Here is a 115343-nt window from a genome sequence, read left to right on the forward strand (position 1 = left end):
CCGTTGGCCGAGCTGGCGCCGGCGATGTCGACGCACTTGCCGCCGAATCCGGTGATCGGCCCGGTGGAGGCGGCCGAGGCGGCCGTCATGCCGACGACGGTCACGCCGATGACGGTGGCGAGCGTCGCGGCGACGGCGAACCCGACGCGGTGGCGCGGCCAGCGCCGGGCGGTGGTTGAGGGTGTCACGTGCGGCTCCCTTTCTGGGCGGCGCCCGCACTGGACCCGTGTGATTGGGGGAGGTCCCGTGTCGGGCGGGAGCAGGCCCCTGCCGACCGCGTGGGTGAGGCAGAGGCCAGATCTGTCAAGGTAGTTAACAGATTTACCGCAGGCTATGCCTGTATCTGAAGGCAAGTCAATATGGGACGTAAATTAAGGTGCTGAGCTGCGGTTTTATGCTCCGGCGAGGACTACTGCGTGGGCCGCGCGCTCGGGCAACCACGTGCGGGCGCTCACGCGAGTTCGGCACCGGGCGGCAGGTGGCACGTCGAGGAGGCCTATGTCAAAGTCGGCGAGTCTGGCGGTACGCATGTCGGGCGGTCGACCGCACAGCGGCGAGGTGGAGCTGACGATCAGGGGTTGGATTGTGCGGAAACGGTGAGCTTTTTGGTGAGGTCGGGATAGCCGACCACGGTGAGCAGGTACGTGTGGGTGGTCGTGCTCTTCGACTTGTCGCACGGGAATGCCAGCGTGAGGTCGCCGTTTGCATCGTATGTGCCGTAGAGGCCCGGGCCGTCGACCGACACGGTCACCTTACTCGCGCCGGTCACAGACCATTCGATGGTGACATCCTTGCCGGGGCTGCTGTACGGCGCGTCCGAGGTGGCGACCACCGGGCAAGACGGCTTGGTGCGGACCTGGAACTTGGCGATCCGCGGCCCGGTCGAGGACGACGTCGTCGTTGCGCTGGACTGGCCACCCTGTCCTTTGCTGCTGCCGCCGTTCCCGATGCTGGCGTTTCCGCTGCCGCCGTCAGATTTGCTGGTGTCGCCGCCGTTTCCGCCGATGCTGCCGTTTCCGCCGCTGCCGGCGTTGTTCGAGTCGGACGGGGCCGGTGCGGGCGCCGGAATGGACGTGCCGGCCTTCGCGGTGGTGGAGGTGTGCGCGCAACCCGCCAACGCGATCGTGGCAGCGCAGGCTGCGGTGATCCGGATGGCGCGCGGTACTGAATGGCTGATCATGCATCGACGGTAGGGCCTTGAGTGTTGCGGCGAATCCTGCTTTTGGTCAGGTGCGCGCTCATCGCCAGAAGCGCGCATCGGGAGCTATGTGTAGGCGGCCTCGGCGGCCCGGGCGCGTAGCCGGTCGTAGCAGGAGCTGAGCTCAGTGTCGATGCGCTGCGCCTCGGGCTCTGACATGGTGACCGCGGGTGGCTGATCCGGGTGAGCGTGCGCCATACGTGCCCGCCGCCCGGCTGGCGGGTGGGTCGCGAGTAGCGACGCCTGTGTCCGCAGCGATCGCTGCCGCAACTGTTCCAGGTCCGGTGTGTTGCGGAGCGCCTGCTCGCCGGCGGTACGCCAGTCGTCCGGCCGGGCGGCGCGGCCGTGCAGAGCCATGAGGGTGGGCACGAGATCGGCGGCGATGAGCGCGAAGTCGAGCAGGTCCGCGGTAGCTTTGGCGCCCGCGACTTCGGAGCCGATCTGGTCGGCGAGGTACTCGGCCCGCTGGCCGTCCCGTTGCCCGAGGACGAGCAGCAGCGTCAGCATCAGGTCCAGCGGCAGCATGAGAGGGATCGCCAGCGGCCCCAACACCCGGAACAGCGCGATGCCGAGCGCGTCGATCAGCGTGCTCAGTGTGTGCCGGGCCGAGGCGACCAGCCCGATGCTGCGCACGTCACCGTTGACGAAGTGGCCGAGTTCGTGGCCCAGCAGCGCGATCCGCTGCTGTGGGGGCAATGCGGCCCACAGCGGCAGGCCGACGCACAGCACCCGGCGTCGGCCCCGGCGGCTGGCCGACGCGTTGACGTCGGCGGCGAATCCGACCACGTCCGGCATAGGGGCGCGGGCGGCTGCTGCGGTCCGGTCGAGGACGGCGTACAGGGTTGGCGCGGATTCGCGGGTCACCACCCACATGTCGTCCGGTAGGCCGCGCGTCAGCCGCGGGCGGACCGCGACAGCGAGGAGCGTCAGCACGAGGCCGAGGATCGGCGTGGCGCCCGGGCCCTTGAGCATCAGATAGACCCCGCCGATCAGCGACGCGGGGCCCAGGGCGACCACGAGCGCAGAGAATCCCAGCAGCAGCGCTCGGCCGAACCGGCCGCCGCGGCGGCGCACCGGTTTGCCGGCCAGGCGGCGGAACCCGTAGTCGTCGAGCCAGAACGCGACCCGGTGCGCGGCGCGATCCAGGAGCCGGTTGCCCCATGCGGTGGGCACCGTGAGCCGGTCGAACGCAGCCAGGTTCCACTCGCAGGCGGAGCACCACGGTACCTCCGGCGCCCGCACCACCAACGGTGCCGAACAGCGGGGGCAGACGACGTGATTACGGGTCACGGATGCACATTGTCCACGCGGTTGGCGTCACCGGAAGTCCCGTTTCCTCAGGGGCTGTCTGGCGCGGATGCGCTGGGCAGTTGCGACCTGCGTCAGCTGGAATCGGCGGGCTTGCCGTGTGGCTGGCGCCGGGCAGGAAGGCGAGCAGGATCGACAACGGCCCCGGCCGGCACGGTGCGTGCTGGCCGGGGCCGTTGGGATCCGTGTCACGTCAGGTGCGGCCACGCGGCGGCGGTGCCGCCCAGGCGACCGTTGCCGGCCTGTGCCCGATCTTGGTGTCGGCGCGCAGCAGGGTCACGGCCGCCCCACCAACCGGCGTGCCGTGCTGACCGGTGACGGTTCCGGCCGGGTCGATTTGTACATTGAAATCGCGTCCGCCGCGGCGGCGATGTCCAGCCGATGCACCTGCGTGCCGTCGCGCGGGTCGACGACCAGCGGGCCGGTCGAGATCAGCGCGCGGACGAGCTGTTGCGCGTTGGCCGTGGCGTTCGCACTCACCAGGACCGCGACCGCGCCCGCGACGTGTGGAGCGGCCTGCGAGGTACCGCTGAGTGTCACCTCGCCGCCAGCGATGTCGACGCCCGGCGCGAGCAGCGACAGCAGCGGGCCGCCCTGGGAGAAGCACGCGATATGGTCGGCGCCGGGGTTCTCCGCGCAGCCCCAAAGGTGACCGCCATTCGAGTTGGCGTAGACCGCGCCGACGCGAACTGCGCCGGTCGCGCAGGCGGGCGACCCGACGCCGGGCCGGAACCGGCCGCTGTTCATGGCGGCGTTGCCGGCCGACACGACCGGCACGATGCCGAGCGCCCGCAGGTTGAGGAACGCTGTCGAGTAGATCGAGTCCGAGCAGTCGCTCGTGTAGAAGGCGGTGGAGCCGAAGCTCATGTTGACGGCACGGATGTTGCGCCTCGGCCCGTCGCGGGTGATCGCGTTGAGCGCACTCAGGATATCGCTGTCGTAGGCTAGGACCTGATTGCCGGAGACCAAGCGGAAGACGTTGTAGATACTCAGGTGCGCGCCGGGCGCGGTCGCGGCGACCGTCGAGGCGACGTTCGTACCGTGGTGATCCTCGGCGTCGACGTCGGCCCGCCCGCTGCCACCGAGGTCGACGTAGCTGTCGATCCGGCAGCCGCTGGTGCCGTACCCACCCGAACAGTCACCGAACGCCCCCTGGGCCAGGGCCGGATCGACACCGGTGTCGAGGACGGCGACGGTGACACCCGAGCCGGTGAATCCGCTCGCGGCCGCCTGGGGCTGGCGAATGAGCGCGAGATCGTCCGGTACCGCGGTAGGGCGGGACAGCTTCGGCGTAGCCAGCCCGACGACACCGGGCGTGGCCGCCAGTGCCGCCAGCGCTGCCGGGTCGGCGATGGTGACCAACTGGAACGGAAGCCGATCGTAGTCCTTGCGCACCTGCAGCCCGCGCCCCGCGTGACGGAGTGCGGCGCTCTTCGTCGCCGTGTAGGCAGCCGCGGCCTGGTCGGCACCCGCCTGACGCGACGACCGGTCCAGCCGCTGCGTCGTCGCGGCGCCGATCTTCGCCAGTCCAGCGCTGGAGTCATACGTGACGAGGATTTCGGCCCCGCCAGCCCGGACCGCGGCGACGACATCCTCCGGGATCGGCGCGGGTCCGGTGCCACCGGCCGGCTTACCCACCCCACCGGATGGCCCAGGCCCTGGTGGCGCGGCCGACGACGAGCCGCTGATCATCACCATCGCCGCTACGCCCAGGGCGCTTGCCACGGATGCAATGCCTCGCCAGGACCGCACGCGGCCTCCTCTGCTCATAGACCCGCATAATGCCAGAACCCATGCGGAGACGCACTGCAGGCGCTCTCCACAGATTCACTCGTTTGAGCCGGATTTCGAGCGGATCGTCGCGGGCGAAGAGCTGCTGCCGGTGAGCCCTTTCTGAGTTACCCGCTGGTCAGATCCAAGAGGTGTCGGCCTACCTGGATGATGACCTGCTCGCGCCGTGACGTTCCGTAGCGAGCCGATCGCGGCAGATCAGTGCGCCGCATCCTGGCGCTGATGCTTCCCCAGGATGCGCCGCATCTGCCCGGTCGGCAGGGCGGGGGTTGGCCGCCGCTTGTTCAGCCACTTCCAGGTCGTCAAGCAGCGCCGTGATGCGCTCCAGCGGCAGACGCGGGCAGTCGGCCCGCGGTTATTGGCCGCGGTCGTCGTCTTCGCTGATGTGGTCGGCCTGGTCGTGGTCGGCCGTCTGGGGCGCGCCGGCGAGTTCGCGTTGCAGCGCGGTGAGGTTGGTGGGTGGGCTGAAGTACTTCAGCTCCCGGGCGATTTTCGCCTGCTTGGCCTTGGCTCGTCCACGTCCCATTGCCTGCCCCCGTCATGACTGGGTCGCCGTCGCGACCGCGCGAGAGTGTCCGTTCGTTCCGCCACAGTACATCGGAACCGGCCGGCGACGAGACACCGACGTGATGCACGGATGTCGAGCTGCCAGGCATCTATTTCGACCACTGTGAATCTTGGCTGGGCGGGACACTCCTGGCTCGGTGCTGTGGGGTGGCGTGCCACTCGCCACGGGATCCCAGCGGGATGTGCTTTGCGTGCTCGCCGGCGGCCGTCATGCTCGGCTTCGTGGACGTTGTCGCGCAGTGGGTGCGTACTTCGTGGACCAAGCGGTCGCGGGGAGGGCTGGCGGCGGCGCGGCGTAACGCGGCCCCGGTTGGGTTCGTCCTGCCATCCAGCGTGTGCCCGGCCGTGCACGAGGTGCTCATGGACGAGGCGCAGGACTTCGAGCCCCGTATGTCGATGCGCGACGGGGAACCTGATCGGGCGGCTGTGGAGTTGAAGGAAGCCGACGACAGGTTGCGGGTGGAGATGAGGGTCACCCCGTCCGGGATGCCGCGGCGCTGGCGCCGGCCGCCGGCCGTGTGGTTGGCGGGTGGCGAGTGGGTGCGCTGGCAGGTCAATTACCGCTTCTCCTGGCCGTTGGCGGCGGGTGGGGCTTGGAGCTATCGGCTGGACACGCTCAACGTGGCCTACGCGCCTACGAGCGTTGACGTCTTCACTGGTGTCCCGGCTCGCCACGTCGACGAGCGGGCGCATCTGCGGTAGACGGACTCGAGGGGTGGTGCGCAGTGGCGCAGTACGTCATGACGGCTGAGGACGCGGTTGTGCTGTTGGCGCGGCTGAACTCGCACGGCGTCGATGTGTGCGTTGGCGGCGGCTGGGGTGTGGACGCGTTGTTGAAGGAGCAGACGCGGGAGCACTCGGACCTGGACCTGTGGGCGCCTGCTGCGCAGTTCGAACGGCTGGTCGTCGCGCTCACGGAGGCTGGTATCGGCCAGCTCTTCCCCTAGCCTGGCGATCGGCCCTGGAACTTTGTGGTGCACGACGGGGCCGGTTGCGGGTTGACCTGCACATGTACGAGCCGCTGCCGGACGGGTCGTTGCACTTCGGATCGGTCGTCGACGGTGTGGTTTTCCCGGCCGAGGCTCTGGCGGGGCACGGGCTGATCGCCGGGCGGGCGGTGCGGTGCGAGGCCGCCGAGTGGTCGGTGCGCTGGCATACGGGTTATCCGCCGCGGGATTCGGACCGTCACGATGTGCCGTTGCTGTGCGAGCGGTTCGGCATCGAGTTGCCGGAGGCGTTCGCGCAACGCGGACAGGGGCCGAGGGGTGGGTGAGGGGGGCGGAGCATCAGCCGCTGTCCCCTCTTGCCCTGGGCAGCGAGGTGCTGCTCGGAGCCGGCATCAGCGACGTGCGCAGCTTCCCGGCGCCAGGTCTCGGAGGCCGCCCGCACCAACGGATCGGGGGTCTCCTACAGCTCTCGCAGGACCGTCTCCGCCAGCCCGAAGCGGATGGCCAACGCCATGATCACGGAGCTCGTCGGTCGAGGACGATGCGTTCGGTCCGGCTGCCGGCCACGGCGGCAAGGTGCAGTGGGGCGGTCGGGCGGGTTCGCTCGCCGAGCCGAGCTGGATGAGGTGCTGGGCTGCGCCGAGCTTGGCGCGCAGGCTCGCCCGATGGCCGTATGTTGTTGAACCGCGAGTCTTAAGCGAGCCGTTTGGCGACGAGGATGATCTCGCGTGAGTCCGGGACGAGCGGTGTTCGTTGCCAGTCGCCGTAATGGCGCGACACCGAGAATCCCGCCGCTTCGAGCGAAAGGACGAGGGAAGAGGCGTCGCGGAAGGCAAGGACGTCACGGTTCGAGGCCTCTTCACCTGTGTGCAGATTGCGAGTGAAGGTGTCGTAGGCGACCAGCGGCAGCGACACCCAGGCGGTCTCATGCCAGAACTCAATGTGCCCTTCAGGAGTGTCCAGAGTGCGCAGCGTCGCCTGCCGCGTCCATTGTTCCCACGCGCGGGCCGCCGGGTTGCGGGACTCGAAGGTCAGTGTCCCGTCCGGTACGAGCGCTCGGTGCAGGTTCTGAAGAGCAAGGGACCATGTGTCATCTTCGCGAAATACCTGTGCGACGTGACCGGACATGACCGCGAAGTCCGCGGAGCTGGTGTCGGCGCAGTCGCTGAACCCGAGCCGCCAGTCGACGTCTGCACCGCCGGGCCGCTGTCTCGCGACGCGAAGCATCTCCGGATCCGGATCAATACCCACCGCTGCGCGACCCCGTGAGGCAAGCAGCCGTGTCAGCGTTCCGGTCCCGCACCCGAGGTCGATCACACGAGTAGCCCCGAGTTCGTCTGCCAGCGCAGCATAGAAGCGATAGTCATCGTCGTCAGGGTTCAGCTCGTCGTACGCTGCGGCGAAGTCCAAAGCCATTCGTGAAGTCAGCCTCAAGAAGATCGGTCTGCGCAACGGGTTAATGCCTGCCGGCGAGCTTTTGCCTGGTGACGCTTCATTCCAAGATGCTCAAGGATGCGGGTGTCGAGGTCATGCTCAGCGGGGCTCGGATGCCGCGCTGACCTGGCCATATGATCTGGAAGGTGTGCACCGATCGCACGCCTTCCAGATCAGCTGCATCGCCGTTTGACTATGCCTTCTTTGTGCAAGTGAGTACGATGAGCGTGTCCGTCGTGACCTGGCTTTCGGCTGGTTGCGACTGCTTCGTCACCGTCCAGTTCGCGGCCAGGATGACCATACTGTCGCCCGGGTCCTGCGAACCGAGCTGGACTTTGGTCAGCCCCAGACGCTTGAGCTCGTCCTGCGCCACGGCGGCGTTCTTGCCAACCAGGTTCGGCATCGTCACTGCGATCGCCGACGGTGACGCCGACGCCGACAGCGAGGCGGCCGGTGACGGGACTTTGCTGGTAGGTGCGGTGGCTGCGGTTGTTGTAGCGGCGGCGGCACTGACTCCCGGCGCGGCGTTCTTCTTGTTATCGCCGATGACGGCGTTTACGGCAGCAGCGCCGCAGCACAACAGCAGCAGCGCAGCAGCGACAGAGGCGGCGATGATGACGGCCTTGGGTGGCCAGCGGCGAGCGGATGGGTTCGGCTGGTTGGGTGTGAACTGGGGGCCCGGCGGCGGAAAAGGCAGGCCGCCGTCGCCGACGGCCAAGAGTGGAGTGACCAAACTCGGCCGCATCTGCCGGTCGACCGGTTCGACACCCCGGCGGGGCAAGCGTTCGCCAGCGCCGGGATCTGCGTGGTGGCGTTGGCCGGGCCGGCGCCACACCTCTACAGAGACTTCACCCAGTCGCGTTCAGCGGGCCGCTACGCCCGACATTTCCTTGCGCTGCTCCCTGTCGGTGGGCGACGCGGCTCGCCGAAGCGCAGCGATGACTACCGCGGCGGCCGCAGCGAGGGTGAACACCGCTATCCCAGCGAAGGCGATCAGTGTCTGCCGATCGGGATGGGTCACCGGCATGCCTCGTTTCGCCTGCCAGGTGAGCGATGCGAACACACCGGTGTAGCCGAGACCGGCGACGCCGACCAGACGGGCCCGGACCCGTTCGTCGCGGAGCCATCCGTGACTCGTCGCGAGTGCACCCAGAATCGCCGTGATGAGCAGCAGCACCTGGATGGCGTGCATGCCGACGAAGTGCGGTACGCGGAGGTCGCCGCCGGTCGTGCTCCAGTTGGTGAGGAACATTCCGTTGCCGTCGGGGTCGCCGATGCCGTGGCCGCCGGTCATGGACACCGGGTTGCCGTTGGCGTCGGTCACCGTGCGGGGTCCTGCGCCTGAGGAGTTGCTGAGCCAGAGGGCTACAAACATGCTGGCGACGGCAAGCCCGAGTCCGGCGCGCAGGGCGCGGGTCATGGCGCGGTCGCCGGTGCGTTGGATCAGGACAAGTACCGCGATGACCAAACTGATCAGCATGAGCGGCATGACGCCGATGGAGAACACCGTCCGCACGGTTTGAGCGACCGGCTCGTTGTTGTTGTTGAAATGACTGACGGTACCGTGTGCCGCAGCGTAGACGACGGCACCGACGTCCAGCAGGCCGGCGATCGCGAAGACGGTGCCGAGCCACCAGCCGATACGTCTGCCCTTGTTCAGCTTGCTGAGCAGCCACGCCAGCGTCAGGCCGTACACCCCCATGGCGAAGCCGAACTTCATCGGCTTCACCCAGACCGATTCGCCCATGAGCAGGCGATCGTCGACGAACAGACCGACGGCGCAGACCAACGTCAGGGTGAACATGAGCGTCGCGTTCGCCACCAGCGGGCGATGCCAGCCGCGTATTGCGCTGAGGCATGTTGTAAGGATGGTCATGGGGCACTCCATACGAGAACCAGCGGGTCGTAGCCATTGACCGAACGACCCACCGCGGATGCTGTTGATGACCATCAGCCTCAGCGAATCCATCCCGTGCAACCATCCGACATGCCCCCGAATGCGCCCGACCGTCAACCCCCGCACGTGCCCGGGGGTTAGCCCCCGGGCAGGCGCGCAGAACTGCGTCCGAATTCGAGGATCTTGACGGGGCGGGGCTCCGCGACCGTTGAAGCCTTTCGCCGCCCGTGCAGGGTTCCGAGCTGATCTTCGGGCTGGTCCTGCCGGAACATGCTGATGACCCGGAGGGCGTCGGTGAACCGTCGGTCGGGTCGGAACGGGTCAGCGTGGTACGAACCCACCTTGACCGGCTGGGCGCCCCCGATGTCCAAGACGATGGTCGCCAGCGCGTGCCACAGGTCGCCGGGCCCGATGGCGCGCCACGCGATCGGCGTGATCCCGGTCCGCCACAGCACACCGGTGCTGAAGCCCGAGGTGGCCGAGGCAACGGCCACCTTCGGTGCCGCCTTGCCCACCGGCTGGTGGAGGAGGCATTCCATGCCGGTCGCATCCGCCAGTCGCAGCAGCTGATCCGCAGCCGCGTCCGGGGTCGCTCCGATCAACTCCTGCACCGCAAGTACATCGGAATCGATGTCACGGATCACCTCGAACAAGTTCTCCTCGCGTGCCGCGACATCCGTGACCGCGCCGGGGTCATTCCTGCCGAAGTTGAACAGGTTGTAGGTGGCGAACGTGATCAATCGATGCCCTCCTGTCGTGAGATGACATCCGTCATGCGGTGGCCGTCATCGGCGGCCGACGGATCGGGCCGTGCTGGAGGTCGCCGCGCTCACCCTGCTGTGGCTGCCGGCCCGGCGCCGTGGTCCTGGGCCGCTGACCCGCTCCGGCGGCAAGGCCGACAGGGGTTGAGCCGCGCGGATGCGACTCAACCCCCTGTCGGGCTCAGTCCGGTGCGCCGTTGAGCTGGACTTCCAGCATCGCGATTTCGCCGTTGCGGGTGAAGATCGCGGCGCTGGGCTCGGGCGGCAGGATCAGGGCAGGGATAGTTTCCCGCTCGCCCGAGGTGCGGGTGATGACGATCTGCGGGGTGCCGTTGCGCTGGACGATCACCGGGACCTGGCAGAAGGTGAACGCCAGGGACTGCGGGGGGACCGCGACGGTGCGGCGCTCGCCGTGCAGGTTGACGTAGCCGAACTCGGCGCCGTCGCTCAGGAACTCGTTGCCGCGCAGGGTTGTGGTGCCGAACCGCAACCGGCCTTCGGCCACGGTCAGGCCGAGTTCGCCCAGGCGGCAGAGGATGTCCTCCTTGACCTGGCCGGTCATGCCGGGCTGCTGCGCGCCGGCGAAGCCGGGGGTGTGGGAGTACGTGTCGATTGGGACGGCGCCGTGGCGGTCCGGGGACTTGTGCATGCCCAGGCCGTCGCAGATTGCCTCGTAGTGGGCGCTCAGCCGGGCGTGGGCGGCCGGGTCGTCGGCCGACCTGGCCAGGACCTCCTGCACGGCCAGCCGCAGCTTGGAGACCATGTGCCAGTAGATGCAGCCCAGGCCCTCGTACTTGAAGAAGGTGCCGGACCGGCCCGTGTAGGAGTGGTGGTCGAAGACCTGCTCGTAGAGGCGTGTGAGGTGGTCGGCCTCGGTGTCCGCCAGCTCGCGCAGCCGCGGTTCGGACAGGGCGTCCAGCGCCGCGGTGAGGTCGCGGACGTTGCGGAAGGTGCCGTTGAAGTACACGGCGCCGTCGGCCGCCTCGCGCACCACCGTGCGGTCGTCGCGGTCGAGGAGGTGCCGCAAGAGCGGGGACGCCTCGACCACGCCGGCGGGCAGGCGGCCCCTGTCGAGGAAGCCGGGCAGGTCGCGGTCGGGGTGCAGCAGGTAGCTGTTCTGGTCCTCGCGGTACAGCGGGCTGGACCGCAGCGCGTCCAGGACGTCGGCGGCCTCGGCCGGGGTCAGCAGGCCCGCGCTGAGCGCGGCGACCTGGCCCTCGAGCATCAGGTCGAGGTGGCAGATGACGACGCCGCCGGCGGTGAAGCGCAGCACGTTGTAGGCGTGGAACAGGCCGTCGGGGCGGCGGTTGGCGCGGATGGCGTTGTCGACGTGACGCAGGGCGACCACGCAGAGGTCGCGCAACTCGCCGGCCGGGAACTGCTCCGGGGTACCACTCAGGCCGCTTTTGTAAAGCTCGGCCCGGTAGTCGCTGCCGGCCTCCGCCAGCTCGTCCAGGAGGCGGCGGCGGTCAGTGTCCGAAATGGACGGACCGATCAGGGCGGTGGCGGCCGTGAGCGTCGCGGTCACCCGGCGGGCCAGCTCGGCGACCTGGGCCGACACCGGGTATGTCGCCTCCGGCGGGGTCGCGCCGATGAGGTCGTGCAGGAAGGTCAGGTAGCGGCGCAGGTAGCACAGGGTCACCACCGACACGCCGTTGCCGACCAGGGCGTTGTTGCCGTCGTTCCACTCCGGGCGCTGCGTGTTCAGCCAGATTCCCGTGCCGGGCACGTAGTTGACCAGCCTCGCCAGCGCCACCAGGAGCAGCTTCTCGGCCAGGGTGACCCGCAGGGGCGCGTCGTCCGGGCCGGGCAGGAGCAGCGCGTCGGTGCCGAGCGCCGAGCGGTCCAGCAGCAGGCGCTGGTGCAGGTCGGCGTCGAAGTCGATGGACCGGTGCGGATCGGCCGTCAGGGCGGCGTACGGCTTGATCCGGTACGGCACGTTGGCGTACGCGAACACCGGCCGTCCGAGCAGCGACTCCAGCCGGCCCGGGCGGAACCGGCTCTCCGCCTCCAGCAGCTTGAGCAGGTAGATCACCTGGTGGTCGCCCCAGTAGCCGACGTTCAGCGAGGACTCGCCGGGTTGCAGCGACTGCCAGGCGAAGCCGTGCTGGGTGATGTGGTACGGGTTGTAGCCGTCGGCGGTCGAGCAGTCGAGGAACTTGGCGATCATGCCGTCCAGGTAGCCCGGGTAGGAGTACGCGAGCGCCTCCCAGTTCTGGAAGATGTCCCGCCAGTTGCCCTCGTAGCCGGTGGCCGGGTGCCCGGTCTCGGGCTCGCTCGCGGCGATGGAGAAGGTGTTCCACGGCCGGCTCGGGTCGCCGTGGCGGCGGCTGTACCGCAGCGGCAGGTACTCAAGCGTCAGCCGCTCCAGCGCGGGATCCCGCTGCTGCGCGGCGGCCACCAGGTCGTCGCGGGTCGTCACGGCGGGCAGCTGCGCCAGCCAGTCCCGGTGCCGAAGTGCGACGGCCGGCGACGCGCGCCGCAGGTATGCGGCGAACTCCGCGCTGTCGATCCGGTAGCCGTGCACCGGCACGCCGCCGCGCATGACGTTGTACAGCGTGTTGGAGTAGTGCCGGGCCGTGTTCAGCCCGTCCGCCGTGCACTGCAGGCCGTCACTGCCGGCGAGTACGGCGACGAGCCGTTCGGCGCCGCGGGCCACGTCGGCGCGCACCCGCGCGATGGCGTCCGGGGCGTCGAGGTCCTGGCGCAGCGCGATGACCTCGGCAGCGTCCAGGCCGACATCCGCGCCGACGACCCACTCCCGGGTGGCATCCGCGGCAAGGAGGACCTCCGCCACGACCAGGAAGGCGCCGCGGCGGCCGCGGATGCGCTCCTCGGTCCGCGGCGCCCCGCCGTGCCGGAACAGGTCCAGCTGCGTCGTCGACAGCAGGTACGCGGACGGCTCCAGGCCGCGCGACCACGCTGCCGTGGCCCGCAGCGACTCGCTCGGCTCGGCGGTGTCCCGCGGCAGCGCGCTGAGCCGGAACGTCGCCAGGCCGCAGCGCCCGTGCAGCTCGTTGTCCTTGTAACCGTCCGCGATCGTGCTGAACCGCTGCTGCCCGACCGCGTCGACGCCGGGCGGGATCAGGTTCTGGATGCCGTCGAGGATGTCCACCGCCACCGGTTCGCCGGTGCACTCGGTGAGCGTGCAGTCGCGGACGAACCCGAACCGCTCGCTGGTCGACCAGGCCTGGGTGAACGCCAGCCCGAGGTCCTCGTTGACCTCGGTCAGCCGGACCGTCGTGCCGTCCAGGCTCTTGTCCAGGGTCCGGCGGACGCGGTACAACTCGGCGGAATGCTCCGAGAAGGGCTCCCACCGCTGGGTCGCGCCCGCCCGCCGCACCCGCAGCACCGTCCGGCCGCCCGTGCGGTCCAGGCTCTCGTAGATGCGGTCGTCGGTGTAGTAGGGGAAGAGGGCGAGATCGGGGGTCCGGCGGCCGGCCGTGAGGGCCCCGTTGCTGGCCAGGAACAGCCAGTGGTCCGAGCTGCTCGCGACGCTCATCAGGAACGGTTCCATCGCGTCGTGGTTCTCGATGCGGTAGAACGGCCGGCCGTCCAGCTCGACCAGGCTCCCGGTCGCTGGTCGCAGCGGCGGCCGCACCGGCACTCCGGCGACGCCGAGCGTCGTTTGGGCAAGGACCTCCACGGATACCCCTCTATCAGTCATCAGCTCAGGATCAGCGGGTACAGCTCGGTGGCGGCCGCCGGGGCGGCGGCCACCAAGGCCGGCCAGCGCTCGGCCAGCCAGCAGTAGTCGTCGACGCCCCGGACCACGTCGGCGACCAGGTCGGTGGCGCGGTCCGAGGCCGCCTTGGCCACCGCGCCGAGCCGGGCGGCGAGGGGCCCGTCGGTGGACGCGGCGGCGTTGCGGTACACCGCTGCGAACCTCGCCGGCATGGCCTCGATCTCCGGCAGTGTCTCGGCCAGCGCCACCCGCAGCGCGTCGGCGTGCCGGCCGGCGTCGAGGGAGCCGTCCGGGTTCAGGTAGGCGGCGGGGGCGGCCCGGATCAGTTCGCGCTGCCGCCAGGACGCCACCCACAACAGCACCAGCCGCAGGTCGCGCAGGGCGTACTCGACGGCGCCGGGCACCGGGCGGCCGACGTGCCGCTCGTCGCCGTACACGTGCCGCATCTTGCGCGACTGGAAGAGCACCGGTGCGTCCAGCTGGGTGAGCAGGTTGCGCTGCCGATAGTCGGTGCCCAGCGTCCGGATCATCGGCATCTCCGGCAGCTGCCGGAACACCCCCTGGACGCAGGAGACACCCAGCTCGATCCGGTCCGCATCCGCGTCCAGCTCCAGATGGTCGTCGGGGTGGTAGCGCTGCCCCTCTGCCAGGAAGTAGTCGCGGACGTCGTCGGCGAGGCCCGGGGTCGCCGGGCCGGAAGGCCGGGTCAGCGCCTGCAGCGCGACGGCGTGCTCCAGGCCGGCGGCCAGCACGTCTCGCCGGTCCTGCGGCGCGTCGCCGAGGTAGCTGCTGCCCACGAAGTCGACCCGGCGGTCCCGCAGCGCGGCCGGCACGGCCTCGGCGCCGAGCAGGCCGGCGACGTCGCGCAACGGCCGGCCGATCGCCCCGGCCTCCAGGACGCCCGGATACCTGGGCACGCCGTCGACCACGTCCGGCACCAGGTCGGAGTCGCGGCGGTGCAGCACGTCGATGTCGAGGGCCGCGGCGACCAGGAAGGCCTTGTTCGGCCCGGCTCCGTAGGCCAGGTCGCGCGGGTCGAGCAGGGCCGCGGCCCGCCCGGCGTCGCCACCGGTGAGGCCGGCCGCGGCGACCAGCACGTGGGCCACCGCCGGCCAGGCCGCGTCGGTCAGGTGCAACGCCGGCACGTCGTGCTCGGCGACGCCCTGCTCCAGGAGCGTGCGGTGCGCCGCCGAGGTCTCGGCGCCGCCGTGTTCGACCAGCATGAAGAGATATTTCTGGCCGGTGATCTCGCGTAGCTGGGCGCACTCGGTGAGGCCGTGCCCGATCGCGTCCGGCGACCACCGGTTGGTCGGGACGTACAGGCCGCGCTCGGTCACCGCTGCTCCACGGCGCGGGCGCTTTTCGGGGTGATGTCGGTCCAGACCCGGGCGATCTCGTCCAGGCACTCGGCGCGGGAGCCGGCGAACCCGGTCGCCTCCCAGCCGTCCGGCAGCGCAAGGCCGGCCAGGTGCACGGAGTACTGCTCCTCGTCGTTGACGACGACGACGTACCGGTCGGGCGCGCTCATGACGTCGTCCCCACGGGCTGCCGGGTCGCCTCGTCGGGGGCCGCCCGGGTCGCGAGGCGGTGCCGGGCGAGCAGGCAGACCATCTCGTAGCCGAGGTTCGCCGCCAGCACCGCCGTGATCTCCGCCGGGTCGTAGCTCGGCACCAGCTCCACGACGTCGAAGCCGACGTAATCCTTCGGGCCGATCTGCCGCAGCAGGTCGATCACCTCGAACGAGGTGAGGCCGCCGGGCTCGGGCGTGCCGGTGCCGGGCGCGTAGGCAGGATCGACCACGTCGAGGTCGAGGCTGATGTAGACGGGCCGGTCGCCGACCCGCTCCCGGGCCCGGCGGGCCGCCTCGGCGACCCCGCCCCGGATCTCGTCGGTGGTCACGTAGTCCAGGCCCAGCTCCGAGCGGAGGCAGTCGTAGGTCTCCGGCCCGTCGACCGAGCCGCGCAGGCCGAGCTGGATGGACGCGCCGGGGTCGACCAGCCCCTCCTCGATGGCACGGCGCAGCCACGAACCGTGGCTGTACCGCTCACCGAAGTACTCGTCGGCGCAGTCGGTGTGGGCGTCGAGGTCGATGACCGCCACCGGCCCGCGCTCACGGAAGGCGCGAAGGTGCGCCAGGGTGCAGGAGTGGTCGCCGCCGAAGAGCAGCGGCACCGCGCCGGCCGCCAGGACCCTGCGGACCGTGCGCTCGATCGCCTTGTGGGTGCGCTCGGTGTTGCCGGGCACGACCGGGACGTCCCCGTAGTCGATGACCCGCAGCTCCCGGAACGGCGCGACGCGCTGGACCGGGTTGTACCCGCCGACGATCCCGGACGCGGTGCGCACGGCCCGTGGCCCGAGCCGGCCGCCGCTGCGGTACGTCACCGAGCCGTCGAAGGGCACGCCGACCACGGCCACGTCCACCCCGGTGAGGTCGCGGCTGTGCGCCATCCGCGCGTAGGTCGGCACGCCGGCGAACGCGGCGATCGGGACGTCTTCCTCGGTGTACGGATCCATGCGCTCTCCCCGTTCAGGCATTGACGTGGACGGCATTCGCGCCGCGGTAGGCCAGCGCGAGCGACGGCCGCGGCCGGTCGCTGACATTGCGGGTGCTCGCGTGCACCAGGGCGGTGTCGAGCAGGAACGCGTCGCCGGCGGCGGCGACGCCCGTGGCCACGTCGAACCCGAAGCCGGCCACCACCTCCCGGCTGATGAACTTGAACCCGCCGAAGTCGCGTTCGTCGTGCGGGAAGACGCCGTGACGGTTCGAGCCCAGCCACAGGCGCAGTGGCCCCATGTCCGCCGTGATGTCGTCCAGGGCGATCCAGGCGTGGAGGTACTGGTGCGGCTCCAAATGCTCGAACGCCGAGTCCTGGTGCGGGTTCGCGACCGAGCCCAGCGGTCGCTTGACGAAGTATTCGGCGTAGAACGGCACCGGCTTCCACCCCGTCACGTCGGCGACGAGCCGCAGCATCGCCGGGTCGCCGAGGACCTCCTCGAAGTAGCCCGAGTACCGCTGCAGCTCGTTCGCGACCCGCACCGACCCGTCGGCCTCGTAGTGGACGTCGCGGGTCAGCGTCGGCACGACCTGCGTCATGTGGACGTCCAGCTCTGCGCGGATCCGCGCGATCCGGTCCGCGGTGAACAGGCCGCCGATCCGGATCGCGCCCGTCCGGGCGTACTCGGCCGCAAGCTCCGCCACCGGCGCGTCCGGGCTGAAGGCTCGCAGCTGCGGCAGCACAAGGCCGGTGCCGTACTCGTCATCGACGATGTCGTGCTTCATATCCGACTCCAGGTTCGTCAACAAAGTGGTCAGACGGGCAGCCGCAGTCCTACGCCGCTGTCGCACGCCAGGGCGTACACCTCTCCCGCCACGGCGACGTCCAGGACACCCATGCCGAACGGGTTGCTGAGCACGATCTCGTCCTGCTTGCGGCGGCCGGGGTGCCGGCCCGCCAGGACGTCGCCGAGCGAGGCGTCGACCCGCCGCGGCGCGGATGGCTCGGCCGGCACCGGGTCGTCGGCGCCGACCAGGTCTCCGCTGCGGTACATGCGGCCGAGCAGCCGCCGATCGTCCGCCTTGATCAGGTCCCAGTCGTCCACGATCAGGAGATCCGCCCGGCGCACCACGTCTGGCAGCACGTCGTCCAGGGAGACGTGGGCGAGCAGGGCGCCCGGGCTGAGCCACTCGTGGGGGATGTAGCCGGTCGTGGTGGTCGTGGTGGTGACGACGATCTCGCTGTCCCGGACGGCCGCCTCGGCGCTGCCGACGGCCGACACGGCCAGCCCGCCAAGGGTGAGCCGGGCCGCCACCGCCTCGGCCCGCTCCGCCACGTGGTCGAAGAGGACGAAGGCGGCGCCGGGGTACTCACCGGCCAGCAGCTCGACGTGCTGCTCCCCAAGCGCGCCGGCCCCCACCACGCCGATGCGGCGCGGCTGCGCGACCGCCAGCGTCCGCGCGCTCAGCACCGTGTACGCCGCCGTCCGCAGGGCGCTGATGTGTGCCGCCTCCATGATGGCGACCGGGTGCGCGCGCTCGCGGTCGAAGAGCAGGGTGAGGCCCTGCGCGCGGGGCAGGCCACGGCCCGGATTGGCGAGGCTGCTGTTGATCACCTTCAGGCCGATCGCCGGGCGGTCACTCCACACGGCGCCGGGCAGGGCCAGGCTGCGGGCGAAGTGGCCGTCGGTGGTGTGCCAGGGCAGGTACGCCTCCTCGGGCAGCGTCGTGCGCCCCTCCGCGTGCAGCACGAGGGTCCGCGCGACTGCGGCCACCACGTCGAGGCCAGCGCACAGCTGTCGTACGTCCGCGCGGGTCAGGTAGAGCAGGCCGGCGGGGTCGTCAGTGGTCATCGGATACCTCCGGGGAGCTGATGGTCAGGCCTTCGGCGCCGGCACTCTCCTCGGCCGCCTGCACGGCGGCGAGGACCCCGCGCTCGGCGAGCCAGCCGTCGTCGTACACGGTGCCGCGGTAGTTCTCGCCGCCGTCCGCGCTGATCAGCACGGGCCGGCTCATCGGCTCGCCGGCGGCCTCGGCGGCCAGGTAGCCGCCCAGGACGGCGCCGCTGGACGAGCCGAGCGCGAGCCCGGTGCGCCGGGCGAAGAGCCGGCACAGCGCCAGTGCCTGGATGTCGGAGACGTGGAAGGCGCGCCGGTAGTCGCTGGAGTCCAGCAGCGTGGACCGGCGGGGCGCGCCGATGCCGTTCAGCAGGTGCGGCCGGGGCCGGCCGCCGACGGCGAGCGAGCCCTCCACGTCCACCGCGTAGATCGCCGCCGTGCTGCCGAGCCGGCGCAGGCCGGCGCTGATCCCGCTGAGCGTGCCGCCGGTGCTGACGGCGCAGAAGAGCGCGTCGAAGCGCCCCCCGGTCTGCTCCATCAGCTCGGCCGCGGTCACGTCCCGGTGGATGGCCGATCCCGCCGGACTGTGGTACTGGTCGGTCCAGCGCAGTTCGGGCCGCCGCTGCCGCAGGTCGCGCACGGCGGCCAGCCGGGTGAGCAGGTAGCTGCCGTGCTCGTCCGGGACGTCGACCAGCAACAGCTCGACCCCGAGGTCGCGCATGCGGGTCAGCAGCGGCCGGGGCACCTTCGGGTCGACGACCGCCTGGAAGTGCCAACCGGCCTGCGCGGCGAGGTGGCCGAGCGCGACGCCGAGGTTGCCGGAGGTGGACTCGACGATCGCCGACCCGCGCGCCAGCGGCTGTTCCGTGTGCAGCGCCGCGAGCAGGCCCAGCGCCGTGCGGTACTTCACCGACTCCGTCGGGTTGCCCATCTCCAGCTTCACCAGCACCCGCCGGGAGCGGCCCCGGAAGCCGATGTCGACCGGCAGCAGTGGCGTGCGCGTCGCCGCCGCCTGGACCAACCCGGCCGGCGTCAGCTCGTCGCCGATCAGCCTCCCCGTCAGCGCCATCCGGCCACTGCCCACTCGAGCACGGCCATCGCGGCGTGGAGTTTGTGCTCCGCCTGCTGGAAGGCGATGCTGCGCGGACCGTCCAGCACTGCAGCCTCGACCTCGTCGCCCCGGCGCGCGGGCAGGTCGTGCATGAACACCGCCTCCGGGACCTGGTCCAACAGGAGCGACGAGACCTGGAACGGGGTGAAGTGGCGCCGCCAGTCCGGGTCCGCCTTCGAGGTGCCGGTGGTCTGCCACCGCGTGGTGTAGACGACGTGCGCCTTCGCCGGCAGGTCGGCCAGGTCGTGCCGCTGGGTCACCTCGCCGCCCCGCTCGGCGGCCGTGCGGGCCGCGCGGCGCACCAGCTCGTCCGGCAGCCCGTAGCCCGCCGGGGTCCGCAGGTCCAGGCACGCGCCGGGCACCCGGGCCAGCGCGAAGGCCAGCGCCGAGGCGGTGTTGTTGCCCTCGCCGAGGTACAGCAGGCTGAGCCCGTCGAGCGAGCCGCGCACCGTCAGCACGGTCGCCAGGTCGGCCACCGCCTGCGTCGGGTGCTCGTCGCTCGTCATCGCGTTGACCACCGTCATCCGGTCCTGAGCGGCCAGTGCCCGCAGCTCCGCCGGGTCGCCGGCGGTCCGGGCGACGAACCCGTCGAGCATGCCGGAGAGCACCCGCGCGGTGTCCTCGACCGTCTCCCCGGTGTTCTCCTGCAGGTCGTTCGGCCCGTAGGCGATCGTGTGCGCGCCCAGCCGGTGCGCGGCCACCGTGAACGACGTGCGGGTGCGCGTGGACGTGCGGCGGAAGTAGATGCCGACCGTGGCGCCGTCCAGCGGCCGGCCCTGCGCCCGGCCGCCCGCGGCCGCGTACGCCGCCGCCCGGCGCACCAGCTGGTCCAGCTCACCGGCGCTCAGCGCGTCGAGGGTGAGCAGGTGCCGGCGCGGGCCCGTCATCGCCACGTCCCCGGCGTCTTGAACTTGACCGCCAGCGTCAGCCGGGACTCGTAGCACTCGCGCATCGGGATGCCGACGCGGTGCGCCAGAGCGCCTTCGAACACCAGCATTCGACCCGGCCGCGGGGTGATCGCGTGGACGGCGTCGCCGGCGGCGTTGAAGAACGTCAGCTCGCCGCCCCACTCGGTGCGCCACTCGGCGTTGACGAAGATCAGCACCGTCACGTCGTTCCGGTCCGAGGCGCAGTCCTGGTGCGGGAAGCCCATGTCGCCGTAGATGGTGAGGTTGCAGTGCACCCGGTAAAGGGTCAGCTCCCGGCCGGGGAAGAGGGCGGCGGCGGTCTCCGGGGCCTGCTTGGCCAGCTGCCAGGTGGCGAACTCGGCCAGGTCGACATCCGTGTTGAAGGTCCGCACGTGGGCCTTGTCGGGTCCGTCGCTCTCGTCGCGGACGAACGCGGCCCGCGCGAACCGGTCGTTGAGCTGTGTCACCTGGTCGGCCGAGAGCACGCTGTCGAGCACGTGCACAGACCGGTCGTCGATCGTGTAGCTGTACGTCGTTTCCATGATCGGCCCCCTCCAGAACTTCGGTGATTGGTCAGTAACGATCGAAGACGGCCGGCTCGCAGGCCGGCTGCAACACATCGCGGACCGCGCGCAGCGCCGCCCGCTCCTCAGTGGACAGCTGCGGATGCCAGATGTCCGCGAGGACGATCTCCCGCGCCGCCTCGCTGCGGTTCCACACCTCGTGCTCGTAGGCGTCGGAGAAAGCGAGGCAGCGCCCCTCCTGCCAGGACCGGGTCTGCGTTCCGACCCGCATGGCGCAGCCGGCCGGCACCCGCAGGCCGAGGTGCAGGGTCAGCTTGTAGTCGTTGTCGTCGACGTGCGGAGCCAGGACGGCGCCGGGGCCGACCCGCGAGACGATGACGTCGCCGGACAGGAGCGCGGCGTGGGCGTCGAGGATGCCGGCCGTCACCGGGCACGTGTCCCGCACATCGGCGGGGACCGCGCCGTCGGCGAAGAGGGTCGTGCTCAGCCAGGCGCGGTCGCCGGGCTCGTTGAACTTGGCCGTCATGTACTCGCCGACCAGGTAGCCGTCGAGGCCGCCTCGGCTCCGGCCCAGCTCGTCGACCTCGGCCCGGACCGTCTCCCAGTGCTCCTCGAGCGCGGCGGCGAAGCGGTGCAGTTCGGGGTGTTCCTGCGGCGCCACCCACGGCTCGGCCGGGAGCCCGGGCAGGTGGAACAGCGCGGGCCGCTGGCGTGGGTCGGTCAGCGTGCGGGGCGCGTCGCCGATTGCCATGTCGATCGCCGCGGTGACCCGGTGCATCGCCTCGTCGCCGTACTGCCGCACCACGTTGGCCCGGACCTGCCGCAGCGGCGCCGCCAGCTCCCGGCGCACGAACCGGCGCCGTCGTCGGTCGCCGGCGAGCTGGCCCAGCGCCACGGTGCCGGGGCCGATCCGGCCCGCGAACACGTTCCCGCGCACCCACGGCTCGCACTCGCCCGCCGCGGTGCCCTGTCCAGCCAGGACGCTGAACCCGGTCGGCCGCAGGCGCAGTTCCACCGCCTCGAGCGTGCGGCCGGTGTCCCAGTCGCCCATCCGGGAGCGCAGGGCCGGCTCCGGGAAGTACTGCTCCGGCTTGCGAAAGAACGGCAGCTCGGCCGCGCCCGACAGGTCCAGCAGGCCGGCCTGGCCGTCGCCGGTGACGCCGAGGGCCGACACCCAGGAGAGCCCGGCGTCGAGGCAGAGCTCGGCGGCGGTGGCGAAGCGCAGCGGGCGCACGATCGGGTTCAGGTATGTGTCCGCGTCGAGGACGTCGTGGTCGCGGGGCTCCAGCTCGGCGGCGCCGGGCTGGCCTCCGTAGCGGGTCGGCGAGACGGACAGGCCCAGGGCCCGCACGACCGCGAGGTCCGGGCCCTCGTCCCCGGCCCCGAACATCGAGACGAGCCGGTGCTCCAGCATCCGGTGGTACTCGCCCATCTCGTGGTACAGCCAGAGGTAGACGAGCCCGTCGGGGGACAGGCGGGCGGTGAGTCCCCGCAGCGCCGCCGCCGGGTCCGGCAGGTGGTGCAGCACCCCCGAGCAGACGATCAGGTCGAACTGCCCGCTCACCTCCGGCGAGCCCAGGTCTCCCTGCACGAACTCGACGTTGCTGACCTCGTGCTTGTCCGCCAGCTCGCGGGCGACCGCCAGGGACGCCGCCGAGGCGTCCAGCCCGACGAAGGTGGCCTCCGGATACTGGGCGGCCAGCGCGACGAGCCGGTGCCCGGTCCCGCAACCGGCGTCGAGCATCCGCCACCGGCGCAGCTCGCCGTCGTGCAGCGCGAGCGACAGCGCGTAGGCCGTGTCGCTGATCAGGTCGGACCGGGCCGACGGGGCCGGGTAGGGGAAGCGTTCGTAGAGGGAGTCGGAGACCGTCACCATCAACACCTTTCGATCAGGCCGGCGGCGGCGTCGGCGACCGCGGGGAACCGCACGATGCCGTGGTGGTCGGTCGGCACCACGCGGTGCGTCGCGCCGGCCCTCGTGTACGGGCCCCAGTCGGTCTGCGTGACGGCGCCGGAGCGCAGGCTCTCCGCGGCGTAGACCACGTGCAGCGTGCAGCCCACCGGGGTCGGTGACCAGGTGCGGAACAGGCTGGTCTGGGCGGCCATCGTGCGCAGCCGGCGCTCGACCTGCTCCTCGTCAGGCGCGGACCCGCCGCCCTCGCCGGCGGCGGCGTCCTGGGCGAGCGCGCGCAGCTGCGCGTCGGAGTACTCGTCGGCCGTACCCAGGCCGCAGTCCCACAGCTCGGTGAAGCCCACCCGCGGGCCGCCGCGCCGCTCCACCTCGGCGGCCACCGCCACCGCGATCAGGCCGCCGAGCGACCACCCGAACAGGTTGACGGCCGGGGCCCGGACGGTGCGCAGCAGCTCGTCGGTATACCGCTGGACCAGCTCGGCGACGTCCCGCGGTTCCGGCCCGGCGCCGGCCACGCTCGGGGACCGCACGCCCCACACCGGGACACCCCGCGGCAGCAGGCTCACCAGCGGCGCATAGCTCAGCACCGAGCCGCCGAGCGGGTGCATCACGACCAGCGGCGTGCCACTGCCGGGGGCGACGGCGACGACCAGCGTCCGGTCGTCGGTCTGGGCTGGTGCGGTACGCCGGAGAAGCCCGTCGATCGCATCGGCCATGGTCGCGAGCGTCCGGGCGCGGAACGCGACGTGCGCCGAGAGCTGGACGCCGAACGCCTGCCGGATCCGCCGCAACAGGGCCGTGAACTGCAGCGAGTTGCCGCCGGATCCGAAGAAGTCCACGTCGGGCCGATCGACGGCGACACCGAGCAGCTCGGCCCAGAGGCTCGCCAGCCGCGCCTGTGTGCCGTCGGCGAGTCCGGTTGCCTCAGTTGGCGCGACATCCGCGGCCGGTCCAGGTGCGACGGCCAGCCGGGCCAGCGCCCGCCGGTCGAGCTTGCCGTTGGCGGTGGTCGGTAGCCGGTCGCACCGGTGGAACGCGCTGGGTACGAGGTGCGCCGGCAGTTCGGCGGCCAGTCGCCGGGCCGCGGCGTCGGCCACATCGGGCTCGGCGCTCACCAGGAACGCGGCCAGGCGAGGTGACCGGCTCTCGGCCCCGGCCACCGTGACGGCGGCGTCGAGGACCCCCGGGACGGTTCGCAGCACCGACTCGATCTCGGTGAGCTCGATGCGGTAGCCGCGCACCTTCACCTGCGCGTCCGCCCGGCCCAGGAAGTCGATCTCCCCGTCGGCGTTCCACCGGCCCACGTCGCCCGTGGCATACCAGCGGCGGCCGCCCGGCCCGGGCACGAACCGGTCGGCGGTGCGGGCGGGCTGGCCCAGGTAACCGATCGCCAGCTGCGGGCCGGACAGGTGGATCTCGCCGGGGAAGCCCGGCGGGACCGGCCGCAGCGCCTCGTCCAGGATCTCCACCCGGCAGCCGGGCAGGGGACGGCCGATGGTCGGCCGCGGCCGGGAGGCGTCGATCCGGCACCCGGTCGCGTTGACCGTGAACTCGGTCGGCCCGTACACGTTTACCGCGGTCAGCCCGGCGGCCGCGGACAGCCGGCGCCACAGCTCGGGCCGGACCGCCTCGCCGCCGAGCACCAGGATCCGCAGGCCGGTCCGGCCGGCATCGAGCAGGCCCGCGTCGGCCAGTGCCTCCGCGTGGGTGGGGGTGCAGTCGACGGCGTGGACGCCGTGCGCGGCCAGCAGCTCGACGAAGAGCACCGCGTCGGTGCGGCTCTTGTCGTCGACGACGAGCACCGGGTGGCCGTCGCCGAGCAGCTGGACGGCCTGCATGGAGGCGTCGAAGTACAGCGGCGCGTTCATCGCCACCGTGCTGCCCTCGGTCAGCGACCCGAAGACCAGCTCGTCCATCGCCGCGCCGAACGCGGTGAGGCTGTCGTGCCGGACCGCCACCGGCTTCGGGTCGCCACTGGTGCCGGAGGTGAAGATGACGTACGCGGCGTCGGACGGCCGGGGCGAACGCCCGGTCGGGGCGTCGGCGCCGGATTCCGGGATGCCGACCGTCGGCAGCCCGGACCAGCCGAGCCGCTCGGTGTCCGGGTCGGCAACCACGGCCCGAACACCAGCCGTGCGCAGCATCCGTTCCCGGCGCCCGGCCGGCAGCGCGGGATCGAGCGGCACGCAGACCGCCCCAGCGGCCCAGATCCCGAACAGGGCCACGACCTGCCCGGTAGATCGGGGCAGCGCGATGGCCACCCGGTCGCCGGGGCCGATCCCGGCAGCCACGAGCCGGTGGCCCAGCGCGTCCGCCGTGACCACCAGGGTGCGGTAGTCCACGGCGGCGCCGCCGCTTTCGCTGCCCAGCACGGCCGGGCGGTCCGGGTGGGCGGCGGCGCGGTCCCGCACCCGCTCGGGCAGGGTCCCCCGGAAACGCTCCGGCAGCGGCGACCCGGCGCCGAGCCGCGCCACCAGGGACTGCTGCGCCTCGTCGGTCAGCAGGGGCAGCCGCCGCAACGGCCCGGCGTAGCCGTCGGCCAGCGCGGTGAGCGCCGCGCCGACCGCCCCGGCGAGCGCCGAGGCGGTCTGCTCGCTGTACAGCTCGACGGCGTACTCGAGGAAGCTCGGCGCGGACGGCGCGGCGGCCAGGTGGAGGGTGAGGTCGAACTTCGCGTCGACCCGATCGACGAGGTACGGCCGCACGACCAGCCCGGCCAGCACGAACGGTTCGTCGCCGTGGTGCAGCTCGAGCGCGGCCTGGAAGACCGGCGCCGTGCCGGTGCCGCTGCGCCCCACGGCCGCCACGATGTCGTCGAACTCCACGCCGGAGTGCGACAGCGCGCCGAGCACCGTGCGGTGGGCCGCGTCGAGCAGCTCCGCGGGGGTCGCGTCCGGCGGTGCCTCCATCCGCAGCGGGACCGTGCGCATGAGGAACCCGACGGTGCCCTCCGCGCGCGCCTCGGCCCGCATGTTCACCGTCGTGCCGATGACGATGTCCTCCGCCGCGCAGAACCGGGCCAGCACCGCAGCGAACGCCGCGAGCGCGAGGTCGAAGAGGGAAGCACCGGACGCGGCGGCGGCTCGGCGGGCTTTGTCCGTCCATTGCGCCGGCAGCGGTACGGCGACGCGCCGCCCCGCGAACCCGTCACGCGCGTCGCGCGGGCGGTCGGTCGGTAGCACAGGCACGTCCGGCAGGTCCGCCAGCCGCGCCCGCCAGTAGGCGAGGTCCGCCTCGCGCTGGGCCGCAGGCGCGGCCTCGAGCGCGCGCTGCGCCGCCACTGCGGCGGACGGGGCGGGGAGGGTCGCGGGGTCCGCGCCGGCGTAGACGGCGCTCAATTCGGCCAGCAGCACCTGCATCGACTCGCCGTCGCAGACCAGGTGGTGCAGGGCCAGGACCAGGACGGCCTCGGCCGGGCCGCGGCGGATCAGCCGGGCGCGCACCAGGGGCCCGTTGGCCAGGTCGAACGGCTGCGCGGCGCAGGCCCGCACGGCGTCGGGCACGCGGTCGGGGGAGGCGCGCAGATCCTCCTCCTCGAACGGGAAGCCGCCCTGCGCCGGCAGCCCGGCCATGCGCGGCTCGTCGAACCGGTCGACCACGACGGCGCGCAGCCCGCTGTGCCGGGCGTAGAGGGTGTCGAGCGCGCGGCGCAGCGCAGGCACGTCCACCGCGCCGGTCAGCTCGAACGCCTCGACCACGTTGTAGAGCCCCGCCTCCGGCGCGAGGGCCGAGGCCGTCCAGAGCCGGCGCACGATGGCCGGCAGCGGCGGGAGCCGGCGCCCCACCGCCGCCAGCTCCTGCGGGGTCAGCGCGGCAAGCTGATCTGTCAGCCGCATCAGGCGTCGCTCCCATCGTCGTGGCCAGCCGTCGGGCTCGCGATCCCGCTCAGGATCGTGAAGATGTCGGCCTCTTCCTCTTCCTCCGGTGCGGCGTGCACCTCGGCCGGCGTGGTCGTCGCCGCCACCAGTCCGGCCATCGCCGCCACCGTGCGGTGCTCCATGAGCGCGGCCAGGGGAACGTCCACGCCGAGCCGGTCGCGGAGGCGGGCCCGCATGCGCATCACGGTCAGCGAGGTGCCGCCGAGGTCGAACAGGTCGTCGTCCGGGCCGGGATCGGCGGCACCCACCAGCTCTTTCCAGAGCGTTCGCACCGCGGCGGTGACGTCGTCCCCGCCGGTCGCCGGGGCAGGGTCGTCGTCGACCCGTTCGTCCGTCACCGCATCGGTGGGGGGCACCCAGTTGCCGTACCTGGCGGCCAGGTCGCCCCGGGAGACGAAGACGCTGCCGAGCTCCGACCGGATGCACCGCAGCAGGGCCTCGAACGCCTCCCGCCCCGGCAGCGCCAGCTCCTCCAGCGAACTGCGCTGAGGGGCGGCGTCAGTGTCCTCGGGCAGCCGCCACCCGTCCCAGCCGATCGCCACCCATGGCGCTGCGTCCCGCCGCTCCTGCTGGGCCAGCACGTGCTGGTAGGCGTTGACCGGGCCGTACAGCGCGAGACCCGGGCCGCCCAGCAGGGCCGCGTTGGACGACATGAGCACGCAGAAGTCGAGGTCACGTCCGCGCAGCAGCCGGCGCAGCACCTCGGAACCGGCCACCTTGGCCGCCGACTGGGCGCGCACCGCGTCGGCGAGCCCGGGACCGACCAGGTCATCGAGCGCGGCGAAGCTCGCCGGCGAGGTGATGTCCCCGGCGCAGTGGATGACCCCGTGCACGGCGCCGTGCCGCTGCTCGACATCGTCCAGCAGGGCCCGCAGCGCCGGCTCGTCCGTCACGTCCAGAGCATGGACCTCGACCCGGCCGCCTGCGGCGGTGATCCGGTCGACCGCCCGGCGGCGCCGCTCGCCCTCCTCACCGGCGGCGTCCAGCCCGGTCCGCTGGAGCAGGATCACCGTCGCCGCCGCCTCCCGGGCCAGGCACTCGGCGAGCCAGCGCCCGTAGCGGCCCAGGCCTCCGGTGATCAGGTAAACGCCGTGGCGGCGAAGCGGGCCGTCAGCGCCGGACGGCACCTCCGGCACCGGCATGATCATCGGCTGCCACAGCGTCGTGCCCCGCGCCGCGAGCACGGCCGGGACCTCGGGACGGCTCAGCACCCGCGCCAGCAGCCCGGGGGCGGCCGGGGTGTCACCGGCGTCGAACGTCACCACCTGGACGCCCGGGCGCTCCTGGCGGACCGTCAGGCCCGCGGGGGCGGCCAGCGCGGCGTACGGCTCCAGTCGCTCGACGCCGAGCACGTCGCAGGCGCCGGCGACGACGACGCACACCCGCGCACCGGATGGTGGCGCCGCGTCCAGCAGCTCCAGCAGGTCGCCGACCCGCGCCGAACCGGCGAGCGGGCGCAGGTCGACCACCCAGCCGGCGCCGGCCTGCTGCCATGCCTCCGCGGCGGTCCGCGCCGCGGTGACGGTGCCCAGCGCGTCGGCCCAGGCCCGGTGCTCCGGTCCGCCGTCGCCGAGCAGCACCAGCCGGGGCGGCTCCGCGGGGCGGCCGGGCCGCACGGGTATCCGTTGCCAGCCTCGTTCCCAGAGACGGGCGGACGTCACCGGGCGGCCCGCCGGTCGTGGCGGCAGGAGCGGCCGGCGCCGCAGCGGCACCACCGGCACGGGCACGTCCCGGTGCCTCGACGGGGTCCAGTCGATCGGCACCCCGCGCTCCCACAAGTCGGCCAGGCAGCGCGCGAAGTGCACGTCCTCCGGCCGCTCGTCGCGGCTGCCGCCCGCGACCGCGCTGACGGACACGCCCGGCGCCGCGCCCTGCGCGATGGTGGTCAGGCCGCGTCCCGGCCCCACGTCGACGAGCACCGTGTCGCCCGTGGCGGTCGCGCTGGCCAGGCACTGTCCGAACCGGACGGTGCCGCGCAGCTGGCGGGCCCAGTAGTCGGGCGAGGTGGCCGTGGACAGCACCGCACCGGTGACGTTGGAGTACAGCGCGACGGTGGGCTCGGCGGGGCCGATCCGGGCAACGAGGTCGCGGTACTCGTCGAGGAACGGGTCCAGCAGCGGCGAGTGGACGGCGCCCGGCACCGCCACCCGGCGGTGGTCCACGCCTCGCTCGGTGAGGCGCCGCTCGAACTCCGTCAACGCCGCCAGCGAGCCGGAGACCACACACTCCTGCGGCCCGCTCACCACGGCGACGACGAGGTCGCCGTCCAGCAGCGGCGCGACCCGATCGGCACCGGCGGCCACGTAGGTGGAGCCGCCGCCGACCCGCTCGAAGATGTCGCCGCGCAGTGCCGCGATCCGCAGCATGTCCTCGGCGTCGAACACCCCGGCGAGGGCCGCCGCCGGCAGCTCTCCGAGGCTGTAGCCGACGACCCCGGCGACGGGCACCCCGAACGTGCGCAGGGCGCGTGCGACGGCCAAGCCGTACGCGGTGTTCGCGACGAATCCGAAGCTCGGCTGGGCAAGCAGTTCGCTGTCGCTGCCCCAGAGCAGCTCTCGCAAGTTCCGGCCGGTGAGCCGGCGCACCGGGTCGGCCAGGGCGAGGAGCTCGTCGTGGAAGGGGGCCACGGTCTCGAACAGCCGGCTCCCCGAGCCCGGCCGGTGGCTCCCCCCGCCGGGGAACATCAGCACGACGGCCGGGTTGCCCGCGGTGACCGGCCCCCGGGGACGGCGCAGCGCCGTACGGACCTGCTCCGGGTCGGCCCCGACCTCGGCCCGGCGGACCGCGAACGTCGACCGGCTGCGCCGCAGGGTCGCCGCCGCGGCCGCGGCACCGTCCACATCGGACGACAGCGCCGCGGCGAACGCCGCCGCGAATCCGTCCACGCCGACGGCATCCGGCGCGGACAACGGCACCACCAACACATCCGGCAGCGGCGATGCCGGACGCGGCTCGACGATTGCCTGCTCGACGACGACGTGCGCGTTCGTGCCGCCGAGGCCGAGCGCGTGCACGGCGGCGCGTCGGGGCCCATCGCCGGTCGGCCACGCGCGGCTCTCCCGGTGCACCACGAACGGGCTCTCGGCCAGGCGCAGCGACGGGTTCGGCTCGCGCAGCGTCGGGATGCCCGGCAGCACCCCGTGCTCGACGGCCAGGCACGCCTTGATCAGCCCCAGGACACCGGCCGCCGCGTCGGTGTGGCCGATGTTCGCCTTGAGCGAGCCGAGCGAGCACACCCCCACCGCGTCGCTGCTCTCCCGCCAGACCCGGGTGAGGGCGGTGACCTCGATGGGGTCGCCCAGCGCGGTTCCGGTGCCGTGCCCCTCGACGTAGCCGACGGTCCCCGGGTCGATGCTGGCCCGGGCGAAGGCCGCGCGCACCACCTCGACCTGCCCGCCGACGCTCGGCGCGGTGAAGCCGGTCTTGGCCGCCCCGTCGTTGTTGACGGCGCTGCCCCGGATCACCGCGTGGATGTGGTCGCCGTCGGCCAGGGCGGCCGCCAGCGGCTTCAGCACGACGATTCCGGCGCCGTCGCCGCTGACGATGCCGCCGGCGGCGTGGTCGTACGGCCGGCAGTGGCCGTCGCGGGAGTAGATCCCGCCCTCCTCATAGCGGTGACCGCGCCGCACCGGGTGGCGCAGCGCGACCCCGCCGGCAAGCGCGGTGTCACACTCACCCGCGGCAAGAGCCTGGACCGCCAGGTGTACCGCGACCAGCGACGTCGAACACGCGGTGCGCACCGAGAGGGCGGGCCCGCGCAGGTCGAGCAGGTGCGAGACCCGGGTGGCGAGAAAGTCCTGGTTGGTGCCGAGCTCCCAGGCGATGCGCTCCGCCTGGTCGAGGCCGCCGGCGTCGGGACCGGCCCCGTGGCTCTCCTCGCTACTGCCGGCGAACACGCCGATCCGTCGGTTGCCCGGGCGGGCCAGCACCCCCGCCGACTCCAGCGCCTCCCACGCGCAGTCCAGCAGGAGCCGGTGCTGCGGGCTGACCAGCCGGGCCTCGTCATCGGCGAGGCGGAAGAAGGCGGCGTCGAAGTCGTACGGGTCGTCCAGCGGCGCGCAGACGGGCACGTACTGCGGGTCGTCCGCCAACTCTTCCGGCACGCCGGCCGCCACCAGCTCCGCCGCGGTGAACCGGCGGGCCGCCGACACACCGTCACGCACGGCTGCCCAGAACTCGGCCGGCGTCCGCCCGACCGGCGTCCGGCAGGCCATGCCGATCACCGCGACGGCGAAGCCGGGGTCCCCGCCCGGCACGACCGGGGCGATCGAGGCCGGCTGCGGTTTCGCCCCGGAAAGGAACGCGGCCTGGGCCTGCACGGTCGGATGCTCGAACAGGTCGGTGACGGTCGGCGCGGTGCCGAACGCCTCCGCCAGGCGGGCCCGCAGGCGCAGGATGAGCAGCGAGTTGCCGCCCGCGTCGAAGAACCCGACGTGGGGATTACCGGGACGGGTGCCGAGCACGGCGGCCCAGACGTCGGCGACCCGGGCCTCGGCCGCGGTCATGGTGGTCGCCGGCGCGGTCAGCGGCCGGCCGGTGAGGCGGGCCGCGGCCGCGCGGTCGACCTTGCCGTTGGGCAGCCGGGGCAGCGCCGGCACCAGCAGCATCTCGGCGGGGACGGCCGCGACCGGCAGCCGCGCGGCGAGGTGCCGGCGCAGCTCGGCGACAGCCGGCTCGCCGGTGAGCACCAGCCGGGCGACGAGGCGCGCGTCGCGACCGCTGCCGGCCACCGCCACCGCCGCCTCCCGGACCGCGAGGTGGCTGGTGAGCGCAGCCTCCACCTCTTCCAGCTCGACCCGCTGGCCGCGCAGCTGTACCTGGTTGTCGCGCCGCCCGAGGAAGTCGAGCTGGCCGTCGGAGGTCCAGCGGACCCGGTCGCCGGTGCGGAACAGGCGGGCGCCCGGGCGGGTCCCGTAGGGATCTGGCACGAAGCGGGCGGCCGTGCGGGCCGGGTCGTTGAGGTAGCCGTTCGCCACCCCGGCGCCCCCGATCGCCAGCTCACCGACCGCCCCCGGGGGCAGGAGCCGGCCGACGTCATCGATGACGCGGGCGGTCGCCCCGCCGATGGGCCGGCCGATGGGGACCCGCGGCAGCGATCCGTCGCCGGGCAGGGTCACCCGGCGGGTGGCGTCCACTGTGGTCTCGGTCGGGCCGTAGGCGTTGACCAGCGTGACGGCCGGCAGGAGCCGGTGCGACTGCGCCACCAGGCCGGGCGGGACCTCCTCGCCGCCGCAGAAAACGAGCCGAAGGCCCTCGGCGGCGACGAAATCGGGCTGCTCCAGCAATGCCTGCAGCAATGCGGGAACGGTCTGCAGCACGGACACCCGCTCGGCCCGCACGAGCCGGGCCAGCCCCTCGACATCGGCTGCCTGAGCCGGCGGCGCGACGACCAGCGGCGCACCCCGGCCCAGCGGCCCGAGCAGTTCCCAGACCGCCACGTCGAAGCCGGGCGAGGTGTGCAGCAGGACCCGGTCATCCGGCGTCAGCGCGAACTCGGCGTCCACCCAGCCGAGGTGGCCGGCCAGCGCCGCCCGGGACACCGCCACGGCCCCCGGCACACCCGTCGACCCGGAAGTGAGGATCACATACGCCGTGGCCGTCGCGGCCACCGGCGCCGGCGGTCCTTCGTGCCGGCCGGCCTCGGTGAGCTGCGCCGGCCGCACCGTGGGGCACTCCGTCGCCGCTTCGGGCCGGTCGGCGACCAGGAGGTCGAGGCGGCCGGCGGTCACCGCCTGGGCGATCCGCTCGGCGGGCCAGTGGGGATCAAGCGCCACCACCGCGGCGCCGGACTCCAGCACCGCCAGCCAGAGCGCCACCAGCTCGACCGAGCGGGGCACGGCGACGCCGACGTGACCGCCGGGCGCCACGCCCGCGGCGGCCAGCCCGGCGCGGTACACGTCGACCAGACGCAGCAGGGCACCGTAGGTCCACGCCCCTTCGGGCGTGACCGCGGCGACGTCGTCGGGGCGGGCCCGGCCGTGGCGGCGCACCGGTGCCACGGCATCGTCGCGCGGGCTGGCGGGGTCACCCGTGCCCCAGGCGAGCAGGCGCGAGCGCCACCGATCGGACAGTAGCTCCAGGTCGCCGACGCGCTGCCCGGGCCGCAGGCACACCGCGGCGAGCCCGGCGGCGAGCTGATCGAGCAGGGCATCGGCCCGGGCCCGGTCGCCGGCCCCGGCGGCCACGTGCAGGGCGACGGTCGCCGGGGCGTCGTCGTACTCCGTCACGACCAGGTCGAGATCGACGGTCGGCCGCGGCGCCGGCACCGCGCGGGGGACCGCGGCCAGCACCCCGGCCCGGTGGGTCGGCGCCCGTTCCACGGTCACCATGACCCGGGCCGGCTGCGCGGTCGCGTGGTCGGCCCGCATCCGCGCGCTGTGCTCGGCGTACGGGCGAAGGCGGTCGTCCAGTGCCGCCGCGACCGCCCCCGCCGTCTTGGCGCAGAGCGCGGGCACGGTGGCCGACTCGTCCGGCTCCACCACCACGGGCACCGTGTTGACGAAGCAGCCGATAGCCGGCCGGGCCGGGTCGATGCCGTGGTCCTCGCGCAGGTCGACCGGGGTCGCCACCACGAAGGCCCGGTCCCCTTCCTGGCGGCCGAGCACCGCCGCCCACACGCTCACCGTCAGGGCGAACACGGAGACGCCGAGGTCGGCGGCGCATCGCCGGACCCGGTCCCACAGGTCGTCGGGGAGGTCGGCGACGACCCGGATGGCGCCGATGGCCGCTCCGGCCGGGTGGTCCAGCGCGAGCCCGGGCGGGGCGGGCAGGCGCGGCGCCGCACCGCGGGCCGCCGGGGGACGCCGCGGGTGGCCGGTCGGCGCCGGCGGGTCGCCGCCGGTGGCCACGGCGAGTACCGCGGCCACGAACACGTCGGCGGAAGGACCGTCGAAGACCGCGTGGTCGACGGCGACGAGCAGTTCGTGGCGGACCGGCGACCGCCGCACCACGGCGGCCCGCAGCGGGCCCGCCGCGGCTCCCAGCTCGGCCCGCAGCTCGCGGAGCAGATCGTCCACGGCCGCGTCCTGCGCGCCGGCGGCGAGCGCGGACAGGTCGACCGTGCGCACCGGCACCGGTTCGTCGTGGCGGACGGCCCGGGGCACGTCGCCGTCGAGCACGCCTCGGGTGCGAAGCGCGGGATGGGCCTCGACCACCCGCTCGACCGCGCCGCGCAGCGTGGCCAGGTCGGCCGGGCCGGTCAGCGTCCAGTGCAGCGGGATGTCGTAGGCGCTGCCCGGTCCGAGCCGGGCCCGTTCCAGCCAGAGGGCGTGCTGCTGCGGCTCGAAGCCGGTGACCGGCGGACCCGCGTCGGTCACCGGGCCGCTCGCGGGGCCGGTCACGGGGTCATCACCGGGGTCGAGTAGCCGGTCAAGGGCGCGCACGGTGCGGGCCTCGTGGACCTGCCGGACGGACAGTTCTCCCAGGCCGGCGCGGTGGACCCGGGCGACCGCGCGCACGGCCGCCAGCGAGTGCAGCCCGAGGCCGAAGAGGTCGGCGTCGGGGTCGACCGGGGCGGAACCGAGGACCGCCGCGAAGACGCCCCCCAGCCGGTCGATGCGGGCAGAGCCCGCGTCCGAGCCCTGGTCTTGGTCCAGGGCGAGCGCCGCGGTGTCCACCTTCCCATTCACCGTGCGGGGCAGTGCGGCGCGCACCAGGATGCGGCTCGGCACCTCGTGGGCCGGCAGCCGCTCGGCGAGGCGGGCCTGGAGCTCGGCCGCGGACACACCGTCGGCGGCGACCCAGGCGACGAGCGTGTCGCCGAGGTCGCCGACGGGACGCACGTCGGCGGCTGCGTCGCGCACGCCGGGCAGCCGGCGCAGGGCCGCCTCGACGCCGGCCGGCTCCACCCGGTGGCCGCGGACCTTGCGCTGCCGGTCGATCCGGCCGAGGACGACGAGCTCGCCGTGCTCCGTCAGCAGTCCCCGGTCGCCGGTACGGTAGGCCCGCCGGCCGTGGCCGCCCGGGTCCGCCACGAAGCGCTCGGCGGTCTGCTCCGGCGCGCCGAGGTAGCCCCAGGACAGCTGCGGGCCGGCGATCAGGATCTCGCCCGACGTTCCCGCCGGGACGTCACGCAGGTGCTCGTCGACCACCCGCAGGCGCACCTCGTGCAGCGCCGGGCCGACCGGGAGGGCCGGCTCGCCACCGGCGCGCGGTGCGAGCGCCACCGCCCCGGCCGCGACGCCGATGCAGGTCTCCGCGGGGCCGTAGTGGTTGACGACGCGGCAGCGGGCGCCCGCCCGCACGAGGCCCTCGACGAGGTCCGGGGTGAACGCCTCGCCGCCGCACACCAGCAGTTCCGTCGGCAGAAAATCGCCGGAGGGGTCGGCGGCCAGCAGCGCGCGGAGGTGGCTCGGCGTGGTCTTGTAGGCGTCGAGCCGGTGCCGCCGCTGGTACGCGGCGAAGGCGGCCGGGTCCTGGGCCACCGGCCGCGGCACCAGGTGGAGCTGCGCACCGGCGAGGAGCCCGGCGAAGACGGTGGTGTAGCCCAGGTCCGCCGCCAGCGTCGTGACGACGCCGATGCGCCGGCCCCGCAACCGCTCCAGCCCGCCGAGGACCGGCAGGATGCCCGCGAGGTAGCTCTCCAGGGCGCTCAGCGGAACGCCGATGGTCTTCGGCGCGCCGGTCGTGCCGGAGGTCTGGATCAGGTAGGCGAGCCCGCCGGCGGCCCGGCCCGGTGCCGCGGTGGCGGGACCCTCGCCGGCGGCGTCGGCCGCCGCCCAGCCGATCCCGGCGGCGGGGGCGATCCGCTCCGCGCGTGCGGCCGACGTCGACGAGACGAGGAGAAGGCCCGCACCGGTACGGCGGAGGCGTTCGACCAGCTGCCCGTCGGGCAGGTCGGGATCGAGGGGCAGCCACGGCACCCCGGCAGCCAGGCAGCCCAGCATGGCGGCGAGCGTGTCCGCCGATCGGTGCGCCAGCACGGCCACCGATCGGCCGCTCCGCACTACCGCTGCCAACGCGGCCACCGCACCGGCCCGAGCGGCCAGCTCGGTGCCGGACGTTGCCACGTCCCGGCCGGTCGAGTCGGCGGCCACGACCGCGAGGCCGTCGCCGAGGTCGCGGAGCGCCTGTTCGATGCGCTCGTTCAGAGAGCTGGTCACGCGACCATCAGGGCCGAGCGAGAAGGATTGACCGCATGGATGTCTGCGCGGCCCGGTCGCCTTGTACCGGGCCCAGGTAACGGCACCGCACCTACCTGGATCATTCCGAAGTTACCTCCGGCTCTGAACGCGGTCGATCCACCTCGAGATGATCAATGTGCACGCGTCGATGCGCCAGTGACCTGGTCTCTTGGTAAGATCCGAAGCCTGTACGAGCTTATCGATCACTGCGAGTGTTGACAACAGCCACTGCGAGCACTGGGAAAGCGACTACCGGATGTTCGACGCTACGTCACCGAGCCCTTCCAGAGCATCGATGTGGTGGCAGGAGGCAGTGCGCCCGCGATTGCTGGTCGTCCGCGAGTTCCGCGCCGCGGGCCTGCCGCTGACCGGCGCGCTCGCCCTGCTCAACGTGGCGCTGGGGGCCGCTCCGCTCGGGTTCGTGCTCGCCACCAGCGTGCTGATCGGTCGCGTCCCGGAGGCGATGCGCTCCGAGCGGTGGGACATCCTCTGGGCCCCGTTCGCCGTCGCGGCGGGCCTCTTCCTCCTTCAGCAGGTCCTGGCGCCGCTGCAGTCCGCGCTCGGCGAACTGGTCAAGCGGCGGGTCGACGGCGGGATCTACAACCGCCTGATGGCCACCGCCAGTAGCGGGCCGGGCATCGCCGCGCTCGAGGACCCACAGGCGGTCGCCTCGCTGAGCGAGGCCAGCCGCTGGCTGCAGGGCACGGAGAACACGCCCGGCAAGGCCTGCGCCGGGCAGCTCGCGCTGATCGCCCGGTACACCCGGCTGCTCGGCCTGGCGGCCATGCTCGGCGTGGTGACGTCGTGGTATCTCGGCCTCGGCCTGGTCGGCGTGGTGCTGCTCTTCCGATACGGCAACCGGGGCGGGCTGCGCAAGTACTCCGTGGCCCGCCGCAGCCTCATCGCGGCCGGCCGCCGCACGGACTACCTCCGCGACCTCGCGTCGGACGCGGCGGTGGCGAAGGAACTGCGGGTGTTCGGGCTCGGCCAGTGGCTGCGCGGCCAGTACCGGGACAGTTACGACGAGAGCATGGACTTCACCTGGCGGGCCCGCCGGCGCGTCTACGTGGCGCCGTACCTGGCCATCACCGTCGTCGCGTTCCTCGCGACGGCCGGGCTGCTGGCCGCGGTGGCGACCCGCAGCGCCGCCGGCGAGCTGTCGCTGACGGCGCTGTCCCTGGCGGTGCAGGCCATCGCCGGCGGCGTGCTGCTGGGCGACTACTACGCCGAGGCGGACGTGCCCACCCAGTTCGGGATGACGGCCAACCGCGCGGCCGACGAGTTCCGGCAGCGGGCCCGCGAGCTCGCGCCGACGCCGGCACCGGACGATGCACCGGGACGGCAGGCCGATCCGAGTGGCCTGCCGCGCGCGCACATCCGCTGCGTAGGCCTGACGTTTCAGTACCCAGGCGCGGCCCGGCCCACGCTGAACGGCCTGGACCTGGAGCTGCGCGCCGGGCAGTGCACCGCCATCGTCGGCGTGAACGGGGCCGGCAAGACCACGCTGGTGAACCTGCTCGGCCGGCTGTACGAACCGACGGCGGGGCGCCTGGAGGTCGACGGCATCGACGCCCGGACCTTCGACGTCGACCAGTGGCGACGCCGGCTCAGCGTCGTCTTCCAGGACTTCATCCGCTACGACTTCACCGCCGCGGACAACATCGCGCTCGGCGCGCCCGACGTGCCCTTCAGCCTGCCGGCCGTGCGCGAGGCCGCCGAGCGCGCCGGGGTGCTGGAGATCCTGGAGCGGCTCCCGCGCGGGCTGCAGACCCCCATGTCGACGCAGTACACCGACGGGGCCTCGCTGTCCGGGGGACAGTGGCAGGCCCTGGCGATCTCCCGGGCGGTCTACGCCATGCAGGCCGGCGCGCAGGTCCTCGTCCTGGACGAGCCCACCTCGGCGCTGGACATCCGGGCCGAGGCGCGGTTCTACGAGAACTTCCTGGAGGCGACCCGGGGTGCCACCACCGTGTTGATCTCCCACCGGTTCTCCACCGTTCGCCGCGCTGACCACATCGTGGTGCTGGCGGACGGGCGGGTGCTGGAGCAGGGCAGCCACGCGGAGCTGGTGGCCGCCGGCGGCCGGTACGCCGAGATGTTCGCTCTGCAGGCAACCCTGTTCGCCGGCCCCGTCGGCGCACCGGCCGAGGCGACGGAAGGAGGGGCCTGATGCGGGAGCTCGTCCTGGCCATCGGCACCGTCGGGGGCATCGCGCTACGCCGCAGCCCCGTTCGCATGATCACCGCGGTGGTGCTGATGGTGCTGCAGGCGGTCGCGATGCCGCTCGCCGCGCCCTGGCTGGGCGCTCTGGTGGACGCCGCGATCGACCGCGATCCGGCGGCCGCCACCCGGGCGGGGACGGCCATCGCCGTCGCCCTGATTGGGGCGGTGACGTTCGGCCACTTCGCGCACATCGTGTACTTCGAGCTCATCGAGCTGCTGATCGCCGATCTCGACGAGCGCCTGATGCGGGTGGCCGGCGACTCGGACACGATGGCCCATCACGACCGGCCGGAGTACGCCGACCACCTCGCCGCCGTACGCCAGCAGCTGCACCGGATCGCCTGGAGCCTCCAGGCGCTGCTCAGCGGCACCGGAATCCTGACCGCCATGGTCATCACCGCGATCATCCTGGCCCGGGTGAGCCCGTGGCTGCTCCTGCTGCCGCTCCTGGCGATCCCGCCGCTGCTCACCGGCCGCCGCGCCGAGGCCCTGGTGGACGCCGCGCGGACCACGAGCGCCGAGCGCAGCCGGCTCGCCCTGCACATCTACGGGCTGATGACCAAGGCCAGTACCTCCAAGGAGGTCCGGCTGTGCCGCCTGACCCCGCGCCTGCTCGACGAGCACGGGAAGCTGTGGCGCGAGACGACGGCGACCCTGTGGCGCGCGGAGATCCGCGCGGCGGCCCTGCGCATCGCCGGCCTGCTCTCTTTCGCCGTCGGCTACCTCGGCGCGGTGCTGCTGGTCGTCGACCACACGGTCCGGGGCAACGGATCCGTCGGCACCGTCGTGCTCACCGTGTCGCTCGCCGCGCAGGTGCACTTCCAGGTGAGCCACGGCATCGGCCTGCTCCAGGAGATGGACGGCGCGGCCTCCGTCGTGCGGCGGCTGCGCTGGCTGGAGAGCGCCGCCGCCCAGTCCGCGCCGCCGCCCGGCCACGCCGTGCCGGAGCGCATCACGACCGGGATCCGGCTGCGCGGGGTCGGCTTCAGCTATCCGGAGGCCGAGGGCCCGGTGCTCGCCGACGTGGACTGCGTCCTGCCCGCCGGTTCGACGGTGGCCCTGGTCGGGGAGAACGGCGCCGGCAAGTCCACCCTCGTCAAGCTGCTGTGCCGGTTCTACGACCCGGCCGCCGGCGCGATCGAGGTGGACGGCGTCGACATCGCCGGCTTCGCCGTTCCCGAGTGGCGCTCCCGGATCGCGGCCGGCTTCCAGGACTTCGCCCGCTTCCAGCTGCCGGTGCGGCAGACGGTCGGCGTGGGTGACGTGCCGCGCGTCGACGACGAGGCGGCCGCGGCCGCCGCGCTGGAGCGCGCCGGCGGCACGGACGTCGTCGAGGGACTGCCGGACGGCTGGTCCACCCAGCTGGGCAAGGCCTACGCGGACGGGGCGGAGCTGTCCGGCGGCCAGTGGCAGAAGCTCGCGCTCGGCCGCGCCATGATGCGCACCGACCCGCTCCTGCTGATTCTGGACGAGCCGTCCGCCGCCCTCGACGCCGAGACCGAGCACCGCCTCTTCGAGCAGTACGCGGCCGGTGCGCGGCAGGCGTCCCAGCGCACGGGCACCGTGACCCTCCTCGTCACCCACCGCTTCTCCACGGTCCGGATCGCGGACCTGATCATCGTGGTGGGCGACGGCGGAATCCTGGAGTTCGGCAGCCACGCCACCCTGATGCAGCGGGGCGGCACGTATGCCGAGCTGTACTCGATCCAGGCGGCCGCCTACCGCTGAGCACCGTCAGGGTTCGAGCCGGTTCGGGCCGCGGAACAGGAAGGTCACGTCCCGGATGCTGCCCAGGCCGAGGAGCACCATGAGGAAGCGGTTGAGGCCGAGACCGAAACCACCGTGCGGCGGCGTGCCGTAGCGGAAGACGTTGAGGTAGTCGCGCATGGGCTCGGTGTTCATGCCCTTCTCGGCGGCCTGCGCCACGAGCACGTCGTAGCGGTGTTCGCGCTGGGCGCCCGTAGTGATCTCCAGACCCTTCCACAGCAGGTCGAAGCTCTTCGTCACCTGCGGGTCGTCCGCCTCGCGCATGTGGTAGAACGGCCGGACCGAGATCGGGTACTGCGTCACGAAAACGAACTCGTGCCCATATTCCTCGCGGACGTGGGCCGAGAGGAGCCGCTCGCCGGCCGGGTCGAGGTCGCCCTTGGCCTTGGTCGGGGTCCAGCCCGCCTTCTCCAGCACCTCGCGCGCCTGGGCCATCGTCAGCCGCGGGAAGGGCAGCTCCGGCACCACGACGTCGACGTCGTAGGTCTCCCGGATCAGGTCGCCGTAGCGCTCCTTGACCTTCTCGAGCGTGTGCCGCAGCATGCGCTCCTCGAACTGCATCACGTCCTCGACGTCGTCGATCCAGGCGATCTCGACATCGACGCCAGTAAATTCAGTGGAATGCCGCGACGTGAACGACGGCTCGGCCCGGAACACGGGCCCGATCTCGAAGGTGCGCTCGATACCGGCACCGATGGTCATCTGCTTAAAGAATTGCGGCGACTGCGCGAGATACGCCTTGCGGCCGAAGTATTCCAGCGCGAACACCTCGGCGCCGGACTCCGAGGCCGTGCCCATCAGCTTCGGGGTGTGCATCTCGGTGAAGCCCTCGGCATACGCCTGCTCCCGCATGCCCTGCTCGACGCAGGTCTGGATGGCGAAGACGTGCCGCTGCTGAGGCCGCATGCGCACGTCGAGGAAGCGCCAGTCCTGCTGCACCTCCGGGCCGGACTCGAGGTCGATCGGCAGCGGCGTCTCGGCGGTGGCGAGGACCTCGATCTTCTCGGGAATCAGTTCGAGGCCACCAAGGTTCACGATCTCGTTCGCCTTCACGAGGCCGGTGATGGCGACCGCGGACTGCGGGGTCAGCCCCTCCAGCGCCTGCTCGATCGGGTCGTCCTCACCGCCGCGGCGGTGCGTCACCTGCAATGACCCAGACGGATCCCGCACGATCACGAACTGCATCTTCCGTTGCAGGCGCAGTGCTTGTACCCAGCCGCAAATGCGAACGACCTGCCCGACATGATCACGGAGTTGGCCGATCTCGGTTCTAGTCACGATTTCCCGCTTCCTTGGTACGCATGATCGCGTGACGCCTCGGCAGGATTATCTCAGATCGGGCTGGTCGAGCCAGGTGCGGGCAGCCGAGGCACACCGGCCGGACCATGGCCTTGATCGTGCGTCGCGGGCGCCGCCGGTGACCTCCTCCCGCGGGCCCGACGGCTCAGCCTTGAGGACCATTGATCGGCACCTCGGACGGAGGCACCGCGGGAGCGCGCCGGTCAGGGTGGTGCCGTGACCCTCCTGCTGTCTGATCCACGCGTGTCCGCTGTTCCGGTTCATGGTGTCGATGAGCCGCTGGTCGCTCTCGACCGCGGGTTCGGACCGGCCAGGGCCTTTGTGCGTCGCGAGCTGGCCATCCGGCTGGAGTCCGCGCGGGCCGCCCTACCGCCGGGGATCTTCCTGCGGGTGGTGGAGGGCTACCGCCCTTCGCATCGGCAGCAGGCGATCATCGAGCGCTACTCGGCCGAGATTCGTACCGAACATCCCGATATTACCGATCCCGAGCTTCGCGTGCTGACCAGCCGGTTCGTGGCCCCGTTGGAGGTGGCGCCCCACGTGGCCGGCGCCGCCGTCGACCTGACGCTCGTCGACTCGCACGGCAATGAACTCGACCTGGGCACGCCGATCGATGCCACCCCGGAACAATCCGGTGGACGCTGCTACTTCGCCGCCGAAGGGATCAGCGCCCTGGCACGAGCCAACCGCGAGCTGCTCGCCCGGGTGCTAGGCCGGGAAGGGCTGGTCAACTATCCCACCGAATGGTGGCATTACTCGTACGGTGACCGCTATTGGGCCCTGGCGACCGGAGCCGGCGCCGCGCTGTACGGCCCGGTGCTCAGTGGCGCCGCATGAGTGTGCTCGCGCCGAGGCCGCGTACCGCATCCGGCCGGGCCATTCTCGAGGTCGACCTGGCGGCCGTCACCGCCAACGTGCGCACCATCAAGTCCCGGACGGCCGGCGAGGTGATGGCGGTGGTCAAGGCCAACGGCTTCGGCCACGGTCAGGTGGACGTCGCGCGTGCCGCACTCGCCGGCGGAGCGACCCGTTTCGGTGTCACCAGCATTGACGAGGCTCTGTCGCTGCGCGCCGCGGGCCTGACCGAGCGTGTGCTGAGCTGGCTCAACCCGGTCGGCGCCGACTTCGCCACCGCGCTTGACCAGCACATCGAACTCGGCGTTCCAGGCCTGGAGCACCTGCGCGCGATCGCCCGCAGCGCGCCTGGGGCGCGTATCCATCTCCAGCTGGACACCGGCATGGGGCGCGATGGTGCCGAACCCGCCGAGTGGGAACGCCTGTGCCGTGAGGCCCGCGAAGCCGAGCGGTGCGGACAGGTCCACGTCGTCGGGATCATGGGTCACCTGCCCTGCGCCGATCATCCCGGCCACCCCGCCAACGCGGCGGGCCGCGACCGGTTCGCCTGGGGATCGCGTGTGGCCAGGTCCGCCGGGCTGCGCCCGGCGGACCACCATCTGGCCGCGACCGCCGCCACCCTCTCGGACCCGCTTGCCCACCACACCATGAGCCGTATCGGCGCGGGCCTGGTCGGCATTGACGAATCGGGCACGGTACGGCTGCGACCCGCCCTGACCCTGACCGCCCCGCTGGTGAGCGTCCGCAGCGTGCCGGCCGGCACACCGGTCGGCTACGGGCACACCTGGACAACGCCGCGCCCGACCCGGCTGGGTCTGATCCCGGTCGGCTACGCCGACGGCCTGCCCCGGCTCGCCTCCCACCGCGCGGAGGTCTGGGTCCGCGGGGCGCGCCGGCCCGTCGTCGGCCGGATCTCCATGGACATGACCGTCGTCGACCTCGGCCTCGACCCGCTGGCGCCGCCCGTGACCGTCGACGACATCGTGACCGTCTTCGGCCCGGGCGACCACGGCGAGCCGACCACAGCAGAATGGGCCCGGTGGGCCCAGACCCTCGAACACGAGATCGTCACGGGTCTCAGCGCCCGCCCGCTACGAAGGAGTGCCCCATGACCAGCATTCGCCTCGCCGTCATCGGTGGCGGCCGCAACTGCGAACACGAGGTTTCCCTTGCCTCGGCCGCCGCGGTCGCCGAAGCCCTTGCCGAGGCCGGATACGACGTCGTTCGCCTCACCATCGATCCCGAAGGCGTCTGGCGGGACCGGGAGAACCACCCGATCGGCCTGGCCGGGGCGGTTCATGCGCTGGGCTCCTGCGCGGCGGTGTTCCCGGTGCTGCATGGTCCGCACGGTGAGGACGGCACGCTCGCGGCGCTGTGCGATCTGGCGGACGTGCCATGTGTGGGTTCGCCACTGGGCGCGGGAGCGCTGGCTATGGACAAGTGGGTGACCAAGCTCGTCGCCGGTGCCGTGGGTATCGACACCGCGCCGGCTCAGTTGCTCACCCGGCGCACCGCGGCGTCGTACACCTTCAACCGCCCGGTCGTCGTCAAACCCGTCGCCGCCGGGTCCAGCCACGGCGTGACCCTCGTGCGCGGTGCCGCCGGGCTGACCGCGGCCCTGGACGCCGCGTTCGCCCTCGACGACCGGGTCCTCGTGGAGGATGTCGTGGTCGGTCGCGAGATCGACGTGGCCGTGCTGGGCCGGCCCGACGGATCGCGGATGGTGGCGCCGCCGCTGGAGATCGTCGTCCCCGACGGCGAGATCTTCGACCATGCCGCCAAGTACGCCGGCTCGCCGCAGTTCCTTCTCCCGGCCCCACTGGATGAGGCGGCCCGCAAGGACCTCGAGCGGGCGGCGGTGGACATGTACGACGCGCTGGGCTGCGCCGGCCTCGCCCGGGTCGACTTCTTCCTGACCGAGCGGGGGCCGGTCCTCAATGAGGTCAACACGATGCCCGGCTTCACCGCGCAGTCGCAGGCGCCGCGGATGTTCGCCGCCCTCGGGATGTCCTTCCATGAGCTGCTCGATCTTCTGGTACGCGATGTGCTGTCCGGATGATCGCCGGTTCGCTGCGTGGCGACCGTCACCGGCTTTGCCGGTGCACCCCCCAAGGTGGTTCCCTTGCCGGGACCTTCCCCCCACGTAGCTGGACGGACGGATGAGCGAAACAGGGTGGCGCCCCTGGCTGCCCGGGGCGATCGCGGCGTTCGCCGTGCTCGTGATCGGCTTCATCGAGGCGTACCTGACGTGGGCGATCCCAGGTGGCCGTAGGGACGGCTTCACCCTGGCGATCGGCGTGGCGGCCGCGGTCGGCCTGTGCCGTCGCGCGCCGGGCGCCGCGCTTGGAGTCGTCTGGGCGATGGGCCTGTTCCACGTGGTCAACGGCGTGCCGATCATGCTGTCCGAATTCGCGCTGACCGCCGTGTTCTTCGCCGGCGCCCGGTGGGGCAGCACCGCGACCGTGGTGCTGAGTGCGCTTTCTGTGCCACTGGCCGTGGTCGTGGCATTCGTGCTTCACGATGGTGCGATTGTCATCTTCGACCTGCTCCTCGGCGGTTCGAAGCTGGGCGTCATCGTCGGCTACGGACCGACGGCCAGGCTGGCCCTGTCGCTCGTCGGGCTGCTGCTGGTCGCCGGCCCTTGGCCGGCGGGCCTGGTCATGCGTTTCCTTGAACGGGCGAGCACCTCGCGGGAGTCCATGCTCGCCGCCGAGGAGGCCGCCGCCGGGGCCTGGCGCGAGACGGAACATGCCCGTGAGATCGCACATCTGCGTGACCAGCAGACCCGGCTCGCCCGCGACGTCCACGATGTCGTCGGCCACTCGCTCGCGGTGATCCTGGCCCAGGCCGAGTCCGGGCAGTACCTGCAGGACACCGCGGAGCTGAAGCAGACCCTGCAGACGATCGCGACCTCGGCGCGTTCCTCCCTGCAAGACGTGCGCCAGGTGCTCTCCTCCACCCAGCAGGCGAGCACCAGGCCCGGCGACGTCGGCAGGTTCGACGGTCTCATCGACGGGGTGCGCAGCAGCGGACATGAGATCGTCGCGACGGAGCTGGGCACACCGCATCAGCTGCCACGCGAAACCGAGGCGGTGGCCTACCGGGTGTTGCAGGAGATGCTGACCAATGCGATCAAGCACGGCCGGCGGGACCAGCCGATCGTGGCCGAGCGGCACTGGCCAGCGGCGCAGGCGGCCGGTGGCTTCGCCGACACCTTGCGGATAGAGGTGAGCAACATGGCGGAGGCTTCCCCTCAGACTGACGGCGTTGCCGGGCGCGGTTTGGACGGTATGCGACGCCGGCTCGAATCCATCGGCGGCCACCTCGACGTGCGCCGCCGCGAGCAGCCTGCCGGGACGACCTTCACCGTGACCGCGTGGGTGCCGGTGCAGGGCGGAGCGCGATGAGCGACGAGATCACGGTGCTGCTCGTCGATGATCAGAAGCTCTTCCGGGAAGGGGTACGCGTCATCGTCGACGCCCAGGACGGCATGCGCGTGGTCGGCGCGGCCGGCGACGGGATCGAGGCGGTCAGGCTGGTCGAGCAGTTGCAGCCCGACGTCGTGCTGATGGACATCCGGATGCCCGAGATGGACGGCGTGGAGGCGAGCCGGCAGATCTTCGCCCCCGAGCGGGTCGCGCAACGGACCAAGCCTGTACGGGTGATCGTGCTGACCACCTTCAACCTCGACGACCGGGCGGCGACCGCGATCCGCCACGGCGCCAGCGGCTTTCTCCTCAAGGACACCACGCCGCTGATGCTGCGCGACGCGATCCGTACCGTCTACAGCGGTAACGCCGTCCTCGCCCCGCAGGACCTCGCCACCTTGCTGGACAAGCAGTTCCAGGCCGAAGCGCCGCCGCCCGCGGCGTTTCTGGGGCTGACGGACAAGGAGCGCGAGGTGTTCACCGCTGTGGCCAGTGGGCTGTCCAACGCGGAGATCGCCGGGACCGTGTTCGCCAGTGAGTCCACGGTCAAAACCCATGTCGGCGCCATCCTTCGCAAGCTCGCGCTTCGCGACCGGGTGCAGATCGTCGTGTTCGCCTACGAGCACGGCCTGGTGTAGTACGGCAGTCACGGTTACGGCACCACAGGCCGGCGCTACGCGCCGGTGTTCGTCGGCGCGGCGGACGGACTGACCCCCGCGAGGATCCGGCCCGGCCGCCTTCCGGTTATCCGGTTGGAAGCCGGGCCGGTATCGCCCCAAGCATGCCGCTGCGATCGTGACGGCCGGCGGATTGTGGGTGATCATGCGTGATGTGGTTGTCCGCTGTGGCTACCCTGGCAGCATGCTGCAGGCCAGGAGGACCAGCGTCTGGCGGAGCCGTTACGAGGTCGTCGCCGACGGCCGCACGGTGATCACGTGGGACGGCGCGCTGTGGAACAACGGCGGCGATTTCACGCTCGACGGCCGGCGCTACGAGGTGCGCGGCAATGTCTGGGGCAGCCGGTTCACCATGGTCGACGGATCCGGCGCGCAGGTAGCCCGGGCCGAGCGGGTCGGCCGCAAGCAGTGGACCGTCGAGGCAGCCGGCCGGGCGTATCACTTCCGGCGCTCCTCGATCTTCGGCACCGAGCAGGAACTGGTCACCGACGGGCGTCGGGTCGGCTCGGTGCGGCGCACCAGCGTCTGGCGCGGTGACGTCGCCGCCGACCTGCCCGGCCTGCCGCTGCCGGTGCAGATCTTCGTGCTCGGCGTGGTCATCACGATGTGGGACGCCCAGGCCGCCGCGGCCAGCTGATATACAGGTAAGGAACGAGGCGCCGAGGGCGAGCTGCGGCCAGGGCGTTGGATGGGACCATGGAAATCGTCGATCGCCTGGTGGGAGCCTCCCGGATCGGGCTGGGGCTGGCGGCCGTCGGCCGCCCGGGCTATATCAATCTCGGACGCGCCGCGGACCTGCCCGCCGAACGGACGGTCGCGGCGATGCGCGCACGTGCTCACGATCTCCTCGATCGGGCGTACGCGGCCGGCATCAGGTATTTCGACGTCGCCCGCTCCTACGGCCGGGCCGAAGAATTCCTGGCCCAGTGGCTGGACACCCGGCCGACCGCCGGCGATGTCGTCGTCGGCAGCAAGTGGGGCTACACCTACACGGCCGGGTGGCGGATCGACGCCGAGGTGCACGAGGTCAAGGACCACGGCGCCGCCACCTTCGACCGGCAGCTCGTCGAGACCCGGGCCCTGCTTGGCGACCGCCTCGACCTCTACCAGATCCACTCGCTCACCCCGGACAGCCCCGCGCTGCACGACGCGGCCCTGCACCGCCGGCTCGCCGACCTCGCCGCGCAGGGCACGGTGATCGGGCTGTCGACCAGCGGCCCCGCGCAGGCCGAGGCGATCCGGGCCGCGCTCGGCGTGCGGGTCGGCGGACGGCCCTTGTTCCGCAGCGTGCAGGCCACCTGGAATCTCCTGGAGCCCAGTGCCGGCCCAGCGCTCGCCGAGGCGCATGACGCGGGATGCCTGGTCATCGTCAAGGAGGCGCTCGCCAACGGCCGTCTCGCCGTGGGCGAGCACGCGCCCGGCGATGCCGCCGCGCTCGCGGCGGTGCTGCATCAGCCCTGGGCGAGCATCGTGCTGTCCGGGGCCGCGACCGGTGACCAGCTGGCCTCGAACCTGCGAGCGGAGGAGCTCACCGTCGACCCCGCCCGGTGCGAAGACCTGGCGATGCCCGCCACCCGTTACTGGCAGGAACGCTCACGCCTGCCGTGGCGCTAGGGCCTTGGCGGGGGTGATCAGCTCCACGCCGCTCGCCTTGAGGGCGTCCCGCAGGTCGGGTGGCGGCGTGGTGTCGGTGATCAGGTAGTCGGCGGCACCGAGCTCCGACACCTGGGCGAACAGGCGGCGGCCGAACTTGGTGGAGTCGGCGAGGATCGCCACGCGGGCCGCGCGGGCGATCATCTCCTGCATCATCGCGGCCTCGGCGAGGTTGCTCGTCGTGTAGCCGGCGTCGGCGGAGATCGCGCCGACGCCGATCAGCGCCAGATCGCAGCTGATGTCCAGCTCAGCGCCGGTGTTGGCGCGGAAGCTGACCGGGCCGATCGTGGCGAGGGTGAGCGCGCGCACCGCGCCGCCGAAGATGTAGATGTCGCGGATGGCCGTGGGCGGGAGCGCGCCCGGCACCAGCAGATTGTTCGTCGCCACCGTGAGGTCGCGGTGCTGGCCGAGGTTGCGGGCGAGCGCGAGGGTGGTCGTCCCGCCGTTGATCATGATGGTCGAGCCGTCCTGGACCAGGGCCGCGGCCAGCGCCGCGATCTTCTCCTTCTCCTGCTCCTGCACGGTGAGCCGCTGGTCGACGGCGCGGTCGGTGCGGAAGACCGTGGACAGGCTGACGGCGCCGCCATACGTGCGCACGAGGATGCCTTCGGCGGCCAGCTGATCGAGATCACGCCGCACGGTGTCGATGGAGACACTGAAGCGCTCCGCGAGCTCGCCTACCGTGACCTGGCCAGTGTCGGCAACATACGCGGCCAGCTGAGCCTTGCGTCCGGCAGGTAGGTGGCGCTGCCTCTCGTCCCTGCCAACGCTCACTGATTCCTCCTTGTCAGTGCAGCAGTATGCCACAAATCCGTGTGCACTGAGCATGTCGCTGCGTAGAGCCGCGAAGAGCTGCACTTCTGGGCAGGGCTGCTCGAAGATCGGTTCCAGCTGGGCAAACTACAGCTCGGAGGGTGACCTCGGGATGCCAGGCTCTGCCTCATAGCGCAACAGTATGCCGTACTTCGCAGCTTTCTGCTGTTCTTCTCTTGTCTTCATCTGTAACCCGCTGCTAACGTGGCGCCAACACAGCACAGAACAGAAAGATCTCGATATAGAAGGAGCTCGCCATGGCAGTTCGTGCAACCCGGCTGAAGCGAGTGATAGGGGCGGTGACGGCGGCTTCGACGATCGCGTTCGTGGCGGCGTGCGGCTCGGGCGACTCGGGCGACACCGCCTCGGGCGGCACCGTGACGCTGGAGTTCGCCCAGTGGTGGGGGGCCGAGCTTCCGGCCGGTGAGTTCGACAAGATCGTCAACGATTTCACGGCACAGAACCCGAACATCAAGATCAAGCTGCTGAGCGCGCCGTACGCGTCGACCAAGCAGCAACTGGTCACCGGCGCCGCGTCGAAGACCCTGCCCGACGTGGTGGGCCTCGACGGCGCCTGGGTTAACGACTTCGCCAAGCAGGGTGCGATCACCGATCTGTCCAAGCTGATGGCCGACGCGAACTACGACGCCGGCCAGCTCACCAGCCAGGTGCAGGTCAAGGACAAGACCTACATGATCCCGGTGGTCAACTTCGTCTACCCGCTCTTCGTCAACAAGGACCTGCTCACCAAGGCCGGCGTCGCCGAGGTGCCCGCCACGCGCACCCAGTTCCTCGACGCGGCCAAGAAGATCACCGCGACCGGCGGCGACGTGAAGGGCTGGGTGCTCCCGCTCGACACCGCCGTCCCCAACGGCATCCAGAACGACGTCATGTCCTGGCTCTGGGCGTCCGGCGGCAGCATGCTGGACAAGGGCAAGCCCAACCTGACCAGTGCGCCGGTCAAGAGCACGGTCGAGTACGTGAAGAGCCTGAACGACGCAGGCGTCATCGCCCCCGGCTCGCTCACCATGAAAGAGCAGGACAAGGTCGAGAAGTTCACCAACGGCCAGGTCGGCATGATGATCGACTCGCTCGCGCACATCAACCTGATCAAGAAGAACAAGCCGGACCTGAAGTTCGAGGTGGCGGCCCTGCCGGCCGAGGACGGCTACTCCGGCCACCGCGGCATCCCGTATGCGTCGTGGGGCATCGGCATCTCCAACTCCACCAAGCACAAGGCCGAGGCGTTCAAGTTCGTGTCCTACCTGCTCAGCCAGGAGACCAACGCGAAGCTGAGCACGCTCGCGAACGGCTTCCCGGGCAACAAGAACGCCAAGCCCGACTTCAGCAACAGTGACCCGCTGTTCAAGACCGCTTTCGACATCTACCAGCAGGGCTACCCGGCCAACGAGTTCGTCGGCCTGCCCAAGTCCGAGGACCTGATGCGCAGCTTCGACGAGCAGCTCCAGCTCGTGCTGACCGGCAAGACGACTGTCGCCGACGCTCTCGCCAAGGCGCAGGAGTCCTGGTCCTCGGTGATCGAGTAGTCCGCCCGGGCGCCGTGCCGGTCCGCCGGCGCGGCGCCCGACCAAGGAGACAGCGATGACATCCACGACGGCACCGAAAACCGCGGTGCCCACCGAGGGGCAGGTCACACCCGGCCGGACCCGTTCCACCCTGGCCCGGCGCCTGATCCCGTACGGCTATCTGTCCCCTACGGCGCTTTTGATCGTGGTCCTGATGGTGGTCCCCATCATCATGGTGATCAGCTACTCGTTCCGGGACAACGTGATCGTCCAGGAGAACTCGGTGTTCGCCGGGTTCGCCAACTACACCAAGGTGCTCACCGACCCGGACTTCCTGACCGCGCTGAAGAACACCGCCATCTTCATCTCGGTCAGCGCCGTGGCCCACCTGGTTCTCGGCCTGGCCTTCGCGATGATGCTCAACACCCAGTTGCTGAGCGGGGTCACCAAGGCCATCTTCCGGATCGTCTACATCCTGCCCTGGCTGTTCACGATCGCGGTGATCGCCGTCATCTGGCGGCTGCTGCTCGACCCGTCCGGCGTGGTCAACTACGTGCTGCGCACGCTGGGGCTCATTCAGGAGGGCGTGAACTGGCTCGGTGACCCGGGCATCGCGCTCTGGGCGATCACGTTCGTCAACATCTGGTCCGGCTACCCGTTCTTCATGATCAGCCTGCTCGCCGCGTTGCAGGGCATCCCCAACGACCTGTACGAAGCGGCCGCCGTGGACGGGACGAACTGGTTCCAGCGGTTCCTGCACGTGACGCTGCCCCAGCTGCGGCCGGTGATCGTCAGCATGGCGGTGCTCGACCTGATCTGGACGTCACAGCAGTTCGCACTGATCTGGATGACGACCGGCGGCGGGCCGCTGCACGCCACCGAGATGCTCAGCACGTACACCTATAAGCAGGCCTTCAGCGAGTACGAGTTCGCGACCGCGTCCGCCGCCGCCGTGATCGTGCTGCTGCTGACGATGGTCCTGGCCTTCTTCTACGTACGCCAGCAGCAAAGGGAGCGGTGAGACGCGTGGCCACTGTCAAGACCCGTCGCGCCCTCGCCAAGGCCGGCGTCATCACCGGGCTCGTCATCGGCGGGCTGTTCGCCGGCCTGCCGGTCCTGTGGATGCTGTCCACCTCGTTCAAGAGCAACGGGGAGGTCTTTCAGAACCCGCCGAAGCTCATCACCGAGAGCTTCTCGCTCGACGCCTACCGGGCGATCCTGGGCAGCGGTGCCCAGCTGCGGTTCTTCCTCAACAGCTACATCGTCGCCTTCGCGGTCACCATCCTGACGCTGCTGGTGGCCGTCCTGGCCGGGTTCGCGTTCAGCCGCTTCACGTTCCCGTTCTCCAAGACCATCAACGCCGTGATCGTCAGTGTCCAGGCCGTGCCGCCGATCACGCTCGTCATTCCGTACTTCGGGCTCGTCGTCGCGCTCGGCCTGTACAACACCTATCCCGGCCTGATCCTCACGCACATGGTGTTCACCCTTCCGTACGCGGTCATCATGATCACCGCATACCTGAACACGCTGCCACGAGCACTGGACGAGTCCGTCAAGGTCGACGGCGGCACCAACTGGACCGTGCTGTGGCGCATTCTGGTGCCGATCTCGGTGCCCGGTCTGATCGCGGTCGGGGTCTACACGTTCATGCTCTCGTGGAACGAGTACCTGTTCGCGCTGACGCTGACCCGTACCGACGACATGCGCACCGTGCCGATCGGCATCCAGCTGCTCATGGGCCAGCACTCGTACGAGTGGAACCAGATGATGGCGATGAGCATCCTCGGGTCCATTCCGGTCCTCGTCCTCTTCCTCGTGTTCCAGCGACGTTTCATCGGCGGGCTCACCGCCGGCGCCGTCAAGGCCTGACGCACCCGGCACCGCAAAAGGCGGTCAGGCAAAGGCAGTAACCCCAAAAGGAGAAACGCAGAAATGCTGACGACCGGCAAGGCGATCCTGGACGTCGCCAACGAGCACAGCTTCGCCGTGCCCGCCTTCAACATCAGCGACTGGGCGATGCTCAAGGGGATCGTGGAGATCAGCGAGGAGACGAACTCCCCCCTGATCATCGCGATCCACCCGGACGAGGTCCGGCACATCGGCCGCGAGATGATCGCCGGCATCGTCGAGCGGTCGCACAACTCGAGCGTCCCGATCGCGATCCACTGGGATCACGGCGCCACCTACGAGCAGATCCTGCAGGCGATCCAGTACGGCTTCACGTCCGTGATGATCGACGGCTCGCTGAAGCCGTTCGAGGAGAACATCGCGATCACCAAGAAGGTCACCGACTCCGCGCACGTTCTCGGCGTGTCGGTGGAGGGCGAGCTCGGCACGATCGGCGGGAACGACACCTACGCCGAGGCGGGCGCCGCCGAGATCGTCTACACCGACCCCGACGATGCGGTCACGTTCGTCGAGCAGACCGGCGTGGACAGCCTCGCCGTGGCGATCGGCACGTTCCACGGCCTCTACCCGGCCCACCTCAAGCCGGAGTTGAAGCTCGACCTGCTCAAGGAGATCAAGAGCCGGGTGCAGATCCCGCTGGTGCTGCACGGCGGCTCCGGCAACCCGGACGACGAGATCCGAGAAGCCGCGCGGATCGGCATCAACAAGATCAACATCTCCACCGACATCAAGCTCGCCTACCACGACAAGATGCGCGAGGTGCTGGGCAACGACGCGAAGCTGCGCGAGCCGAACGCCATCCAGCCCGCCTGCATCGAGGCCATGAAGGTGGTCGCCGCGCAGAAGATCGAGCTGTTCGGCGCCGCCGGCAAGGGCTCGCTCTACTGACATGGCCGACGCGTCCCGTGTAGTCCTGGGCCTCGGCGGTTGCGTCGACTACGAGTTGAAGCTGACCGCCGGTGTCCTGGAACAGCTTGTCGCCGGGTACGGCATCGTCGCCGCGGAACTGACGTCGCCGGCCAGGGTGACCAGCGAGCGGGACCTCGTGGTGTCGATCCTCGGATACGTGGCCCGGGGCGGAGGCGGCGAGCACTTCGTCGCCTCCGCCCCGGCGCTGCCGACCTTCGCGAACCGGTTCCCGCATCGGGAGACCCTGGGCGGCACCTCGGTGCGGGCCGGGATCCTGATGAGCCGGCTCGGCGTGCCGTCAACGCTGCACCTGGTCAGCGTCAACGACACCTTCCGCCGGCTGCTGCCGGTGGACAGCGAGTACACCAACAGCGGCGCCGGGGACACCTTCTATCCGCACCTGATCGTTCAATACGACAAGGGCCTGCGGGTCCGGGCGAGCGACATCGACATCACCGCGCCGTTCCCGAACCGCCTGATCTACGTCAACGACCCGGCGAACGGCGCCATGCTGCTCACCGGCGATCTCGGCGACCGGCTGGCCAAGGCGGACGTCTTCCTGATCTCTGGACTCAACGCCATGCTCGACGAGGCGGAGCTCGACGAGCGGCTCGCCTCCCTGAAAGGGCACATGCGGCAGCTGCCGTCCGGGGCGGTGACCTACTTCGAGGACGCGGCGTATCACGAGCCCGCCTTCAGCCGCCGGGTCCGCGACGCGCTGCTCGGCGAGATCGACGTGTACGGACTGAACGAGGACGAGCTGCAGTCGTACCTCGGGCGCCCGGTCGACCTGCTCTCGGCCGAGGACGTCGCGGAGGCGCTCACGGCGGTGCACGCGCTCATCCCGGTGCCGACGCTGGTGCTGCACACGAAGTACTGGGCCGCGGCGCTCGGCGCGGGCGAATACGCCGACGCCCTCGACACCGGCACCGTCATGGCCGCCACCCGCTACTGCCACGGCGACGACTTCACCGACGAGGACGTCGAGCGCCTGCGCCGGCTGCCGCGGCGGTCCGAGTCCGTCGCCTTCGCGGCGGCGTTGCGCTCGCACATGGGCAAGGCCGTCGATTGTGTCCCCAGCTTCGCGCTCGACGTCCAGAACCCCACCACCGTCGGGCTCGGCGACACGTTCGTCGGCGGATTCCTCGCCGAGTTAGCCCTGAAGGGAAACCGATGACCGTCGAGGTACTGCCCGCCAACCAGCCCGAGACGTTCTATCGCGGCGCCGGCCGGATCGCCGAGTTCCGCAACGTGCCGGCGCTGCCCGACCGCCCCGAGGACTGGGTGGGCTCGGTGACCAGCCGGTTCGGGCTCGCCCCGTCCGGGCTGTCCACCCTGGCCGACGGCCGCGTGCTGGCCGAGGCGATCGCCGCGGACCCGCGCTGGTGGCTCGGCCCGGAACGCACCGACACCGGCATACTGGTGAAGCTGCTCGACGCCGGTCAGCGGCTGCCCTTGCACGTGCACCCGGACCGTCGCTTCGCCACCGAGCATCTCGCCTCGCCGTACGGGAAGGCCGAGGCCTGGGTGATCATCTCCGCGCGACCCGACGCGTACGTCCATCTGGGCTTCGCCCGCGATGTGGAGGCCGCCGAGCTGGCCGGCTGGGTGCACGGGCAGAAGACCGAGACGATGCTCGCCGCCACCAACAAGATCCCCGTCGCGGCCGGGGACGCGATCCTCTGCCCGGCCGGCCTGCCGCACGCGATCGGCGACGGCATCCTGCTGGTCGAGGTCCAGGAGCCGACCGACTTCTCGGTGCTGCTGGAGTACGAAAGCCTGGGCCTCGCCCCCGGCCACCTGGGCCTCGGCTACGACCTGGCCCTGCAGTGCGTCGACCGCGGCGCCTGGACGCCGTCGCGCCTCGACGAACTGCGCGGTACTGCGGCGCGACTGCTGCCCGAGGCCGCGGACGAGTTCTTCGCCGCCCGCCGCCTGCACGGCGGCGACCGTCTGGAACGTGGCTTCAGCGTTCTGGTCGTGGTGGCCGGCGAGGGTAGGCTGATCGGCGAGAACGATGACCTGTCGCTCCGGCGGGGGGACACGCTGCTGGTTCCGTACGCCGCCGGTCCGGTCCTTCTGAACGGCCAGATCGAGGTGATCCAGCTCTCGGCGTCCGCCTGACGTCTACGGCGACCTACGAACGAGGGCGCCGCGGCCACGGTCGTCTTTCAACCGGATTCCGCGTACTCGCTCAGCACCTCGTCGATGACGCGTTTCGCCTCCGCGGCCGCGGCATGGTCGCTGTGCAGCGCACCGGCGTAGATGATCAATGCCTTCCACAGCGCCCACCCCCGCCCACGGGCCCACGTCATCGGGTCCACGTCGAGCCTGGTGCGGAACGCTTCACGGCTCGCTCCCGACAGGAGTGTCCAGGCGATCACAAGGTCGCACGCGGGGTCGCCGACACCGCAGGTGCCGAAGTCGATGACGGCGGCCAACGCGCCGTCACGGACCAGGAGGTTCCCCAGCGCCACGTCGCCGTGGAACCACACTGGTCGGCTGTCCCAGGGCGCACCCAGCGCCGACTGCCAAACCGCCGTGACCGTGTCCCGGGGTACTCGACCATCGAGCACCTCGACCGCCCGTCGCGTCTGCGCGTCGTAGACCCGCAGCGACGCACCACGGAACCAGTTGTGCGGCCCCGGCTCGGGCCCTCCGGTCGGATCGACGCGTCGCAGCGCGACCAGGAAGGCGGCCAGGCTGTCCGCGAACTCGGTCAGGTCGCCGATAGTGTCGATACCGGCGGGGTCGCCGTCGAGCCACTCATACACCGACCAGTGGAAGGCAAACCCATCGCCGGGCTGGCCCTTCGCCAACGGCTTGGATATTGGTAGCGGTACCCGTGGCGCAAGTATCGGGAGCCATCGGTGCTCCTTGTCGACCGCCAGTGCATACTCCCGAGCAGTGGGCAGCCGTATCGACATGCGGTCACCGAGATGAAAGGTCTGGTTGTCCCAACCGTTGGCCGCGACGGGCCGGACGGGGAGGTGGGCCCACTGCGGGAACTGCCTGGCGATCAGCCGTCGAACCACGCTGGGATCGACCAGGCGGCGATCAGGCAGCGGCACGGTGTCTGGATCCGAGGTCACGCTCACAACGTCACAAGGAAGCCCGATGGCAACCGATTTGAGGTGGTGGATTCCTGCTGTCTGAGCAGCTTGATCTCGCCCAGACTGCAACAACGACCTCTCAAGACTGACACTCGTAGCAAGCCAAGACCGACCCCAAACGAGAAAGTGGAGCCCGTGACCGATTTTCATCCCATTCCCGAACCGCGCACGACGCTCACCCACGCCAACTGCGTGGTCTCGACCCCGCTCGGGTATCGCCCGTTGCACCTCGACCTGCATGTGCCGCCAGGCGATGGCCCGTTCCCGGTCCTGCTCTGGATCCACGGCGGGGGCTGGGTGACCGGCAGCCGGGTATGGACCGTGGATCAGCGGTTCCACGAGCGCATGGTGGCCCGAGGTTACGCCGTCGCCGATGTCGACTACCGGCTGGCGCTGGAGGCCACCTACCCCGCGCAGCAGGCTGACATCAACGCGGCCATCCATTGGCTGCGCCACCATGCCTCGGCGCTGCGAATCGACCCGGGTCGCTTCGCCCTGCTGGGTGAATCAGCCGGTGGTCAGCTCGCGGGGATCGCCGGGCTCACCGGCACCGGTGACGCCGCGGTCCAGGCCGTCATCCTCTGGTACGGCCCAGTCGACCTCTCCAACCTGCGAGACCAGGACGACCCGTTCACGGAACCGGCGGCTCTTCTTGGTGGGCCGCTGGCCGAGCGCACGGCCTTCGCGCGGCTCGCGAGCCCGCTGCATAACATCCACCCGGACGCGCCGCCGTTCCTGCTCGTCCATGGCACCGAGGACGAGACCGTTCCGTTCGCGGAGGCCGTCGGCTTTGCCGAAGCGCTGCGAGCGCAGGGTGTTCGGTGTGACGTGCTGCCCGTCGAAGGCGCGGGTCACGTCTTCACCGGCGCCTCCGTCGAGGTCGGCACCCTCACCGAGGCCGGCGCGGACTTCCTCGACGACGTCTTCAACCGGTTGCGTCCCGATGCGAGCCGTGCCGCTATGTAGGTCGTGACGCCCGTCTATCGCCTGGCGCGGAGGTGGTGGAATTGCTCGACGGATCCGCCGCTGACGCCGAGCCCATGCCGGGCCGCGACGTGGAATGCGTCGCGGGCGAGGTCGCTTTCGTCGAGGGCGGCCTGCCATGCGGCGGCGTCCCGAGGCTCGGCCCAGGCGACACGCTCGGTTTGCGTCACGGCGTCACGCCAGCGCCGTCCGGCCTCCACGGTCGTCGCGTCGCCGAGCAGCAGCAGTGACTCCCAGTCCTGCGTCCTGCGCATGTTGGCTGCGGCGAGCAACTCGAGGTCGGCCGCGCGGCGACCCTCCTCGGCCCCGCCGAGCCGCTTCGCATACCGCAAGCGTCACCCGGCCACGCAAGGCGGCGCGAGCGACCCCGCGCGGCCTTGGCAAGGCGGCCCGAGTGACCTCGCCAAGGCCGTCCGGCTTACGGTGGCGACGGCCATGAGCCAGGATGGTCGCGTGGATGCCGTTGTGACCGTCCTCTATGTCTTGTTGCTCGTGACTGCCGGGGTGGCCGGTGCCGGACTGCGTGGCTCGCAGGCGCCCGGCGCAGCGCCACGACCACCGATCGCCACCATGGCCGCGTTCGTGCTCGTCGCGGTGCCCTCCCTGCTGCAGCTCACACTCGCGCCCGCGCTGTTCGAGGCGCTCCGGCGGGACCGGGCGGCGATCGGCGACGGGCAGCTGTGGCGTCTCGTGACGTCGTTCGTCGTTCAGGACAGCGGCTGGCCCGGCACGATCTTCAACCTCCTGACCCTCGCCGTCCTTGGCGCGCTCGCCGAACAGCACTGGGGTCCGGCTCGATGGGTCGTCCTCGCCCTCACCGTTCAGGTGCTGGGTGACCTCTGGGGCCTTGTGGTTCAACCTGTCGGCGCGGGCACCTCGCTCGTCATCTTCGGTTCCGCCGCGTCCCTCGCGGTGGCGGCGCTCCTGCTCGAAACCGGCCCCAGAAGCCGGCTGCCGGCCATCGTGAGCCTGCTTGTCGCGCTCGTACTGCTCGTCCTCGGTGACATCCACGGCGGCGCGGCCCTGTTCGGCGCCGTTGTCGGCGCGGTGCTCGTCGTCAACCGCCGAAGGCGGCGGCCCAACGGATCAACTCGACCTCGGTGACCCGGGCCCAGCTGGCCGGCGTCGGGGTGAGGCGGTCCGCGATGAAGCCGCCGCCGTTGTCGCGGACCGTCAGTCGCCGGTAGGCGCATTCCAGTCGACGAGCTGGATGATGACGCCGTTGGGGTCTCTGACCTGGAAGGCGCGCTCTCCCCACTCCTCGGCCGTCAGCGGCATGGTGATGCGGACGCCCTCGGCCCGCAGACGGGCCAGCTCACCTTCGAGGTCGTCGACGACGAAGGCGAGGATCAGTCCGGCGGCGTGGTCGTTGCGCTGGTCCTCCGGCAGCGACTCCAGGCCCCGCCGCAGGAAGACGACGTTCATCCCGGCATCGTCACGGGTAAGCGAGGCGAAGCCGTCAGCAGCCATCTCCTCCTGGAAGCCGAAGTGGGTGGTCAGGAACTTGCTGGACGCGGCGACGTCTTCGACGTTGAGCGACACGGCCGACGAGCTGATCCTCATGAGGCCCCTCTCGGTGCAGATTATCTTCGTACATTGTACAGTGTACGTCGTACGGTGAAAGTTTCGGAGGACGTTGCTATGGCGAACGACGTGAGCGGCGCTGGTGACCCGGCACGGACGCTGGAGCTCCTCTGGCGCGATCCCAGTGCCAGAGGCACCCAGCGGGGCCCCCGCCAGGGCCTGACCGTGGATCGGATTGTCGCGGCCGCTATCGAGTTGGCAGACGCCGAAGGTGTCCACGCCGTGACGATGCGCCAGGTCGCCCAAGCACTCGGTGTCGCACCGATGTCGCTGTACACCTACGTCCCAGGCAAGGCCGAGTTGCTCGACCTGATGCTCGACGCGGTCTACGCCCAGATGGCGCGTACGGACCTGTCCAGCAAGCCGTGGCGGTTACGGGTCGAAGCGGTCGCCCAGGAGAACCGCGACTTGTATGAGCACCATCCTTGGGCGGCGACGATCTCCGCCAGCCGTCCGCCGCTGGGGCCTGGCCTCATGGCCAAATACGAGCATGAACTGACGGCCTTCGCGGATCTCGGGCTCGACGACGTCGAAATGGACGCCGCCCTGACGTACCTGCTGAGCTTCGTCCAAGCCTCCGCGCGCTCGGCCGCGGAAGCCGCCGCCATCCAGCGAGACAGCACCATGAGTGATGAGCAATGGTGGGCCGTGAACGCGCCCTTCCTGGCACGCGTCTTCGACGAGACCAAGTACCCCACCGCCGCCCGAGTCGGCGCCGCCGCGGGCGCGGCTCAGCGTGGCGCCTACAGCCCTGCACACGCCTACGAATTCGGGCTTCAACGCGTCCTCGACGGCCTCGGAGTCCTCATTGAAGGCGGCCCGTCCGGCCGCGCCGAGTCGCGTGCGTCAGCCACAGCAGCGTCGCCCAGCCGTTCAGGCCGTAGCCGGTAGCGCAGGCCTGAGCTAGCGCGGTGTCCACCACGTTCGCCGGGTTTGCTGCGCATCGATCTTGCACTTGTGGTGCCTGACAAACCCGGCATTCGCGGAGTGTCTCGGCACCAGAACTGCAAGATCGACAAGGGTGACCCCGGTCAACGTTGACTAGCTCAGGCGTTCGCGGACGTGGCGGCGGGCGTCGTGGATGCGGGACTTCAGGGTGCCCGACGGGATGCTCAGGTGGCCGGCGATCTCCTCGTAGGAGAGTTGGCACAGGTCGCGCAGGACCAGCGGGGCGACCAGCTCCGGGCGGTGGGACTCCAGCTGCTCCAGGGCGTCCAGGAGATCCAGGCGGGAGCCCGCGATGACGCTCGTCGTGCGCGGGTCGGCCTGGTCCACCGGGAGCTGCGGGGTGGCCTGCTCGCTTGCTCGGCGCTTCAGGGAGCGGTACGTCTGGCGGGCACAGTTGGCGGTCACGACGTACAGCCACGTGGTGAACTTCGAGCGGCCGTCGAACGTCGAGATCTTCATCGCCACCTGGAGCAGGGCGTCCTGGCAGGCCTCCTCGGCGTCCTGGCGGCAGGGGAGGATGCGCTGGCACTGGCGCATGACCTGCGGGCTGATGCGGGCCAGCAGCGCGTCGCGGGCGGCGGTGTCGCCGACGGCCGCGCGTGCCGCGAGTTGGTCCAGGTCAAGATCTTCCGTCGCCACCGGTGCCCCCGTCCGCTGTACGTGTTGGCTCATAATACGGGCGTGCCAGTACCCAACAAGATCGGTCGATATCGCGTGCTGCGGCGGATCGGCGCGGGCGCGTTCGCCACGGTGTGGCTGGGCGCCGATGACGCCCTGGACGCGTCCGTGGCCATCAAGGTGCTGGCGGACAACTGGGCGTACCACGCCGACCTGCGGGCCCGCTTCGAGGAGGAGGGCCGGATCATGCGCCGGGCCGACTCGCCGCTGCTGGTCCGGGTGCTGGACGTGGGCGAGCTGCCCGACGGCCGGCCGTACCTCGTGATGCCCTTCGCCGCCGGCGGCACGCTCGCGGACCGGCTCGCGACCGGGCCGATGCCCGTGCGGGAGGCCCTGTTCGTGGCGGCCGACATCGCGGGCGGGGTGGCGGAGCTGCATGCGGCCGGGGTGCTGCACCGCGACCTCAAGCCGTCCAACGTGCTCTTCCAGCCCGCCCGGGACCGCGACCGCGTGCTCGTCGCGGACCTCGGGCTGGCCAAGGCGCTGGCCAACGCGTCGGGCTTCACCATCGCCGCCGGCACGCCCGGCTACGCCGCACCCGAGCAGGCGCGGCCCGGCTTCGGCCTGGACGTGCGCGCCGACGTGTACGGCATCGGCGCGACCCTGCACCACATGCTCACCGGCCGCCCGCCCGGGCCCGGCGACCGGCCGTCCCGCGGCCGGCCAGGCGTGCCACCCACAGTGGACGAGATCGTCCGCCGGGCGCTGCACCCGGACCCGCGCCGGCGGTGGGCGTCGGCCGCCGAGTTGGCCGGCGCCCTGCGCGCGGCGGCCGAATCGATGGGGGAGGGCGCCCGGCGGCACCGGGCCTCGCGGGTGCCGGTCCGGGTCGGCGGCGCCGCGGTCGCGCTCGCGGCGGCGCTGGCCCTCGCGGGCTCGGCGGCGGTGCTGTCGGCGCCGCCGGGCTGGGTGCGGGTGCGCGACAAGGAAAGTGTGGTGTCGATCGCGGTACCGCGGGCCTGGGCCGGCCACCTGCGCGACGCGGGCTGGAACCCGTCGGCCGTGCGGCTGCCCGGCCCCCACGCGCCGGGCCTCGTCGTCGCGCCCGACCTCGCCGCCTGGGCCGACCCGGCGAGCGCGCACCCGGGCGTCTTCGTCGGCGCGAGCGAAGCCCTGGCCGGCGGCGTGGCGCCGGCCTTGCCCGACCACGAGGCCTGCGTGCGGCAGCCCGACCGCACGGTCAACGCGGCCGGGGGCAGCGCACAGGTCCGGAGCTGGAAGTCCTGCCCCGGACCGGTGTCGTACAGCGAGGTCGTTCTCGCGGTGCCGCAGCGGGCCTACGGCGTCTACGTGCAGATCAAGCAGGTCGACGGGGTTGACCGCACCGACGGGATCCTCGCCGGCCTGCGGCTGTCGGCCTACTTGTAGCAGCCGTCGTCGACGAGCATCAGGCTCAGCTCCGTCACCTTGCCGTTCACGGTCACGATCCGGTACCGCGCCAGGTCGTTGCCGCGCGCCCGGGCGTAGCCGCGGCCGTCCTTGACGACTCCGTCGCCGTCGAGCGGCTGCCAGTCCCCGTACGTGCGCGTCAGCTCGTCGCGGGTCATCCCGATGCGCGCGCCCTCGGGCGTGTGGATGGTGCTGCCGTACGCGTCGACGGAGACCAGGCCCTGCGACTTTGAGAGCACGACGGTGCCCGTGTCCCCCGGGGCCCCCTTCAGGTGCCCGCCCATGCAGCCTTTGAGGTCCGGCGGGGTGAACGCGGTCACTATCCCGGTCGCGAGGGCCTGCTCCTTGGTCATGCCGAGCCTGAGCGCGCCGATCCCATTCGGGCCCAGCACATCCTCCGCGCCGGCAGCAGGTGCGGACGAGGCGGCCAGAGCCGAGGCGGCCGGAGCGGAGACGGCCGGAGCCGAAGTGGTGGGTGCGGCGGTACCGGCCGGGGCCGCGTCGCCGGTCTCGTGCTCGGGGGACGCGCAGGCGGCGAGGAGGAGAGCGGAGGTCAGAGCGGCGATGAAGGGCGTGGTGCGCATGTGGATTCTCCTGAGACTAGAAAAAGGGGGAACTGGAAAGGGGAAGCCTCAGGCGTTGGGGATCTTGTCGTAGCAGTCCTGCCGGATGTACTGCAGCGTCAGCAGGGTGATCCTGCCGACCGAGATCTCCATCAGGTAGTGGGCCCGCTCGTTGCCGGCCACCCGCGAGTACCCCATGCCGTCCTCGTTCTTGGGGCCGCCCCAGTCGATCGCCTTGCGCTGCATCTCGGCTCTGGGCATGTCGAGGTGCACTCCCTCGGGGGTGTGTACGGCGGGCCCGGACGCCTCGATGGCGACCACACCTTGGATGTCCGAAACCACGACGAGGCCCAGGCCGTTCGGGGCGCCCTTCAGGTGCCCGGCCGAGCAGCCGGCGCTCGTGCCGGTGAGCCCGGTGACCAGCCCGGTCGCGATGACCTGTTCCTTGGTCATGCCGAGCTTCAGCGCGCCGAGCCCGTTCGGTCCCAGCACGTCCTTCGCGTTGCCGGCTGGGGCGGCCGAGGTGGCCGATGCCGAGGTGGCCGATGCCGAGCTGACCGGGGCCGAGGTGGCCGGTGCCGCAGCGGAGCCGGCGGGGGCCGCGTCGCCGTTGTCGTGCTCGGGCGAGGTGCAGGCGGTCAGCAGTACGGCGGAGGCGAGGACGGCGGCGATGGGCAGGGCGCGCATGGCGGACTCCTTCAGGGCGTCAAGGCGATCGGTTTGGTTTCGCTGGTTCCGATGCACCCCGAAGGAGGTTTGTTCGCTGGCGCGGAGTCGTGAACGCGACAGAACGCTGCGCCGGATGAGATGTACAGACCGCGCGAGTGCCGAGACTATTGCGTGTAGACGGTCGCCTCGTGGGAGGTCTGCTGGATGCCGTTGGGGCCGTTGAATACTCGTCGGCCCCACCAGGTGAGCGACTTGGCGTTGAACTGCTTGACCATGTCGAGGTTGCTGACGTCTCCGCTGTTGCCGCTCCAGGACCAGGCGAGATAGCCGATGCGGTCCTTCTGCGCCTCGGACATGACCGCGTCCTCGTCGACGTCGCCGTCGTGGTGGGTGTACGCGAACTCGGTCACCGCGATGGGAAGCTTCGCCCGGATGTACCGGCCGAGGTAGTCGTGGACGTTCGTGGTGCGGCAGAAAGCGCCATATATGTGAATGGAGAAGACGGTGTTCCGATCCGGATCGGCGGCGAAGACGCCGGCGGCGTTGTCCCGCATGGTGAATGACAGGTCCTGACCCCAGTCGGGCGCATCGACCATGAGGGTCTGATGGATGCCCGCTCGGCGCAGGCGGCGGATCGAGTCCATCGTGTCGCCGGGCCAGGTGCGGAAGTTGTCGAGGACGTATGGTTCGTTCGCGACGTCGATGACGGCGTACCGCTCCTGGCCGATGAGCGCCTTGCGAATGCTGATCCAGTAGTCCACTGCCCGTGCCTGCGGAATGGCCTCCTTGCGATAACCCCACCCCGTGGTGTCGTTCACCACCAGGACGCAGACGAGGCGGTTGTGCCGGCACAGTGCGATCACGTGCGCGACATCGGCCGCGTCGTTTCTTTTCGCAATCACGCCTGTGGACAACTCGACACGCACGGTGTTGGCGCCCAGTGCCTTGACGTCGCTGAACATCCGAGGGGTTCTTGCCGGATAGTCGGCGTGGCTCTGGCCCACGCCACGCATGACGAACTCGTTGTCGTCGCCATCGTAGAGGCGCCCATTCTCCACGTGGAACCCAGATTGTCGCGGTGCCCCATTCGAATGGTGCAGATGTCGCGAATAATGCAGATGTCCCACGAGGATGATCGAGACGACGACGGCGATGGCGATGAGCGACGTGCCCGCAGCGGTGCGCATTCTCATGACCCACCTCGGACGGGGCTCCTGAAGCTGGATCAAGGCCGGCGGACGGCCCTTGGGCAGTAGAGCACTTCCCCGGTGTCGCCACGCAAACCGCTCGCGTAGCGATTTCTCCCGGCCGGCAGTCAGGCTCCGACGCTGCCGCTATGACACCGAAACGGCGAAGGCGGACGCGTTGTGTTCCGATCGGCCTGGTGGCGCGAAGAAATGCGAGGCAGGCATATCGACAACTGGAGCCGCAGTCGTTACTGCACGCAGAGTGCCAATTCTTTCGGTACGTTCAATTCCGGCTTAAGGTTCCCCGTACCTTACTTCCTTGACCAGCCCGGGCGGCGCGACGCTGTGTCGGTGAAAAGGTCGAAGCGCGCAGGGTCCCGCAGGTTCACGGCGATCGTCGTGTTGATGAGTGCGATGCTCGTCGGCGGGGCATTGACCGCGTCGTTCGCGTCGGCGTCGATCGGCGGTGGCGGTGGGTCCAGCGCCGGACCCGCCCACCGCTGGTTCTTCTGGCACGGCGGCCGATCGGGCCATGCGTCCCAGTCGGCGCCCCAGTCGGCGTCCCAGCCGGCGCCCTGGCCGACCGCCGTCCCGACGTCGTGGCCCACTGCCTGGCCGGCCATCCCGGGCGGAGGCGGCATCGGTACGCCCGCCAGCACCCCCGCGACAACGACGACGGCCACGGCCACCGCGACCCCGAACCGCACGGGCAAATGCGCCGACGTGGAGGTGGTGTTCGCGCGGGGCACCGGCGAGCTTCCCGGCCTCGGCGTGCTGGGCACCCCGCTGGTGACCGCGATTCGCTCCGCGCTGCCCGGCCGAACCGTGGACGCGTACGCCGTGAACTACGCGGCCGAGGCGTCGCAGGCCAGCGCGGGCCCCGGCGCCACGGACATGAGCCGGCACGTGAGCACCGTCGCGGCGGCGTGCCCGGGCACCAGGTTCGTGATCGGGGGATACTCCCAGGGCGCGACCGTCACCGATATCGCGATCGGCGTCCCGTTCGGCGTAGCCCAAGGCACGGCGATCCCGGCCGACCTCGCTGCACGAGTGGCGGCCGTGGTCGTGTTCGGCAACCCGCTCGGCATCACGCACCAGAGCATCGCGCAGCGCAGCCCGGTCTACGGACCGAAGACCAAAGAGTTCTGCAACCCTGGTGACGCGATCTGTGGCAACGGCAACGGCGGCAACATGGTGGCCCACCTGCAGTACGCGACCAACGGCTCGGTCCAGCAGGCTGCCCAGTTCGCGGTTGGCAAGCTCACTGGCGCCTGATCCATCTTCGCTCCCACCGAACCGGATCGCCCCTCGATCACGCCGTAGGGGTGAAGTGGGGAGGCAACAGCATGGCGGATGCCATCGAGGAGGAGTTCCACTAGTTCGTCCGGTCGCGGCTGCCGGCGCTGCGCTGCGCCGCGCCGCGCCGCGCCGCGCCGCGCCGCGCCGCGTACCTGCTTCCCCCTCCACCTGAGGACAACGATTGGACCGCGGGTGCGCGTCGAGCCGGTGCCACAACAGCGAACAACTGACGAACGCCGGACACGCGGCTCCTGTGGTGTAGAGGCCGTCACCACCGCCGCCAACGTCCTGTTCACTGCTATCTCAGCGATCTGGAGACCTGTTTCACGCGCGCTCCACGCCGGCCGCGTCAGGTCGGCACAGTGGTTCGGATGCCCGTGCGTGACGAGACGGCGTCGACCCGCTCGGCGCCCACGTGCTCCAGCAGCCGTGGCAGCGTGGCATACCCGAGATCGGGCAGCAGGTGAAGGCCTGCGAGGCCTCGGTCCAGACCCCCGCCGGCGCCGAGAACGGTCAGACGCATCCAGGAACGATATCGCCCATCCCTTGCTAGGACCGCCTTGTTGAACCATGGTTCTGCGCCTTGCTACGCTCCCGAATGCTGGTGAGGGGGAGCCAATAAATGGTGTATGGCATAGTCGTTTGCCGCTGTCTTCTGGTGGTCGTGTTCGGGGTTTCGGCGATCAGCAAAGGTCGAAATGGAGCGGCGTTCCGTGATTTCGTCGCCTCGATCATGGCTGTCGGACTGACCAGGCGGAAGTTGGCGCAGTCGACGGCCGTCCTGGTGATCTGTGCCGAGGTAGCGGTGTCTCTCGGGATGCTGACGTCGTTCGGTGGGGTGGCTGTCTACTGGTTGGCTCTGCTGCTGGTCGCGATCTTCTCGGGCGTGATCGCGTACGCGATCCGTCATGCGCCGTCGGCCAGTTGCCACGACGAGCCTTGTGCGTCGCTGGACGCGCTGGCCGCGGAGCGCGTCACCGCGCGGCTGACCGAGATGCGAGCGGGCCGGACCAGCATCGTCGTCTCGCACCGCCTGGCGGCGCTGCGCGGCGCCGACAAAATCGTGGTGCTCGACGGGGGCATCGTCGATGCGGAAGGCACGCACGACGAGTTGATGACGGCTGGCGGCCGGTACCGCGACATGTTCACCGCACAGGCTTCCGCGTACCAGGATGACAGAGTGGCCGTGGGGCCAGTCGGAGGGAGTGAACAGTGACGGTGCGGACAGCCCGCTGGATACCCGTGGTGATGCTGTGCGCCGCTGTCGCACTGAGCGGCTGCACCGGCGGCACACCCGGCAAGGGCTCGGCGTCGCCGACAGCACTGGACGCCGCTCAGGAGGAAGCGAAGACCCGAGAAAAGTACAAGATCTGGGCCGCGTGCATGCGTGACCAGGGGGTCGATGTCTCCGACGATATGAACGCGGAGCAGATCAATAACAACGGGTCCATTGAGCAACTGAAAGCCGCGTATGCTGCTTGCAGGAAGGTGGCGCCCGGCGCGGATCTCAATCCGACTCAGGCGGCGGCAGACCTCGAGAAGCGGCGCCGTAACGCGAAGTGCATGCGCGAGAACGGGTATCCGGACTGGCCGGACCCGGATCCAAACGATCCGTTCCTCTCCCCGCCGGCCGGCACTGACATGGACAAGGCGACCGAGATGCTGAGCACTTGCGCGCGCAAGACCGATGGTGCGAAGTAGCTGTCATGACGCTGGTATGGATCGCCATGGGGTTGCTGGCTGTCGGGGCGCTGCTCGTCGTACTCGCGCGTCGGCGCCTCCTGGTGGTCACTGTGCGGGGTGACAGCATGCGGCCGAGCTTCGCCGACGGCGACGTGTTGCTGGCCTTCACCGGGAGGCGGCCGGCGGTTGGTGACGTGGTGGTGTTCCGCCACCCGATCCGCGACGGCAGAGGTCCGGTCCACCTGGTCAAGCGGGTGGCGGCGGTGGCCGGAGACCCGGTGCCGGCTGACATCCGGCGGATCGTGGACTGCGACCTCGTGCCACCGAGGCGTCTCGTGGTGAGCGGCGACAATCCGACTGGGCTCGACTCACGCCGGCTGGGATTCATCGATGTTGGGGAGGTCAGTGCGGTGGTCGGGCAACGACTCATGCCGGCGCGGATGCGGTGAAGCGGGCGATACTGGCTGGCGGCGCGGCATTGGCGCTCGTCGCGATTGCCTTCCTCCTGGTAGCGCGTAACCGTCCCGCTACCGCGCCGACCAACGCCGCGGTGGCAACGGCCCCGGTCGTTCGTGGTGACCTCGTCAGCACCCGCCAGTTGCGGGGCTCGGTCACCTATGGGCCGGTGACACCCGTCGAGTCGGCGGCATCCGGGGTGATCACCGCCATCACTCCGGTCGGCAGCACCGTGTCGCGCGGCCAGCCCCTGTACTCGGTGAATAACCAGCCGGTCGTCCTGCTCTACGGCGACCTGCCGATGTGGCGGCGCCTCGCGCCCGGCGTGACCGGTAGCGATGTCCGTGAGCTGAAAGAGAACCTGGTCGCCCTCGGGTACACGGGTTTCGCCATCGACACCGCCTACACCGAACAGACGGCGACCGCGGTACGCCGTTGGCAGAAGGCGCTCGGCCTTCCCCAGACCGGCGCCGTCGAGCCGGGACAGGTCCTTGTCCAGCCCGGTGCGGTGCGCGTCGCAGAACACCGGTCGCTCAAAGGCAGCCACACGTCCGGCCCCATCCTGGGGGTCACCGGCACGACGCGAATGATCCAGGTGCCACTCGTCCCCGCCGACCGCGCCCTTGCGAAGGTCGGTACCGAGGTCAACGTGGTCCTGCCGGACGGCACAAGGGTCGTCGGCAAGGTCACGGAGGTGGTCGCGGCGTCTGCGACCACCAACCAGCCCACAGACACACAACCGACCGCTCAGGCCCTGATCGCCCTGGCCGATCAGGCCCGGCTGGGTGTGGCGGCGGACGCCGGGGCGCAGGTGCAGTTTACGGTGGCCAAACACACTGGCGTGTTGTCAGTACCGGTGCTCGCGCTGCTGGCGTTGCAAGACGGCGGGTATGGTGTCGAGGTCGTCGACGGCGACAGCACGCGGATCGTGACGGTGGAAGTCGGTATGTTCACCTCCGGCCGGGTCGAGATCAGCGGTCCGGGCATCACCGCGGGCCAACAGGTCAAGGTGCCGGCGTCGTGATAATGCTGGAGTTCACCGACGTGTCGAAGGCATACCCCGGCGGGGTCACGGCGCTTCGCGGGGTGAGCCTGCGCGTCGAGGAGGGCGAGCTGGTCGGCATCGTCGGGCCGTCCGGCTCCGGCAAGTCGACGCTGCTGCATCTCGCCGGGCTGCTTGACCGCCCGTCGTCCGGGCGGATCGGCCTCGCCGGCCACCAGGTCGATGGCCTGAGTGACCGCCAGCTGTCGGCGCTGCGGGCCAGCTGTATCGGCTTCGTGTTCCAGAGCTTCCACCTGGCGAGTCGGGTGAGCGCATTGGACAATGTGGCCGACGGGCTGCTCTACTGCGGCGTCCAGCGCGCCGAGCGGCGCAGCCGGGCCGCCGAGGCGCTGCACAAAGTCGGGCTGAGTCACCGGCTCGACCATGCGCCCCACCAGCTGTCCGGCGGTGAACGGCAGCGGGTGGCAATCGCCAGAGCCATCGTCAGCCAGCCGGCACTGCTCTACGCCGACGAGCCGACCGGGAGCCTCGACAGCGCGTCCGGCGACGGTGTGCTGCAGGTACTGCGGGAACTGCACGCCGACGGCACCACGATCGTCATCATCACCCATGACCGCGACCTCGCGGCCGGCCTGCCGCGCCGGATCGCCATTCGCGACGGCCGCGTGGTGACGGCGTGACAGCGATTCTGACGCCGAAGCGGTTGGCGCCGACCGACGTGCTGCGGGTCGGCGCTTCGGGGCTGCGCACCCATCCGTTGCGGGTCCTGTTGTCGGCGCTCGGCATCGCCATCGGCATTGCGGCCATGGTGTCGATCGTCGGCATCACCGCGTCCGGCCGCGCCGGCCTGAACGCGGAGCTGGCCAAGCTGGGCAACAACTTGCTGGTGGTGGGGCCAGCGCAGGGAGCCCTCGGCGCGGACGCGAAGCTGCCGACCGAAGCCGAGACGATGATCAACCGGATCGACCACGTGCAGTCGGTTACCGCCGTCGGGGCGGTGCGGGGCGCGAAGGTGTACCGCAACGACCACGTGCCGACGGAACTGTCCAACGGCATCACTGTGGTGGCGTCCCGGCTGAACCTGCCGGCGGTGGTCTCCGCCGACGTGGCCGCCGGCAGTTGGCTCACACCGGCGGCGCAGCGGTTTCCAGCGGTCGTGCTCGGCGCGAAAGCCGCCGAATGGCTGGGGTTCGACGCGAGTGACCTGGGCGGCCAGATTTGGCTGGGCGGCCGCTGGTACACCGTGACCGGCATCCTGCGCAGTGCCATGCTGGCTGAGGAACTGGACGCGGCCGTGTTCGTCGGCTGGGAGAACGCCACCGAGGACCTCGGCTTCGACGGGCATGCCTCCGCCGTCTACGTGCGAGCCGAGGAATCGGCGATCGGATCGGTCCACAGTCGCCTGGCCCGTACTGCCAACCCGGAGAGCCCCAGCGATGTGCGGGTTTCCCGTCCCTCGGACGTGCTGATCGCCAAGGCGGCCGCTGACCGGGCGTTGACGTCGCTCCTCGTGGGCCTGGGCGCTGTGGCGTTGCTGGTCGGCGGTATTGGAGTGGCCAACACGATGGTCATCTCGGTGTTGGAGCGGCGCGCGGAGATCGGGCTGCGCCGCGCGCTCGGGGCCACCCGGACGCAGATCTGGGTGCAGTTCCTGACCGAGGCCGTGCTGCTGGCACTGCTCGGTGGTGGTTCAGGAGTGATCCTCGGTGCCGCCGCGACCGCCGCGTACGCGATGGCCCAGCATTGGACGATGGCACTGCCCGGTTGGGCGGTGGCCGGCGCGGTCGGCGCGACCTTCACCATCGGCTGTCTCGCCGGCATCTATCCCGCGGTTCGGGCTGCCCGACTCGCCCCGACCGAGGCGCTTGCCAGCAATTGACGGATCCTATTCACGCGGGCCCGCCACTCGCATTCCGGCGAATCGCGGTATCGGCTTCATCTATTTCGCCGCGTCCGCCGGCCGCAGGCCGAGGCGGCGCGCGAAGAGCAGGATGACGGCGAGGGTGAGTATCTCGGCCGCCGCGGTGGCGCCGGCCGCGCCCAGCGGCCCGAACCGGGGGACCCCGACCGCGACGGCCACCGTCAGCAGCGCCGCCAGCAGGGCGACCGCCCTGGTCGCCCTGCCGTAGCGGCCGTCGCCGATGCCGTCGAACATGAAGGCCCGCGTCACCGCCATGAAGGGCAGCGCCAGCATGAACATGGCCAGCCACTCGGCTGACTGGCGGTGGGGCAGCGAGAGCAACGTGCCGGTGAGCCAGGGCGAGAGCCAGGCCACGGCGGCCGCCATGGGGATCGCGCAGACCAGCGCGACCGCCACCGAGAAGTGGGCCGGGTGCCTCGAGTGCTCGATGCCCAGCCGGCTGCGCGCCCGGGCGACCATCGGGACCTGCAGCGCCGACTGCATGACGCCGCCGATGGCCTGGTACGCGGTGACGACCGCACCGAAGCTGCCCATGACCGCGGGCGACGCGACCAGCGACAGCACGAGCGTGGGCAGCCGGGCCACGTACAGATCGCCGACGGCGAAGCCGAACAGGTGCCGGCCCGAGCCGTATGCCGAGACGGCGTGCCGGAGGGACAGCCGCCGGAAGTGGTGGCGCCGTAAGGAGCCGTGCTTGCCGAGGATGACCTCGCCGACGGCGAGCTGCACCAGCCCGGCGGTGGCCAGCGCGACGGTGAGCGGCACCCCGAGCAGGACCATGACCAGGGATGATGCCTTGCTGCCGCAGATCAGCACGGCGTTGGCGAGAAACCGCATCCGCCGGCTGAAGTCGGCGGTCTGCAGCTGGGCGAGGCCGTTGCCGAGCACGACCACGCCCGCCGCCGTCAGCGCGGGCGCGCTGTAGCCCTTCCGCCGGTAGAACTCGCCGACGAGGAGCGCGCCGAGCAGCAGGGTGGGCACCACCACGAGCGTCCACTGGCTGCGCACGGCCGAGCGCTGCTCCTCGGTGCCGTTGAGGTACAGCAGCGTGGACCCGCCGCCGACGATGACGAGCACGAAGGCCAGCGCCGACGTGACCACCGTGTACGCCGCGATCTCGCCGGTCTGCCCGCGCGCCGCGCACACCGCCAATATCCCCGCGCTCAGCAGGCCGTTGCCGACGACGGCCCCCGCCGCGATCGCCGAGTTGCGGGCGAGCCTGCGGTAGTCGGGCACGGAGCCCTCGACCGGCGCGGCTGCCTGATCGGGCCGGGCCTCGACCGCCGCGTCGGCGTCCCTCATGGCACGCCGGCCACGGTTCGCATGGTCCGTACTTTACGTCCACCGGGCCGCCGCTCAGTGCGTCGCCGCGGGCGTTTCGAGAACGGCGCGGCCACGCGGGGGCCGGGCGGTGTGAAAGTCGCGCCGAGGTTAGTTTGTGGTCCAGAGGTGGTAATGACCGTTGGGTGAACCGGAAGGGGGACGAGGGCGATGCGGGTGAACGAACTGCTGGTCGAGGGCTTCGGGCGGCTGCCGGAGCTGGTGCGCGGCGCCGTCGAGGGGCTCGACGCCGAGCAGCTGCGCTGGGCGCCGAAGCCGGGCGCGAACTCGATCGGCTGGCTGGTCTGGCACCTCACCCGGGTGCAGGACGACCACGTCGCCGACCTGCTGGACGGGGCTGAGCAGCTGTGGGTGACCGGCGACCACGCACCGCGGTTCGGGCTCAAGGCGCAGGCCCACGACATCGGTTACGGGCACACCCCGGACCAGGTGGCCGCCGTACGCCCGGAGTCGCCGGAGGCGCTGCTGGAGTACTTCGACGCGGTGTACGCCCGCACGCACGCCTTCGTGGCCCGGCTCGCGCCCGAGGACCTCGACCGGATTGTCGACGAGCGATGGGACCCGCCGGTGTCGCTCGGCGTGCGGCTCGTCAGCGTGCTCGACGACGACACCCAGCACGTGGGCCAGGCGGCGTACGTGCGCGGGTTGCTGCCCGCGTAGCGGACGACACACCGCCGGGTTCCGCGTGTGGTGGTGTACTTGAACTGGACGAGCCAATGCCCCCCTCGGGAGATGCACATGGAAGAGCGTGCGAAGCAGCGGCACCGGGTCGTCATCGTCGGCGCCGGGTTCGGGGGGCTGTTCGCGACCAAGGCGCTCAAGGGGGCGCCGGTCGACATCACCCTCATCAACGGCACCGCGCACCACCTGTTCCAGCCGTTGCTGTACCAAATGGCGACCGGCATCCTGTCGGAGGGCGAGATCGCGCCGCCGATCCGGGAGATCCTCAAGCGGCAGAGAAACGTCAAGACGCTGCTCGGCACCGTGACGCGGATCGACCCGCAGGCCCGGAAGGTCTCCGTCGTCGCGCCCGGGATCGGCTACGAGGTGGAGTACGACTCACTGATCGTGGCGGCCGGCGCATCGCAGTCGTACTTCGGCAAGAACGAGTTCGCCGAGTTCGCGCCCGGCATGAAGAGCATCGACGACGCCCTGGAGCTGCGCGGGCGCATCTTCGGCGCGTTCGAGCTCGCCGAGCTGGAGAGCGATCCGGCCGTGATCGAGCGCCTGCTCACCTTCGTCGTGGTCGGCGCCGGCCCGACGGGTGTGGAGATGGCCGGGCAGATCGCGGAGCTCGCGCACCGGCACCTGCCGGGGCAGTATCACAACATCGACACCCGGCAGGCGCGCATCATCCTCATCGACGCGCTGCCCACGGTCCTGTCCACGTTCGGCGACCACCTCTCCACCCAGGCGCTGCGCCAGCTGCACAAGCTCGGCGTCGAGGTGGAGCTCAACACGAAGGTCGTCGACGTCGACGAGACCGGCATCGAGGTGGAGACGCCGGACGGGCGGCGCCGCATCGAGTCGGTCACCAAGATCTGGGCGGCCGGCGTGGCCGCGCCCGCGCTGTCCCGGCAGATCGCCGAGGCGACCGGAGCGCAGACCGACCGGGCCGGCCGGCTGATCGTCAACCCGGACACCACCGTGCCCGGGCACCCGGAGATCTTCGCGGTCGGCGACATGATGGCGCTGGACAAGCTGCCGGGTGTGGCGCAGGTGGCGATCCAGAGCGGGCGGCACGCGGCCGGGCAGATCCGCAAGCGCCTCGCCGGCGAGCCGACCGGGCAGCCGTTCAAGTATCACGACAAGGGCAGCCTCGCGACCATCTCGCGCTTCTCGGCGGTGGCGAGCGTCGGCCGGTTCCACTTCTCCGGCCTGCTCGGCTGGCTGCTGTGGCTCGTGGTGCACCTGCTCTACCTGGTCGGCTTCAAGAACCGGGTCACCGCGGTCCTGCACTGGTTCGTGAGCTTCATCGGCCGCGGCCGCTCGGAGCGCGTCTCGACCTTCCAGCAGGTGTTCGCGCGGCAGGCGATGCGGGAGTATCAGGAGAAGTTGCCGTAACCGTCTTTCGCCGGGGTCAATCCGGCGGCTCCCGGATCGGGTGCATGGCGAGCTCCTCGGCGCTCGGCCCGCCGCCCGCGGCCCCGGCGTCGCGCGCGACCGCGTCCGGCTCGTCATCCCTCAGGCCGCCCTCGTCGGGCCCGACGAGCCGGCCGACCAGCTCGTCGCGTAGGCCGCCACCGAGGTCGTACACGGAGGCGTGGGAGTGCGGCGGCAGCGCCAGCGCGTCCTCGTCCTCCTCGTCCGGCGCCGGCCCGGCGAAGCCCTCGTCCTCGGGCATCTCCCGGCCGAGCTTGAGCTCCAGCGGCTCGCCGGCCCGCGCCTCCCAGGCCGTCGTGCCGTAGTGGTCCACGGCGACCGGCGGGTCGTCGCGGTCGAGCGGGAGCGAGCCGGGGTCCGGGCCGTCGGCGATGCGCGGCGAGTCGACGTCGTCCCACGCGGTGGAGTCGGGGTCCGCCGTACCAGGTAGCCCGAGCGCCTCCGGGTCGGAGACGGGCCGCGGGTAGCAGTCCCTGCGCATACCTGTCGGCTACCCGATTTCACCCGCTCTGACACCTTCTCGTCTCACCCTGGGGCGAACCCCGCCCACCACCGGCGTCGCCGCAACCCCGCCGATCGGGGCGCTCAGGCGACCGACGCCAGATCGGCCGGGCTCTTCACCGGGTTGAACACGTCGTCCGGCGTCCCGGCCTCGATGGGTTCGTAGATGTAGCGCAGGAACTCCCCGCCGGGCCGCTCGTCGTCCCCGCCGGGCCACATCCCGTTGGTGTCCACCCCCACGACGACCGTGTGCTCGCTGCCGGTGTCCCTGGCCAGCGCCCACGTGGTGACGGGGTACGACACGGTGTTGTGCGTGCCGAACCGCCATCGGGCATACCACCCGGGCGGGGCAGGAATGATCGACGTAATTGACTTCATGACTCAACTCCCCTCGGTGAGCAGCTGGCGCGCCCGGTCGGCGTACCCGGCGTCGACCACCAGCTTGTACGTGGCGGCCTGCAGCTCACTCGCGGACGCGAAGTCTCGCTGGCCGCCGGTCATGGCGTGGGCGATCGCTCCGAACACGGCGCCCCACAGCAGGCCGGCGACGATCGCGAACACCACGACCTGCCACCAGGAACCCACCGCGAAGATGCCCAGCAGCACGCCGACGAGCAGGCCGAACCACCCGCCCGTGCCGGCGCCCGCGAGTGCCGCCCGGCCGACGGTCATGCGGCCGAGCACCCGCTCCACCAGGCGGATGTCCTCGCCGACGATGGCGACCCGGTCGACCGGGAAGCCCGCGTCGGAGAGCCGGTCCACGGCACGCTGGGCGCCGAGGTAGTCGGGGTAGGTCGCGACCGTCACCGTCGCGCGCGGTGGCGCGTCACGGTCGGGGCCGGACCGCTGGTACGGACGATTGCCGGGAAACATCTTGCCGCCGTCTCGAGGTGTGTTGGGGTGACTCGTCCCGGCCATCGCAAACCCTTTCCTTCCCACGTTCAGGGCGCCTGCAGCAGTTCGGTGTACCGGCCCGGCAGCTGTGCCCGTACGTCCAAGAACGCCTCGTCGTCGACCACGTCACGCAGCGTCGACATGACCGCCCGGATGAGCCGGATCGCGCGCTGCGGCGACAGCCCGGTGTGCCGGGCCACCGCGACCACGAACTCGGCCGGGCCCAGGTCCGGCGCCGGTGCGGCCCGGCCACGCCGCAGCGCGGGGTGCAGCCGCACCGGGAGGAAAGTCGTCAGGTCGTCGGCGTCGACCTTCCGGGCCAGGGTCTCCAGGACCACCTCGGTGCCCCGCTCGGCCTCCGACGGTGGCAGTCCGGCGCGGGCCGCCACCGTCGCTCCCCACTCGTCCAGGGCGACGCCACCGCCGGCGAACTCGCCCCTCGGCAGCAGCGGGGCGAAGGAGTGCGGCAGCCGCTCGGTGAGGTGCCGGTAGGCCTCGTCGTCCAGCGTCTGACCGAGCGCGGTCAGCACCACGGACGCGTGCCGCTCGGCGACCTCGGGGGGCGTGCCCTCCCGGCGCGCGACCCGGCCTACGAACTCGACCGGGTCGAAGCCCTGCGCGGGCCCGGTGGTGAACAGCCACTCCGCCGCCTCCGGCGGCAGGGCTGGGACCAGGTGTCTCGCCTCGTCGCTGCCGATCCGTTCGGCAATCGTCCGCAGCGTCGCGGCGACGGCCCGTCGCGCGGTGTCGTCGTCGCCGAGGCTCTCGCGTACCGGCTCCAACAGCTGTTCCAACCCGACTGCCATCCGATCACACCACCAATGCGTTACCGGGCCCCTTCCAGCGTCTGTCGCCGTCCGGGTGGTGGACTTCCCCTGGTGCGTATGAGGCCGGCACGAACGCGGTCCCGGCGGGCAGCCGCCATGGCATGATCCGCGAACTCATGGCGAGTGGCCCTCCTCGGCGTGGATGACGCGGAACACCGCGTTGATGAGCGCCAGGTGCGTGAGCGCCTGCGGGAAGTTGCCCAGGTGCCGCCCGCTGTGCGCGTCGATCTCCTCGGCGTAGAGGCCGAGCGGGCCCGCGAACGACAGCAGCTTCGCGCACAGCCGGCGGGCGCGTTCCGTCTCGCCGATCTCGACGAGGGCCGAGACCAGCCAGAACGAGCAGACCGTGAACGTGCCCTCGTCGCCGTTCACGCCGTCGTCGGTCTCCTCGGGGCGGTACCGCAGCACCAGCTCGTTGACGGTCAGCTCGTCCTGGATCGCGAGCACCGTCGCGCGCACCCGGTCGTCGTGCGGCGGCAGGAAGTTGACCAGTGGCACCAGCAGCACCGAGGCGTCCAGGGCGGTGGTGTCGTAGTGCTGCGTGAAGACCCCGCGCTCGTCGACGCCGTGCTCGACGACGTCCGCGCGGATCTCCTCGGCGATGCCCCGCCAGCGTTTCGCGAGGAGGCGGTCGTCGCGCAGCTCGGCCAGGCGGGCGCCGCGGTCCAGCGCCACCCAGCACATGACCTTCGAGGACGTGAAGTGCCGCGGCTCGCCCCGGACCTCCCAGATGCCGCGGTCCGGCTCGCGCCAGTGCTCCACGGCAGCCTCGACCTGGTGTACCAGCACCGGCCACATGCGTTCGTCGAACCGGTCCCGGTGCCGGGTGTGCAGCCAGACCGAGTCGAGCATCGCGCCCCAGACGTCGTGCTGGCGGTGGCTGTACGCGTCGTTGCCGACCCGCACCGGGCGCGCCCCCTCGTAGCCGTAGAGGTGCTCCAGCGTGTGCTCGTCCAGGTCGCGCTCGCCGCCGACGCCGTACATGACCTGCAGGTCGACGTACTGGTTGGCGATCTCGGTGATGAACCGGCGGAAGTCGTCGGCCTCCCAGTCCAGCCCGAGCGTGAACAGGCCCCAGAGCGCGAAGGTGGAGTCGCGGATCCAGCAGTACCGGTAGTCCCAGTTGCGCTCGCCGCCCGGCGTCTCCGGCAGCGACGTCGTGGCCGCCGCGGCCAGGGCGCCGGTGGGTGCGAACGTCAGCCCCTTCAGTGTCAGCGCGCTGCGCTCGAGGTCGGCCCGGAACGGGTGATCGGGGAAGCGGCCCCGGGCCAGCCAGTGCTGCCAGTGGTGCGCGGTCCACACCAGCCGCCGATCGGCCTCGGCGAGGTCTTGCGGCGGCTCGTGCTCGGTCCACGACAGCGCGCAGAACCGGGTGTCGCCGTCCTTGAGCAGCGTGCGCGCGACGGCCCGGCCGCCCTCGAAGCCCAGCCGCAGGTCGGTGGTGAGGCGCAGCTCGATGTCGCCGCCGTCGGCCCGGCAGCGCCCGTCGTGGTAGCCCGGTCCGCGATACTCCCAGCGGCCCGGCATCCGCCCGTAGTCGAACATCGGCTCGCAGTCGAGCGTGATCTGGACCTCCCCGCTGACGCACCGGACCATGCGCAGCAGCACGTGCTCCGCGTCGTAGTCGGTCGGCGCGCGCCGGTGCGTGCCGGACCGCTCCGTGTCGTGGTGCCAGGGCCCCATGAGCAGCACGTCCAGCACGACGATCCAGCCGGTCGGGGTGCCCCAGCTCGTCTCCAGCACCATCGTGCCGGGCAGGTACCGCCGCGCCGCGGGCACCCGCAGGTCGGACGGGCCCAGCCGGAACCCGCCCGCGCCGCGGTCCAGCAGCGCGCCGAAGACGCTGGGAGAGTCCAGCCGGGGTAGGCAGAGCCACTCGACGTTGCCGCTCGGCGCGACGAGCGCGGTCGTCTCGCAGTCGGAGAGGAAGCCGTACGACTCGATCAGCGGGAACGGCGACAGTGTCATGACGAGCCTGCGCCGCCCGCGGGTGCCGAAGGCGCCGCCAGTGTCTGCGTGATCACGGTGTCCATGGCGACGGCTCCCTAGATGCCGTGTGCGAAGGACGCGAAGCCGGCGCCGTGCGTCGGCGACGTCTGCCGCTCCAGCTGGTTCAGGGCCCGCTGCAGGTCGGCCAGCAGCAGGTCGGCGAGGTCGTGGGTGAAGCCGTTGCGCACCACGATCCGCAGGACCGACAGGTCGGTGCGGTGCTCGGGGAAGGTGTAGGCGGGCACGATCCAGCCCGTCTCCCGCAGCGCCAGCGAGACGTCGAAGACCGAGTAGTTCAGCACGTCGTCGTGCAGCGCGACCGCTATCACCGGCAGTTGCGCGCCGTGGGTGAGGACGCGGAACGGCCCGAGGCCCGCGATGCGCTCCGCGAGCAGCATCGCCACCTCGCGGCTGTACCGCTGGATTCGGCGGTACCCGCTGAAGCCCAGCCGCAGGAAGTTGTAGTACTGCGCCACGACCTGCCCGCCCGGCCGCGAGAAGGCCAGGGTGAACGTGGGAGTCTCGCCGCCGAGGTAGTTGACCCGGAACACGAGGTCCTCGGGCAGCGCACCGCTGTCGCGCCACACGATCCAGCCCAGCCCCGGGTACACCAGCCCGTACTTGTGCCCGGACACGTTGATCGACACAACCCGAGGCAGCCGGAAGTCCCACTCCAGCTGCGGGTCGCAGAACGGCGCGACCATCGCGCCCGAGGCGCCGTCCACGTGCACCGGCACGTCCAACCCGGTGCGCCGCTCCAGCTCGTCCAGCGCGGCGCAGATGTCGGCCACCGGCTCGTAGCTGCCGTCGAACGTGGATCCGAGGATTGTGACGACGCCGATCGTGTTCTCGTCGCAGCGCGCCACCGCCTCCTGCGGCGAGAGGTGGAAGCGGTCGCCCTCCATCGGTACCAGCCGCGCCTCGACATCCCAGTAGTTGGCGAACTTCTCCCAGCAGACCTGAGTATTGATGCCCATCACGATGTTCGGGCGGTCCGCGGGCCGCCCGGCGGCGCGGCGGGCGTGCTGCCATCGCCGCTTGAGCGCCAGCCCGCCGAGCATGCACGCCTCGCTCGAGCCGCCCGTCGAGACCCCGGGGGCGGCGCGGTCGTCGGGCGCGTGCCACAGCCCGGCGAGCATCCGCACGCAGCGGGCCTCCAGGTCGCTGGTGCGCGGGTACTCGTCCCGGTCGACGAGGTTCTTGTCCAGGCTCTCCGACACCAGCCGGGTCGCCTCCGGCTCCATCCACGTGGTGACGAAGGAGGCCAGGTTGAGCCGCGGGTTGCCGTCGAGCAGCAGCTCGTCGTGGACCACCTGGTAGGCGACCTGCGGGTCCAGCTCGGCGCCCGGGAGGCGGTCGCGGGGGATGCGCACGGGCTCGCGGGTGAAGACCGGGTTCACCGAGAGCACCGGGGATCGGTCTGTCATTCCCGCGGGCTACCCCGGGCCCCTGGTGGCAAACGTGTCTGTACACATGTTCTATCCACAGCCTGTGGATAGAACATGTGTACGGACCGCTGGTCTATCCGGCTCGCCGCTGTGCGGCGGCGTTCAACTCCCGGTATGCCGAGACGATCGCCGCCGTGCGGTCGGCCAGATCGCGGGTCTCGTCCGGGGCCGCGGCCTCGGCACCCATGAACGCGGCGCAGTGGGCGGCCAGGTCGGTCAGCGACTCGATCCGGCGGTCGATCTCGGCACTCAGGGCGCGCCGCGAGGCGTCGACCCGGGCCAGGCGGTCCTCGATGGCCGCGCGCAGCCGCGCGTCGGGCGGGGCGCCGGAGTGGGCGTCGCTGAGGCCGGCGTGCTGCTCGGCGAGGTCCGCGTGGTCGTGCAGCAGACCCGCCAGGGTCCACAGCGACGCCGACACCTCCGCCCGCGGCGACGGGATCCGCACGAGCTCGGCCAGGAACGGCCACGCCACCAGCACCGTCCGCGCCGCGTCGAACGCGCGGCGGAAGCGGGCCACCTCGGCGCGCGTGGCGAGCATCCGGTGCCGGTCGGCCCAGCGCCGTTCGCGCCGGGCCGTGGCGGCGTTGTGGCGGCGGCCGACGTACAGCGCGGCCGCGGCCCCGGCGGGCAAAGCGACCCAGGGGGTCACCAGCGCGGCGGCGGTGAGGGTGACGCCGGCGACGATCACCAGCACGCTGCCGGTGAGCAGCCGGGTGTCGCGTAGGTCGGGGGCAGTGCGGGCCCAGTCCTCGCCCGGCGCGCCGGTGAGCCGGACGGCGACCACGCCGTCATAGTCAGCGCGCTCGGCCCGCCCGACCGGGGCCGGATCGTCGCGCGAGACGAGGCAGCGGCCGGTGTCGTCGAACACGACATACAGCACCCATCGATCGTAGAGGGGCGCCCCAGTCGGTCGTTCGTACGATCCTTCCGGCTTCGGCCTCCTGGGGCGTGTGGAGCATTACGCTGCGGGTATCGCACGTCACACGACCAAGGGAGTTTGCTGTGGCATCGAGACTCAACCCGTACATCAGTTTCCGGGGCAACGCCCGACAGGCGATGGAGTTCTACCAGAACGTCTTCGGCGGCGAACTGCGCATGAACACGTTCGGCGAGTACGGCTCGGACGACGCGAGTCTCGCCGACCAGATCATGCACGCGATGCTGGTGACGCCGGGCGGCTACACGCTCATGGCGTCGGACACTCCACCGAACATGACGGTCACCCCGGGCGACAACATCACGATCAGCCTCAGTGGTGACGACGGCGCCGAACTGCGCGGCTACTGGCAGAGGCTCTCCACCGGCGGCAAGGTCTCCATCCCGCTGGAGAAGCAGATGTGGGGCGACGAGTTCGGCTCCTGCGTCGACCAGTTCGGCATCCAGTGGATGGTGAACATCGCCCAGCCCTAGGGCTGACCGGCGGCTTGCCCGCGAGCACCTTTGACACCCGTACAACACCTCTTCTTCGCAGACCAGAACCTCCGGCCGTGACGTCGGCCGATCGCCTTTGCAAACCCCGGAACCGGAATGGGGTCCGCCGAACGCGGAACCGCATGTCCGACCGTCTTGTCCCGGCGTAACCCGGCGGGTCCGGCGCTGACTGAACAGGGTCAGGACCCGTCCTTCTGTTTATTCGTACCGGATCGACTGCGGGCGAAGATAGATCGGCGTCGCGTTGCGGGGCCAGCGGGGTACGGCGTTGGAGAAGGCGAAGCGATGATCGACGTCGCACCCACGGTGCTGGTATGGGCTGGCCTGCTGTGGGCGGCCGCGGTTGCCGGGTGGCTGGTGTATCGCGGCGACTCGTCGGCGCTGTGGCGGCTGTCGGGGCCGGCGGTGCCGATCGTCGCTTACGGCGTGCCGATCGCGCTGATCGCGCTGGGGTTCATGTTCGCCGGCCTCGATACGTACACCTGGTGGGTGGTGCCGGTCAGCTGCGGCGTGGCCGCGCTGTGTGAGCTGGCCCGTTGGCGGTTCGTGCGCGGGCCGTTCCGCGCCGACGAGCGGCCACCGGTCGCGGCGGCGCTGGCCGTGCTCGTCACTGCCGGTGTGCTGCTCGAGTTCGGTTCGATGCTGGCGGTACGCCTGGTCATCCGCCCCGACCCGGACGACACCCTGCTGTCGGGCCTGCAGGTGCGCCCGGCGCTTGACGGGCTGCGGGCGCTCGGCGTGCCGCTCTTCGGCGTGGCCGGGCTGGTGCTCGTCGCCGCGCTGGTGCGCCCGGGCGGGTGGCTGGCCGCTTGGCTGTCGGAAGGGTCCCGGCGCGGCGCGGCGAACTGGCCGTACCAGCACGGCTGGCGCTCCCAGCGCGGGCTGCCCTGGGTCGCCGCCGGGGTGCTGTTGCTGCTGTTCGTGCTGCCCGCGATCGGCTCCGGGGACAAGCTCACGGTTGCCGGGCTGGCCACGCCGGAGTACGGCAAACTCCTGCTCCTGCTCGCCCTCGCGGTGCTGGCGACGTTCGACAGCTTCGAGGTGGCCGCGCCCCGCCCGATGTCCATGCTGCGCGCGCTGGGCCAGCGGTGGGTGCGCCATCCGGCGCTGCTGTTCCTCGTCGTGGCCGCGGCCAGCGGTGTCCGCCACGACTTCGGCACCGCGGTGTCGGCGCTGGCCGCCACGGTCGGGGTGGCCTGGAGCACGGTCCGCTTCGGCATGGACCGGCTGCCCGACCGCGCGCGGCGCGGCGTGCTGGCCACCGAGTGGCTGCGGTTCGGCCGGACCTTCAAGCTGTTCCGGCCGTTCTCGGCGTTCCTCGTGATGCTGCTGCTGATCCTCGGCTTCGTCGGGTTCTTCCTCACCGACTACGTGGGCGAGCGCGGCACGGTGTGGAAGGACCCGTGGGCGTACCGCTGGGACTCCGGCTGCGTCCTGGTCGACCCGACGCCGAGCGGGCCGGTCGCGCCCGGGCCGCAGGCGACGAGCCTCGCGGTGCGTGACGTCGGCGCCGTCTCACCGGCGCCCAGCCCGAGCGCCTCGCCGAGCGGCCCGGCCGCGCCGGACGACTGGGTGCGCTGCCAGCGGGCCAAGGGCGCCGACGACGAAAGCCGCCGTTCGCAGCTGTCCAAGGCGCTGTCCGCGGTCGCCGACGGCGGACTGTGGGGCCGCGGCCTGCGGGACAAGTCCTCATCGGTGGTCCCGGCCGGCTCCACCGACTTCGTGCTCGTGGTGATCTGGCACAAGCTGGGCGCGGTCGCGGTGCTCGCCGCGGCCGCGCTGACCGTGCTGCTCGGCGTCGCGCTGCCGCTGGCCGCCCGGATGCCCGGCGACCGTGACGACGAGGATCGCAGCCCGACCGCGGCCGAGCTGTTCGCCGCCGGGCTCGGCACGATGATCGTCGGGCAGTTCCTGTTCGTGCTCGCCGCGACCGTCAACGTCATCCCGCACTCCGGCATCCCGGCGCCGCTGCTGTCCCGCGGCGGCCAGTCGAACCTGGCGCTGCTCATCGGCCTCGTCGTGGTGCTGTCGCTGGCCGCCGCCGCCCGCCGGGACGCGGCCGGCGCCTCCGGGCGGCAGTGGGGGGCCGCCTGGTCTGGGCCGCCTCGGCGAAGCTCCGGCGGGCCAGACTGGGCGAAGCGCGGCCCGGTCGGGCAGCCCGGGCGTTACCGCGGCCGGCCCCCGGGCTGGCTCGGCGCGTTCCTGTCGATGGTGGTCGCGGTGGCGATCGTGGCCGCGACGACGATGCTGCCGTACTGGGCCTGGCGGCCGGTCGGCGGCGGCCTGCCCGGCGCCTACTCCGAGAGCCGGCCCGCCTGCGCCGTCCGCGCCGGCGACCGTGGCGGGCAGGTGAGCGTGCAGCCGAAGGCGCGCGACTGCTCCACCGACCGGCTCGCCTACCGGCGCACAGTCATCGAGATCCGCTTCGGCGACCGGCGGGGCCTGCGCCAGCTGCGGCCCGACGGGACGTGGCAGGTCCTCGCCGACCCCGCACTCGGCGGGCTCACCGGCGACGACCTCGCGGGGCTGCTGCGGGTGGGCAACGGCCCGGTGGGCACGCTGGAGCGGGCCTATGCGGACACCGTTTACGGCTCGACCGGCATCCGCCTGGCCGACCGGCTCGCGCCGCACCACCCGGACAGCGACGCCGACCTGGCCGACGGAGGCCTGTCCCTGACCATCGACCCGGCCCTGCAGCACGCGCTCGCCACGACGCTGCGCGCCGAGCAGCCCGCCGGTGCCGGGGATCCGCTGCCCGCCGGCGCGGTGGTGCTCGACGTGGCGACCGGGCGGGTGCTCGCCGGGGTGAGCGCGCCACCGCCACCGCCGCCCGGCAAGCGCGACGCCGCCAAGGACAGCGAGACGCTCGCCCAGTTCCAGAAGTCGTACCCCAGATACGGCTCCGTCGGCCAGGACGGCTCGCTCGACGGGAAGACCCGCGACCCCAGCTGCGCCCAGCGGCCCTCGGACGACCCCTGCTGGCGCTGGTCGATCCAGCCGCAGCCACAGCTGCTGTCCGAGCAGGGCGAGGCGGCGCTGCGTCGCTACGTGGGCGGCGACCCCGCGCTGCGGCTGCCGGACCCGTCCGTCGACCGGGCCGTCGGGCACGGCTACAGCCTCGGCGCGACGGTCCTGCTCATCGTCGCCGGCGCCTACCTCGCCCAGCCTGGCCACGCGGCCACCGACCGGCTGGCGACCCCGCCCACCCTGGCCGTGCCGCCGGTGTACAACCCGCCGAGCTGCCACCCCGACTCCGACGGCCGGCTCACGCTGGCCAAGGCCCTCGCCCAGGCGTGCGCGACCACGTTCGTCGGCATCGCCAAGCAGCTGAGCTGGACGCAGGTCGTCGACCAGGCGCGGCGGTTCGGGCTGACCGCGAGCAACTGCCACCAGGCGACCGCCTGGCTGACCAGCCGGGTCGAGGGCACCGCCGGCACCTGCGTGCCCGGCGACGCCACCAACGTGGAGTCCGCGATCGCCGGGGCGATCGCCGGCCGCACCGACTTCTCCGGCACACCGCTCGGGGTCGCCACCATGCTCGCGGCCGTGGCCGGCGGGGGAGTCCGCGTGCAGCCGACGCTCGTGGCGTCGGCGACCTCGCCGTCGACCGGCCTGACCCTCGACGCGCCACCGGCGCAGCGCAACACCGCCCTCGACCAGCGCGTCGCGCAGCAGGTCGCCGACGCCCTGCAACAGGCGGCCGTCGACGGCAGCGCGGCCGGCCTGCGCGACGCCGTCGGCCGTGACGTGGGGGTCATGGCGGCAACCGTCTCGGCGAAGAACCCCGCGCCGGACGAGTTCGCCACCCGGACCGTCTGGCTCGCCGGCTATGTGCGGACCAAGCGGTACGGCCCGGTGGCGGTGGCCGTGGCGGTCGAGTGCCGCGACGAGCAGGCCGGCGCGCAGCGGGCCAGGTCCGTCCTCGAAACCCTTGTCCGGATCGGAGGCTAGACACAGGTGCAGGCGGCGACGCCCGAATTCGAGACCCAGGTGCTGACCGCGTTCAGCCAGAAGTTGCAGGAGTACTGCGACCATCTGCTGCGCGCGCGGCGGGCCGACGTGAGCCGGCCGCTCCTCGTCGTCAGCGTCGTCACCGCGATGCCGGTCCCCGGCCTGCGGGACCGGCTGGACGAGCACGCCACCCGGGTGCTCGGCCGGCGGCTGCCGGGCGCACGGCTCGACCAGATGTTCTTCGGGGTCGACCGGTCGATGTCCGAGCCGTTCGCGATCGGCGTGGAGGAGCGCCCGCCGGTTGGGCCGCCCTCCGAGGACGACGAGGCCGCCCGCTCGCCGGTGCTGCTGCTGACGCTGTCCTTCGGACAACCGCACAGGTTCGTCTTCCAGCTGGAGGCGTCGCCGGTGTGGGTCCCCATCCGCCGTGGGCTGCCCGCCGAAGACCTGCGGCACGAGATCGCGCTGCCGGAGTACATCAGCTCGGTGCCGCGCGGGGTGCTGCTGGAGCTGCTCTACCGGCACGGCCGGGTCGACCTGCGCCGCACCGAGGCCCGGCCGGAGTACCGCGTCGCTGTCGACGACCACCGGCTCGGCCCCGGCGAGCAGATCGTGCTCGGCCCCCGGGGCCGGATCGGCTTCCTCAACGGCGGCGGCCACGCCGAGCTTCGCTACGTCCTGATGGAGCGGCTATGACCAGCAGCACCCCGGCGGGCGGAACGCCCCTCGTCATCAAGCTCGACGGCCCCGGCTGGCGCGCCGAGCTGCACGTCGCGGAGCCGTCCGGTGCGGCGCGTACGGCCGAGTTCGACGTGCCGTTGACCCAGGGCAAGAACGCCCACCGCCAGCATCTCGTCACCGAGGTCCGGTACACCACCGCCACCAACTGGCTGCGCACCGGCTGGGAGAAGTGGTTCGTCAAGGTGTACCACTGCCGCGACAACTACGACGCCGAGCTCCTGCGCCGATACCTGGGACAGCAGTCGGCCGCCATCCAGACGGCCAACGCCGAGCTGCCCGGCCCCAGCCGCATCCAGGTCGACCCGCCCTGGGCCGCCGTGCCCGTGCACATCGTGCGCTGCGACGGTCTTGCCGACAACGTCGGGCCGGTGCGCACCGAACTGGCCGCGACGCCGCAGGAGATCGCCGACAAGGTGCGCCTCGACCTGCCGGCGTGGCTCACCAGCGCCGGGCCGCACCCCGAGCGGTACCTGCTGGCCATCTCGCCCTTCATGGAGCTGCTGCGCTGGGACGCCTACCACAACTGGCCGGCCACGGAGCACCTGCGCGACTTCGAGGGCATGGCCGCGGGCCTGGACATGCTGCACCGCATGGGCACCGTGCACTGCGACATCAAGCCGGACAACGTCTGCCGGTACAACACCCATCGGGTCTCCGGCTATGTGCTCATCGACACCGACTCGGTGACCCAGTTCGAGCCGCCACCGAAGTCCGTGCGCGCGACGAAGCCCTACCACTACCGCGGCCTGTCCGACTGGTTCGCCAATGCCAAGGTCAGCCACCTCGGCGTCGACCCGGCGATCCTGCGCGCGCACGACCGGTTCGGCTTCGCCGTCGTGGTGCTCACGGCGCTGGCCGGGCGGGACTGGGTCGACCGGGTGCTGCTGCGCAACCCGGACCTGACGTACACGGACTCCGACGTCGACGGCCCGCGCACCGCCGACAGCCGGGAGCACGTCAAGCGGGCGCTGCGCCAGCACTGGCCGAACCGCGACCCGCGGCGGCAGTGGGACCCGCTCATCGACGCCCTCGCCGAGCCGTTCGGCCGGGAGATCGAGGCGCCGGACTGGTGGCTGACCGCGTGGATCGCCCGGGTCATCGAGGCTGAGCAGCGCTGCGTGGTAGGCCCGGAGCAGGAGCAGGTGTTCGAGGTGGCGGACCCGGCGAAGTACCGGACCCAGCTCGACGACATCCGCAGCCGCGCGGCCCGGCGCCCGGCGCGGCGCGAGGACGTGGCCCGGATGGGCTACGAGGCGGTCGCCCAGGCCGGTGTGTCAGCCGCCAGAAAGACGGCGATCGGCAACCTGCTGCTGTGGTCCCTGGTCGCGGTGCCGGTGTTCCTGCTCGTCTTCACGCTGATCAACGCGCTGGATTAGGGGAGGGCCATGTTCGACATGCCTCAGAAGCCGCTGCTGTCGCAATGGTGGCGGCTGCGGTGGAGGGTGGAGGCGGCCTGCGGGCCCACGGACAAGTTCGGCAAGATCGAACAGCACTTCGCGGCCTGGCTGGAGAGCGGGGACCATGTCTCACCGGCCGTGGTCAAGGGCGTGGAGCCATACCTCGCGCGCTACATCCAGGACGCGGTGGCGACCGGCCGCCGGTGGGGCCGCACGGCGGGCCTACTGCTCGGTCTCTTCGTCGGCGTGGCGGCCGGCGTCCTCGCCGGGGTGCTGACGTGACCGGCCCGATCGAGCTCGGGGCGATCTTCGAGCAGTTCGGCGGGCGCTGCCCGGTCTGCGGCGCGGCGCTGGGCGAGGCGGTGCCGATCGACCGCGTGACCGGCCGGTTCGAGAGCCCGCCCTGCTTCCTGCTGGAGATCGGCCCGAGCGACGGCGCCGCGGGCCACTCCTGGCGGGTGAGCGTGGTCGGCGCGAACTTCCCGCCGGCGCGCTCGACGATTCCGCGCTTCGTGGAGAGCGAGGTCGAATACGTCTACGTGCTCTGCGGCGACGGCCACATCTTCCCGCAGTCGGCGCCGGCGTTCTACCGCCGTGGGCAGGACCGGGACGTGCGCAAGCGGGTCGACCGCTGGAACATGGTCGCCGCGGTCGGGGCGCTGGCCAGCGGAAAGACGTATCTGCTGATCCGGATGCTCAACCAGGAGCTGTCCAACACGCAGAACAACTTCCCGCAGCACAACGGCGGGCGGGTCGAGCGGCACCAGCTCAACCCGCTGGAGCAGATCCCGTTCGACCTGCGCTCGGCGGAGTACAACCGGACCGTCTCGGAGCTGCGGCCGATGCAGCCCACGTCGGCCGAGGAGACCCGGCCCGCCTTCCTGCTGACCACCCGGGTGCCGGAGGCGGTCGACGCGATCCGCACGCTGATCCGCCGGACCGTCCTGGACGGCGACCGGCGCGCCGACCGGTGGGGCCGCGGGTTCCGCCAGCCGCTGGTGATCCGCACGACCAGCAGCAAGCGGGTGACCTGGACCGGCATCGCGGACCTGCCGGGCGAGCTGTTCAGCTCCGATCCGGGCAGCGCCAGCGAGCGGGCGATGCTGCGCGCGTTCGACGCGCTGGTCTGGGTCATCGACCCGGCGGTCGCCGCCGGTGCGCTGGACAAGATGGCCCGCGACCCGATCAACGACGATGCCGACTACGCCAGCGTCCTGGACGGCAGCCTGCGCCCCGGTACCACGGCCGTCGAGGACACCAGGCAGGTGCGCGCCGACCGCCAGCGGGACCAGTTCGAGATCGGCCGGAGCCTCACGCTCATCGACAACGACTACATCGCCGCGCACGGCCGACCGCTGGAGATGCTCATCGCGGTCACCAAGTGCGACCTGATCCGGGCCGGGCTGCGCAAGGGCGGCCTCGACACGCTGGGCCGGTCCGGCTTCGTGCGCCGGGGCGTCGCCGCCTACCTCGCCTCGATCACCCGTCGCTGGCGCGCCGGCGATCTGGTGCCCGACGAGCACAGCCACAACCTGCTCACCTACCTGTATCCGGGCGCGGCCGTGCAACTCGACGTCGTCGAGCGGCGGGTCAACCAGGTCGCCGACGGCCTGCTGGAGCACTACTCGCAGGAGGAGGCCTTCTGGGGCCTCGTCCACGACGGCCAGCGCGACATCGTGGAGATCCCAGGCGGCGGCGACATGGCCCTGCCCGGCCGGCGCATCGAGGTGCTGTCCATCGGCGAGCACCAGGACCAGTCCACCGAGCCGGGATCCGCGGAACGGATGCTCATCCGCGATCTGATCATGTCGGCGGTCGGGTGCGGCGTGGCCTACGGCCTCGGCCACGACGCGGCGCTGTACAACCTGATGCAGCAGGAGACCCAGCGGATCCGCTTCTTCCTGTGCTCCCCGCTGGGCACCGTTCCGGTCGGCCGGGCGGAGGGCCTGCCCGGATACGCGCAGGTCTACCGGCTCGAACCGATGAACTCCGACGACACCTTCCCATACATGGGTGACCAGTCGGCCGCCCTGACCCAACTGCTGCTCGCCTCGTTGCGAAAGGCCCGGGCATGACGACGCCGCGCGACTTCTTCACGTTCGAGCTGGAATGGGAGCAGCGCGGGTCGCTGTTCGTGCTACGCAACGACGACCGCTCGGCGCAGTCGCGGGCGTTCGCCCGCGCCGCCGAGGAGCGGCTGTTTCGCTCCCGTGGCGTGGTCAGCGCCGAGGTGGTCCTCGCACCGGAGCTGCCGGTGTGGACGCTGCTGCACCTCAACCCCGATCCCTACGGGTCGATGTGGTGCTTCGTGGAGCAGGGCCGCGGCGGCCCGTTCGGGTCCGACGGCGGCTGCCGGGTGTCGTTCGCCAAGCTGGGCCGGCACCATCCGGCCGAGGTGTGGCGGGCCGGCCGGGACCTGGCCTGGATCGCGGCGCAGCGCACGGAGCCGGAGCTGGCGCCGGCCCGCAACGTGCTGGCCGCGATCGCCGTGGAGCGCAACCGGATCGCGCTGCCGCCCGCCGCGGGCAGCAACGCCGCGCTGGTCGAGGCGGTGCTGTCGGTGCTGCCGGCCCGGGTCGCGGCGGGCTGGGTGTGGTCGACGCACCTGTTCGGCGTCGCGGACCGGTTCGTCGCGGGGCGACTCGACGACGATGACCGGCGACCGGCGCCGGAGGTGCCACCGCAGTACGTGCCCGCGCTCGACTGGCTCGCCGAGCGGCTCGGCCGGGTCGACGACGACACCTGGCGGCTCGTGCGCAACAGCCGGGCCGACCAGCTGACCGAGTTCCTCGACGCGCTGCCCGTGCCGGCCGCGCAGGAGCCGGAGGACCGGCGGCCGCGCCCGGCGCCCGCGCGGGTCCACGCGGTCGCCCAGGTGGCCGAGCCGCCGCTGCCGGCGGCACCTTTGGAGGAGCCCGAGCCGGCCCCGCTGATCACGCCCGGGCGCAGTTCCGTGCGCGGGGGTGACCTGTCGATGGACGAGACGGTGCGCCTGCCCGTGGCCGCCCTGCAGGCGGGGATGCGGGCCGCCGGGCAGCCGCTGCGGTGGGTCCAGTGGGCGGACATGGGCCGCGGCTTCCGGGCGCAGGGCGAGGAGAGTGCCCAGGCGCCGTTGCGCCGCTACTGGACGGCCGCGGAGCAGTTGCTGGACGCCGAGAAGGTGCCCAACGGCGTGGACAACACGCTCAAGTATCCACTGTGGACGCTGCGCCGGGTCAACGTCGAGGGCATCGGCCAGCAGTGGTGCTTCATCGAGCGGGGTCGCGGCAACCTGGTCGGCGCGGACGGGCAGCTGCAGAAGGACCGGCAGTTCGGCATGGCCGGCGGCATCCGGTTCGGGTTCGCGTCGTTCCTGCTGGCGCCGATCGAGGTGTGGCGCTCGGGCACGGGCGACGCGTGGACCCCGGTCAGCCGGCCGCGAAAGGGATGGGCGGCGAGCAACCGCGGCATCGTGCGGCGCCTGTTCGCTGCGCTCGGATCCGGCCAGACGCGCGTCCACCTGCCCGGCAACCCGGCCGAGAACTGGCTGGTGATCGAGCAGGCCCTGGCCGTCCTGCCGCGCCGCCTGGCGGCTCGGTGGGTGTGGTCGACGTGCCTGTTCCAGGTCCGCGACGCGTACGTGGCCGGGTCGGTGCCTTCGGACCTGCACGACTCCGAGCCGATCGAGCGCCTCGCCGCGCAGGTCGCCGCGAAGAAGCTGCCGGAGTCCGAGCAGCGGTTCCTGGAAACGCTGACCACGAAACAGGCCGAGGCGTTCGACTTCCTGGTGGACCAGGCCGAGCGGGCCGTCGAGAAGAGCAAGTGGCGCAACGATTTCGCCGACCTGCTCCGCCGCACCGAGGCCGAGGACCTGCGCGAGTTCCTGTTCGAGATGGCCGACCGGCTCAACCTGTCGCCGATGCGGATGGAGGACGTGCCGGCCGCGCTGATGACCCGTGAGGGCCAGGCCAGCCTGCACAGCAGCGGAGCCGACCTGGTCGCGCAGTACGCGGAGGCCGCGCCGAAGGAGGCCCGGCGGTACCTGAGCTCGGACCCGATGTCGCCGGTCGCGCCGGACCTGACCGAGGGGCTGCGCAGCCGGCAGGTGACCGAACCCGCCGAGAACCAGTTCGACATCCCGACGGCCAAGCGCCCGGCCACCCAGTGGACCCAGCGGTCGAGCGAGCTGCTGCGCCACCACACCGAGGAGAGCGAACGCGCGGAGCTGATCACGACCGTGATCCAGCCCGGCGGCGTGCTGCACGACTTGGGCGATCTGCAGGCCGCGGAGCAGTTCGTCACCGACCTGGGACTGACGCAGGACCGGTACCCGCAGTTCTACCCGGCCCAGCTAATCCGGGAGATCGTCGGGCATGAGGCCCCCTCGAAGGAAGTCGAGCGGGGCGTGCGGCTCTCCCCCGACCCGGAGCGGCTGCTCTACAGCGTCGTCACGCGGTTGCAGCACCCGACCGTCACGAAGGCGGCGTGGATCATGGTGGTGCTGGACGAGGTGATGACCGACGTCGGCTCCACCACGAACATGCGGGAGCGGATCGCGGCCCGGCTCCTGAGCTCGCAGCCGAAGAAGGAGCAGGGCACGTACTGGGCCGCGGTGGTGCGGGTCTACGGGCTGGGCCACATCACCGACGCGCAGCGCACCCGGGTGTTCGACGCCGGGACGGCGGTGCTCTACGAACGCAACCACCGCAAGCCGCTGGAGAACACGGAACTGTACGGCCTGAAGCAGACCGTCGGCTCACACGTGTCGGTGCCGATCGTGCCCGAGGAGGAACACGTCGGGGCGATGGACGTCATGCGCGGCTCGTTCGACCGGATGCGCCAGCGCCAGCGCGCGAAGCCCTACGGCTGGGCCCCCTGGGGCGTCTTGGCGGGGCTCGGCGTGGTCGCAACGGTGACGGTCGCTCTCTACGTCACGCAGTCCGCGCCGCAGCAGGCGCCGGTCGGCACCACCACCACACCGCCATCGATCACGAGCCAGGCGCCACCCAGCCCGACCCCAATGGACTCGCCCTCCTCTCAGGCGCCTGTTGAACCGCCCAAGCACAGGAAACTGGCTCCCATCGACGCGCCCTGGGAAACAAAGTCGAACACCGACGAAGCGGTGCGAATGATCCGCGAGGACATCATCAAACAGGTGGGCCCTGGCAATGTCCGGATCATTTCCTTCGTGCTGGACTGCTCCTCCGCCAAGAAGAGCAGCGCCACCGATGCCGTGACCAGAGTCAAGGCGGGGCTGGAGCAGGCCTTGGCTGCGCAGCTCCAGGATGTCCAGATCGAGGGACGTCCGCACTGGACGGGCAAGGACGGGGACCTCATGGAGGTCGGGCAGCCCGGCTGCACGGCACACGTAGAAGTGATTGAGGCCCCGACCGGCTAGTGCGATGTCGCCCAACGTTGACCGGGGTCACCCTTGTCGCATCGATCTTGCAGTTCTGGTGCCGAGACACTCCGCGAATGCCGGGTTTGTCGGGCACCACAAGTGCAAGATCGATGCGCAGCAGAGCCGGCGAACGTGGTGGACACCGCGCTAGCGGTCGGGGCCTCACCCGTTAGGGTCAGCGGTCGAAGGTCCAGCGTTCGGTGAGGCGCTCCTCGCCCTCGGCCGGCCGCTCGGTGTCGCCCCTGCCGTTGCCGCCGATCGGGCCGGTTGGCGGCTCGTCGTCCGGCCAGGGGATGTAGCCGCCGGGCTGCTTCTGGGCGCGGCGCCCCCAGCGGCGGCCCGAGCGCTCGTCATCGTAGGCGTCGCGCTCGTCGTCGAAGCTGTTCGCCCGCTGGATGCGCTGCGCCAGCAGCTCCTGCTCGCGGGCCTGGCGGGCGTCCTGCTCGAACTTGGCCAGGTTCTGCCGGCGGGTCAGATCCTGCTCGGCGGCGTAGACATCGGCCTCGTTGGACTTCTCCAGGATGGTGTCGTAGGCGGTGGCCGGAGCGAGGTTGATCAGGAACTTCACCACGACCGGGAGCACCTCGACGGTGGTGATGAACAGCAGCAGCATGAGGTAGGAGAGCTGCAGGGTGCTGTTCTTGCCGGTCAGCTCGCTGAGCGCCTCCATCCGGGCGAGCAGCCCTGTGTCGTTGGCCGTGTCCCGGTTGAACTGGTCCTCGTCCGCCTTCTTCTGCTGCTGCAGCCGGCCGAGCTCCTCCTGGTCGCGGGTCACCGAGTCCTTGGCCGTGGTGCGCGCGTTGCTGACGCTCTGCGCCTGCTGGTCAGAGGCGCCCTTGCGGGCCGCGTCGAGCTTGGCGCCGGCGGAGTCACGCTGCTGCTTGAGGTCCTCGGCGACGGCCTTCTTCTGCTGGTACGCGGGGCCGCCGCCGTACGTGTGCGAGCCGCACGAACCGTCGAACTCGCAGGTCGCCTCCTTCTGCGCCGCCTCGTACTTCGTGTTCAGCTCGTTGTACTGCTTCTGCAGGTCCTTGATCGTCGCGTCCTCCTCGACGGCGCTGGTCTTGCCGTCGGCGATCGCCTGGTTCTTGGTGATGCGCTCCTGCAGTACCGGAATCTCCTTGAACCGCGCGTCGTTGAGCAGGCTCTGCTGGTGTTGGTCGAGCTTGCGCTGGTGGATGGTGTTGAGCTGGGCGTCGATCTCGGGCTGGAACAGCCACAGCACCAGCGGGGTGGAGATCACCGCGCCGATGACGAGCGCCATGGCCACTCGCGGCAGGGCCGTCAGCAGGTTCTGCCACCACTTCGGCCGCCGCTGGGTGGCGGTCACCAGCCAGCGGTCCAGGTTCATGATCGCCAGGCCCCACAGCAGGCCGAACAGGATCGCCGCGTAGAGCGGAGCCCGAGCGCCCATGGTCAGCGCGAAGCTGGAGGAGACGGTCGCCAGCACGGCGGTGGTGAGCACGATGCCACCGACGCCGATGAACTTGCGCCGCTCCCGCGGCGCGCGGGCCAGCGTATCGAGGTCGGCCCCGGAGAGCCACAGCAGAAGATTACGGCGGCGGCGCTTCGGCCGCCGCTGGGAATTCCGAGTGCCGTTTCTGACATTGCGCATGCTCACGCCGGACTCCTCGATCCAAGGCACCCAGACTTACCGGTACGGCACCGCGTGCGGCACCGGACACAAATCGCAAGGTACCGGGCTTGCGCCCGCCCGGACATCGACCGATGGACGTGCTCGTCCGGTACGCGGAGGAGTGCTGTTGTCCTTTCGTGGGAACGATTCTGGGTACGCTCTTCGTCGCGTCACGGCCTGAAGGGGCTAGCCGTTCCGGGTCGGCGCCGCGGCTGCAATATCGTTTTCGGCATGGACTCTGACGAGCTGATCGCGCTGGACCGGGAGCACGTCTGGCACCCGTATGCGCCGATGCCGGCGACCCAGCGCCCGCTGGTGGTCTCGTCGGCGTCGGGCGTGCGGCTGACCCTCGCCGGCGGCGAGGAGCTCATCGACGGTATGTCCTCGTGGTGGGCGGCGATTCACGGGTACGCGCACCCGGTCCTCGATGCCGCCGTGCGCGACCAGCTGGGCCGGATGAGTCATGTCATGTTCGGCGGGCTGACGCACGAGCCGGCCGTCCGGCTGGCCAAGACCCTCGTGGACATCACGCCCGACCCGCTGCGGCACGTGTTCTTCTGTGACTCCGGGTCCGTGGCGGTCGAGGTCGCGGTCAAGATGTGCCTGCAGTATCACCGGTCGCTCGGCCGTCCTGGGAAGGGCCGGATGCTGACCTGGCGCGGCGGCTACCACGGCGACACGTTCCACCCGATGTCGGTGACCGACCCCGACGGCGGGATGCACAGCCTGTGGCGAGGCGTGCTGCCCGAGCAGGTCTTCGTGCCGATGCCGCCGGTGGAGTACGACCCCGCCTACGTCGCCGGGCTGGACGAGACCCTGCGCCGGCAGCGCGACGAGATCGCCGGGATCATCGTCGAGCCGGTCGTGCAGGGCGCGGGCGGCATGCGTTTCCACAGCCCTCGATACCTCACCGCGCTGCGCGAGCTCGCCGACGAGCACGACGTCCTGCTCGTCTTCGACGAGATCGCGACCGGCTTCGGCCGCACCGGCGAGCTGTTCGCGGCCGGCCACGGGGGTGTCACGCCCGATGTGATGTGCATCGGCAAGGCGATGACCGGTGGGTATCTCTCGATGGGCGCGACCCTGTGCGTCCCCCGGGTGGCGCGGGGCATCAGCCGCGGCGAGACGCCGGTGCTGGCCCACGGGCCGACGTTCATGGGCAACCCGCTCGCCTCGGCGGTGGCCAACGCCTCGATCGAGCTGCTGCTCTCGGGCGACTGGGCCGGCGCGGTGAAGCGCATCGAGGCCGGCCTGATCGACGGCCTCGCGCCCGCCCGCGAGGTCGCCGGGGTCCGCGACGTGCGCGTGCTCGGCGCGATCGGAGTGGTGCAGGTCGACCACGAGGTCGACATGGCCGCGGCCACGAAGGCCGCGGTCGAGCACGGGGTCTGGCTGCGGCCGTTCCGCGATCTCGTGTACACGATGCCGCCGTACGTCACCGGCGACGACGACCTCGGGCGCATCTGCGCGGCCGTGGTCGCCGCGGCCGCCGCCGCATAACGCCCGCACCGTCCATTTGGGACATCGCGCTGCAATCCCGAGCGCCTTGCTGTGCAAGAAGGTCGCAACGTTACGCAAATATTTCGCGAGCCCTTGTGTAATGGGGTACGGCGGCCCTACTGTCACCTCACTCACGGCGTCCGCCCACCCGCCTCGAGCGTCCGAGGTGCACACCCCATCACCCCGCTCGACGTCCGTCCACCTCGATGCGACCGGTGCGTTCTTCGCCAGAGAGACCGCTTTCCGAGAGAAACGAGTCAATCGATGTCACGGAGCACCATAGGAGCACCGCCGCGGTGGTCCGCGGCGGTGACCGCGGCCGCCGTAGGCCTCGGGGTCATCGTCGCCGGTGGCACCGCCGCCCTCGCCGCGCCGGCAGGGTCGGCCGGGCCGGTCGTCACGCGGGCGGCCCTGAACCCCGCGCTCGTCGCGGGCCGGGGCGCGAGCGTCGGCTTCGTCGAGCAGGAGGCGGAGAACGCCAAGCACAACGGGGTGGTCATCGGCCCGGACCGCGCGGCATACACGCTGGCCGCGGAGGCGTCCGGCCGGTCGGCGGTCAAGCTCACGTCCGGGCAGTACGTCGAGTTCACGCTGCCGAGCGCGGCGAACGCGATCAACGTGCGGTACAGCATCCCGGACGCGCCCAACGGCGGGGGCATCACCGCGCCGCTCGACGTGACGGTCAACGGCAAGTCCAAGCAGACGATGACGCTGACGTCGCAGTATTCCTGGCTGTACAACCAGTACCCGTTCACCAACGACCCCAACGCGGGCCTGCTGCACCCCGACTGGTGGATCACGGAGTGCGCCTGCGTGCCGGCCTTCACGACGCCGGCGCCGCAGATCACCAAGCCGTTCCGCCCGTTCCACTTCTACGACGAGCAGCGGCTGCTGCTCGGCAAGACGTACAAGGCGGGCGACAAGGTCCGGCTCCAGGTCCCGGCCGGCAGCAAGGCCGCCTGGACCGTGATCGACCTGCTCGACTCCGAGCTCGTGGCCGCCCCGAAGGTCAACCTGCTGGCGTCCAACGTGCTGTTCTTCGGCGCCGACCCGACCGGCAAGCGCGACTCGGCCGCCGCGTTCGACATGGCGATCGCCTTCGCCAAGTGGGCGCGCCTCAAGGTCTACGTGCCGCCGGGCACGTACCAGGTCAACCGGCACATCATCGTCGACGACGTGACGATCGAGGGCGCCGGCTCGTGGTACACGATCATCAAGGGCCGCGAGGTCGCGCTGAGCCAGCCCCTGCCCGACAACTCGATCCACACCGGGGTCGGCTTCTACGGCAAGTACGCCCAGGACGGCGGCAGCCGCAACGTCCACCTCTCCGGGTTCTCGATCATCGGTGACGTGCGCGAGCGCATCGACACCGACCAGGTCAACGGCATCGGCGGGGCGATGTCGGACTCCACCATCGACGGGCTGTACATCCAGCACACGAAGGTGGGCCTGTGGTTCGACGGCCCGATGAACAACACGAAGATCACCAACACCACGGTCGTCGACCAGATCGCCGATGGCCTGAACTTCCACACCGGCGTCACCAACTCGTCCGTGTCGAACAGCTTCTTCCGCAACACGGGCGACGACGCGCTGGCGATGTGGTCGGAGGGCACGTCCAACGCGAACAACAAGTTCGACCGCAACACCATCCAGACCCCGACGCTGGCCAACGGCATCGCGATCTACGGCGGCAAGGACATCACGGTCTCCGGCAACCTGGTCGCCGACCCGATCCGCGAGGGTAGTGCCCTGCACCTGGGCACCCGCTTCGGCTCGCAGCCCTTCGCCGGCACGATCAACATCACGAACAACACCACGGTCCGGTCCGGGACCTACGAGCTCAACTGGAACATCGGCCTGGGCGCGCTCTGGCTCTTCGCGCTCGAGCGCAGCCTCGACGCGAACATCCAGGTCGTGGGCGACAACTTCCTCGACAACACCTACAACGCGATCATGCTGGTCGCCGACTGGCCCGTGAAGGACCAGTACTCGATCACCAACGTCCACTTCAAGGACATCAAGGTCGACGGCACCGGCACGTCGGTCATCAGCGCCCGGGCCGCGGGTTCCGCGACCTTCGAGAACGTCGACGCCCGCAACGTGGGCGCGGTGGGCGTGAACAACTGCGGCTCGTTCCACTTCACCCCGGCCGGCTCGGAGTTCTCCCTGGTCGACCTGGGCGGCAACGACGGCGGCGGCACCACGGGCCCGTGGCTGGCGCCGTGGGAGCTGCCGAACACCATCACCTGCGACGACCGCCCGCCGGTCGTGGCTCCCCCGGCTCCGCAGCCGTGGTGATCTCCTGCTGATCTCCTGCTAGGGATAGGGGCGCCCCCGCCGGCTCGTTGCGGCGGGGGCGCCTTTGCGTTCACCCGTACCCGCCGGTGCCCTCCGGCACAACCCGGAACGTGCGGCGGTACGCACTCGGAGCGACCCCGATCGTGTTCTGCAGGTGCTGGCGCAAACCCGCGGCCGTGCCCAGGCCCGAACGGCGGGCGACGACCTCGACCGGCAGGTCGGTGCTCTCGAGCAGGGCTCGGGCGTGGTCGACCCGCTGCCGGAGCAGCCAGCGCGCCGGGCTCACCCCGGTCTCCTCGCGGAAGCGCCGGGTGAACGTGCGCACGCTCATGCTCGCGTGCCCGGCCATCTCCTGCAGCGTCAGCGGTGCGTCCAGCCGTTGCATGGCCCAGGCGCGCGTCGCGGACAGGGTCGCGTCGGCCGGGCGGGGGAGGGGGCGCTCGATGTACTGCGCCTGGCCGCCCTCCCGGTATGGCGGGACCACGCTGCGCCGCGCCGCCCGGTTGGCGACCTCGCTGCCGAAGTCCGTGCGCACGACGTGCAGGCACAGGTCGATGCCCGCCCCGACGCCGGCGCTGGTGAGCACGTCGCCGTCATCGACGAACAGCACGTCGTGGTCGAGCTTGACCTGCGGGAAGAGCTCCCGGAACCGCTCCGCCCACCACCAGTGCGTGGTCGCCGGGCGCTCGTCGAGCAGGCCGGCGGCGGCGAGCACGAACGCGCCGGTGCAGATCGACATCACCCGGGCGCCGCGCGCGTGCGCGTTGCGCAGCGCCTCGGCCACCAGCGGGTCGACGGTGCCGTCCTCCACCGGGCCGCCGGAGTGGACGCCGGCCACGATCACGGTGCCGGCGCGCTCGGTGAGCTCGAGCCCGTGGTCGGGCGCCACCCGGTAGCCGGACGCCGTGGCCACGGGCCGGCCTCCGGGGCTGCAGACCTGGACGTGGTACTTCCGGTGGCCGTGCTCGTCGCGAGCGGTGCCGAAGATCTGTGTCGGGGTGCCGAGGTCGAACGGGACGACCCCGTCGAGCGCCACGACGGCCACGAGGTGCTTCTCGGTCATGGCTCGATTCTTGCGCACTATGGCTGTCGGGCCACTCGTCGCGGGGTACCGAATTCGCTGCAATGTTTTATGTGAAACGACTCCACCCGGCCTGGCTGGTCTCCGCCGTAGCGTTCGTCGCCCTGGTCGGCGCCGCGGGCTTCCGCGCGACGCCGGGCGTGCTGATCCACCCGCTGCACGACGAGTTCGGCTGGTCGCTGGGGATCATCTCGCTGGCCGTGTCGATCAACCTGCTGCTCTTCGGCCTGACCGCGCCCTTCGCGGCCGCCCTGATGGAGCGCTTCGGCATCCGGCGGGTCGTGGCCTACGCGCTGCTGCTCGTCTCCGCCGGCAGCGGACTGACCGTGTTCATGCGGCACAGCTGGGAGCTCATCGCGCTCTGGGGTGTGCTCGTCGGCCTCGGCACCGGCTCGATGGCGCTCGCGTTCGTGGCCACGGTCACCGGCCGCTGGTTCGTCAAGCGTCGCGGCCTGGTCACCGGCGTGCTCACCGCCGGTGGCGCGGCCGGGCAGCTCGTCTTCCTGCCTCTCCTCGCGCTCCTCGCCGAAAACCACGGCTGGCGCTCGGCCGCGCTGACCGTCGCGGGTGCGGCCCTCGCGGTGGTACCGCTGGTGCTCTGGCGCCTGCGCGACCACCCGTCCGAGCTCGGCGTCACCGCCTACGGCGCGGACGGTGACGTCACCCCGCCTCCCGCGGCCACCACCGGCGCGGCTCGCCGTGCGCTCGGCGCCCTGCGCGCCGCCGCCAGCATCCCGGCGTTCTGGCTGCTCGCGGGCGGATTCGCGATCTGCGGCGCGACCACCAGCGGCCTCATCGGGACCCACTTCATTCCGGCCGCGCACGACCACGGCATGGCCGAGCCCACCGCCGCTTCGCTGCTCGCCCTCGTCGGCCTCTTCGACATGGCCGGGACCGTCGCCTCGGGCTGGCTGACCGACCGGATGGACAGCCGCGTGCTGCTGGGCTGGTATTACGCGCTCCGCGGCCTCTCGCTGCTCATCCTGCCGGCCCTGTTCGCCGCCACCGTCCGCCCGAGCATGCTCGTCTTCATCCTGTTCTACGGCCTGGACTGGGTGGCGACGGTCCCGCCGACCGTGGCGCTGTGCCGCGAGTACTTCGGCGCCAACGGCTCCGTCGTCTTCGGCTGGGTGTTCGCGGCGCACCAGTTCGGCGGCGCGATCGCGGCGGCCTCGACCGGCATCCTGCGGGACCGGCTCGGCAACTACGACCTGGCCTGGTACATCGCGGGCGGGCTGTGCATCGCGGCGGCCGGGTTGTCGCTCATGCTGTTCAAGGCGCGGCGCGAGACCCCGACCCCAACACCGCAGCCTCAGGTAACGGCCGCCGCCTGACCCTGTTCTACCTCTGCGTCTCGGCGGGGTCGAACGCCAGTTGCCCGCCGAACTGGTCGCGCAGCCGCTCGTCGTAGTAGTCGGCGGTGTCGGCCACCCAGTCGCAGGCATTGCTCAGCTCGATCGGGTCCAGCGTCGAGGCCAGCATCTCCACCGCGGCGAACACGCAGTCGTCGCGCCAGAACAGCCGGATGAAGTTGAGTCGCCCGTTGAGGTCGTTGAGCTCGGCCAGCAGCTCCGGCGAGCGGCCCAGCCGGCGCAGCAGCGGCGAGAAGACGCGCACCAGCGGTGGCTCGCTCGCGATCAGGCGCAAGTAGACCACCGCGGTGCCGCTGCGGATCGCCGCCGGCTCGGCCACCAGGTCAGCGGGCACCTCCTGGCCGCCGAGGTACTCCGTGACCAGCCGATGCACCTTCGCCCGTAAGGCGTCGTCTATCGACACGCGTTCACCATACAAGTGGCCCGCACTCCGGGGCCCCAGGCCTCAGCCGCTCTTGCCGGGCCGCCCGGGCGGCAGGAACCCGCGCCGCCGGGCCTCCTTCACCCACCGGTGCGCTGTGCTCACCGGCACCCCGTGCTGATCGGCCAGGTCGCAGGCGGGCCGCGGCGAGGCCTGCGCGAATGTGAGATACACGTCGGCGACCTGTCGATAGAACACGTCGGGCCGCCCACGCGGCCGAGAGGTCTCGGGCGGTGCGGCGCGCGTGACGGCCAGCGAGGGCTCGACCATCTCCCACCCCACGTCCTCGGCGACCGGCGGCGCGACGGGCCTCGCCCGGGTGCTGACGGCAGGAGTCGTGTCGCGACCAGCCTCCACGGCGGCCAGCTGCGCGTTGGCGGCGGCCTCGATGCGCCCGACGGGGATGGCCCGCAGCAGGTCGGCGCTCGGGGTGCCCTCGATGCGCAGGCCGGTCAGCACCAGTCGGCCGCCCGCCCCGACGCCGACCCGCACCAGCACGGTCCCGGCCAGCGGCGGCTCGTCCTGGTGCCATTCATACCAGTCATCGGCCACTGGGAAGAGACGGCCCCGCACGCGGCAAGGCTAGACCACATTTCCGCAAATCAACAATTGCGCTGACCTAGACGTCTAGATACGCTGATCCGGACCCACCAGCCACAGGGCGTTGGGGACCGGGGGGCGGTCGCGTGCCTGGCATGCAGCCGATTGGCCGGTGGCAGCGTCCGCGTCGAGGACGGGGGAACGGGGCGATGCGGACGCTGGTCGCCGAGCGGAACGTGCACAGGCGCGTTCCGCTCGGCGGCGTCAGTGCGGAGCTGCGGTCGCGGGGTCTCGCCGGGCCCCGCGGCCGCTTATCCAGCCACGCCTGATCGGCTCGGTCAGGCCCGGGTCGGTGGGGGCCGACGACGGGCGCCGGGTCGGGCCGTCGCGGGGAGCGTGGGCGGCGCCAGGCGGAAGGTGCGGGAGCGTGGGCGGCAAACCCAGCCGCGTCGCTGAGTCGCGATCGCAGCGGCGCGGCGGTCTGGACGGTGAGCGCGGACCTGCGGGGGGCGGGCCGCGCTCACCGTCCCCCCCCGAGACCGGCGCTCATAGGCCACGGCGAGCAGGCCAGGCCCGCAAGCCCCGCGTGCTCACAGACTCCCGCAAGCAAGGGCGCCGCGCATCGCCCGTCTTGGCCCGCTGTTCGGCGATCCACAGACCCCCGCAGGCAAGGGCGCCGCAGGTAAGGGCGCTGCACCTGCGTGAGGCCGCCGCCTAAAACGCCCTGCGCTTATAGGCGCCCGCGCAAGACCCGCGTGCAGGGCATCGCGTTCAAGGGCCCCGTGCGGGCCGGCGGGCGCTGCGGTCCGGATCGACCGGCGCAAAGCGGTCGGGTGCCGGGGCCGACGCCATGCGCGGTGCGAGAGCCCGGTCGCGGGTCAGGAATGCGTGGGGGTCGGCGGAGTGGAAAGGGTCGGTGCGACGGAGTCCGACATCGCCGGGACCGTCGCCTTAGGCCGGGCCGGAGTGTCCTCGCCCGACGTGTTGCTGCCCGACACGCTGAAGAACGCCAGGATTAGCACGCCCAGCAAGCACATCGTGGCCACCGCGGCGATCGTCACCGCCACCCAGATCAGGGCGGCTGAGCGCTTCTTCGGCTCGATGAGGATCGGGGGCGGGGGCGGGGGCGGCTCCGCGTCGACCATCGCCTCCGCGGCCACCTCCTCCGGGTCGCCGAGGAGCTCCAGGATGGAGCGGACCTCGACCTCGGTCTCCTGGTCCGGGGCGAGCTCCGCCCGCTTGGCGGCGATGTGCTCGCTCAGGTCGGCGAGCAGTTCGCCGCGCCGATTGGCGGGGACTCCGGCCAAGGCCTGCTCGACGGCGCGGAGATAGTCGTTGACCAGGCCATCGTAGGTGTTCATGCCGCCCTCGTTCCGACAATTCGGTCAACTGTGTCGCGGAAAGACGTCCACTCCTCGCGGAAATGGCGCAGCGCCTGGTGGCCGTGCTGGGTGAGCGCGTAGTAGCGCCGCGGCGGGCCGCTCGGGGACTCGCGCCACGTCGTCTCCACCCAGCCGGCCCGGCGCAGGCGCGCCAGCAGCGGATACAGCGTCCCCTCGCTGGTGGTCAGGGTGCGCTCGGCGCCCAGGCGGCGGACAAGCTCCACCCCATACTGCTCGTCCTGTTCCATCAGGGCGAGCACGCAGAACTCCAATGTGCCGCGGCGCAGGGCCGTGGACAGCGAGCCGGGTACATCCATGTCTGACAGGGTACCTTGCAGCGCAAGGTACCAACAACGGCCGGATTTATTTCCGAACGTGCAAAAATGCAGGGATGACCCGCTGGCTCGACGAGGAAGAGCAGGCCGCCTGGCGCGCCTTCTACGGCGCGACCACGCTCCTGATCGACCGGCTCGACCGGGAATTGCAGCACGACGCGGGGATGCCCCACGCCTACTACGAGATCCTCGTCGTCCTGTCGGAGTCGGAGGGGCGGTCGCTGCGCATGAGCGAGCTTGCTCTGCAGACCCGCTCCTCGCGCAGCCGCCTCTCGCACGCCGTGACCAAGCTCGAGGCGCGCGGGTGGGTGCGTCGGCGCGACTGCGACGACGACAAGCGCGGCCAGTTCGCCGACCTGACCGGCGAGGGCCTCGCGGCGCTGGTCGCGGCGGCCCCCGGGCACGTCGAGACGGTCCGCGCCCACCTGTTCGACCCGCTGACGCCCGAGCAGATCGACCAGCTGAAGCGGATCAGCCAAGCGATCTCCGAGACCCTGAAAACGTAGAAGTCAAGCCTTGTAAGGATCTTTGCCGGTCGATACGGTGCCAGCCTCGCCAGAGACCTCGTTGTTCTCGAGGAAGGCCCCGCCATGCCCTCCGTCAGATCCGTCACGTCGACCAAGATCGCGCTCGGCATCCTGACCGCCCTCGCCGTGTTCGCCGCGGTGCCGGGCGACAACCCGCGGACGCCGGACGTCCCGCAGCGGCCGGCCGGCTACTCCGAGGGCGTGCCCGAGTGGGTCAATGAGCCGTCGGTCGCCAGCCTTCTCGACGGGCCGCGGCCGCAGCGCGCCGAGCAGTTCTACTTCGTGCTCCCCGACCGTTTCGCCGACGGCGACCCCACCAACAACACCGGCGGGCTGTCCGGCGACCGGCTGAGCACCGGATACGACCCCACCGACAAGGGGTTCTACCACGGCGGCGACCTCAAGGGCGTCATCGACAAGCTCGACTACATCCAGGGCCTCGGCACGACCGCGATCTGGCTGGCGCCGGTGTTCAAGAACCGGCCGGTGCAGGGCAGCGGCAAGGACATCTCGGCCGGCTACCACGGATACTGGATCACCGACTTCACGCAGATCGATCCGCACTTCGGCACCAAGGACGACCTCAAGCGGCTGACGAAGCTGGCGCACCAGCGCGGGATCAAGATCTACCTCGACGTCATCACGAACCACACCGCGGACGTCATCCGGTACGCGCAGAACCAGTACTCGTACCGGAGCAAGGCCGACTATCCGTACAAGGACGCGAACGGCAACAAGTTCGACGACCGCAACTACGCCGACGGCACCCACGGATTCCCGCCGGTCAACGCGCAGTCCTTCCCCTACACGCCGGTGTTCGCCAGCGAGGCGGACAAGACGGTCAAGCAGCCGGCGTGGCTGAACGACCCCACGATGTACCACAACCGCGGCGACTCCACGTTCAGCGGTGAGAACGCCGAGTACGGCGACTTCTTCGGCCTCGACGACCTGTGGACCGAGCGGCCAGAGGTCGTCCAGGGCATGACGAAGATCTACTCGGACTGGGTCAAGGGCAGCGACATCGACGGATACCGCATCGACACGGCCCGGCACGTCGACATGCAGTTCTGGCCGCAGTTCACGCAGGGTGTGCAGGCCGCCGCGGACAAGGCGAAGAAGCCTGACTTCTTCATGTTCGGCGAGGTGTACGACGCGAACCCGGCCTTCGACTCCACCTACGTGCGCAAGGGGCGCCTGCCGGCCACCCTGGACTTCCCGTTCCAGCAGGCGGCCGCCGACTTCGTCGCGCGGGGCGGCTCGGGCCAGGAACTCGCCGACCTGTATGCCCAGGATGACCTGTACACCTCCGCCGGCACCAGCGCCCAATATCTGCCGACGTTCCTCGGCAACCACGACATGGGCCGCATCGGCTCCTTCGTGGCCACCGGCGGCACCGACCCGGCCACCCACCTGCGCCGCGACGAGCTCGGCCACGAGCTGATGTTCCTGACCCGCGGCCAGCCGGTCGTGTACTCCGGCGACGAGCAGGGCTTCACCGGCCCCGGCGGGGACAAGGACGCGCGGCAGGACATGTTCGCCAGCCGCAGCGCCGACTACCTCGATGACGATCTGCTCGGCACCGACAGCACGCACGCCGTCTCGCACTACGACACGAGTCATCCGATCTACCGCACCATCGCGAGCCTCGCGCAGCTGCGCGCGAAGAACCCCGCGCTGCGCCAGGGCGTCCAGATCACGCGGTACGCCGACCGGAACGCCTTCGCGTTCTCGCGCATCGACCCCGACCAGCGCGTCGAATACGTCGTGGTGAGCAACAACGGCACCGGCACGAAGACGATCACGGTCCCGACGTATATGGCGACCACGACGTTCGACCAGATCTACCCGTCGTCCGGGCCCATCGCCGCGACCGCCGGCGACGGCTCGCTGCAGCTGAGCATCCCGCCGCTGAGCACCGTGGTGCTCAAGGCGCGCGGCGCGATCAAGCGGGCGGCGGCCCGCCCGGCGATCTCGCTGCGGGTCGACCCGGCCCCGGCCACGACCGCCGAGGTGCGCGCGAACGTCACCGGCGACCCGCTGTCCACCGTCACCTTCGCGGCGCGGGTCGGCAACGGCGCCTGGAAGCTGCTCGGCACCGACCACGCCGGTCCGTACGCCGCCTACCACGATCTCGACGGGCTCGCGGCCGGCACGAAGCTCGAGTACAAGGCGGTGGTCCGGGACGGATCCGGGCGCACGGCCGAAGCCAAGATCGAAACGAGGGTCGGCACGCCGCCGAGCGCCGCGTCCGCGGACTACGCGATCGTGCACTACCAGCGCCCGACCGGCGATTACAGCAACTGGGGCCTGTACGCCTGGGGTGACATCCAGGAGCCGATGAACTGGCCCGCCGGTGCGCCGTTCGCGGGAGAGGACTCGTACGGACGCTTCGCATGGGTCAAGCTGAAGCCGGGGGCCGCGAACGTCGGCTTCCTGGTGGTGGACGGCAACGGCGTGAAGGACGTCGGCGCGGACCGCTCCCTCGACCCGACGAAGCATCCGGAGATCTGGCTCAAACAAGGAGATGCGACCATCTACACCTCCCAGGCAGCCGCCACCGGCAGCGTTTCTGTCCACTATGGACGGCCGGACGGCGACTACACCGGTTGGGGTCTGCACCTCTGGGGAGACGGCCTTGCCCCCGGTATCGCGACCGACTGGGCGAGCCCCCGCCCGCCGGACGGCGTCGACGACTTCGGCGCGTACTGGCACGTGCCGGTGAGCGACCCCGCGAAGCCGGTGAACTTCATCGCGCACAAGGGCGACGCCAAGGACCCCGGCCCGGACCAGTCGGTCCTGCCCCGCACCCAGGGCGAGGCGTGGATCCGCTCCGGGGAGGCGACCGTGCACCCGACGCGCGCCGCGGCCGAGCACACCGCCGTGCTGCACTACCGCCGCCCCGGCGGTGACTACGACGGCTGGGGCCTGCACGTGTGGACCGGTGCCGCGACCGGCACGGACTGGGGCAGCCCGCTGATGCCGTCGGGCACGGACGCGTTCGGCGTGCGGTTCGCCGTGCCGCTGGCCGGCAACGCGCCGCTGCTCAACTACATCATGCACAAGGGCGACGCCAAGGACCTGCCGACGGACCAGGCGCTCGACCTGGTCACCGTCGGCCACGAGGTGTGGATCCTGTCGGGCCAGGAGAAGTACCTGCGGCCGATCCCGGCCCAGGGCACGCCGGACACCGACGTGAACAAGGCGAAGGCGGTCTGGATCGACCGCGACACCGTGGCCTGGCGCGCCGGTCCGACCGACGGGCACAGCTACGAGCTGTGGTCCGCGCCGGCCGGCGGGCTGCAGGTCGTCGACGGCCAGGTCGTGGGCAACGGCACGAAGCTCGCGATGAGCGCCGTGCCGGGCAACCTGACCGAGGCGCAGCGGGCGAAGTTCCCGCACTTGTGGGCGTACCAGAGCTTCCGCCTCGACGGCGACCGCGCGGCGCTCACCGCGGCCCTGCGCGGGCAGGTCGTGGCGGTTGAGCGGGACGCCTCCGGGCAGGTCACCGAGGCGACCGGGGTTCAGCTGGCCGGCGCGCTCGACGACCTCTACAGCGCGGCGCTGAGCGCGAAGCTCGGCCCCACGTTCGACGGTCAGCGCCCCACGATCAGCGTCTGGGCGCCCACCGCGCAGCAGCTCTCCCTGGAGCTCTACCAGGACATCACCAAGAACCCGGACGTCGTGGCGATGGCCCGCGACGACCGCACGGGCGTCTGGAGCGTCACCGGCGACAAGTCCTGGAAGGGCCGCTACTACAAGTTCCGCGTCACCGCCTACCAGCCCGCCGTCCGTGCCGTCACGACGGCCAGCGTCACGGACCCCTACAGCGTGTCGCTGTCGGCCAACGGCACGCACAGTCAGGTCGCAGACCTGTCCGACCCGGGGCTGCGCCCGTCCGGCTGGAGCGACCTGCGCAAGCCGCCGATCCCGTCGCGACCGCAGATCCAGGAGCTGTCGGTGCGCGACTTCTCGATCGCCGACACCACGGTGCCGGCCGCGCAGCGCGGCACCTACCTGGCCTTCACCCAGTCCGGCTCGGCCGGCATGCAGCACCTGCGGCAACTGGCGCAGGCCGGCACCTCCTACGTGCACCTGCTGCCGGTCTTCGACGTCTCCACCATCCCCGAGGTGCGCTCCGACCAGGCGCAGCCGCCGTGCGACCTGGCCGCGCTGGCGCCGGACTCGTCGCAGCAGCAGGCGTGCGTCGCGCAGGTGGCCGACCGTGACGGGTACAACTGGGGATACGACCCGTTCCACTACAACGCGCCGGAGGGTTCGTACGCGACCGATCCGCAGGGCACCCCGCGGATCACGCAGTTCCGGCAGATGGTCGCCGGGCTCAACAACGCCGGCCTGCGCGTGGTGATGGACGTCGTCTACAACCACACCACCGCGGCCGGCACCGACCAGTACTCGGTGCTCGACCAGGTCGTGCCCGGGTACTACCAGCGCCTGCTGGACGACGGCACCGTGGCCAACTCCACCTGCTGCGCCAACACCGCGCCCGAGAACGCGATGATGGGCAAGCTCGTCGTCGACTCGATCGTGCAGTGGGCCAAGCAGTACAAGGTCGACGGCTTCCGCTTCGACCTGATGGGGCACCACCCGAAGGCCAACATCCTGGCCGTGCGGGCCGCCCTGGATCAGCTCACGGTGGCCAAGGACGGGGTCGACGGCAAGAAGATTCTGCTGTACGGCGAGGGCTGGAACTTCGGCGAGGTGGCCGACAACGCCCGGTTCGTGCAGGCCACGCAGGCCAACATGGCCGGCACCGGCATCGCGACGTTCAACGACCGGCTCCGCGACGCCGTGCGCGGCGGCGCGCCGTTCGACGGCAACCCGCGCGTCCAGGGCTTCGCCACCGGCCTGTACACCGACCCCAACGGCGACCCGGTCAACGGCACCGCCGCTGAGCAGCGCGCCCGGTTGCTGCACTACCAGGACCTGATCCAGGTGGGGTTGACCGGCAACCTAGCCGCATACGAGTTCACCGACTCCACCGGGCACCGGGTCACCGGCGCTCAGGTGGACTACAACGGCTCGCCGGCCGGCTACACGCGCTCGCCGAGCGAGGCGGTGACGTATGTCGACGCGCACGACAACGAGATCCTGTACGACGCGATGGCGTACAAGCTGCCCGCTGGCACGACCGCCGAGCAGCGCGCCCGGCTGCAGGTCCTGGCGCTGTCCACGACGGTGTTCGGGCAGGGCACCGGGTTTGTCACCGCAGGCTCGGACCGGCTGCGCTCCAAGTCCCTGGACCGCAACTCGTTCAACTCCGGCGACTGGTTCAACCAGATCCGGTGGGACTGCGCCGACGGCAACGGCTTCGGCGCCGGGCTGCCGCCGGCCGCCGACAACCGGGACAAGTGGCAGTACGCCCAGCCGCTGCTGGCCGACCCGGCGCTGGTGCCGGGCTGCGCCGCGATCGACCTGGCCTCGGCGCGCTTCCAGGAACTGCTGCGCGTCCGGGCCAGTTCGCCGGTGTTCGCGCTGAGCAGCGCGGCGCAGGTGCGGCAGCGGCTGAGCTTCCCGCTCTCCGGCGCGCAGGCCACCCCGGGCGTCATCACCATGGTGCTCGACGCGCGCGGGCTGGACGGGCGCTGGAAGTCGGTGGTGGTCGTGTTCAACGCGGGCGCCACGGCCACGACCCAGACGGTCGCGGCCTACCGCGGGGCGCACGTGGCGCCGCACCCCGTCCAGGCCGCCTCGGTGGACCCAGCGGCCCGGCAGTCCACATTTGACAGTACCCACGGATCGTTCATGGTTCCCGCACGCACGGTAGCGGTCTTCGTTCAGGCGGCGTGAGTCCTATCGCTGGAGGGGAGTGAGGGCGGCGCGGCCGGGGTAACCACCCCTGCATGAGTCGATACCGCAACCGCGTCATGAAGGCGACGGCCGCCATGTGGCTGCTCGTCCTGCTCGCCGACGCCGGCTGGGTGGCGACCTCGCGCGCCGCCCTGACCGCCGTCACGGTCCTGGCCGCCTGTGTGGTCGTCTCCGCCGCGCTGTTCGGCAGGTTTGTGCGGGACCTCCCCGAGCGCGAGCCGGTGCCGGTCCGGGTCCGTGACGACCGGCGCCGCTGATCGGAAAGCCGGGCCTAAGGATTTCGGCAGAATTTCAGCAAAGGTGGACTTAATAGTCGCAAAAATGCTCAAGTCGACCCCGTTGATGCCTCGGCGTCGTCAAAGTGCTCGTCGGGGCGGCCGAATGGTTCTATGCGCGACGGCAGTGTCACGCATAGTCAGAACGACTCGGCCGTTCGGCTAAGGACTCTTTAGGGATCTGACCTCTTCCAGTAGCGTCCCTGATCGTGTTCCGTAGTGGATCCGATGACATCTCTTCGGTGGAGCGCTCTCGCAGACACTCTCCGCTGTGGAGTCGCTACTGTTAGGAGGCTAGGCGTTGGCAGGCAGCGGCCCCTCCCGCGCCCCCGTGCCGCGTCACGGCGCCGGCTCCGGCGGCCGGACGCGCCGGGCTGCGGGCACCGATACGTCGGTGGCCGGGCACCGCCGCAGTGGTGGCCCTCGCCCCAGTCGTCTGCGCTCGGTGCGCACCCAGCTGCTGGCGCCGATCGTCATCGCGATGGTCGGCCTCATCGTCCTCGCCATCATCCAGACGACCGGCGCCGTCTCCGCGGCCCGCGACGCCGGCCACGCTCGCGCCCTGACACTCACCGCGGGCAGCGCCGTCCTCTTCGTGCACGAGCTCGAGCGCGAGCTCGCCGAGACCACGGCGGCCGGCCAGCGCAGCGGCAAGCCCGTCTCGCCGCTCGTCACCGCCCAGCGCGCCCGCACCGACGACGCCGCGGCGCGGTTCTTCACCGCCGCCGCCAAGGCCGTCGACGCGGTGCCCGCCCTTGCTACGCCCGTGCGGGTCGCCCGCAACAACTTCGCGCAACTGCCGTTCACCCGGCAGGCCGTCGACAAGGGCACCGCCACGATGGTGATCGTCACCGACATCGTCTACGGCGGCCTGTCCGATGCCCTGCTCGCCGTCGCCGACTCCGTTCCGGGCCAGATCGAGAACATCGATCTGGCCAACACGGCCCGTGCGCTTGCCGCCACGGCCGCGATGGAGCACTACTCGTCGGTCGAGCGCGACCTGCTGCGCACCGTCTTCGGCCGCGGCAACCTGCAGCCGGGCGACCTCGGCAGCCTCTCGCAGGTCCAGGGCGCGCGGGCACAGCGTGAGGCGCAGTTCCGGCGGGTGGCCACGCGGGATCAGCTCGCGCTGTACACGACGCATGTGCGCGGCATCGACGTCAACACCGCCGACAGCATGAGCGCCGCGGCCCGCAACGCCGAGCGCGACACGTCCGGCGTGAAGAGCGACCCCGATGCGTGGTTTGTGGCGCAGAGCGGTGTGATCCGCCGGGTCAACGTCGTCAGCGTCGAGCTGGCCGACGAGCTCGACGCCCGCGCCGAGCAGATCGCCGTCAACGCCGTGCGGCAGGCCTGGGCCACCGGCCTCGGCGCCGCCCTGCTGGGCCTGAGCGCCTTGGCGATCGCGATCGTGCTCGCGGTGCGCACGGCCCGCCGGCTCAACCTGCTGCGCGCCGCGGCCCTGCAGGTGGCCCGCCGCGACCTGCCCGACGCGATCAACTCGGTCACCGCCGGCGCGGCCGCGCCCGCGCCGTCGGTGATGGAGGGCGGCCAGACCGCGGCCGCGGTCACCCGCGACATCGCGGCCCTCAACGACGAGGTCGGCCAGGTGGCCGAGGCGTTCGGCACGGTGCACCGCACCGCGCTACGCCTGGCCGGTGAGCAAGCCGAGTTGCGCGTCGACGTGGCCCGGATGGCCGAGGTGCTGGCCCGCCGCATCCGCACCCTCATCACCCGCCAGCTGCGCCTGCTCGACGAGTTCGAGCGCGACGAGACCGACCCGGACATCCTGGCCCGGCTCTTCGCCCTCGACCACCTCGCCGCCCGCCTGCGCCGCAACGGGGAGAACCTGCTGGTCCTCTCCGGCGGCGAGCCCGGCCGCCCGCAGACCGCGGCCGTGCGGCTCGGCGCCGTCATCTCGGCCGCCGCGTCGGAGATCGAGGACTTCGCCCGGGTCGAGTTCGCGTCCGCCGACCTGGCCATCGCCGGCCCGGTCGTCGGCGACCTCGTGCACCTGCTCGCCGAGTTGCTGGAGAACGCCACGGCCTTCTCGCCGCCGACCGAGTCGGTCGTCGTCGATGCGCGGCCGACCGTCGAGGGCGCGCTGATCCGTGTCCACGACCACGGCATCGGCATCGTCCCGGCCCGCCTCGCTGAGATCAACTCGCGACTGGCCGTGCCGAGCGTGCTGAGCAGCGCCGCGGCCGGCACCATGGGCCTGCACGTGGTCTCCCACCTCGCCGCCAGGCACGGCATCCGGGTGCAGTTGCACGGCACCGGCAGCGGCACCGTCGCGTATGTCACGGTGCCGCACCGGCTGCTGGAGCAGATCAGCGCGCTGCCCGCGGGCCGGGGTGTGCCCGTGGAGACGATCCCGGCGGTGCAGGTGCCGTCCCGGCCGGTGCAGGTCACCTCGACGGTCGGCGCGCCGATCGGCCGCACCCAGCCCCAGCCCCAGGTGTCGCAGCAGCGCCGGCCCGAGCCGGCCATCCAGCCCGTCGCCGGTCAGGGGCGCGCCGCCGTGCCCACCGGCACGGCGCCCTGGTTCCGCCCATACCTGAGCAGCACCGGCGACAGTGCCGGTTCCGGGTTCGCCTCCGGTGGATCAGCCGGTGGCTCCGAATCTCCCGCGAGCGGCGGCTGGACCCCGCCTCCCGCGCCCCAGACGGTCCAGCCGGGCGGCCAAACCCCGCCGCGCGGTGTGGCCCAGGTGGCCGCCGTCGCCCCGCGGCCGGCCGACCGGCCCGCGTCGCCGCATTACAGCGCTCAACCCACCTGGGGACCCCCCGGCACGTGGCCACCACGGCTCGGGGGCCCGCCCAGTGCCGGAGGTGGCTCGATGTCGGACCAAGAACATCTTCCTCGCCGTAGTCCCGGCGCACAGCTTGTGCCGGAGACCATCGAAGCACGTGTCGAGTCCCGCGGCGTGCCGGTCGACCCGGAGCTGATCCGGTCGCGACTGTCCGCCTTCTCCGAGGGCGTCTCGGCCGCCGCACGACGTTCCAACAGCACAGCCCCAGGACAAGAGGTTTCATGATGTCTCAGCAACCGCACGGCGCCGGGCAGCTCGACTGGCTGATGGTGAGCTTCGCGCGGCAGGTTCCCGACGTGGCGCACGCCATTACCGTCTCCGGCGACGGGCTGCGCCTGGCCGCCTCCGCCGACCTGCCGGTGGATCAGGCCGATCACCTCGCCGCGGTGATCAGCGGGCTGGCGAGCCTGGTCTTCGGCGCCGCCCGCGTCATGCAGGCCGGCAACGTGCGTCAGACCATCGTCGACATGGACGGCGGCGTCATGATCGTCATGTCCGTCGGTGACCGGGCGCTGCTGGGCGTCCTGGCCGCGCCGGGCTGCGACCTGGGCCAGGTCGGCTACGAGACCGCCATGCTGGTCCACCGCGTCGCCGATGCCCTCGACCCGCTCCCGCGCGACGCGCTGTCCAGGTGATGATGCGTTTGAAGTTCAGGAATCTGGCGCTGGTGCTGGCGGCGGCGTTAGTGCTCGCCGCCTGCTCCAGCCTGCCCCAGCGCCCCGGCGCCGGGCTCTGGCACGGCGGCCGGCTGTTCATCGCCACCGGCAACAGCACCGGCGTGTATTACTCGATCGGCGGCGGATATGCCGACCTGATCTCCAAGCACCTACCCGGTTACGAGGCCCGCGCCGAGCCGACCGCCGCCTCCGGGGAGAACATCCAGCGCGTCTCGAGCGGCGACATGGACATCGCGCTGACCCTGGCCGACGTCGCCGCCGACGCCCACGCCGGCAAGGGGCCGTTCGAGGGCGAGCCGCAGAAGATCGTCGCGCTGGCCCGGGTGTACAAGAGCTACATCCATCTCGTCGTGCGCAAGTCCGCCAACATCAACAAGTTTTCCGATCTGCGCGGCAAGCACGTCTCCACCGGCTCGGTGGGCTCCGGCGCGGACATCGTGTCCAGCCGGGTTCTCTCGGCCGGCGGCCTCAACCCCGACACCGACATCGTCCGCAAGCGCCTTTCGCTGGCCGAGACGACCAGGGGCATGCAGAACGGCACCCTCGACGCCTTCTTCTTCGCCGGCGGCCTCCCCACGCCGGGCATCAGCGACCTGCTCAACAGCTCGCCGGGCGGATTCATCGTGCTCCCGCTCAACTCGCTGCTGCAGCCGCTGACGCACCGCTACGGGTCGGTCTACGGCGGCGCGAAGATCCCGAAAGCGGCGTACGACACCCCCACCGACATCGACACGATCGCCATCGGCAACTTGATCGTCGTCTCGCCCGACATGCCCGAGCAGCTCGCCCACGACCTGACCAAGGTGCTGTTCGAGCACCAGGCCGAACTCGGCGAGGTGCACCCCGAGGGGAACAACTACGACAAGGGCAGCGCGCCGCAGACCGATCCGATTCCGCTGCATCCCGGCGCGGCGCGCTTCTACCGCAACGGCTAGTGCGGCGCCCGCGTTATGGATCTCTCATTCGGCGTCGGCGCCAAGAGCAGAGCAGGTCAGGTGATGTCAGGATGAGCGACGTGACCGCCACCAAGCAAAGCCTCGTTCGCCTGGACGACATCCGAGACGCGGCCGCGCGCGTCGGGGGTCTCGTGGTGCGCACCCCACTGCTACCCAGCCCGTGGGCCGAGGAGCTGTGGCTCAAACCCGAGAGCCTGCAGCCGGTCGGCGCCTTCAAGCTCCGCGGCGCCACCAACGCGCTGCACCGCCTCGACCTGGAACGCCGCCGCGCGGGCGTGGTGACCCACTCGTCGGGCAACCACGGCCAGGCCCTCGCCTACGCGGGCCGGGCGCTGGGCGTGCCGGTTACCGTCGTCATGCCTGACGTCTCCACCCCGCTGAAGATCGAGGCGACCCGTGGCTACGGCGCCGAGGTCATCCTAGTGCCCCAGTCGCAGCGCGAGGTGGTGGCGAAACAGCTGATGGCCGAGCGCGGGCTGACGCTGATCCCGCCGTACGACCACCCGGACATCATCGCCGGGCAGGGCACCGTCGGTCTGGAGATCTTTGAGGACCTCTCCAGCGTCGACGTGGTCGTGGTGCCGGTCGGCGGGGGCGGGCTCTCCTCCGGCGTCGCGACCGCGGTCAAGTCCCTCGCCCCGCATGTCGCCGTGATCGGCGTGGAGCCGGCACTCGCCGCCGACGCGGCCGAGAGCCTCGCCGCCGGCATGGTCCGGAGGTGGCCCGAGGAACGGACGCTCAGCACCGTCGCCGACGGGCTGCGCACCGCGCTGTCCGAGCTGACGCTGGCACACCTGTCGACCTACCTCGACGCCATCGTCACCGTGAGCGAGGAGGAGATCCTCGATACGGTCCGCACGCTCGCTCGCAAGGCCCGGCTGATCGTCGAGCCCAGCGGCGCGGTCGCCACCGCGGCGGTGCTGCACCGCCGCGACGAACTGCCCGCCGGGCGCACCGTCGCGGTGATCAGCGGCGGCAACATCGCGCCCGAGCTGGCGGCCCGCCTCTTCGGGGCCTGAGGCACTTATCCACAGCCTGTGGGTAATGCCTGTGTGGATAGGGACCGTCACGCCCTGCCCCGGGGACGGTTATCCACAGGCTCTCGGCGCGTTGTCCACAGGCAGGCGCCCTGCCTGTGGACAACGCTGTGGATTCAGGCCTTGCCGACCCGGTCGAGCAGCCAGGCCGTGATGAAGGCCTCCTCGCGCCAGGCGTCGTAGCGCCCGCTCGGCCCGCCGTGCCCGGCGCCCATCTCAGTCTTGAGCAGCACGTGCGACGACGGCGAGACCGCGCGCAGCCGGGCCACCCACTTCGCCGGCTCGTGGAAGAGCACCCGCGTGTCGTTGATGCTGGTCACCGCCAGGATCGCCGGATACGGCACGGCGGCGAGGTTCTCGTAGGGGGTGTACGACTTCATGTACGCGTACACCTCCGGATCCTCCAGCGGGTTGCCCCACTCCTCCCACTCGGTGACCGTCAGCGGCAGCGACGGGTCGAGGATCGTGTTGAGTGCGTCGACGAACGGCACCTGCGCCACGATCCCGCCGAACGTCTCCGGCGCCAGGTTGGCCACCGCGCCCATCAGCAGGCCGCCGGCCGAGCCGCCGCGGGCCACCAGCCGCTCCGCGGCCGTCCAGCCGGCCTTGACCAGGTGCTCGGCGCAGGCGATGAAGTCGGTGAACGTGTTCTTCTTGGCCAGCAGCTTGCCTTCGTCATACCAGCGCCGGCCCATCTCGCCGCCGCCGCGGATGTGCGCGATCGCGAAGACCACGCCGCGGTCCAGCA

General features: G+C 71.4%; 94 protein-coding genes and 1 pseudogene (1 of these 95 running past the window's edge). 48 read left to right on the forward strand and 47 right to left on the reverse strand.

The annotated features are described in order from the left end of the window. From AB0367_RS00005 to AB0367_RS00025, 5 genes and pseudogenes are all read right to left on the reverse strand, one after another. Positions 1–188: pseudogene (locus AB0367_RS00005) on the reverse strand (hypothetical protein); the annotation flags it as partial. Positions 189–571: 383 nt separating this feature from the next. Next, the gene (locus AB0367_RS00010; RefSeq protein WP_366223924.1) at positions 572–1180 is read right to left on the reverse strand and encodes a hypothetical protein; all 609 of its coding nucleotides are present in this window, start codon (positions 1178–1180) and stop codon (positions 572–574) included. A gap of 84 nt (positions 1181–1264) precedes the next feature. Next, entirely contained in the window at positions 1265–2488 is a 1224-nt protein-coding gene (locus AB0367_RS00015) for a M48 family metalloprotease (RefSeq protein ID WP_366223925.1), read from the reverse strand. Positions 2489–2782: 294 nt separating this feature from the next. Then, on the reverse strand, positions 2783–4231 hold the full coding sequence (locus AB0367_RS00020) for a S8 family serine peptidase (RefSeq protein ID WP_366223926.1): 1449 nt from the start codon (positions 4229–4231) through the stop codon (positions 2783–2785). 421 nt (positions 4232–4652) lie between these two features. Continuing rightward, entirely contained in the window at positions 4653–4823 is a 171-nt protein-coding gene (locus AB0367_RS00025; RefSeq protein WP_366223927.1) for a DUF3073 domain-containing protein, read from the reverse strand. A gap of 263 nt (positions 4824–5086) precedes the next feature. On the opposite strand from AB0367_RS00025, the gene AB0367_RS00030 reads away from it, so the two are divergent. The 3 genes from AB0367_RS00030 to AB0367_RS00040 are packed head-to-tail and all read left to right on the forward strand — an operon-like array spanning position 5087 to position 6137. Beyond that, the gene (locus tag AB0367_RS00030) at positions 5087–5566 is read left to right on the forward strand and encodes a hypothetical protein (protein WP_366223928.1); all 480 of its coding nucleotides are present in this window, start codon (positions 5087–5089) and stop codon (positions 5564–5566) included. 23 nt (positions 5567–5589) lie between these two features. Next, positions 5590–5811, forward strand: coding sequence for a hypothetical protein (locus AB0367_RS00035; RefSeq protein ID WP_366223929.1), 222 nt, complete (start codon positions 5590–5592; stop codon positions 5809–5811). Positions 5812–5855: 44 nt separating this feature from the next. Then, the gene (locus AB0367_RS00040; protein ID WP_366223930.1) at positions 5856–6137 is read left to right on the forward strand and encodes a hypothetical protein; all 282 of its coding nucleotides are present in this window, start codon (positions 5856–5858) and stop codon (positions 6135–6137) included. A gap of 367 nt (positions 6138–6504) precedes the next feature. Here AB0367_RS00040 and AB0367_RS00045 read toward each other — a convergent pair whose 3' ends face one another. The 16 genes from AB0367_RS00045 to AB0367_RS00120 form a co-directional block, all read right to left on the reverse strand. Further along, the gene (locus AB0367_RS00045) at positions 6505–7227 is read right to left on the reverse strand and encodes a class I SAM-dependent methyltransferase (protein WP_366223931.1); all 723 of its coding nucleotides are present in this window, start codon (positions 7225–7227) and stop codon (positions 6505–6507) included. A 211-nt stretch (positions 7228–7438) separates the two neighbouring features. Then, positions 7439–7963, reverse strand: coding sequence for a PASTA domain-containing protein (locus tag AB0367_RS00050; protein ID WP_366223932.1), 525 nt, complete (start codon positions 7961–7963; stop codon positions 7439–7441). Positions 7964–8107: 144 nt separating this feature from the next. Next, entirely contained in the window at positions 8108–9121 is a 1014-nt protein-coding gene (locus tag AB0367_RS00055; RefSeq protein WP_366224628.1) for a hypothetical protein, read from the reverse strand. 158 nt (positions 9122–9279) lie between these two features. Beyond that, positions 9280–9882, reverse strand: a complete 603-nt coding sequence (locus AB0367_RS00060; RefSeq protein ID WP_366223933.1) for a hypothetical protein — start codon at positions 9880–9882, stop codon at positions 9280–9282. Between the two features lie 202 nt (positions 9883–10084). Then, on the reverse strand, positions 10085–13570 hold the full coding sequence (locus AB0367_RS00065) for a hypothetical protein (protein WP_366223934.1): 3486 nt from the start codon (positions 13568–13570) through the stop codon (positions 10085–10087). Further along, complete coding sequence (locus AB0367_RS00070) at positions 13570–14925, reverse strand: DUF6271 family protein (protein ID WP_366223935.1); 1356 nt, start codon at positions 14923–14925, stop codon at positions 13570–13572. Before AB0367_RS00070 ends, AB0367_RS00065 begins: the two co-directional genes overlap by 1 nt. After that, positions 14922–15116: an MbtH family NRPS accessory protein gene (locus tag AB0367_RS00075; protein WP_366223936.1), complete on the reverse strand. Its 195-nt coding sequence runs from the start codon at positions 15114–15116 to the stop codon at positions 14922–14924. The genes AB0367_RS00070 and AB0367_RS00075 overlap by 4 nt, the downstream gene beginning before the upstream one ends. Next, positions 15113–16102, reverse strand: coding sequence for an agmatinase (speB, locus tag AB0367_RS00080; RefSeq protein WP_366223937.1), 990 nt, complete (start codon positions 16100–16102; stop codon positions 15113–15115). The genes AB0367_RS00075 and speB overlap by 4 nt, the downstream gene beginning before the upstream one ends. 13 nt (positions 16103–16115) lie before the next feature. Beyond that, positions 16116–16868 (reverse strand): phytanoyl-CoA dioxygenase family protein, encoded by a 753-nt coding sequence (locus AB0367_RS00085; RefSeq protein ID WP_366223938.1) that lies wholly within the window; start codon positions 16866–16868, stop codon positions 16116–16118. A gap of 29 nt (positions 16869–16897) precedes the next feature. Continuing rightward, positions 16898–17935 carry an ornithine cyclodeaminase family protein gene (locus tag AB0367_RS00090; protein WP_366223939.1) on the reverse strand — a complete coding sequence of 346 codons (1038 nt, stop codon included), beginning with the start codon at positions 17933–17935 and terminating at the stop codon, positions 16898–16900. After that, positions 17925–18989 carry a pyridoxal-phosphate dependent enzyme gene (locus AB0367_RS00095; RefSeq protein ID WP_366223940.1) on the reverse strand — a complete coding sequence of 355 codons (1065 nt, stop codon included), beginning with the start codon at positions 18987–18989 and terminating at the stop codon, positions 17925–17927. The genes AB0367_RS00090 and AB0367_RS00095 overlap by 11 nt, the downstream gene beginning before the upstream one ends. Next, positions 18980–19918, reverse strand: a complete 939-nt coding sequence (locus AB0367_RS00100; RefSeq protein ID WP_366223941.1) for an ornithine carbamoyltransferase — start codon at positions 19916–19918, stop codon at positions 18980–18982. Before AB0367_RS00100 ends, AB0367_RS00095 begins: the two co-directional genes overlap by 10 nt. Next, positions 19915–20481: a 2OG-Fe(II) oxygenase gene (locus AB0367_RS00105; RefSeq protein WP_366223942.1), complete on the reverse strand. Its 567-nt coding sequence runs from the start codon at positions 20479–20481 to the stop codon at positions 19915–19917. The genes AB0367_RS00100 and AB0367_RS00105 overlap by 4 nt, the downstream gene beginning before the upstream one ends. Before the next feature lie 31 nt (positions 20482–20512). Further along, positions 20513–22336, reverse strand: coding sequence for an aspartyl/asparaginyl beta-hydroxylase domain-containing protein (locus AB0367_RS00110; RefSeq protein WP_366223943.1), 1824 nt, complete (start codon positions 22334–22336; stop codon positions 20513–20515). A 2-nt stretch (positions 22337–22338) separates the two neighbouring features. Continuing rightward, positions 22339–26211 carry an amino acid adenylation domain-containing protein gene (locus AB0367_RS00115; protein ID WP_366223944.1) on the reverse strand — a complete coding sequence of 1291 codons (3873 nt, stop codon included), beginning with the start codon at positions 26209–26211 and terminating at the stop codon, positions 22339–22341. After that, the gene (locus AB0367_RS00120) at positions 26211–35354 is read right to left on the reverse strand and encodes an amino acid adenylation domain-containing protein (RefSeq protein WP_366223945.1); all 9144 of its coding nucleotides are present in this window, start codon (positions 35352–35354) and stop codon (positions 26211–26213) included. Before AB0367_RS00120 ends, AB0367_RS00115 begins: the two co-directional genes overlap by 1 nt. Before the next feature lie 334 nt (positions 35355–35688). On the opposite strand from AB0367_RS00120, the gene AB0367_RS00125 reads away from it, so the two are divergent. Then, the gene (locus AB0367_RS00125) at positions 35689–37545 is read left to right on the forward strand and encodes an ABC transporter ATP-binding protein (protein ID WP_366223946.1); all 1857 of its coding nucleotides are present in this window, start codon (positions 35689–35691) and stop codon (positions 37543–37545) included. Beyond that, positions 37545–39326, forward strand: a complete 1782-nt coding sequence (locus AB0367_RS00130) for an ABC transporter ATP-binding protein (protein ID WP_366223947.1) — start codon at positions 37545–37547, stop codon at positions 39324–39326. Before AB0367_RS00125 ends, AB0367_RS00130 begins: the two co-directional genes overlap by 1 nt. A gap of 6 nt (positions 39327–39332) precedes the next feature. Here the strand turns inward: AB0367_RS00130 and aspS are convergent, their stop codons facing one another. Next, complete coding sequence (gene aspS / locus AB0367_RS00135; RefSeq protein WP_366223948.1) at positions 39333–40643, reverse strand: aspartate--tRNA(Asn) ligase; 1311 nt, start codon at positions 40641–40643, stop codon at positions 39333–39335. 237 nt (positions 40644–40880) lie between these two features. On the opposite strand from aspS, the gene AB0367_RS00140 reads away from it, so the two are divergent. The 7 genes from AB0367_RS00140 (at position 40881) to AB0367_RS00170 (ending at position 47238) form a co-directional block, all read left to right on the forward strand. Further along, positions 40881–41501 carry a M15 family metallopeptidase gene (locus AB0367_RS00140; RefSeq protein WP_366223949.1) on the forward strand — a complete coding sequence of 207 codons (621 nt, stop codon included), beginning with the start codon at positions 40881–40883 and terminating at the stop codon, positions 41499–41501. Continuing rightward, the gene (alr, locus tag AB0367_RS00145) at positions 41498–42631 is read left to right on the forward strand and encodes an alanine racemase (RefSeq protein WP_366223950.1); all 1134 of its coding nucleotides are present in this window, start codon (positions 41498–41500) and stop codon (positions 42629–42631) included. The genes AB0367_RS00140 and alr overlap by 4 nt, the downstream gene beginning before the upstream one ends. After that, positions 42628–43578, forward strand: coding sequence for a D-alanine--D-alanine ligase (locus AB0367_RS00150; RefSeq protein ID WP_366223951.1), 951 nt, complete (start codon positions 42628–42630; stop codon positions 43576–43578). The genes alr and AB0367_RS00150 overlap by 4 nt, the downstream gene beginning before the upstream one ends. A 100-nt stretch (positions 43579–43678) precedes the next feature. After that, positions 43679–44926, forward strand: coding sequence for a histidine kinase (locus tag AB0367_RS00155; protein WP_366223952.1), 1248 nt, complete (start codon positions 43679–43681; stop codon positions 44924–44926). Then, positions 44923–45585, forward strand: coding sequence for a response regulator transcription factor (locus tag AB0367_RS00160; RefSeq protein ID WP_366223953.1), 663 nt, complete (start codon positions 44923–44925; stop codon positions 45583–45585). Before AB0367_RS00155 ends, AB0367_RS00160 begins: the two co-directional genes overlap by 4 nt. Before the next feature lie 223 nt (positions 45586–45808). Then, positions 45809–46261 (forward strand): hypothetical protein, encoded by a 453-nt coding sequence (locus tag AB0367_RS00165; RefSeq protein ID WP_366223954.1) that lies wholly within the window; start codon positions 45809–45811, stop codon positions 46259–46261. 59 nt (positions 46262–46320) lie between these two features. Continuing rightward, positions 46321–47238 (forward strand): aldo/keto reductase, encoded by a 918-nt coding sequence (locus AB0367_RS00170; protein WP_366223955.1) that lies wholly within the window; start codon positions 46321–46323, stop codon positions 47236–47238. On the opposite strand, the gene AB0367_RS00175 is transcribed toward AB0367_RS00170, so the two are convergent. Beyond that, positions 47218–48051 carry a DeoR/GlpR family DNA-binding transcription regulator gene (locus AB0367_RS00175; RefSeq protein WP_366223956.1) on the reverse strand — a complete coding sequence of 278 codons (834 nt, stop codon included), beginning with the start codon at positions 48049–48051 and terminating at the stop codon, positions 47218–47220. The two genes, AB0367_RS00170 and AB0367_RS00175, sit on opposite strands and share 21 nt — an antisense overlap. A gap of 296 nt (positions 48052–48347) precedes the next feature. Between AB0367_RS00175 and AB0367_RS00180 the strand changes: the two genes are divergently transcribed. The 6 genes from AB0367_RS00180 (at position 48348) to AB0367_RS00205 (ending at position 54557) form a co-directional block, all read left to right on the forward strand. After that, the gene (locus AB0367_RS00180; RefSeq protein WP_366223957.1) at positions 48348–49637 is read left to right on the forward strand and encodes a sugar ABC transporter substrate-binding protein; all 1290 of its coding nucleotides are present in this window, start codon (positions 48348–48350) and stop codon (positions 49635–49637) included. A 55-nt stretch (positions 49638–49692) separates the two neighbouring features. After that, positions 49693–50637, forward strand: coding sequence for a sugar ABC transporter permease (locus tag AB0367_RS00185; protein WP_366223958.1), 945 nt, complete (start codon positions 49693–49695; stop codon positions 50635–50637). 5 nt (positions 50638–50642) lie between these two features. Then, the gene (locus AB0367_RS00190) at positions 50643–51485 is read left to right on the forward strand and encodes a carbohydrate ABC transporter permease (RefSeq protein WP_366223959.1); all 843 of its coding nucleotides are present in this window, start codon (positions 50643–50645) and stop codon (positions 51483–51485) included. A 63-nt stretch (positions 51486–51548) separates the two neighbouring features. Further along, positions 51549–52412, forward strand: a complete 864-nt coding sequence (locus tag AB0367_RS00195; protein WP_366223960.1) for a ketose-bisphosphate aldolase — start codon at positions 51549–51551, stop codon at positions 52410–52412. Between the two features lies 1 nt (position 52413). Next, on the forward strand, positions 52414–53610 hold the full coding sequence (locus AB0367_RS00200; RefSeq protein WP_366223961.1) for an ADP-dependent glucokinase/phosphofructokinase: 1197 nt from the start codon (positions 52414–52416) through the stop codon (positions 53608–53610). After that, the gene (locus AB0367_RS00205; protein ID WP_366223962.1) at positions 53607–54557 is read left to right on the forward strand and encodes a class I mannose-6-phosphate isomerase; all 951 of its coding nucleotides are present in this window, start codon (positions 53607–53609) and stop codon (positions 54555–54557) included. Before AB0367_RS00200 ends, AB0367_RS00205 begins: the two co-directional genes overlap by 4 nt. A 47-nt stretch (positions 54558–54604) precedes the next feature. On the opposite strand, the gene AB0367_RS00210 is transcribed toward AB0367_RS00205, so the two are convergent. Continuing rightward, entirely contained in the window at positions 54605–55360 is a 756-nt protein-coding gene (locus AB0367_RS00210; RefSeq protein ID WP_366223963.1) for an aminoglycoside phosphotransferase family protein, read from the reverse strand. Between AB0367_RS00210 and AB0367_RS00215 the strand changes: the two genes are divergently transcribed. Next, positions 55304–56512 (forward strand): alpha/beta hydrolase, encoded by a 1209-nt coding sequence (locus AB0367_RS00215; protein WP_366223964.1) that lies wholly within the window; start codon positions 55304–55306, stop codon positions 56510–56512. The two genes, AB0367_RS00210 and AB0367_RS00215, sit on opposite strands and share 57 nt — an antisense overlap. 14 nt (positions 56513–56526) lie before the next feature. Here the strand turns inward: AB0367_RS00215 and AB0367_RS00220 are convergent, their stop codons facing one another. Beyond that, positions 56527–56862, reverse strand: a complete 336-nt coding sequence (locus AB0367_RS00220; protein ID WP_366223965.1) for a hypothetical protein — start codon at positions 56860–56862, stop codon at positions 56527–56529. Between the two features lie 121 nt (positions 56863–56983). On the opposite strand from AB0367_RS00220, the gene AB0367_RS00225 reads away from it, so the two are divergent. Then, complete coding sequence (locus AB0367_RS00225; protein WP_366223966.1) at positions 56984–57634, forward strand: rhomboid family intramembrane serine protease; 651 nt, start codon at positions 56984–56986, stop codon at positions 57632–57634. 69 nt (positions 57635–57703) lie between these two features. Here the strand turns inward: AB0367_RS00225 and AB0367_RS00230 are convergent, their stop codons facing one another. After that, the gene (locus tag AB0367_RS00230; protein ID WP_366223967.1) at positions 57704–58093 is read right to left on the reverse strand and encodes a VOC family protein; all 390 of its coding nucleotides are present in this window, start codon (positions 58091–58093) and stop codon (positions 57704–57706) included. Between the two features lie 78 nt (positions 58094–58171). On the opposite strand from AB0367_RS00230, the gene AB0367_RS00235 reads away from it, so the two are divergent. After that, the gene (locus tag AB0367_RS00235) at positions 58172–59005 is read left to right on the forward strand and encodes a TetR/AcrR family transcriptional regulator (RefSeq protein ID WP_366223968.1); all 834 of its coding nucleotides are present in this window, start codon (positions 58172–58174) and stop codon (positions 59003–59005) included. A 150-nt stretch (positions 59006–59155) separates the two neighbouring features. Here the strand turns inward: AB0367_RS00235 and AB0367_RS00240 are convergent, their stop codons facing one another. Further along, positions 59156–59701, reverse strand: a complete 546-nt coding sequence (locus tag AB0367_RS00240) for an RNA polymerase sigma factor (RefSeq protein WP_366223969.1) — start codon at positions 59699–59701, stop codon at positions 59156–59158. 42 nt (positions 59702–59743) lie between these two features. Between AB0367_RS00240 and AB0367_RS00245 the strand changes: the two genes are divergently transcribed. Continuing rightward, complete coding sequence (locus tag AB0367_RS00245) at positions 59744–61108, forward strand: serine/threonine-protein kinase (RefSeq protein ID WP_366223970.1); 1365 nt, start codon at positions 59744–59746, stop codon at positions 61106–61108. On the opposite strand, the gene AB0367_RS00250 is transcribed toward AB0367_RS00245, so the two are convergent. From AB0367_RS00250 to AB0367_RS00265, 4 genes are all read right to left on the reverse strand, one after another. After that, on the reverse strand, positions 61099–61713 hold the full coding sequence (locus tag AB0367_RS00250; RefSeq protein ID WP_366223971.1) for a hypothetical protein: 615 nt from the start codon (positions 61711–61713) through the stop codon (positions 61099–61101). The two genes, AB0367_RS00245 and AB0367_RS00250, sit on opposite strands and share 10 nt — an antisense overlap. Positions 61714–61761: 48 nt before the next feature. Then, complete coding sequence (locus AB0367_RS00255) at positions 61762–62379, reverse strand: hypothetical protein (protein ID WP_366223972.1); 618 nt, start codon at positions 62377–62379, stop codon at positions 61762–61764. A 146-nt stretch (positions 62380–62525) separates the two neighbouring features. Beyond that, positions 62526–63554: a cellulase family glycosylhydrolase gene (locus AB0367_RS00260; RefSeq protein WP_366223973.1), complete on the reverse strand. Its 1029-nt coding sequence runs from the start codon at positions 63552–63554 to the stop codon at positions 62526–62528. A 305-nt stretch (positions 63555–63859) separates the two neighbouring features. Beyond that, positions 63860–64255, reverse strand: a complete 396-nt coding sequence (locus tag AB0367_RS00265; protein WP_366223974.1) for a hypothetical protein — start codon at positions 64253–64255, stop codon at positions 63860–63862. A gap of 16 nt (positions 64256–64271) precedes the next feature. Here AB0367_RS00265 and AB0367_RS00270 point away from each other — a divergent pair, with 16 nt between their 5' ends. Next, positions 64272–64823, forward strand: a complete 552-nt coding sequence (locus AB0367_RS00270) for a cutinase family protein (protein ID WP_366223975.1) — start codon at positions 64272–64274, stop codon at positions 64821–64823. A 373-nt stretch (positions 64824–65196) separates the two neighbouring features. Here the strand turns inward: AB0367_RS00270 and AB0367_RS00275 are convergent, their stop codons facing one another. Beyond that, positions 65197–65370, reverse strand: coding sequence for a hypothetical protein (locus tag AB0367_RS00275; RefSeq protein WP_366223976.1), 174 nt, complete (start codon positions 65368–65370; stop codon positions 65197–65199). A 99-nt stretch (positions 65371–65469) separates the two neighbouring features. Between AB0367_RS00275 and AB0367_RS00280 the strand changes: the two genes are divergently transcribed. Genes AB0367_RS00280 through AB0367_RS00305 form a run of 6 tightly spaced genes read left to right on the forward strand, consistent with a single transcriptional unit; the run spans position 65470 to position 69868 of the window. Then, positions 65470–66063 (forward strand): MauE/DoxX family redox-associated membrane protein, encoded by a 594-nt coding sequence (locus AB0367_RS00280; RefSeq protein WP_366223977.1) that lies wholly within the window; start codon positions 65470–65472, stop codon positions 66061–66063. Continuing rightward, positions 66060–66548, forward strand: a complete 489-nt coding sequence (locus tag AB0367_RS00285; RefSeq protein WP_366223978.1) for a hypothetical protein — start codon at positions 66060–66062, stop codon at positions 66546–66548. Before AB0367_RS00280 ends, AB0367_RS00285 begins: the two co-directional genes overlap by 4 nt. 5 nt (positions 66549–66553) lie before the next feature. Then, a complete protein-coding gene (locus AB0367_RS00290; RefSeq protein WP_366223979.1) occupies positions 66554–66979 on the forward strand; it encodes a S26 family signal peptidase in 426 nt (141 codons plus the stop codon). 29 nt (positions 66980–67008) lie between these two features. Further along, complete coding sequence (locus AB0367_RS00295) at positions 67009–68010, forward strand: peptidoglycan-binding domain-containing protein (protein ID WP_366223980.1); 1002 nt, start codon at positions 67009–67011, stop codon at positions 68008–68010. A gap of 2 nt (positions 68011–68012) precedes the next feature. Then, a complete protein-coding gene (locus tag AB0367_RS00300; RefSeq protein WP_366224629.1) occupies positions 68013–68669 on the forward strand; it encodes an ABC transporter ATP-binding protein in 657 nt (218 codons plus the stop codon). After that, a complete protein-coding gene (locus AB0367_RS00305; protein ID WP_366223981.1) occupies positions 68666–69868 on the forward strand; it encodes an ABC transporter permease in 1203 nt (400 codons plus the stop codon). Before AB0367_RS00300 ends, AB0367_RS00305 begins: the two co-directional genes overlap by 4 nt. Before the next feature lie 60 nt (positions 69869–69928). On the opposite strand, the gene AB0367_RS00310 is transcribed toward AB0367_RS00305, so the two are convergent. Beyond that, positions 69929–71212 carry an oligosaccharide flippase family protein gene (locus AB0367_RS00310; protein WP_366223982.1) on the reverse strand — a complete coding sequence of 428 codons (1284 nt, stop codon included), beginning with the start codon at positions 71210–71212 and terminating at the stop codon, positions 69929–69931. Between the two features lie 189 nt (positions 71213–71401). On the opposite strand from AB0367_RS00310, the gene AB0367_RS00315 reads away from it, so the two are divergent. Together AB0367_RS00315 and AB0367_RS00320 are read left to right on the forward strand one after the other, a co-directional pair. Next, a complete protein-coding gene (locus tag AB0367_RS00315) occupies positions 71402–71911 on the forward strand; it encodes a DinB family protein (RefSeq protein WP_366223983.1) in 510 nt (169 codons plus the stop codon). Positions 71912–71989: 78 nt separating this feature from the next. Next, entirely contained in the window at positions 71990–73315 is a 1326-nt protein-coding gene (locus tag AB0367_RS00320; RefSeq protein WP_366223984.1) for an NAD(P)/FAD-dependent oxidoreductase, read from the forward strand. A gap of 16 nt (positions 73316–73331) precedes the next feature. Here AB0367_RS00320 and AB0367_RS00325 read toward each other — a convergent pair whose 3' ends face one another. The 7 genes from AB0367_RS00325 to AB0367_RS00355 all read right to left on the reverse strand — a co-directional run bounded on the left by AB0367_RS00325 (position 73332) and on the right by AB0367_RS00355 (position 79893). Next, a complete protein-coding gene (locus tag AB0367_RS00325) occupies positions 73332–73835 on the reverse strand; it encodes a DUF5709 domain-containing protein (protein ID WP_366223985.1) in 504 nt (167 codons plus the stop codon). A gap of 104 nt (positions 73836–73939) precedes the next feature. Beyond that, complete coding sequence (locus AB0367_RS00330) at positions 73940–74233, reverse strand: hypothetical protein (RefSeq protein ID WP_366223986.1); 294 nt, start codon at positions 74231–74233, stop codon at positions 73940–73942. A 3-nt stretch (positions 74234–74236) separates the two neighbouring features. After that, positions 74237–74728, reverse strand: a complete 492-nt coding sequence (locus tag AB0367_RS00335) for a general stress protein (protein ID WP_366224630.1) — start codon at positions 74726–74728, stop codon at positions 74237–74239. A 68-nt stretch (positions 74729–74796) separates the two neighbouring features. After that, positions 74797–75555, reverse strand: coding sequence for a DUF2267 domain-containing protein (locus AB0367_RS00340; protein WP_366223987.1), 759 nt, complete (start codon positions 75553–75555; stop codon positions 74797–74799). A gap of 135 nt (positions 75556–75690) precedes the next feature. Continuing rightward, entirely contained in the window at positions 75691–77544 is a 1854-nt protein-coding gene (locus tag AB0367_RS00345) for a glycoside hydrolase family 15 protein (protein WP_366223988.1), read from the reverse strand. Positions 77545–77621: 77 nt separating this feature from the next. Next, on the reverse strand, positions 77622–78992 hold the full coding sequence (locus AB0367_RS00350; RefSeq protein ID WP_366223989.1) for a glutamate decarboxylase: 1371 nt from the start codon (positions 78990–78992) through the stop codon (positions 77622–77624). A 94-nt stretch (positions 78993–79086) separates the two neighbouring features. Then, on the reverse strand, positions 79087–79893 hold the full coding sequence (locus tag AB0367_RS00355; RefSeq protein WP_366223990.1) for a hypothetical protein: 807 nt from the start codon (positions 79891–79893) through the stop codon (positions 79087–79089). Positions 79894–80015: 122 nt separating this feature from the next. Here AB0367_RS00355 and AB0367_RS00360 point away from each other — a divergent pair, with 122 nt between their 5' ends. The 7 genes from AB0367_RS00360 to AB0367_RS00390 all read left to right on the forward strand — a co-directional run bounded on the left by AB0367_RS00360 (position 80016) and on the right by AB0367_RS00390 (position 91910). Beyond that, positions 80016–80423 carry a VOC family protein gene (locus tag AB0367_RS00360; protein ID WP_366223991.1) on the forward strand — a complete coding sequence of 136 codons (408 nt, stop codon included), beginning with the start codon at positions 80016–80018 and terminating at the stop codon, positions 80421–80423. Between the two features lie 306 nt (positions 80424–80729). Next, positions 80730–84395: an FtsW/RodA/SpoVE family cell cycle protein gene (locus tag AB0367_RS00365; RefSeq protein ID WP_366223992.1), complete on the forward strand. Its 3666-nt coding sequence runs from the start codon at positions 80730–80732 to the stop codon at positions 84393–84395. A gap of 6 nt (positions 84396–84401) precedes the next feature. Then, a complete protein-coding gene (locus AB0367_RS00370) occupies positions 84402–85091 on the forward strand; it encodes a hypothetical protein (protein ID WP_366223993.1) in 690 nt (229 codons plus the stop codon). Then, entirely contained in the window at positions 85088–86512 is a 1425-nt protein-coding gene (locus tag AB0367_RS00375; protein ID WP_366223994.1) for a serine/threonine-protein kinase, read from the forward strand. The genes AB0367_RS00370 and AB0367_RS00375 overlap by 4 nt, the downstream gene beginning before the upstream one ends. Positions 86513–86521: 9 nt before the next feature. Then, complete coding sequence (locus AB0367_RS00380; RefSeq protein ID WP_366223995.1) at positions 86522–86815, forward strand: hypothetical protein; 294 nt, start codon at positions 86522–86524, stop codon at positions 86813–86815. After that, on the forward strand, positions 86812–88608 hold the full coding sequence (locus AB0367_RS00385; protein WP_366223996.1) for a hypothetical protein: 1797 nt from the start codon (positions 86812–86814) through the stop codon (positions 88606–88608). Before AB0367_RS00380 ends, AB0367_RS00385 begins: the two co-directional genes overlap by 4 nt. Beyond that, complete coding sequence (locus tag AB0367_RS00390) at positions 88605–91910, forward strand: hypothetical protein (RefSeq protein WP_366223997.1); 3306 nt, start codon at positions 88605–88607, stop codon at positions 91908–91910. The genes AB0367_RS00385 and AB0367_RS00390 overlap by 4 nt, the downstream gene beginning before the upstream one ends. A 178-nt stretch (positions 91911–92088) precedes the next feature. Here AB0367_RS00390 and AB0367_RS00395 read toward each other — a convergent pair whose 3' ends face one another. After that, complete coding sequence (locus tag AB0367_RS00395) at positions 92089–93528, reverse strand: DUF4407 domain-containing protein (RefSeq protein WP_366224631.1); 1440 nt, start codon at positions 93526–93528, stop codon at positions 92089–92091. Between the two features lie 252 nt (positions 93529–93780). Here AB0367_RS00395 and AB0367_RS00400 point away from each other — a divergent pair, with 252 nt between their 5' ends. Then, positions 93781–95049 carry an adenosylmethionine--8-amino-7-oxononanoate transaminase gene (locus AB0367_RS00400; protein ID WP_366223998.1) on the forward strand — a complete coding sequence of 423 codons (1269 nt, stop codon included), beginning with the start codon at positions 93781–93783 and terminating at the stop codon, positions 95047–95049. A gap of 264 nt (positions 95050–95313) precedes the next feature. After that, positions 95314–97350, forward strand: coding sequence for a glycosyl hydrolase family 28-related protein (locus AB0367_RS00405; RefSeq protein WP_366223999.1), 2037 nt, complete (start codon positions 95314–95316; stop codon positions 97348–97350). A gap of 70 nt (positions 97351–97420) precedes the next feature. Here AB0367_RS00405 and AB0367_RS00410 read toward each other — a convergent pair whose 3' ends face one another. Continuing rightward, entirely contained in the window at positions 97421–98413 is a 993-nt protein-coding gene (locus AB0367_RS00410) for a helix-turn-helix domain-containing protein (protein WP_366224000.1), read from the reverse strand. A gap of 62 nt (positions 98414–98475) precedes the next feature. Here AB0367_RS00410 and AB0367_RS00415 point away from each other — a divergent pair, with 62 nt between their 5' ends. Continuing rightward, positions 98476–99765, forward strand: coding sequence for an MFS transporter (locus AB0367_RS00415; protein ID WP_366224001.1), 1290 nt, complete (start codon positions 98476–98478; stop codon positions 99763–99765). Positions 99766–99772: 7 nt separating this feature from the next. On the opposite strand, the gene AB0367_RS00420 is transcribed toward AB0367_RS00415, so the two are convergent. The 4 genes from AB0367_RS00420 to AB0367_RS00435 all read right to left on the reverse strand — a co-directional run bounded on the left by AB0367_RS00420 (position 99773) and on the right by AB0367_RS00435 (position 102464). After that, the gene (locus AB0367_RS00420) at positions 99773–100207 is read right to left on the reverse strand and encodes a YbjN domain-containing protein (protein WP_366224002.1); all 435 of its coding nucleotides are present in this window, start codon (positions 100205–100207) and stop codon (positions 99773–99775) included. A 42-nt stretch (positions 100208–100249) separates the two neighbouring features. Beyond that, positions 100250–100798: a hypothetical protein gene (locus tag AB0367_RS00425; protein ID WP_366224003.1), complete on the reverse strand. Its 549-nt coding sequence runs from the start codon at positions 100796–100798 to the stop codon at positions 100250–100252. 845 nt (positions 100799–101643) lie between these two features. Then, on the reverse strand, positions 101644–102126 hold the full coding sequence (locus tag AB0367_RS00430; RefSeq protein ID WP_366224004.1) for a hypothetical protein: 483 nt from the start codon (positions 102124–102126) through the stop codon (positions 101644–101646). After that, positions 102123–102464, reverse strand: a complete 342-nt coding sequence (locus AB0367_RS00435) for a PadR family transcriptional regulator (protein ID WP_366224005.1) — start codon at positions 102462–102464, stop codon at positions 102123–102125. The genes AB0367_RS00430 and AB0367_RS00435 overlap by 4 nt, the downstream gene beginning before the upstream one ends. Before the next feature lie 74 nt (positions 102465–102538). On the opposite strand from AB0367_RS00435, the gene AB0367_RS00440 reads away from it, so the two are divergent. The 7 genes from AB0367_RS00440 to AB0367_RS00470 all read left to right on the forward strand — a co-directional run bounded on the left by AB0367_RS00440 (position 102539) and on the right by AB0367_RS00470 (position 114577). Then, positions 102539–102988 (forward strand): MarR family transcriptional regulator, encoded by a 450-nt coding sequence (locus AB0367_RS00440; RefSeq protein WP_366224006.1) that lies wholly within the window; start codon positions 102539–102541, stop codon positions 102986–102988. Positions 102989–103072: 84 nt separating this feature from the next. Next, complete coding sequence (gene pulA / locus AB0367_RS00445) at positions 103073–108817, forward strand: pullulanase-type alpha-1,6-glucosidase (RefSeq protein WP_366224007.1); 5745 nt, start codon at positions 103073–103075, stop codon at positions 108815–108817. A 53-nt stretch (positions 108818–108870) separates the two neighbouring features. Continuing rightward, positions 108871–109095, forward strand: a complete 225-nt coding sequence (locus tag AB0367_RS00450) for a hypothetical protein (RefSeq protein WP_366224008.1) — start codon at positions 108871–108873, stop codon at positions 109093–109095. Positions 109096–109558: 463 nt separating this feature from the next. Continuing rightward, entirely contained in the window at positions 109559–112150 is a 2592-nt protein-coding gene (locus AB0367_RS00455) for a nitrate- and nitrite sensing domain-containing protein (protein WP_366224009.1), read from the forward strand. Beyond that, complete coding sequence (locus AB0367_RS00460) at positions 112150–112560, forward strand: roadblock/LC7 domain-containing protein (RefSeq protein ID WP_350555009.1); 411 nt, start codon at positions 112150–112152, stop codon at positions 112558–112560. Before AB0367_RS00455 ends, AB0367_RS00460 begins: the two co-directional genes overlap by 1 nt. An 8-nt stretch (positions 112561–112568) precedes the next feature. Next, the gene (locus AB0367_RS00465; RefSeq protein ID WP_366224010.1) at positions 112569–113537 is read left to right on the forward strand and encodes a TAXI family TRAP transporter solute-binding subunit; all 969 of its coding nucleotides are present in this window, start codon (positions 112569–112571) and stop codon (positions 113535–113537) included. A 71-nt stretch (positions 113538–113608) separates the two neighbouring features. Continuing rightward, on the forward strand, positions 113609–114577 hold the full coding sequence (locus AB0367_RS00470; protein ID WP_366224011.1) for a threonine/serine dehydratase: 969 nt from the start codon (positions 113609–113611) through the stop codon (positions 114575–114577). A gap of 134 nt (positions 114578–114711) precedes the next feature. On the opposite strand, the gene AB0367_RS00475 is transcribed toward AB0367_RS00470, so the two are convergent. Next, on the reverse strand, positions 114712–115343 hold the 3' portion of the coding sequence (locus tag AB0367_RS00475) for a S9 family peptidase (RefSeq protein ID WP_366224012.1). The gene runs 1456 nt beyond the window's last position; the window shows 632 of its 2088 coding nt (coding positions 1457–2088); the start codon falls outside the window, past its right edge — the gene reads right to left on this strand; its stop codon occupies positions 114712–114714.

Source organism: Dactylosporangium sp. NPDC051484 (genome assembly GCF_040689395.1).
In the GTDB taxonomy this organism is placed as follows: Bacteria; Actinomycetota; Actinomycetes; order Mycobacteriales; family Micromonosporaceae; genus Dactylosporangium.

Excerpts from the sequence above, each read along its gene's own strand:
- AB0367_RS00010 (WP_366223924.1), bottom strand. The coding sequence starts at position 1,180 with ATGATCAGCCATTCAGTACCGCGCGCCATCCGGATCACCGCAGCCTGC.
- AB0367_RS00025 (WP_366223927.1), bottom strand. The coding sequence starts at position 4,823 with ATGGGACGTGGACGAGCCAAGGCCAAGCAGGCGAAAATCGCCCGGGAG.
- AB0367_RS00045 (WP_366223931.1), bottom strand. The coding sequence starts at position 7,227 with ATGGCTTTGGACTTCGCCGCAGCGTACGACGAGCTGAACCCTGACGAC.
- AB0367_RS00055 (WP_366224628.1), bottom strand. The coding sequence starts at position 9,121 with ATGACCATCCTTACAACATGCCTCAGCGCAATACGCGGCTGGCATCGC.
- AB0367_RS00065 (WP_366223934.1), bottom strand. The coding sequence starts at position 13,570 with ATGACTGATAGAGGGGTATCCGTGGAGGTCCTTGCCCAAACGACGCTC.
- AB0367_RS00075 (WP_366223936.1), bottom strand. The coding sequence starts at position 15,116 with ATGAGCGCGCCCGACCGGTACGTCGTCGTCGTCAACGACGAGGAGCAG.
- speB (WP_366223937.1), bottom strand. The coding sequence starts at position 16,102 with ATGGATCCGTACACCGAGGAAGACGTCCCGATCGCCGCGTTCGCCGGC.
- AB0367_RS00085 (WP_366223938.1), bottom strand. The coding sequence starts at position 16,868 with ATGAAGCACGACATCGTCGATGACGAGTACGGCACCGGCCTTGTGCTG.
- AB0367_RS00090 (WP_366223939.1), bottom strand. The coding sequence starts at position 17,935 with ATGACCACTGACGACCCCGCCGGCCTGCTCTACCTGACCCGCGCGGAC.
- AB0367_RS00095 (WP_366223940.1), bottom strand. The coding sequence starts at position 18,989 with ATGGCGCTGACGGGGAGGCTGATCGGCGACGAGCTGACGCCGGCCGGG.
- AB0367_RS00100 (WP_366223941.1), bottom strand. The coding sequence starts at position 19,918 with ATGACGGGCCCGCGCCGGCACCTGCTCACCCTCGACGCGCTGAGCGCC.
- AB0367_RS00105 (WP_366223942.1), bottom strand. The coding sequence starts at position 20,481 with ATGGAAACGACGTACAGCTACACGATCGACGACCGGTCTGTGCACGTG.
- AB0367_RS00115 (WP_366223944.1), bottom strand. The coding sequence starts at position 26,211 with ATGCGGCTGACAGATCAGCTTGCCGCGCTGACCCCGCAGGAGCTGGCG.
- AB0367_RS00130 (WP_366223947.1), top strand. The coding sequence starts at position 37,545 with ATGCGGGAGCTCGTCCTGGCCATCGGCACCGTCGGGGGCATCGCGCTA.
- alr (WP_366223950.1), top strand. The coding sequence starts at position 41,498 with ATGAGTGTGCTCGCGCCGAGGCCGCGTACCGCATCCGGCCGGGCCATT.
- AB0367_RS00150 (WP_366223951.1), top strand. The coding sequence starts at position 42,628 with ATGACCAGCATTCGCCTCGCCGTCATCGGTGGCGGCCGCAACTGCGAA.
- AB0367_RS00155 (WP_366223952.1), top strand. The coding sequence starts at position 43,679 with ATGAGCGAAACAGGGTGGCGCCCCTGGCTGCCCGGGGCGATCGCGGCG.
- AB0367_RS00160 (WP_366223953.1), top strand. The coding sequence starts at position 44,923 with ATGAGCGACGAGATCACGGTGCTGCTCGTCGATGATCAGAAGCTCTTC.
- AB0367_RS00165 (WP_366223954.1), top strand. The coding sequence starts at position 45,809 with ATGCTGCAGGCCAGGAGGACCAGCGTCTGGCGGAGCCGTTACGAGGTC.
- AB0367_RS00170 (WP_366223955.1), top strand. The coding sequence starts at position 46,321 with ATGGAAATCGTCGATCGCCTGGTGGGAGCCTCCCGGATCGGGCTGGGG.
- AB0367_RS00180 (WP_366223957.1), top strand. The coding sequence starts at position 48,348 with ATGGCAGTTCGTGCAACCCGGCTGAAGCGAGTGATAGGGGCGGTGACG.
- AB0367_RS00185 (WP_366223958.1), top strand. The coding sequence starts at position 49,693 with ATGACATCCACGACGGCACCGAAAACCGCGGTGCCCACCGAGGGGCAG.
- AB0367_RS00195 (WP_366223960.1), top strand. The coding sequence starts at position 51,549 with ATGCTGACGACCGGCAAGGCGATCCTGGACGTCGCCAACGAGCACAGC.
- AB0367_RS00200 (WP_366223961.1), top strand. The coding sequence starts at position 52,414 with ATGGCCGACGCGTCCCGTGTAGTCCTGGGCCTCGGCGGTTGCGTCGAC.
- AB0367_RS00205 (WP_366223962.1), top strand. The coding sequence starts at position 53,607 with ATGACCGTCGAGGTACTGCCCGCCAACCAGCCCGAGACGTTCTATCGC.
- AB0367_RS00210 (WP_366223963.1), bottom strand. The coding sequence starts at position 55,360 with ATGTCGATACGGCTGCCCACTGCTCGGGAGTATGCACTGGCGGTCGAC.
- AB0367_RS00230 (WP_366223967.1), bottom strand. The coding sequence starts at position 58,093 with ATGAGGATCAGCTCGTCGGCCGTGTCGCTCAACGTCGAAGACGTCGCC.
- AB0367_RS00235 (WP_366223968.1), top strand. The coding sequence starts at position 58,172 with ATGGCGAACGACGTGAGCGGCGCTGGTGACCCGGCACGGACGCTGGAG.
- AB0367_RS00250 (WP_366223971.1), bottom strand. The coding sequence starts at position 61,713 with ATGCGCACCACGCCCTTCATCGCCGCTCTGACCTCCGCTCTCCTCCTC.
- AB0367_RS00255 (WP_366223972.1), bottom strand. The coding sequence starts at position 62,379 with ATGCGCGCCCTGCCCATCGCCGCCGTCCTCGCCTCCGCCGTACTGCTG.
- AB0367_RS00260 (WP_366223973.1), bottom strand. The coding sequence starts at position 63,554 with ATGAGAATGCGCACCGCTGCGGGCACGTCGCTCATCGCCATCGCCGTC.
- AB0367_RS00275 (WP_366223976.1), bottom strand. The coding sequence starts at position 65,370 with ATGCGTCTGACCGTTCTCGGCGCCGGCGGGGGTCTGGACCGAGGCCTC.
- AB0367_RS00280 (WP_366223977.1), top strand. The coding sequence starts at position 65,470 with ATGGTGTATGGCATAGTCGTTTGCCGCTGTCTTCTGGTGGTCGTGTTC.
- AB0367_RS00290 (WP_366223979.1), top strand. The coding sequence starts at position 66,554 with ATGACGCTGGTATGGATCGCCATGGGGTTGCTGGCTGTCGGGGCGCTG.
- AB0367_RS00300 (WP_366224629.1), top strand. The coding sequence starts at position 68,013 with ATGCTGGAGTTCACCGACGTGTCGAAGGCATACCCCGGCGGGGTCACG.
- AB0367_RS00310 (WP_366223982.1), bottom strand. The coding sequence starts at position 71,212 with ATGAGGGACGCCGACGCGGCGGTCGAGGCCCGGCCCGATCAGGCAGCC.
- AB0367_RS00315 (WP_366223983.1), top strand. The coding sequence starts at position 71,402 with ATGCGGGTGAACGAACTGCTGGTCGAGGGCTTCGGGCGGCTGCCGGAG.
- AB0367_RS00320 (WP_366223984.1), top strand. The coding sequence starts at position 71,990 with ATGGAAGAGCGTGCGAAGCAGCGGCACCGGGTCGTCATCGTCGGCGCC.
- AB0367_RS00325 (WP_366223985.1), bottom strand. The coding sequence starts at position 73,835 with ATGCGCAGGGACTGCTACCCGCGGCCCGTCTCCGACCCGGAGGCGCTC.
- AB0367_RS00330 (WP_366223986.1), bottom strand. The coding sequence starts at position 74,233 with ATGAAGTCAATTACGTCGATCATTCCTGCCCCGCCCGGGTGGTATGCC.
- AB0367_RS00335 (WP_366224630.1), bottom strand. The coding sequence starts at position 74,728 with ATGTTTCCCGGCAATCGTCCGTACCAGCGGTCCGGCCCCGACCGTGAC.
- AB0367_RS00340 (WP_366223987.1), bottom strand. The coding sequence starts at position 75,555 with ATGGCAGTCGGGTTGGAACAGCTGTTGGAGCCGGTACGCGAGAGCCTC.
- AB0367_RS00345 (WP_366223988.1), bottom strand. The coding sequence starts at position 77,544 with ATGACACTGTCGCCGTTCCCGCTGATCGAGTCGTACGGCTTCCTCTCC.
- AB0367_RS00350 (WP_366223989.1), bottom strand. The coding sequence starts at position 78,992 with ATGACAGACCGATCCCCGGTGCTCTCGGTGAACCCGGTCTTCACCCGC.
- AB0367_RS00365 (WP_366223992.1), top strand. The coding sequence starts at position 80,730 with ATGATCGACGTCGCACCCACGGTGCTGGTATGGGCTGGCCTGCTGTGG.
- AB0367_RS00375 (WP_366223994.1), top strand. The coding sequence starts at position 85,088 with ATGACCAGCAGCACCCCGGCGGGCGGAACGCCCCTCGTCATCAAGCTC.
- AB0367_RS00380 (WP_366223995.1), top strand. The coding sequence starts at position 86,522 with ATGTTCGACATGCCTCAGAAGCCGCTGCTGTCGCAATGGTGGCGGCTG.
- AB0367_RS00390 (WP_366223997.1), top strand. The coding sequence starts at position 88,605 with ATGACGACGCCGCGCGACTTCTTCACGTTCGAGCTGGAATGGGAGCAG.
- AB0367_RS00395 (WP_366224631.1), bottom strand. The coding sequence starts at position 93,528 with ATGCGCAATGTCAGAAACGGCACTCGGAATTCCCAGCGGCGGCCGAAG.
- AB0367_RS00400 (WP_366223998.1), top strand. The coding sequence starts at position 93,781 with ATGGACTCTGACGAGCTGATCGCGCTGGACCGGGAGCACGTCTGGCAC.
- AB0367_RS00405 (WP_366223999.1), top strand. The coding sequence starts at position 95,314 with ATGTCACGGAGCACCATAGGAGCACCGCCGCGGTGGTCCGCGGCGGTG.
- AB0367_RS00410 (WP_366224000.1), bottom strand. The coding sequence starts at position 98,413 with ATGACCGAGAAGCACCTCGTGGCCGTCGTGGCGCTCGACGGGGTCGTC.
- AB0367_RS00415 (WP_366224001.1), top strand. The coding sequence starts at position 98,476 with ATGTTTTATGTGAAACGACTCCACCCGGCCTGGCTGGTCTCCGCCGTA.
- AB0367_RS00430 (WP_366224004.1), bottom strand. The coding sequence starts at position 102,126 with ATGAACACCTACGATGGCCTGGTCAACGACTATCTCCGCGCCGTCGAG.
- AB0367_RS00435 (WP_366224005.1), bottom strand. The coding sequence starts at position 102,464 with ATGGATGTACCCGGCTCGCTGTCCACGGCCCTGCGCCGCGGCACATTG.
- AB0367_RS00440 (WP_366224006.1), top strand. The coding sequence starts at position 102,539 with ATGACCCGCTGGCTCGACGAGGAAGAGCAGGCCGCCTGGCGCGCCTTC.
- pulA (WP_366224007.1), top strand. The coding sequence starts at position 103,073 with ATGCCCTCCGTCAGATCCGTCACGTCGACCAAGATCGCGCTCGGCATC.
- AB0367_RS00450 (WP_366224008.1), top strand. The coding sequence starts at position 108,871 with ATGAGTCGATACCGCAACCGCGTCATGAAGGCGACGGCCGCCATGTGG.
- AB0367_RS00460 (WP_350555009.1), top strand. The coding sequence starts at position 112,150 with ATGTCTCAGCAACCGCACGGCGCCGGGCAGCTCGACTGGCTGATGGTG.
- AB0367_RS00470 (WP_366224011.1), top strand. The coding sequence starts at position 113,609 with ATGAGCGACGTGACCGCCACCAAGCAAAGCCTCGTTCGCCTGGACGAC.